The sequence below is a fragment of the Pseudomaricurvus hydrocarbonicus genome (genome assembly GCF_011602365.1).
GTDB classification, from domain to species: Bacteria; Pseudomonadota; Gammaproteobacteria; order Pseudomonadales; family Cellvibrionaceae; genus Pseudomaricurvus; species Pseudomaricurvus hydrocarbonicus.
On sequence record NZ_JAAONZ010000003.1, the window covers coordinates 115,343 to 230,685 of the forward strand.

Sequence of the window (115,343 nt, forward strand, 5' to 3'; positions counted from 1 at the left end):
TACCTCCCCCTCCCCCCGGTGTGCCTGAGCCCATCAGTCTGCTTACCTTTGCCACCGGTCTGCTGGCCATGGCCTTTCTCGGGCGGCGCCGCAAAGGGGTGATCAAGGCTTGAGGTTTACCCCTAAGGCTTTTACCAAATGACGGCTCCCTTCCAGGAGCCGTTTTTTTAGGAGCCGTTTTTTCTTCTATACTTTTCAGCAATGGCGGTGAGTAGAGGGTTGGGGTCTGTTCACTCCTTTACCGCCGACGGTAAAAGCCCGCCCACTTTTGAACTTCGGATTGCAGAATGAAAAATAACAACAGCCGGTTCATGCAACAGGCCATCTTGTCTCTGACGATGGTGTTTCTCTTGACAATCATAGGCTGTGACAGCCGCACCGATGAGCAGAAGGTGAACGACCACCTGTCCGCTGCGATGGAGTTGCAGTCTGCCAGCGACCTCAAGGGCGCCGTGATCGAGTTGAAAAACGCCCTGCGGTTGATGCCGAAAAACCGGGAAATCCGACGTCGTTTGGGGGAGATCTACCTGGTTCAGGGGGACGCCGCCAGTGCGACCAAAGAGCTCATCAGAGCGCGTGAGCTGGGCGCCATAGACCCTCGCATGAGCTACTTCATCGCCAAGTCCCTGGTGATGCAAGGCAAGTTCACTGATGCTTTGCAGGAGTTGGGTGAAGACGTCGATCTGGTATCGGCTGACGGCAGGGACCTGATGATTATCCGCGGCGAAGCGTTGCTGGGATTGGGAGAGCTTGATCGTGCCCAAGCGGCTTTTAAGGCCGCACTGGAAGTGGATCCGGGGCGAGCGGATGCGATTACCGGCCTGGTGAAAATTGCCGTCACAAACGGCGATCTGGAGGGCGCTGAAAGGTTGCTGTTGGAGGGGTTAAAAGCGTCCCCCCAAGACGTGTCCCTGTTGATCCTGCATGGGGAAAGCCTGTTGCGGCAGCAGCGCATCGAAGAAGCACAGCAGTCTTTTGCCGCAGCGCTGGAGCTGAGGCCGGATGATTTGGCCGGCCGGATTGGTGCGATCAGGTGCGCGGTGGCACTGGACAATATCGGCTCGGCTGACAAGATGCTTAAGGGCCTGCCCGAACCGATGTCGCAGATACCGGAAATACAGTTGTTGAAGGCCTTTGTCGCTTTCAAACAGGCTCAATACAAGTCGAGCTTGACCGATGCGGAGCAGGTGCTGTCAGAGCCGCTCAGCGTTAATCGAGCCCAACGGCGAACCGCGCGCCTGATTGCCGGTTATTCTGCCTTTATCTTGCGCCTGGATGAGACGGCATACAACCACTTGTCGCTTGTTCTCACTGAAGTCCCCAATAATTTGATTGCCCGTAAATTAGTGGCCGCGCTGCAGCTGAGACGCGGCGACAGTCAGCAAGCGCTGGACACGCTGGTGGATGATTCTGTTCTGGCGGGAGGCACTATTGATCCACAATTGCTGGATGATGTGACTTATTTGACACTCACCAGTACCGCAGCCCTGAGCGCAGGCGACTGGCGGGTGAGCATCCCGTATCTGGAGCAGTTTGTGAAACTTTTGCCGGAGGACGCGTCGGCGCTGGCCCGCCTGGGGGCCGCGAAGTTTAATGCAGGGGATACCGAAGGCGGTGTCGAGGCCTTGGAGCAGGCGCTGGCAATGGATCCGTCGCTGCAGGATGCTCAGCTACAGCTGGGCATCAGTTACATTAAGGCCAAGCAAATGGAGAAGGCGCTGGCGCTGGCGCACAGCATGCAAGAGGCCTACCCGGGTACAGCCACGGGTTATACCCTGGAAGGTTTTACCCGCTACACCCAGGGCGATGAATACTCCGCGGTGATGGCTTTGCGGCAGGCCTACAAGGTGGAACCCGACAACATGGGAGTGGCCTTGAATCTGGCTCAGATGGAGCGCGCGCTGGGCAATCTGGATGAGGCGGCGGTGGTGCTGGAACGCCAATTGGCACAGGACCCGGAAAACCTGATCCTGTTGTTGAGGCTGGCGGAAGTGGAAAGTGTCCGCGGGAACTCTGCGAACACTGAGTCGTTGCTGTTGCGAGCAGTGACGGCACATGAAAAGGCCCTGGGACCCAGGCTGGGATTGGCAGAACTCTATTTGCGCGCTGATCGCCCGGCTGAAGCGATAAAGGTGGCGCTGCCGGCATTGTCGAAAAACCCGCAGCACGAGAAACTGCTGGAGCTCATTGGTCGATCGGAATTTAAAGTTGGTGCTTATGAAGACGCCGCCAAACACTTGCAAGCATTGACGAGAGTGCGTCCCCAAATGATTGAACCGCGGTTTTATACGGCATTGGCGCTTGAGCGGACGGGTGAATACCAGGCTGCCATTGCTGCGCTGGAGGCGTTGCTGAAGATGCAACCGCAGCATGCCGGGGCACAAGTGGCGAAGACCCGGTTGTTGATCAAAACCGGAGACAGCCAGCAGGCAGAGGAAATGCTGGAATCACTGCGTCAGAATGAATCGCTTCAGGCGGCCGTGGCGGAGCTTGAGGCTTCTCTGAAACTTCGCCAGCGTCGACCCGCGGATGCACTGGGTGTGATCCAGCAGGCCTATGACGCCGCTCCCTCAGAATCCGCCGCGATCAAACTTGCTCGCACCCAGTGGGTGATGGGCAAAAAACAAGAAGCGGTGGGCAGTTTGCTCGACTGGCTGGAGCGTGAACCAGAATCGTCGCAAGCGAGGATTGAGGTGGGCAGTTTTCTGTTGTCACTGGAGCAGTTTCAGAAAGCCACAGAACATTACCGGGTGGCCGCGTCTCAACAGCCCAACAACGCGCCCTTGCTCAATAACTACGCCTGGGCGCTGTGGAAAACGGGAGAGTCCGGGCAGGCATTGGTCCATGCGCAGCAGGCGGTAAAATTGTCACCCGACAATCCCAATTATCAAAACACCCTCGGGGTTATTTTGCTGGACAGTGGCGACAGTGTAAAAGGTGAAGTGTTCCTCAGTCGCGCGGCCGCCGCCAGTCCTGATAACCTCGAATTTCAATTCAACCTGGCCGAGGCCTTGGTCAAAAACAACAAGGACGCGCAAGCTAAAATCATTCTTAGAAAGTTGGCTCACAAGAAAAACTTCCAGCAGCAGCAGGCCGCAAAAGAGCTGTTGTCGCGCTACTCGGGTAGCTAACCAGGGGCTTGAGATTTGTCGCCTGCGGGATCTTCACCACAGGGCGGCTGTACTCGAGACGGTTTTCACCTGCAGGGCTGGCCACTGATACCTTCCGCCGGTTCTTCGCTGACTTGCTTCTCCTTGCCGTGGTTTCTGGCGATGCAAAACCAGACAATGTCAGCCTGAGGTTAACGGCGGCGGCTTAAATGTGTGTGTCCGGGTTCTTGGTGGCTGTCTTCGTGTTGGCTGGATCCGTCATCAATTGCCGGAGGCTCGGGCGTGCGGTGCCTGCGGGTTTGTCTATTCAGCTCGGCTGGATTTTGCTAGTTTGGGCGCACGATAAACCTTTTGGATGGGCACCAAGCATGTATAGCGATGAAGATTTAAACCGGGCGGTGGAGCAAGGGATCTTTACCCCCGCGGCCGTGGCGTCCTTTCGGCACCATATGGCGGACGTCAGGCAAACGGCGGCCGTGGATGAAGAAAATTTTCGGTTAATTGGTGGCTTTAACGACATCTTTGTCGTCATCGCCTGTTTGATTGTGACTTACTCGGCTGCCTGGATGGCGGCTGAGTTCAATGCCGTTGCGGGTCCTCTGGTGATGGTGGCCTGTGCCTGGGGATTGGCGGAATTTTTTGTGCGTCGGCGCAAAATGGCGTTGCCGGCGATTGTTCTGTTGCTGTTGTTTTTGTGGGGCGTGTTTAAAACCTGTGTGGCTGGGGTCGGCATGAGCAATGGCTCCTCCCTGACGCTGGCATTAGCGATCACGGCCCTGGCCGCGGGCGCACACTGGTGGCGTTTTCATGTCCCGATCACCGTGGCGGCGGGGATGGCGGCGATAGTAGGCCTGGTGTTTTATTTTCTCTTGTCGGTGTTTCCGCAGTCGAGGGAGTGGGTCACATACATTGTGCTACTGGGGGGCGTGGGGACCTTTGTCATCGCGATGCTGTGGGATATGTCTGATCGACAGCGGCTGACACGTCGTTCCGATGTGGCTTTTTGGCTGCATTTGCTGTCGGCGCCGTTAATTGTGCACCCCATTTTTGCCTCGCTGGGGGTACTAAGTGGCAATGACAGTGTCGGCAATGTGCTGGCAATTGTGTCGGTGTATGTGGTGATGACCGTGGTGTCGCTGGTGATTGATCGCCGGGCATTTATGGTATCGTCGTTGGCTTATGTGCTGTATGCGGTATCCACACTGCTGGACACTTACGGCAGTGTGGGGTCGAACCTGGCCGTTACGGGCGTTATTATCGGTGGTGCTTTGTTGCTCTTGGCGGGGTTCTGGCACAGCGCGCGCAGCGGTTTGGTGTCTCGCCTGCCATCCGCTCTGCAACAGCGAGTGCCGGTGGTCAATGAGTAAAAATGGTTTTCCCCAAGGGTTGACTCCACGACTGTGTCGCTACCCTTGAAGCACTGCTGGTTGAGGCTCTGCTTGTCAAACCCCTGCTTGTCAAACCCCTGCTTGTTAAGCCCCGCCGGTTAATACCCGTGGCGGGGCTCGTAACGGTTCGCAGGCGGGGCTTGTAGCACCCGCAATCGCTGCCGACTAGCGTTTGGGTTTAGTAGGGCTGGTTTCCGGGGCGGTGGTCTCTGAGGCGTCGCTGTGCCCTCCCCACACTTCACTGACCGCATGATCTCGTATGTTACTGTCGACAAAGCGGTAGTAGCCTTCTTTAAATACCGTCTCCCAGTCGTGTGCAATGTCCCCTCCATGGGTTTGAATAATGCCCTCCAGCCCTTCCAGGCTGCACTGAATGGCATCGTAGGCAATATGCAGGGTTGATGAGGCTTCTTCAAAGGAGGCACTGTCGACACCGTAGGTGGTTTCAATGTCGCTCAGTATCTGGGGCAGGTTGCTATGATCAACATCTTCTAATTTCAGATGTCGCACCACCAGGCTGACTGCCTGGTGTTCGGGGGTGTTGTCAGCATCATTCATGGCCGTTCCTGTCTCGATGACGGTTTGGGGGTGAGGTTGTTGGTCTTGAGTATGGTTGTTATGGGCGTGTTTGTCTGCGCTTACGTAAGTCTTTGTTTTCAGGAAAGAGGGGTGTTAATAGTGTCCGGTTTACTATTCCAGGCCCAGAGTAGGCCCTCACCCGCTTTAGCCATTACCCCTTGAATTGGCTCTGGGTAAGGTGTCCTCCGATCAGCTGGGTTCTCACTGAGCCTGGTGTACACGAATCGGAGTCAAGTAACTCGGGTTCAACCAACTCGGCTTCAACCAACTCGGGTTCAGCCAACTCAGGTTCAGCCAGCTCGGGTTCCACCAACCCAGGTGGAGGCCACTTAGGTTGAAGCGAAGCAGGCTTAATTAGTCGCCGAGTGACTGGTGGCCGTGTCAGGTTCCAGCCGCGACAGTAACTGCTGTGCTGCTTCGCGTTCTGTAAATTGACCGGGCGACCCCAGCAGTTCTTTCAGCAGTGAGGCGGCTATTGCTTGGTTGCCGTTGCGGTGTTCAATAATGGCCTGGTGATAGAGGATGGCGAGGTTGTCAGGGGATTGCTGTACCGCGCGGTCTATATGCTGGGCCGCCAGTTTGGGTTGGTTGTGATCGAGCAGTGTCATGGCATAGGTGTCCAGAACTTCGGCGTTGTCCGGATACAGCTTGTAAGCCGTCTCGGCATACGCCAGAGCCTCGCTGGGCTGGCTGGATCGCAACTGCCAGGCGAGGTTGTTGAGCGCAATCAGATCGTTGGGCTGTTGTTGAAGAATGGCCCGATATTCGTTGATGGCGGCCTGGGGCTGTTGTTGGGACAGGTACACCGTGGCCAGCATTTGGCGAGACACCAGATCGTCGGGGTTGTCTTTCACCCAGGCCTGCAGCAAGGCCCGGGCTTCATCGGTATTGCCAACAGCGGTCAGTTGGCGCGCAACGCGCATCAAGTTGAGATTGCTGGGGTGTTGCTCAAAAAGCCCCTGGTACACGCGAAGGGCTTGCTCCGGCTGATTTTGTTGCTCAAGCAATATCCCCCTAAACAGCAATGTGTCGGCTTGCTGCGGGGCGATCTTTTCCAGTGCAGCCACGGTGTTGGCAAACGCCTGTTGCTGTCCTTTCAGCAGTTGCAGTCTCGCCAGCGTAATGTGCGCTTTCAGGTGGGCGGGGTCCTGTTGCAGAAGGTGCTCGAGGGTTTGATGCATTTTGGCTTCGTTACCTGTGCCCGCGTAGACCTGGGCAAGCATAAAATAATGGTCGCTAACATCCGGTTGCTGTTGGATGAGCTGCTCCAGTGTGGATCTGGCGCTGTTGTAGTGTTTCTGTTGTAACTGGATCTGGGCCAGCAACTGTTTCGCTGTCGGGGGGCTGTCCTGTTTTTGTCCCCAGTCGCCCAGAGTTTGCTGGGCTTTAAGAGGCTCTTGTTGACTGAGGTAATAGCGGGTCAATTCTTGCCTCGGTGCGAAAGCGTCAGGGTGGTTGGTGATGATGCTTTGTAAGCGCGCCACCATGGCATCGGGATTGCCTTTTAGCCGCTCAATCCTGGCCAGCTGCAGTTGTGCGCCGAGGTCGTCGGGGTGGACTTCCAGTACCTGCTGTGTCAGCGTCCGGGCGCGTTCAAAGTCACTGTCCTCGAGTGCTTTCTCAATGAAATAGCGGGCTGCGAACGGGTTGCCCGGCTCCTTTTCCAGGGCTTCGGCAAAACGCTGCTCTGCCGCTTGAGGGGAACCGCTGGCAAGGTACACTCGGGCCAGCATATTGAGCGGAGCTGCGGCTTCGGGCAGTTGTTGCTGGTAGCGTAGAGCGGTGTCTATCGCTTGTTGAGGTTGCTGTTGTTGCAGGTAATGCAAGACCAGGTAGGCGTAAGCCTGCTGGTAAGCCGGGTCGATGTCGAGGGCTTGTTGCAGGTGCTGAACCCCTCTGGCGTAATCGTTTTGTTGCAGCAAGCTGTAGCCAAGTTGAGTCTGGGTGCTGGCGGATTCGGGGTTCTTGCCGAGCAGGTGAGTCAGACTGACGGTGGCGTCCTTAAATTTGCCTTGCCCCAGCTGGGCTTGAGCAAGAAGAGCCAGCAAATTGATATTGTCGGGGTGCTTCGACAGGGCCGGGGACAAAAGGGGTTCGAGTTTGGCATAGCGTTTTTGATCCAGCAGTATGGTGCCGAGCAGAGCGGTGGCGTCGGGCTTGCTGGGGTCGAGTTGATAGAGTTGCCAGGCGGCCTCCTCGGCTTGAGCAACCTGTTTGAGGCGCCAATGAGCGTGACCGCTCAGCAACAGCGCCTGGGGGTATTGCCGGGGAAACATGATCGGCGTGTTGAAGGCATTAATGGCATCCTGAAAGCGTTCCTGCTTGAAGTAAAGCAAGCCTTTGAGAAAGTGCACCAACACCAGTTGCTGACTGCTTTGCGGTATCTGCCGAATGGCCGTTTGTGCCTTGTGGAGATCGTCCATATCCAGATAGATGGTGATGAGCTTGAGCTTGGTGGTGAGGCTCTGGTCTCCCAATTCGATGGCGGTTTGATAGTTTTTGAGCGCCTGTTGGTAGTGTTGCTCCCCCCGATCCAGATCACCCAGAAGTAGCCAGGCCGCCGCGTATTGCGGGGCATCCTTCATCAAGGTTTCGAGTTTGATGCGGGCAGCATCCGGATGGCCGCTGAAGGCGTTGAAGCGGGCATCGGCCAGGCGAACCCATGGATCATTGGGGGCATCGACCAGCGCGGCGGATAACAGCGCGCCGGCTTGATGCTCCTGCCCTTGTGCCTGCAGACCAAGGGCTTGTGATGCCCGCAGAGGTCCCCGCTGCCAGACGGACAGCTGGTTCACCGGCAGTTGCTGCAGCTCCTGCCATTTGGCTTGCTCAAACAGGACGCGAGCGAGCACCGGTATCACCGAATCGGGGGCCGCCCCCAGATCGCGCGCCCGTTGGAGTTCGATTTCGGCCGCAACGGGGTTTGATTGTTGCATCAACAGCTGGCCTAACAATAGCCTGGCTTCGGCGAAATCCGGCTTGGCCTGCAGGGCGTTTTTCAAATGTATCTCAGCGCTGTCAAAATTGTTCTGGTCGTATTCCAGCCGGGCCTGTACCAGCTGTTCCAGCGGCGTTACCTTGGGGGTGCAGCCGAGCAGGAAGAGCAGGACCAAACTGTAGATGATGATGGAGGGCGTCACAGGTACCTTGTGCATGGAGTTCTCAGTGTCCTTACTGTCTGTTGCAAATACCTGCTCTGGTGCCGGTATCTTGCTTGCGGAAATAGCCGCGTTGTTTTTATGAGGGCTGCGTTGTGTTGGCTGTGCGCTTCAATGCTGCTGAGCGGCTCTTCACCCCTTAATTGATCGCTGTGGCTTTGTTAGGATTTATGGGCAATGGGCTTACTGGTGAACAAATAATCCTTCAGCTGGTGATCAAAGGTCGGGTCTTTGCGCCGTATCCACTCCAGTACCATCGCAGCGTGTTCTTTTTCCTCGTCGCGGTTGTGGGCCAGAATGGCTTTGAGATCGTCGTCTTTGCAGGCGTCAACACGTTGGTTATACCAATCGACGGCTTCCAGTTCTTCCATGAGCGAGGTAATGGCCCGGTGCATATCCCGGGTTTCTTCGCTGAGTTCGTCGAGAGGCTCGTGATACCCTTCATTTGACATGGTGTCATCCTTCTACAATTGATTTGAGACCGTGGCCTGGTTTCGCAGCTAGAGGTGCCTAGAGGCACAGGAGGCACAGGAGGCACAGGAGGCACAACAGGCTCACACAGGCACAACAGGGCCAGATTAACCGACGCCTTACCGTAATTAAGATAGCTCTTGTTTCAGGATAGTCGCAATGACTTGAAACACAACGATAACCAGAGGTGGGGCCGTGCGTACACTGCAGGGAGGCATGTGGTCATCGGGCTGACCATGATGGCGGGGTAGGCTATGCCTGTGGGAGCGCTGCTGGCGTGTTTTGAGCGCTTCAGATCCCGGGAAGAGCAATTGCGCCACCCGGTAACGGACCTTGGGGGGGTAAAGCCTGCGTTTCTTTACACCGTTGCCCTCGCGTTGCAGAACATTAACCCACGCGGGTTGTCGGGTTGGTGGTATGATGCCGGGTTATTGTTAATGACGATTTTTAACGGCTGCGATTAACCAGACGGTTAACCCGGCTAACTGCGCGGTTAACCACAACGGTTACCGACGACGTTCAACCCTTCATTGTTAGGTTTTATTTTGCAAAATCCATCGTTTAGCCAGCTGACACTGCCCGCCGATCTCTATGAAAACCTGAAATCGCTGGATTATCACACCATGACCCCGGTGCAGGCCCAGAGTCTGCCTTTGTTGCTGGAAGGTAAGGATGTGATTGCTCAGGCGAAAACCGGCTCGGGCAAAACCGTGGCCTTCGGTTTGGGGGTGTTGGCGCGTTTGGACGTGAAAAAATTCCGGGTACAGGCGCTGGTCCTCTGCCCGACCCGTGAGCTGGCGGATCAGGTGGCACGTGAAGTTCGCAAGCTGGCGCGCGGTGTACACAACGTCAAGGTGCTGACCCTGTGCGGAGGGATGCCGTTCGGACCCCAAATTGGCTCCCTGGAGCACGGTGCGCACATCGTTGTGGGAACGCCGGGACGAATCGAAGAGCACCTGCGCAAAGAGCGTTTGAGCCTTGAGCATGTTCATACCCTGGTTCTGGATGAGGCTGATCGCATGCTGGACATGGGGTTCCAGGCCAGTCTGGACGCCATCATTGCCCCCATTCCGAGACAGCGGCAGACGCTGTTGTTCAGCGCCACTTTTCCCGAACAGATCGAGAAAATCGCCAACAACATCATGCAGAGGCCGGAGCGGGTCACGGTCGAGAGTCCGCAGGAAGAATCCACCATCACCCAGTATTTTTACCCCATTAATGACGAAAATCATCGTCGCCAGGCGGTGGGGCTGCTGTTAAAGCAGGACAAGGCCACGTCGGCCATTGTCTTTTGCAACACCAAGCGGGAGTGTCAGGAAGTGGCCACCGAGCTGGCCAGCCAGGGTTTTTCCGCTTTGGCGCTGCACGGCGATCTGGAGCAGCGCGACCGCGATCAGGTCCTGGTGCGGTTTGCCAACAAGAGCGTGTCGGTGCTGGTCGCTACCGACGTTGCGGCGCGCGGTCTGGACATTCAGGAGCTGGACACGGTCATCAATTACCAGATCTCGCGGGACCCCGAAGTGCACGTTCACCGCGTGGGTCGAACCGGCCGTGCTGGCAGTCACGGTCGCGCCCACACGCTCTACAGTGACAAAGAAACCTTTAAGCTGCGCCTGCTGGAGGACGAACAGGGGGTGGCGGTTGAGCGTGAAATATTGCCTCCGGCCTCGATCATGGACGAGCGGCCGCAGCGCCCGCCGATGGTCACGCTGCAAATTGACGGCGGTAAAAAAAGCAAAGTCCGTCCCGGGGATATTCTCGGGGCCTTAACCGGGGACGACGGCGTGCAGGGCAGCGATGTGGGTAAGATTCAGGTCTACCCCATGTGGTCTTATGTGGCGGTGAAGCGTGAAGTGGCCAAGATCGCGTTGACGAAGCTGGGGGCGGGTAAGTTAAAAGGTCGCAATTTTCGCGTCAGGCAGCTGCGCTGACCGCCAGCCGCACCGGCAGAGGGCGGTTGCAAGGTCAAGACCGGGGCTGTCAGGCCGCGTTTTTAAACTGCGTCTTCACAAAACAGTGCCTGCCATCTGCCCCGTTTCCTTAAAATACACCCTGTGATAATCTTTCCCGGTCGCAAACATCACGACGTAAAACTCTGACGTCCGTTGCAGGTCCAGGATCCTGTGGCGAGAGCACTTCCTTGTGCATTCCTGTTTCACGGGAGCTTTAGGGTTTTACGTCTTCAGCATCATCTCTGAACGGATAAGCCTTTAACTCCTTATTTGACGGCAATTTGAGGAGACGCTCGTGCCTACATCTAACTTGTTTGGAGCTGAAAGCAACACCTTCAGCAACATTTTCACCTATCTTGGACTGCCCCTGTCCCGTGAGCTGGCCGCTGAGCTGGACGCGGTGGTCATGGGGGTGCCCTATGACCTGGCCACCACCGGCCGCTCTGGCACCCGCTTTGGACCCACCGGTATTCGTCAGGCCTCGTCCCAGTTGCGCTGGGAGGCGAAACGCTTCCCGTGGCGCTTTGCCCTGAGTGAGCGTTTCAAGGTTCAGGATTATGGTGACCTGGATTTTGAAGAGGGCAACAGCGATGAAATGCTGGCGCTGGTCCAGGCGCACGCCAGCCGCATCCTGGCGGCGGGGAAAAAACTGGTGACTCTGGGGGGCGATCATTTTATCTCACTGCCGCTGTTGCGCGCGGTGCACGAAACCCACGGTCAGGTCGCGTTGCTGCATTTTGATGCCCACACCGACACCGAAGCGAGTGATGCGAAATACAACCACGGCGCCATGTTTTACCACGCGGATAAAGAAGGGCTCTACGACCCCGCAGCCAGTGTGCAGGTGGGGATCCGCACCGAATACGATTACGACACTCACCCCATGACGGTGCTGGATGCCAGCTGGGTCAACAATCACAGCACTGAGCAAGTGACTGAGCGTATTAAAAGCGTGATCGGTGAGCGCCCGGTGTACCTGAGCTTTGACATCGATTGCCTGGATCCGGCCTTTGCCCCGGGGACCGGTACACCGGTGGCGGGGGGCTTGACCAGCGACAGAGCGCTGCAAATTATCCGCTCGCTGGGGGACTTGAACATCGTGGGCATGGATTTGATGGAGGTGTCGCCGGCCTATGATCATGCCGATGTGACCTCGCTGGCGGCGGCCACGCTGGTGCTGGAGATGCTGTATTTACTGGCGAGCCAGAAAAAGGTCTAGCCCTGCCTGCCCAGTCGCACTGCCCCGCGTTGTCATAACGCTAACCTGTGCTTTGCCGCATAAAGCCCCGCCGCCAGTGAACAGGCGGTGGGGCTTTTTTATGACCGGCTGAAGGCCTGTGCGCGGATCGGATGTGGTGACTTCGGGCTGATGAGAGTTTGGCGTTTTAGCGTGACAGATCATCGCAAGAGATCTCCCTCGGGGAGTGACTGTTTTACGCAAGCGCTTGAATGCTTTCCCGCAAGACCGGGGGAGAACAGGAAACGCGACAAATGAACGCTCACTTTTGCCCGGTTTCTGCTAGTCTTGGCGCTGAATTTAACTGTTGAAATGGTTTCCATGGATGTTGTTCTGACGGCTGCTCTGGCTTTTTCCCTGTCCCAAATTCTGTTGAATGTGTTGTTGTTTCTGCGCAGCCGTCGCGGCTGGTCAGTGCAATCGGGACTGTATGCGGTCTTTTTACTGGCGGTCACTGGCTATTTGTTAACACCGGTGGTTACCTCCCCTGGCCTTTCGATGCTGTTTGAGGCCCTGCAAACCCTGGTGCCAGGTACCTTTTGGTTGTTTTCGGCCAGCCTGTTTGAAGAGCGCTTTCGTCTGCGCAGCTGGCAAATGGGGTTGGTGGCGCTGACCGTGTTGCTGCCTTTACTCGGCAACCTGTTGGCCATGGCGGATGTCGAGGCTCCCCGGATGTTCTTTTGGACCCTGCCCCAATCGTTGGAGTTTGTGATTATGGGCCTGGCGCTGTGGTCGGTGGTGCGCTTCTGGCGTGAAGATCTGGTGGAATCCCGGCGCGATCTCCGTCTGTGGTTTTGCGGCATTCTGGGTTTATACATTCTGGTATTGCTGCTGATGCGTGAGCTGATCTTTCCTGGCGAAGTGTGGTTGTTGGTGTGGCAGTACATTTTTGTGGCGGGCATGTTGATGGTGACCAACGGCTTGTTGCTGGAGATGAAAACAGGCCTTTTTCACCCGGAAGCCGATCGGCGGGTTTCCGCCAGCGGCATCAGTGCGGGTCCAGCGGTTCCTCGGGTGCCTGTCGTGCCGGACGGCAGCGCGGTGCTGGATGACGCGGTGGCTGGCCATAGCAACCGGGCCTGTTCGGAGGTGGTCCCGCAAGAGGGGGGTAACAGACCACCCGCGAACGCCGATGAATTTCAGCCGGTGGTGGCGCGCGATGTTGACGTTGCGGGTGCAGGGGGGCTGGAGCCGGTCCCTGAAGCGTTGTTACAGCAGCTTACCCAGCTAATGGAACATGAACGGGTCTACCGTCAAATGGGGCTCACGATTGGTCAACTGGCAGCCAGTTTGTCACTGCCGGAATATCGGTTGCGCAAGGTCATCAACGCCGGATTGGGCTACCGCAACTTTAATGATTTTCTCAACACCTACCGCATTCGCGAAGCCAGCGAGCGCCTGGCGGATCCCTTGAAGCCGGATGAAGCGATTCTGAATATTGCACTGGATACCGGTTATCGCTCGTTAAGCTCTTTCAACAAGGCCTTTAAAGAGGCGTTTGGGCAGACGCCCACCGAGTATCGTCAGGGCCAACTTAGACGGTGATCACGGGTGGTCTGCAAGGCTCGCGATGACGAATTTCAAAAATTCGTCATCCACAGCACCCGAAACGAGGCATTTCTATGACGAATTTTGAAATCCATAGGACGCGGTTGGCCTGTAGCGACATGCTGACCTCATCAGTTTAATAACCGATGGTGGTTCAGTGTTGGAGCTTCGAAGATTTCCCTTGTGGATCAGTGTTCTGTTCACCGTGGCGGCGGTGGTTTCTCATGCGGGTGAGCCCTCGGCGGCCGCGGTGGTGTTTCAGTCCCAGTGCAGCAGTTGTCATGGTGCTGATGCCAGAGGGGCCGAGATCGGACCTTCGCTGGCCGGTCAGCAGGCCGACTATCTCTCTCGCCAGCTCCAGCATTTTCAGTCCGGCTTGCGGGGGCGCGACCCCAGAGATGCCCAAGGCGCCATGATGGCGGCCACAGCACAGTCGGTGGTGGCATCGCTCAGTGACGCTCAGCTGCAAGCTTTAATGGCCTATCTGTCTGAACTGAGTCCGTCCTCCTCGGCTGTGGCAACCGATGGGGATTTGCGGCGTGGCGCCAATTATTACAACGCCTCCTGTGGCGGATGTCACGGCGCTCAGGCGCAGGGTAACCCCCTGATGCACGCCCCGCGTCTGGCGGGGTTAAGCGGGGCATACCTTCAGCGTCAATTTCAGCATTTTGCTCAAGGTGTGCGGGGTACCCACAAAGAAGATCGCTTGGGTCGACAGATGAAGATGATGGCCACCAGCTTGCCGGATGCGAAAACACTGGCGGACGTGATTGCCTTTATCACGGCTCAACCGTGAGGGGAGGCGTTCGATGACGGCACAGGGTCGCAAAGGCGCAGGGTGGACAGTGATCCCGTTGGGGCTGCTGGGGTTGTGGGCATTGCTGTCGGCCGTGGTTGGAGCCTCGCCGCCGGCCGATACGGTGGCGCTGGATCCGCCGCGCCACACCGAGCGCTGGCGGTTGAGTGAGCACTGCCCGCCGGGTTTTGAACGCACCATCAACCCCAAAACCCAGGCGTACCGCTGCGAGTTGCGCAGTGTGTATCAATTTTACGATTCCACCCAGAATCGAGGGGTGGGTGGTACCCAGACCGGCCTGCCAGCCTATCGCGACGGTTTCTCGCCCCAGCAAATTGACCTGGGTCGCTACCTGTTTTTTGATCCGGCGCTGTCGGGTGACGGTACGGTGGCCTGCGCCAGCTGTCATCAGCCGGATAAAGGCTTTGCCGATGGCATGGCGCTATCGGTGGGGGTAAAAGGGCAATTGGGGAAACGTTCAGCCCCGACGCTGTGGAACAGTGCGTTCTTATCCAGCTTGTTCTGGGACGCCCGAGCCGACTCCCTGGAGCAGCAGGCCCGGGGCCCGCTTTATGCCGCCGACGAAATGGGCAATACCGAAGCGCATCTGCTGGCCACCCTGACGGGTATTCCGGCGTATCAAACGCTGTTTGCGCAAGCGTTTCCTCAGGCTGGTGGTATCACGCTGGAGGCTGTCTACACCTCGCTGGCAGCGTTCCAGTCGTCCTTGATCTCACTCAACAGCCGCTACGACCAATACGCGCACGGTAATCACGCAGCCCTTAATGCAGATGAAATTGCGGGTCTGAACGTGTTTCGCTCCTTCGTTGCACGCTGCTCGGAGTGTCATACACCGCCCCTGTTTACCAACAACCAAATCGCGGTCATTGGCACACCCGAGCCCGAGGGTCGGCCCTTGGATGTGGGGGCCGAGGCAACCTTTCATGAGAAAAAGCTGAAGGGCGGGTTCAAGGTGCCGACCCTGCGCAACATTGAGTTAACCGCGCCCTACATGCACTCCGGGGCTTTCTCGACTCTGCGTGAGGCGACCGAATTTTACAATGACGGGCGCGGGCATGCCGTGCCTGAGGGGGTGGAGATGCAGTTGCACTGGCACATATGGGAACCGAATTTAACCAGCGCCGAACTGGACCTGATTGTCAGTTTTATGAAAACCCTGACCGATGAAACCTTTAAGCCATCCATGCCGGCAGCATTACCGTCCGGGCTGATATTGCCGCTGCCGTCACCGGAATCGGATAAGCACCCTCAACTCACATTGACCGAACCCAGGTTGAAACCTCAAAAGGAAAAATAACGATGAACACAGGAAAAATTCTCGGGGCCTTTCTGATCGCCACCGCGTTTGGCGGGGGGCTGTATTTTGGTCAACAAAGCGGGCAGGCGACGGTGATAACCAACGCAGCCAAAGGCAGCAGTTTCACTGGCGGCTACGATAAAACGGCGGATGCTGAAGTCCGTGACGCAGGCGGTGAGGGGGTGGGTAACAGCCGTGCGCTGGACCACTCGGTGCACGATGGCAAAACCTGGGTGATCAATGAGGGGGAGTCTATTCAGGCGGCGGTCACCCAGGCGCAGCCGGGTGACACCATTCAGGTGATGCCGGGCACCTATCATGAAACGGTGTATATCGATAAGGACAGCATTCGCTTGGTGGGCGTTATCGAGGCGGGCAAGCGCGCGACGCTGGACGGTGAAGAGCGCCTCAACGATGCGGTGCTTTACTCGGGCAACAACATTGTGGTGGAAAATTTTCGCATCACCCGCTACAAGGGCAACGGCATCATGGGCCAGGCGGGCAACAATTTTGAAATCCGCAATAATGTGATTGTCGACACCGGCGTCTACGGCATTTTCCCCCAGCTGGGGAAAAACGGTATTGTGGAGCACAATGTTATTTCGGGTATTGAGGATGCCGCCATCTACGTGGGCATGAGTGATAACATTCATGTGGCGCATAACGATGTGTTCGACAGCGTGGCCGGTATCGAGATTGAAAACAGCCGCCATGCCATTGTTGAAAACAATTATGTACACAACAACACCGGCGGCGTGCTGGCATTCATCACGCCGGGATTACCCATCAAAACCACGTTTGACGTGATCATCCGCAACAACTTTATCATCGGCAATAACCACCACAATTTCGGGGCGCCGGGCTCAACCGTATCGGGCATTCCGGCCGGTACCGGCATTTTAATCATGGCCGCCGACGATGTGATTGTGGAAGGCAACATCATCACTGACCACAAAACCGCCGGTATCATGATCACCGATCACCACAATGCGCCCAATGTCACCATCGATGTGGGCTCTGAGCCCAATCCGGACCGTGTGGCGATTCTCGATAACCTGATGATGAATAATGGCTACCAGACCATCGATGAAGTGAAGGCGTTAATGCTGACGGAATTGAAAACCGGCCCGGCGGACATTGTCCATGTCGGTGGGGGCAGCGACAGCTGCATCATCAACCGGCATCGCTACAACACGGTGGGGATTGGTGATTTTGGTTTGTGTGACTTTACCAACACCGATGAGGTCGTCACCTATTTGCTGGATACGCCGGTGCCGCCCCGCGAGATTGACCCCAGTGAGCGCGGCAAGGTCGCCTACCTGGGCATCTGTACCGGCTGTCATACCTACACCGGTCGCATGATCGGCCCACCGGTTCAGCAAATCCAGGCGTTGTATATGGACAACCCCGAAGGCCTGGCCAATTACATTGCGGCGCCGATCAAAAAACGTCAGGACTACCCTGAAATGCCCCCGCAGTCGTACCTGGATGCAGAAACCCGTCTGGCCGTGGCGAAATACATGCTCAGTCGTGAAGATTGAGTGATGCTTAAGTTGTTATTGAGCCTAAGGCGTTTTTGAACCTAAGTTGTTACAGGGCATAAGCCGTTATAGCGCGGATGCGGTTGGCCGGGGCAGTGAGTTCGCAATGGCCCCGGCCAGTTTGATCAGCAGTTGTTTTTCCGCACTCACCAGCGCATCGTAACCATCCGCGGTTAAAGGTTGGGATTGCGAGAAGGTGTAATAGGTCAGTTTTCCCGCCTGCTTCGGCTCTGCGCTCAGGGCCCAGTGAGCGACCAGCAGCACGTCGCCTGACTGATGACCGTGCAGTTGATCGATATTGACGTTCACGACCCATTGGCTGTCCCCGCTGGGGGACGACGAGCCGATGATCTGCCGACCGTAGGCGGCTGAAATCTCCCGGCTCAAAAAGTTGTTGAGGCTGAAACTCAGGGGCTCGCTCCAGAGATGGTTTTGAGCAATGCTCACTCGTTCGTTAGCCGTTTGCAGTACGATCCCGGCCTGGTCTAAATAGGGGGCAATTTTCACCGGTGCCAGACGCACATGTGCCAGGGGCTTTTGGGTAACGGCCTCTGGTTGGGCATCTGAGCGCAACAGATAGTAGTGTACCTCCGGAGCATCACTAGACAGGCAGGCACTCAGTGTCATTGCGGTCAACAGGGTGAGGCCGGCGTATACCCCTCTTTTCAGCACCCGGGTCCGGTTGTGCGAGAGGTGTCTGCTGGCTGGCTGCGAGGTGACTGGCTTCATGGTGTTTTGGCCTCGGGTATGATGTCTTCCTGATTCGCCCCGGGCAGTAACCGTGCCGTGTTGTTCAGGGATCCGGACAGGTTTTCAGGGTGGAATTGAGCTCATTGAGACTGCTGTTTAATTGTGAGGGCAGAGTTTGCACGCCTTCGGATTGCAGCAGTTGTTCCAGCGAGAGCAGCGATGCGTCGAGCTGGCCGATGGCCTGGTTGGCGCTGATGATGGTATCTTCGATGGGCAGGCGGTTGAATTTATCGAGTAGCATAGAGGCCGACTCCTGCAGTTGTGCCAGGCTGCCGGGGGTGGTGGGTATCTGAGCGTATTGTTCATACTGACCGAGCTCTGCGTGTTCGACATTGGGGTAATAATCCAGACTCACAAGCTGGTTGCCGGTAATCAAATTTCCGGTTTTCAGGGAGGCTCGCAAACCGCTGCGGACTTCTTTTTCGATCAACTCTTTGAGGTGTTCCGCAGAGGCCTCGCTGTCTCCCAGTTCAAGCCGCCCGGGTTCGATGTGAACCAATATCGGGATGGCGGCACCTTTGCCGGTGGGGCCGGTCATCATTTCTTTCAGCAGCACTCGTTCGACCTGGCCAATGGGTATGCCGCGGAAAACCACGGGAGCCCCGGGGGCAACCCCTCCGACGGGCTGGTTGAATGAAATCACATACCGCACCTTGTGCCGATACACTTTTTCCAGCGTTTCTTCCAGTGACGTGTAGAGGTGGAACTCTTTGCCGTCGCGGGCTAGCTCGCCAGGAGGGGTGTCGGGAGGCAGGGAAAAGGACAGCCCGCCGGCGAGCAGGGTGTCCAGCGACCCCATGTGAACATCAAAACCTTTGGCCGAAGCGCGCATGGCAATGCCGCTGACGTCCCAAAAGCGAACGTTATCGGTCACCAGCTGGTGGTAGGGAGCCTTGATAAACACATCATATTTGATGGTCTGGGTGGTTTCGTCGAGGGTTTTGCTCTCGACGCCGCCCACCACATAGCCGTTAAACAACACCGGATTGCCGGTGCTGACAGCGGAGGATTTTTTGCTGGTCAGGACCAGACGCACACCGGGGGCGTTGACATTGGTGAGCGGTGCGGACTCCAGACCGGTGAAAGTGTGTTGTTTTCGCTTGCTCGTGCCCGGCAACAGCTTGATGTAAGCACCGGACAGCAGGGTGCTTAAACCGCTGACGCCACTGGTGCCAATCTGGGCCCTTTCAACCCAGAACTGGGTGTCTTGTTTCAGTAAATCACTGTACTTCTTGTCCAGCGTGGCATTGACGATCACCCCATTTGCCTCCGGGTTTAAGCCAATCGATTCGACCATGCCAACATCGACGCTGAGCAGTTTGATCTTGGTTTTTCCGGCGACCAAATCATCGGCGTTGTTGAACTGAATCTGAAATGAAGGGCCTTGATTGGTGTAGCCGTAGAACAGCATCCAGACCCCCAGCGCCAATGCGACCAGGGGGATGAGCCAAACTTTCGATATCGCTCTTTTGGGCCGAATGGTCGGCTCGGTTTCACTCATTAAGACACTCCATCATTAAGACACTCCATGATTGTGCTCGCGCTCCCGGTGGTGAGTCAGACATTCGCTAAAGGGGGGTGTTATCAGCCACTGTATCAGTAAACACTTCGTTGTTGTGCGCTGCCAGCCGATCCCACATCAGTCGCGTATCAAAACTCTCTGCCGCTATCATTGTGATGATAACCACGCCCGAAAAGGACAGCGCCGCAATGCCCGGTTCTACGCCCATGATGCCCTGCAACTGTACCAGGGCAACCAGAATCGATACCACAAACACATCGACCATCGACCATTTCCCCATGAACTCGGCGATGCGAAACAATTGTGTTTTCTGCCTCAGATTGGCGGTGCTGCCACGGGTGGCATACCAGCATAAAAAATACAGCGCGATCAATTTGGCCAGGGGGACAATGACACTGGCGATGAAAATGATGGACGCCACCGGGTAGGCTTCCATCTGGACCAGAATGAATATGCCTCCCAGTATCGTGCTGGGTTCAGCATCGGTGAACTGGCTGGTGATCATGATGGGGAAAATGTTGGCTGGAATATACAGCAGGGTCGCGGTGATCAATAAAGCCATTGTGCGTTGCACACTGGCTGTCTTGCGCGGGTGTAAATGAGCGTGGCAGCGGGGGCAGAGGTGGCTGCCGGCGGGGCTGACTTTATAACATTCATGACAGGAGACTAACCCCTGGGACTTCGCGGTTTGGTGGCTCATGAGCCTTTTGCCTCAGTCGCTTGAGTGTGTGTCAAAGGGTCGGGTGGTGGTTTGAGGGTCCGCGGGCCCGGATTCATGAGGGCATCAATCGCCCGCCAGCACTGCAGTCGGTCGATGTGTGAAATCATCAAGGTGAAACTGATGGCAAAACCCACGTAAGCCCAGAAGCCGATGCCGAGGGTGATGGTTGCCATGGTGCGAAGTTTGACCAGGCTGACCACCAGCGCGATCAGGAACACGTCGACCATACACCAGGCCGCTATGATAAACACCAGACGGCCTGACAGGATCAGCCAGGCGGTGGGTTTGCCAAGTTTTAGCGGTACGTAAACCAAGAGCACCAACAGGGTGTGCAGGAAGGGCAGGGTTAAAATAACACTGCTGACAATGAAGGCCAGCACCGGCATGCCGCGCTCGTAAAAGGCGAGCGGGGCACCGGGGAGTGTCATCAGGTTTTCGGAGCCGGTTGCCTGCAGGGTTAAAAAGGCACTGGTATTGGCAATCACAAACAAAATCAAAGTGGTGACGGCGTAGGCGATGACCTGATCGTAGGCGTTATGCTGGTATTGAGTCAGGGGATGGTTGCAGTGGCGGCAGAATACCGCATCGCCGTGCTGCAGTGCCGGGATGGCCGTGAGGTTATCGCATGAAGGGCAGGCGATTAGGTCTTCATGGCGGATGGCGGCGGAGGCCAACATGGGCTCTTCTGGACTCATTGGTATGTGGCTAAAGAGTGGTTGATGTTGCTCACGGCTGCAGCGATTAACACACTGATGCAGGGGTTAACCGTGCCGGCCCGGTCAGAAGAGTGCTCTGGCGACGGGTGGGCAAGTTTGTTTGAAGTATAGCTCTTTCGCCGGCGGCATGGCGTTGAAGGCATCAATGAGTTGTGCGCGATTAGAGCTCGACCTCACTCAATAATTGATCCACCTGCACCAGCAGGGCAATGATGTATTGCCCGTTGGCGGCGGCGTGCTTGAAGAACTCTTCGGCAATGGGCGCGATACCGCATTCTGAAGGCAGCGCCAGACCGGCATCCAGCAGCATGCGCATGCGGGGCAGGAAGATAAACTGCAGCCATTCTGGAAGGCTGAGGGTGTCAACACAGAACGGCTGTGTACTGGCCAGTGCGGCTTCGGAGGGCGGCGTTTCAGCCCACAACCCAATGGCTTTAAGCTCGGCTTCGATGCTCAGAAGCGTGTTGGTCAGTTGTGCTGTCATTATTCCATAACCTCACGTGAATCCGAGTGTTCTGCCAATTGGCACGGGATTTAAGTCATGTCCCGGCTGAACGGTGGCAGGGAATTCAGGATCGCCGTGCCGTAGCGGCGAGTGACGACCCGGCGGTCGAGCAGGGTGACCGTGCCGGTGTCGGACTCGGTCCGCAACAGCCGCCCACAAGCCTGAACCAGTTTGATGGCCGCGTCGGGCACACTGATCTCCATGAACGCGTTGCCGCCACGAGCTTCGATCCATTCCGCCAGTGAGGCTTCCACAGGATCATCCGGTACGGCGAAAGGAATCTTGGCAATCACCACATGGCGGCAGTAGTCACCAGGCAGGTCCACACCTTCGGCAAAACTGGCCAGGCCGAAAATAATACTGCCTTCTTTATTGTCGATGCGCTGTTTGTGTTCGTCAATCAAGGCCTGCTTGGAACGGTCACCCTGTACCAAAATAATGTCCTGCCAATCCACCGGCAAGGCATCAAAGACCTCCAGCATTTGACGGCGGGAGGAAAACAGCACCAGGCTGCCTTCGTTGATGTCGAGAATTTCCGGCAGTGAGTCAACAATGGAGAGGGTGTGATCGCTGGCGTTGCTGGCGTCGGTGGCGTTTGAGGGAACCCTCAGTAGCCCGGCCTTGGTAAAATCGAAGGGGCTGGGAACCACATGGTACTGGCTGTCAGCGGGTGTGCCCGCGCGCATTTGGTAGCGACCAAAATGGCCCAGCGCGGTGAGCGTGGCCGAGGTGACGACCGCCCCGCAGCACTGTTTCCAGAGTCCGTATTCGAGGGTGCGAGCGGCCAGAATGGGGCTGGAGCAAACTTCAAAATCCAGGTTGCCGCCCTGTTCCACCAGGGTGAACCAGCGCGCTTTAGGCACAGAGCCCTCGCCATCCGGTGTCGCGTAGCTGGCCCACAGGTCTTTGTTGGCTTCGGCCCGCGATTGCCAGATGCCGATGGTGGGGAAGGCGTTTTCCAGGTCCACCTTGGGGACCGGGCAGTGCGCATCTTCCATGGACTCGTTGATTTCGTTGGCCATTTTGCTCAATAAGTCCGCCAGACGATCAAAAGAGCGCTTGATGTCGACGCAGGCCATTTGCATCTCGGGGTGAATTTTTCCGCCTTCGAAGCGGTGCCGAGGGGTGTGGTCGGTGGGGTTGATGGTGTCCGCCAGCGACTGGAACATGGGGATCACTTTATCCAGTTCCTGTTTGGCGTCGAGCATGGCGGCGGGCAGCTGCTCGCCGAACCGGTCCACATTGCCGGCGCCGCTGATTTGAGCCAGTAAGCTGGCCACGGGCTTTTGGCTCTGCTCCAGCCACTTGCTGGTGCTCATCAGGCGACTGTGCTGGGCGAAGTGATTGAGGGCTTTGTCGGGCAGGTGGTGGCCTTCGTCAAAAATATAGATGGCGTCTTCCGGCTTGGGCAGAATGGCGCCGCCGCCCAGAGCCAGGTCAGCCAGCACCAGGTCGTGGTTGGTGACAATGCAGTCGACGCTGCCGAGGTTGTCCCGCGCTTTCATAAAACTGCAGGCGGATACGTTGGCGCAGCGGCGGCCGGTACACTGGCGGTGGTCGGTGGTGACCCGTTGCCAGTCTTCATCCTGCACGCCGTCTTTCCATTCGTCGCGATCGCCGTTCCATTGATTGGCGGCCATTGCATCCATCATGGACTGGTAAATCCTGACGCTCTGTTCTCCCACTTGCGGCAGTTCGTCTTCGTACAGGGCCTGGGTGGGGTTGCTGGCCAGATCGCTGCTGCTGAGCATGTTGTCGAGTTTGGTCAGGCACAAATAGCGCCCGCGCCCTTTGGCCAGCGAGACCTTGAAATTCAGCCCGCTGTGGCGCAGGACTTCCGGGATGTCTTTGTTAACGATCTGTTCCTGCAGCGCCACGGTGGCGGTGGAGATGATGACTTTTTTGCCCAGTGCCTTGGCAATCGGCAGGGTTGCGAGCAGGTAGGCCACGGTTTTGCCGGTACCGGTACCTGCTTCCACGACACAGACGTGGCCCTCAGTATCGCGCACGTTTTCGTCATCCAGGTGAATGCCGCCGAGCGTCTTGGCAATCTCGGCAATCATCAGCTTTTGGCCGTAACGGGCCTTGAGCTGCTTGTTGTTGAGAAACTCGGTGTAAGCCGTCTGGATGGTTTTTTTCAGTTCGGGAGTGAGCATGTGGGGGGAAGGACACCGCTGGCAAAAGGAGCAGTTTACCGTTTTCCGGCAGCCGGGGGTATTAGAAAAAGAGGGATCCGCCAGGCCGGTTGCCGAGGGTGTTGAGAGGGCGGCCAGTGGCTGGTCCCGGGACGAGTGGCGCTCGCCCCGGAGAACCGATCAGCGGCTGAGGATACGTTCCGCCAGGGCGCGGGTTGAACTGTCCCAGTGCTCGGGCAGTTGCCCGCTCTTCAGCGCGCCGGCGATGGTGGTGCCCAACTGTTTGCCCAGTTCGACACCCCACTGGTCAAAGGCGTTGATGTTCAGCAGCACACTCAGGACATAGACCTTGTGTTCATACAGGGCGATCAGGCTGCCCAGTGAGCGAGGGGTGAGCTGGTCCAGTAGCAGCGTGTTACTGGGGCGGTTGCCGGGAATGACTTTGTGGGGGGCGAGGCGGTCGGCATCGGCTTTGGATTGGCCGTCGTCGAGCAGCTCCTGGCGTGCCTGCGCCAGTGTTTTGCCCTCCAGCATGGCCTGGCTTTGGCTCAGGCAGCAGGCCAGCAGCTGTTGGTGTTGATTGGTATGGGGATGGTTGGGTTGCAGGCTGGTGATAAAGTCCACCGGGATCATTTGGGTGCCCTGATGAAACAATTGGTGGAACGAATGCTGGCCGTTACTTTCTTCCGTGCCCCAGATGGCGATGCCAGTGGCGTAGTGGGTGGGCTGCCCATCCCGGTTGACGGACTTGCCGAGGCTTTCCATGTCGAGCTGCTGCAGAAAATCCGGAAAGCGCTGCAGTTGGTGGCAATAAGGTAACACAGCCTGGCTTTTTGCCTCCCAGAATTGGCTGTACCAAAAGGTAAGGAAAGCCAGGATCACGGGCATGTTGTGTTTGAATTCCGCCGTGGCGAAGTGTTCATCCATCTCTGCGGCCCCTTCCAGCAGGGCTTCAAACGCCTGCCAGCCCACCGCGATGGCAATCGGCAGGCCGATGGCGGACCACAGCGAGTAGCGCCCACCGACCCAGTCCCACATGGGGAAGATGTTGTCGGCATCAATGCCGAACTCGGTGGCTTTTTTAGTGTTGGTGCTGATCGCCACAAAATGCCGTTTCAGGTTGTCGATGGAGCAGCCGTTGCTGATGATCCAGTGGCGCGCGGTCTTGGCGTTTTCCAGAGTCTCCAGGGTGCTGAAGGACTTTGACGCGACGATGAAGAGGGTGGTCTCGGGATTGAGCTGTTTCAGGGTGTGGTAGATTTCGGCACCGTCAATGTTGGCGACAAAATGCACATTCACCTGCGGCAAATGGAAATCCGAGAGTGCTTTGCACACCATGCGGGGGCCGAGGTCAGAGCCGCCAATGCCAATGTTGACCACGTCCGTGATGGTTTGGCCGGAATGCCCTTTCCAGCTGCCATCGTGGAGGTTTTTTACAAATTCGGCCATTTGTTTTTTGGCCGCGGCAATGTCGCCACTTACCGATGAGGCGGGCAGCGTTGAGTCCGGTTGTTGCCGGAGGGCGCTGTGCCAGGCCGGGCGATCTTCGGTGTTGTTGACGTGTTTGCCGGTAAACAGGCTGTCAATCGCCTGCTGGAGCTGACAATCATCGGCCAGCGCGAGTAAGTGCTTGATGGTGGTTTCGTTGAGGTGCGACTTGGAGTAGTCCAGAAACAGTGAGCCGACTTCCAGCGAATAATGTTCTGCCCGATGTGGGTCGAGGGCAAAAAGCTCACTGAGGCTGCTGGTCCAGGCTTGTTTGTGCGCGTTCAGGAGTTCCCAGTGAGGGAGGTGCTGTGACAGAGTGGCTTTGGGGTCAGTAACTTCCATGAATGACAGTGCCTCTTGGTCAGTCGTGTGGTGTGTTTAGGTCTGGTTCTGTGAGTTTGGCATCTTTGCGGTTGGTGTGTGGGGATGGTGTGCATCGCTTCACGCCGGTTTTTGTTTGTGGTGTCTGTTGTATTGCTGGCTGGCCGTCAGTAGCGGTGTGTTGACGCCTCAAGAGCCGCCTCGGTAGCACGCCGGGCGGTTCAGTTTTCATTCTTCAGCGCTCACTAGCGGTCAGCCTTCTATTATGTCGACGACTCAGTGATTTAACTCAGTGGTTTAATAATTGCGCCCAATGGAGAATTTTGCCAGCTCGATCATGGCCTTTGTGAAAGGGTTTTCCGGCAAATGGTCCAGTTGCGCGATGGCCAGGTCGGCCTGTTCGTGGGCGCTGTCGGTGGTGTATTGCAGGGCGCCGGTTTCGCGCACAATGTTGACGATCGACTCCAGTTGATCGATGCCGCCGTTGCGGATGGCATTGGCAATGATTTCCGCCTGCTCGCTGGTGCCTTCGCGCATGGCGTATATCAGTGGCAGGGTGGGTTTGCCTTCTGCCAGGTCGTCCCCGACATTTTTCCCCAGTGCTGCGGCGTTGCCTTCGTAGTCCAGGGCGTCGTCGACCAGTTGGAACGCCAGGCCAATGTGGTAGCCATAGCGTTTCAGTGCGTTGCGTTGCGTGTCGTTGGCGCCAGACAGAATGGCGCCGGTCTCGCAGGCGGCCTCAAACAAGGCCCCGGTTTTTTTGTAGATAACATCCAGGTAATTCGCTTCGCTGACGCTGGGGTCTTTGGCGTTGACCAGCTGCTGAACCTCACCTTCGGAAATGGTGTTGGTGGCGTCGGACAGGATTTGCATGATGTCCATGTTGCCGATGGCCACCATCATCTGAAACGCGCGGGAGTACAGGAAGTCTCCCACCAGCACGCTGGGGGCGTTACCCCATTTGGCGTTGGCGGTGAGACGGCCGCGGCGCATGCTGGAGATGTCCACCACGTCGTCATGAAGCAGGGTGGCGGTGTGAATAAACTCGATGATGGCCGCCAGATCCAGATGCTTGTTGCCGGTATTTGGATAGCCCAGTGCGTTTGCGGTCAGGAGCACCAGCAGGGGCCTGAGACGTTTTCCCCCGGCTTCCACCAGGTAATGTCCGATGTTTTCAACCAGATCAACGTCGGAGTGCAGTTGATCAATGATCAGTTGATTGACGGCGCTAAAATCACCTTCAACAGCTTTATGAAAAGGAAGCATGGGGGGTTAAATCCAGAAATGACGTAAAAAAGCGATGTAGTCCGGCATGCTAGGGGGGAGGGGGAATGGTGTCAAGCGGGCCGGTGGTTTTATGCCCGCGGGCCTGTGTTTACGCGGCCGATGTTTACACCGGCCTGTATCGGAGGCTGTTTCCGGTCCGCAAAGGCCCTCATGGCGGGCGGTGGGGGTAATTTGAGGCTTGCGGGCTGGGTATCTTTGCCGTAGAATCTGCGCCCCTGCCGGTAGCTGTACTCAATTGACGGGTGTGGTTAGCGGGAACTGAACTGAGTTAGGTATACGACGCAAGCCTTTTCTAAAGTGTCCCAGGTGATTCTGGCGCTGCTTCGTGTCGTCCAATGTCTAATTGGAGCATGTACATGTACGCTGTATTTAAAAGTGGTGGTAAACAGCACCGCGTAGTGGAAGGCGAAACCCTGAAGCTGGAAAAAATTGAAGTCGCTACTGGCGAAACAATTGAGTTCGACGAAGTCTTTCTGGTTGCTAATGGCGAAGACATCAAAATCGGTGCACCGGTTGTTGAAGGCGCTAAAGTAACTGCAGAGGTGGTTAGCCACGGTCGCGGTGACAAGGTGAAAATCATCAAGTTCCGTCGTCGTAAGCACTCCATGAAGCGCCAAGGTCACCGTCAGTGGTACACCGAGGTGAAGATCACGGGTATTAAGGGTTAATTCTCTTTAAGGCTAACTTTTTAAGAATTCATTTGAAGGAGTTTGAATCATGGCTCACAAGAAAGCTGGTGGTAGTACTCGTAACGGTCGCGACTCAGAGAGTAAGCGACTGGGCGTTAAGCGTTTCGGCGGTCAAGTTGTAATTGCTGGCAATATCCTGGTGCGTCAGCGCGGAACTAGGTTCCATGCCGGTGACAACGTAGGTATTGGTAAAGATCACACTTTGTTCGCAAAAGCCGATGGCGTTGTGAAGTTTGAAGTGAAAGGCGAGAAAAACCGTAAGTTTGTCAGTATCGTTGCTGCTTAAGTCGCAACGGCACTGAGATGCTGGTTTGGGGGCTTGGTCCCCAGCCTGAACAAAAGCCCCGTCATCTATGATGGGGCTTTTGCGTTTGGACGGTCCAAAAAATCTCGCCACCATGGGGTGGTTTGAGGGTGGATCTGTCGGAATGTGCGCCCGCCTGAGCTGGCGCGCCTTAAATTATACGTCCTGACCTGAGGCGCCCTAGAGGCTGCTGGGTCGGGTTGCTGCGAGGTCTGTATGGCCTCGCAATGTTGCCTGGTATTGATTGTATACTGGGTATGTTGCTGTTGAATTCCGGAGAAAGCTCATGAAGTTTGTTGATGAAGCGCCAATTTATGTGGCTGCAGGCAGTGGAGGCAATGGCTGCATGAGCTTTTGGCGGGAAAAGTTCGTGGCCAAGGGTGGGCCCGACGGCGGCGACGGCGGCGATGGCGGCAGCGTCTTCCTGGAGGCGGACAGTGAATTGAATACGCTGGTGGATTATCGCTACCAGCCCAAGTATCGCGCCGAGAGCGGTCAGTCTGGCCGCGGTGCCAACTGCACCGGCGCCAAGGGTGCCGATTTGATTTTGAAGGTGCCGGTGGGAACCACGGTGTTGGATACCGACACCGAGGAAAAGCTGGGCGATTTGACTGAGGCGGGTCAGCGCCTGATGGTGGCTCGCGGTGGGTTTCACGGTATCGGCAATGCGCGCTTTAAGTCGTCGGTCAACCGCGCCCCGCGCCAGACCAAGCCGGGGCAGCCGGGTGAAGAGCGCAATCTGAAGTTGGAGCTTAAGGTGTTGGCCGATGTGGGGTTGCTGGGCCTGCCCAATGCGGGCAAAAGCACCTTTATTCGGGCGGTGTCTTCCGCCAAGCCCAAGGTGGCCGATTACCCGTTTACCACGCTGGTGCCTAATTTGGGCGTGGTCAAGGTGCAGGCGCACCGAAGTTTTGTGGTGGCGGATATCCCGGGTGTGATTGAGGGAGCGTCTGAGGGGGCAGGTCTGGGGATTCGTTTCCTCAAGCATTTGACCCGTTGCCGCATCTTGCTGCACCTGGTCGACATGTCACCGTTTGACGGTTCCAGCCCCGCTGACAATGCGCAGGCCATTATCGATGAGCTGGGTGACTTCTCGCCGACACTGGCCAAGCGCGATCGCTGGCTGTTGTTGAACAAGGTGGATTTGTTGCCGCCGGAAGAGGCTGAAGCGCGCTGTCAGGAAGTGGTTGATCAGCTGGGGTGGGAAGGGCCGGTGTTCCGTATCTCTGCCATTAACAAGCAGGGTACCCAGGAGTTGTGTGGCAAGGTGCTGGATTATCTGGAAGAGCGCTGGGATGCCGAGAGGACTGATCCTGAGTTGGCGGAGGCTGAAACGGCTATGCAGGATGCCATGCAGGAAGAGGCTCGTGAGCGTATTGAGGAGTTGCGTGCCCGTCACCGTGCCCAGCGTTTGGCCGGGAAGGATGATGACGACGATTTCGATGACGACGATTGCGACGTCGATTTTGAGTATGTGCCTTAACATCCAGGCTAGTGACTAGTCACTAGAGGGTAGATAAAGAGATGCGAGTGAATCTGTTGGGATGAGTATTCGAGAGCAGTTACCCGCGACGCGTCGCTGGGTGGTCAAAATTGGCAGTGCGCTGTTGACGAACAATGGCCAGGGGCTGGATGTGGCGGCCATTGCTGGCTGGGTTGAGCAGCTGTCTCATTTGCAAAAGCAGGGTATCGAGCTGGTGTTGGTGTCGTCCGGCGCGGTGGCGGCGGGCATGACCCGGCTGGGCTGGACCGAGCGTCCGGACGCTATACATGAGTTGCAGGCCGCTGCTGCGGTGGGTCAAACCGGTCTGGTGCAGGCCTATGAGCAGGAATTTCAAAAATACGGCATAAATACCGCGCAGGTGCTGCTGGACCACGACGACCTGTCCAATCGCCAGCGCTATCTGAATGCGCGCTCGACCCTGCGAGCTTTAACCGGTCTGGGTGTGATTCCGATCGTGAATGAAAACGACACGGTGGTGACGGACGAAATCCGCTTTGGTGATAACGATACCCTGGGGGCCCTGGTGGCCAATCTGGTGGAGGCCGAAGTGCTGGTTATTCTCACCGATCAGGATGGTATGTATACCGCTGATCCGCGCTCCAATCCCGACGCCAGTTTGATTGGTGAGGCTGAGGCCAGCGACACCAGTCTGGATGCCCGTGCGGGCGACGGTGGCAAGTTGGGGCGCGGCGGCATGATTACCAAGGTGCGGGCGGCGCGCCTGGCGGCACGGTCCGGGGCTCACACGGTGATTGTGGGTGGTCGTATCGACAATGTGGTGACCCGGCTGCAGCAGGGCGAAGCACTGGGAACCTTGTTGACCGCTGATCAGCAGCCACAGGCGGCGCGCAAACGCTGGCTGGCCGGTCACCTGCAGGTGAAGGGGCGACTGGTGCTGGATGATGGCGCGGTCAGGGTGCTGACGCTGCAAGGTAAAAGTTTGCTGCCGGTGGGTGTGAGGGCTGTTGAGGGTGATTTTCACCGTGGCGACATGGTGTCCTGTGTCGATGCTCAGGGAGTGGAGGTTGCTCGCGGGCTGGTCAACTACAGTGTGCAGGAGTCCCGTCGTATCATCGGGCGCCCCAGCGAAGACATAGAGTCCCGCCTGGGCTATGTCGATGAGCTGGAATTGATTCACCGCGATAACCTGGTTGTTCTTTGATGGCTGAGCTGTTCACCAGGGCTTGAGCCATCTGATTCGGATTTACCCCGGATGCTGAGGTGAGAGGTTGTTGTCCTTTTCTCGCGTCTCGCATCTCGCAACTCGAGACTGCCTTTTTATGAGCATATTCAAAGATCACATTGATGCCATGACGGCCTACACCCCTCCGTTGGAGGGGCGGGATCCTGTGGCCTACACGCTGTTGGATTTTAACGAGCGGACCATTGAGGTGGTGGAGCCTATACGTCAGGCGCTGCACGCGTTCATTGATGGCGGGCGCCTGCATATGTACCCCTCCTACGGCGATATCGTCGAAAAGATTGCGGCTTACGCCGGGGTCGAGGCCGGGCAGGTGATGATCACCAATGGCTCGGATCATGGCATTGATCTCATCATTCGTTCGGCCTGTCAGGCGGGGGATGAGATCATTATTCCCGGCCCCAGTTTTGCCATGTATGGCCAGTGCGCCAGGTTTGAGGGCTTGAGTATTGTTGAGCCGCAATACACTCGCGAGGGCGGTTACCCGGTGGCAGAGGTGATTGCTGCGGTGACGGAGAAAACCCGTGTGGTGGTGGTGTCTAACCCCAATAACCCCTGTGGAACTCTGGTGGCTCCGGACGAGATTGTGCGCATTGCCAAAGCTGCTCCTGGCGCCGCCATCTTGGTGGATGAGTGCTATTTCGAATACAGTAAGGTGACGGTGGCGGATCGGTTGCTGGAGTGTCCTAATATTGTGATTACCCGCACCTTCTCCAAGACGTGGGGCTTGCCTTCGGTGCGCCTGGGTTATGTCTTGAGTGTGGCGGACAACATCAACGCGCTGCTGAACGTCAGAGGGCCTTACGATATCAATCAGTTTGCCGTCGTGGCTGTGAGTACGGGGCTGGATGCGCCGGATGTAAGTCTGGCCTATGTGGACGAGGTGATGACGGTGTCCAAGCCCATGCTGGAGTCTTTTCTGGATGAGGTGGGGATTGCCTACTGGCCCAGTGCGGCGAATTACCTGTGGACTTTTCCTGAGGAGCCGCAGGCGCTGGAATTGGCGTTGCGGGAAGCCCGGATCCTGGTGCGTCCCAAGGCGGATGGGGCGAACCGTTTGGGGCTGAGGATCACCATTGGCACTGTTGAGCAAACTCGCAGGGTGATTGAGGTGCTGCGTCAGGCGTTGGCCTAGGGGGGCTTGTGGGCGGATGGGTCGCGAGGGCTGCGGTGGCGGCTTAAGTTGGCGGCCTGTCCGTGTTTCTTGTCGCTGTGGACGCCCTGTGTTTGCGGCAATAAGGTGATTGAGCAGACACAAAAAAGCCGACTTTTAAGTCGGCTTTTTTGTGTCTGACCCGAAATGCCTTGGCTTAAGCAGCCAGGGCCTTAATTTGGGCGTTCAGACGACTCTTGTGACGAGCGGCTTTATTCTTGTGAATAATGCCTTTGTCAGCAATGCGATCCAGAACGGGAACCGCTGCAGTGAAAGCCGCTTTAGCTTGTTCTGCGTCACCAGCTTCGATGGCTGCAATTACTTTTTTGAGGTAAGTGCGCGCCATGGAGCGCAGGCTAGCGTTGTGCTTGCGTGCCTTTTCGTTTTGGCGCGCACGTTTTTTTGCTTGGGGTGAATTGGCCACCGTATTGCTCCTGTTAAAATTCGGGTACAAATCAAGGACGCGACATTATGCCGATTTATTGCCCCGTGTCAACTTAAGGGGGCAATAAATCGTCGAGAAAGGCAGGGATAACGCCGTTCTTTATTGATTTGGAGTGATGGGTAGCGGGAGGCTATTGTCCAGCCGCGATCGGAGTCACATTGTCGGTTTCGTGGGTTTCTTCCAGCAGGACCTCGGGCTTGCCTTTGCAGGCTCTGGCAAGCGCGTCACGACGCTTGGCCAGCAATAAGCCAATGGCTTCGCTGAGGTTTTCGTCAATGTCCACTTCTTGTTCGATTAAGCTGGTGATGTTGGCCGCCAGCTCCAGCATCTTGTCGTGTTCTTCAGCGTCTTTTTTGTTGTCGAACATACTTCCGTCTCTGTCGCATTTCCAAACGGCAATTACAGCCATGATTCGGCTCCTGTGAGTTTACTGTTTGGATGTACAGTATTTGGCTGGAGCCTGGATGTCAAGCTCGCTGTTTCTTTCATGGCTGAAGTTCGTTGTGGGTGAGCAGTGGCTAAAAAGACAGGGCTGAGGGTGGAATCCGTGGCTGTTGTAGGGCTGTTGTAGGTCTGGTGGAGGGCAGAGGCAAGAAAAACACCGGCAAATCAGGTGTTGGAGGTTCAGGCTTTCTGGCCCAGGGGCGGGGCTTACATTACACTTCGGGCTTTTACTGCACGCAGTGGGTTTTGGTGAAAAGCCGGCGGCGGGTTGTTTTTCTTATTTTGAGTGTGCGATTGGAGATGAGCTTGCAAGGCAAGGATCAAGAGCCGGATAACGGCGAGGTGATAACAGCCCCGGAATTGCCAAAGCCGCCGGGCTTGTTGAGGTCCAGTGCCGTGGTCGGGGTTATGACCATGCTGTCGCGGGTGCTGGGGTTGCTGCGGGATGTGGTTTTTGCCCGCTTCATTGGCGCAGAAGCGGGGGCTGATGCCTTCTTTGTGGCGTTTAAAATACCCAACTTTTTGCGTCGCCTGTTTGCCGAGGGGGCGTTTGCACAGGCGTTTGTGCCGGTGTTGTCGGAATATCGGGCGCAGGGCAGTGTGGCGGCGGTGAGGGGGTTGCTGGATCGTGTGGCCGGCTGTCTGGGGTTGACTCTGACGTTGTTAACCGCGCTGGCGATGATCGGGGCGCCGGTGCTGACGGCCGTATTTGCCCCCGGCTTTCTGAATGATCCGGTGCGTTTTCCGCTGGCATCGGACATGATTCGAATTACCTTTCCCTATCTGCTGTTGATCTCAATGACCGGCTTTGCCGGCGCGATTCTCAACAGCTATGACCGCTTTGCGGTGCCTGCCTTTACCCCGGTGTTGTTGAATGTGGCTTTGATTTCGTCCGCGGTGTTGGCGGCCCCGTATTTTGATCCACCGGTGATGGCGCTGGCGTGGGGGGTATTGGCGGCCGGGGTGATTCAGCTGCTGTTCCAGCTGCCTTTTCTGGTGCGGTTGGGGTTGATGCCGAGGCCGAAGGTGGATTGGCAGGATGACGGGGTCAAACGCATTCTGGGCTTAATGGCACCGGCAATTTTTGGGGTGTCGGTCAGTCAGATTAATCTGTTGCTGGATACGGTGTTGGCGTCTTTTTTGCCCACTGGCAGCGTTTCCTGGCTGTACTACTCAGACCGCTTGGCCGAGTTGCCGCTGGGTGTGTTTGCCATCGCCATTGCGACTGTGATCTTGCCGGGCCTGTCTCGTCAGAACGCCAGTGAAGACCCGCTTAAGTTTTCTCAAACCCTGGATTGGGCGGTGAAAACGGTGTTGCTGATTGCCTTGCCGGCGGCGGTGGCGCTGATTATCCTGGCTCAACCCATTTTGACCACACTGTTTCAATACGGCAAAACACTGCCTGAGGACATCGCCATGTCCACCCTCAGCTTGCGGGCTTATGCGCTCGGGCTGGTGGCGTTTATGTTGATTAAGGTGTTGGCGCCGGGTTATTACGCTCGTCAGGACATGAAAACGCCGGTCAAAATCGGCGTAATTGCCATGGTCAGCAACATGGTGCTGAATCTGGTGTTTGTGCTGCCATTCTACTTTCTCTGGAATATTGGTCATGTGGGGCTGGCGCTGGCGACCTCTGCGTCAGCGTTCATTAACATGGGGTTGTTGTGGCGTGGTTTGTCGAGGCAGGGGGTGTATCGGTCAGTTTCGCCCTGGGGCAGGGTAATCCTCCAGTTGTTGGTGGCGAATCTGGCGATGGCAGTGGCGCTGCTGTGGGTGATGTCACGGCTGACGGGTTGGGCGGATTGGCTCTGGTCAGAGCGAGTTGTGGCCCTGGCGCTGTTGTGTGTGACCGGGTTGGTTGTCTACGGCTCGGTCTTGTTGGCTGCAGGGATGCGTCTGCGGGACTTTCGCGGGGCGCATTGATGGTCCGGGGGCTGCAACAGGCGCAAGCGTTGCTTGGCGCTGAGATCTGGGCCACTTAACCCGAGGGCCTGATCTGAGGTATACTTCGGCGTCTGTATATCGGGGTATTCGAGCTGCCCGCCAGTATCTTGCTGTGGCCGTTTCGAGGTTTTTCTCTTAGTTGCCACCGCTGGTGAGTTCGGTGGCCGCCGATGATGGACATAACTGCCCGGGAACGTAAATTCAATTGAGCCAGCCTGTGAACCAAATTCAGCAGCACTTTATTCGCGGAATGCATAACCTGCGCCCTTTACATCACGGCAGTGTGGTTACCATAGGCTCCTTTGACGGCGTGCATTTGGGTCACCAGGCGATTATCCGGCAGGTGACGGAAAAAGCCGCTGAACTCAATTTGCCTTCTGTGGTGGTGGTGTTCGAGCCTCAACCTCATGAGTTTTTCTCCGCAGAGCAGGCCCCGGCAAGGTTAATGCGGTTGCGGGAAAAGGCCTTTGCCCTGTTCGAGGCGGGCATTGATCGGGTCTGCTGCCTGCAGTTCAACCAGGCGCTGCGCTCCCTCTCGGCAGAGGAATTTGTGCAGCAGATTCTGGTCGACGGCCTGGGGGTCAAACACCTGATCGTGGGTGACGACTTCCGCTTTGGCAAGGATCGCTGTGGCGGGTACAGCTACCTGGCGAAAGCGGGGCAAAAACAGGGGTTTGAGGTGTGTGATACCCACACGTTTGAGGTGGACGGCGAGCGGGTGAGCAGTACCCGGATTCGCAAACAGCTTGAGCTGGCAAATTTTGAAGAGGCTGCCCGGCTGTTGGGCAAGCCCTACACCATCAGTGGGCATGTCGGTTACGGGCAGCAGCTGGGACGCACCCTGGGTGTGCCGACGGCGAATGTGCATTTGCAGCGCTATCGTTCCCCGTTGCAGGGCGTGTTTGCGGTGCGCGCCACCTTGCCGGATGGGCGTGTTTGCGATGGCGTGGCCAATGTGGGGGTCCGCCCCACCATTGGCGAAAAGATCAAGCCGATCCTGGAGGTTCATCTGTTGGACTTTACGGGCTCGCTGTACGGCAAAATCCTGACCGTAGAATTTTTGCACAAGCTGCGGGAAGAGAAAAAATTTGCTTCGGTAGATCTGCTGAAAGCACAGATTTATCGGGATATTGATGAGGCGAAGGCGTACTTTGCCCTGGAATCCACGGTCTAGCCTGTCACGGCTGGCCGCTGCAAGTAGTATCCGTTTGTTGAAAAGTACTGTCCGTTTTTTGGAAAGTACTATGAGTTTTTGAGCAGTATTGTGAGTTTATTGAAGCTGCTGTGAGGTTGCTGAAAGTGCTGTGCCAAGTACTTCGAAAACAACACTGAACAGTAGCCGAAAAGTTATCTGAAACGTTGGCCGGGGCTCCGCCTTAGGTCGAAATATTAAAAGCCCGATCTTCAAGGCGTTGCTTCTCCAAGGTTCATCGATCCGAGCCGTTTACGAGCGAAGCCCGCGTTGAGCATCAAACGACAATTGTTGGAACTATGACCGATTACAAACCGACGTTAAACCTCCCCAAGACAGGGTTTGCCATGAAAGCCAATCTGGCTCAGCGTGAACCTGGCATGTTGAAAAAGTGGCAGGACGGAAAGCTCTATGAAGCCATTCGTGCTGCCCGTGCCGGTCGGGAGCAGTTTATTCTTCACGATGGCCCTCCATACGCCAACGGTGATATTCACATCGGTCACTCGGTCAATAAAATTCTCAAAGACATCATTGTCAAGTCCAAAACCATGAGTGGTTATGACGCCCCTTATGTGCCGGGCTGGGACTGTCACGGCTTGCCGATTGAGCACAATGTTGAGAAAAAAGTCGGTAAGGCTGGCGCGAAAGTGGATTTTAAAACCTTCCGCCAGAAGTGTCGCGACTACGCTGCACGTCAGGTGGACGGACAGAAAAAAGACTTCGTGCGCCTCGGGGTTTTGGGGGAGTGGAACAACCCTTACCTGACTATGGATTTTGGTTTCGAAGCCGACATTATTCGCTCACTGGGTAAAATTGTTGAGAATGGCCACCTGCACAAAGGCTTCAAGCCAGTGTATTGGAGTGTGGTGGGTGGCTCTGCGCTGGCGGAAGCGGAGGTGGAATATCAGGACAAGGTGTCCAGTTCCATCGACGTGCGCTACCAGGTGGTGGACTTGGAAGTGTTTTCTCAAGCGGTTCCCGAGTTGAGCGGTGAAGGGGATGTGTCGGTGGTGATCTGGACCACCACTCCCTGGACTTTGCCGTCCAGTCAGGCGGTCAGCTTGAATGCCGATCTGGACTATGTGGTGGTGCAGGCGGGCAGCGAGCGCCTGTTGATGGCCGAAGCCCTGTACGAGTCGGTCATGGCGCGTGCCGGTATTGAAGGTTATCGCGTGGTGGGACGCGTGCAGGGACAGGCGCTGGAAGGCCTGAAGTTGCAGCACCCGTTCTACGACAAGCAATTGCCGGTTCTGCTGGGTGAGCACGTCACTACCGACGCCGGTACGGGTTGTGTTCACACTGCGCCGGATCACGGTGTTGACGATTTTAATGTGGGTGCCAAATACGGCATCGGCACCTTGAATTATGTCGATGACAACGGTCTTTATCGTCAGGATGTGGAGCTGTTTGCGGGCGATCATGTGTACAAGGTGGACGAGAAAATCCTGTCCACCCTGGAAGAGCGTGGTGCCTTGCTCTATCAAACCAAGTTGACCCACAGTTATCCCCATTGCTGGCGCACCAAAACCCCGTTGATTTATCGTGCGACACCACAATGGTTTGTCAGCATGACCAAGAACAATTTGCTGGGGGCAGTGAAACAGGCGGTCGACGGTGTGCAGTGGATTCCGGATTGGGGGCGTGCCCGAATCGACAGTATGCTGGACTCCAGCCCTGACTGGTGTATCTCTCGTCAGCGCACCTGGGGGGTTCCCATTGCCTTGTTTGTGCACAAGGAAACCCAGGAGTTGCACCCTCAAACCGGTCGTCTGATCGAAGCGGTCGCAAAGAAAGTTGAACAGCAGGGCATTGATGCCTGGTTCGAGCTGGATGCGGCAGAACTGTTGGGTGATGAGGCTGAGCTGTATTCCAAAGTGACGGACACTTTGGACGTGTGGTTTGACTCGGGTGTGACCCATAACGCGGTGTTGGAAAAACGGGATTACCTGCGTTTCCCGGCAGACCTGTATCTGGAAGGTTCCGATCAGCACCGTGGCTGGTTCCAGTCTTCGTTAAAAACCTCCATGGCCATGAACGGTGTACCCCCTTACAGGCAGGTATTGACCCATGGTTTTGTGGTGGACGACAAGGGGCACAAGATGTCCAAGTCGCTGGGTAATGTGCTGTCGCCACAAAAAGTGGTGAATGAGCTGGGTGCAGACGTGCTGCGTTTGTGGGTGGCGGCGACGGATTTCAGTGGCGAGATGAAAGTTTCTGACGAAATCCTCAAGCGTACGGCAGATTCCTATCGCCGGATTCGCAACACGGCACGCTTCCTGCTGTCGAATCTGAACGGTTTTGATCCGGCAACCGATGTTTTGCAGCCGGAAGACATGTTGTCTTTGGACCGTTTCGCCATGGAGCGTGCTGCTCAGTTGCAGGAGGAGATCATTGCCGCCTACAACGGCTACAACTTCCACAGTATTTATCAAAAGCTGCACAACTACTGTGTGGTGGATCTGGGTGGTTTCTATCTGGATATCATCAAAGACCGCCAGTACACCACCAAGTCAGACAGTGTGGCCCGCCGCTCGGCTCAAACGGCGCTTTACCATATCATTGAAGCCTTTACCCGCTGGATTGCTCCGATCCTGAGTTTTACCGCTGACGAACTGTGGGAGCAAATGCCTGGCGATCGCTCCGGCAATGTGTTTGTCGCCGAGTGGTATGATTTGCCAAGATTGCCAAAAGACGCGGCGATGGCGGGTGAGTACTGGACGTTTATTGCCGGTGTGAAGGATGCGGTCAACAAAGTGATTGAATCCAAGCGGGGCGAAGGTGTGATTGGCGGATCGTTGGAAGCCGATATCACTTTGTGCTGCGACGGTGAGCTGGCAGAGCAGTTAAGTGCTCTGCAGGATGAGTTGCGCTTTGTGCTGATTGCCTCAGGGGCCAAGGTCTCTACCGCTCATGTTGCAGGTGCCGAAGCGACGGACGTGGAAGGATTGTCTGTGCTGGTGGCGAAAGCGGATGGCGACAAGTGTGCGCGCTGCTGGCATGTGCGAGAAGATGTTGGCTCACAACCTGAGCATGAAGATATCTGTGGTCGCTGTGTCGAAAATGTTGCCGGTGACGGTGAAAAGCGTCAGTTTGCCTGATTGGGCGGCTGATCGTTTCTGATAGTTGAAAACTTTATGACAGTGAATAAATCGGTGTGGAAGTGGTACGGTCTGGCAGCATTAATCATTGTGCTGGATCAGCTCAGTAAAAATTGGGTCAGTGAGAATTTTACCTACGGCGTGCCCTGGGTGATTACCGATTTTTTTAATTTTACCCTGCTGCATAACAAGGGGGCGGCGTTCAGCTTCTTGAGTGATGCCGGGGGCTGGCAGCGCTGGTTTTTTGGTGCTGTTGCCGCCGTGGTCAGTTGTGTCCTTGTGTGGTGGATGGCGCGGCTCGATGCCTCCAAGCGCTGGGAGCTGATGGCTCTGGCTCTGGTGCTGGGTGGGGCTATTGGTAATCTCTATGACCGAGCGGTGCTGGGGTATGTGGTGGACTTTATTGTGGTGCATTATCGGGATCACTTTTGGCCCGCGTTTAACCTTGCCGACAGTGCCATTTGTGTGGGGGCGGGCATGTTGATTGTGGACTCTTTTCGCTCCGGTAAAAAAGCCGTCGCGACGCCAGAGCCGAAGTGAAGATCAAGCAGGGCCTGACCCGACGCTCTCTATAATCAAATTATGAAGTAAGTGAAGTATTGATATGAACAGTTTAGTTATTGGCGAGGGTACGGAAGTCACTCTGCACTTTGCCCTGAAGCTCGAAAATGGTGAAGTGATTGACTCCAATTTCAACACCAAGCCGGCCTCCTTTGTGGTGGGTGATGGAAACTTGTTGCCGGGCTTTGAGCGGGCGCTGGCTGGCATGGGCGCAGGTGAAAAGAATACCTTTGTGATCAAGCCCGAAGATGGCTTCGGTCAATCAAACCCGAACAATCTGCAAGTCATGCCGCGGGATCAGTTCGATGACAGTGTGGAGTTGGTCGAAGGGCTGATGTTGTCTTTCGCAGATGCTCAAAAAGCCGAGCTGCCGGGTATTGTGTCCAAGTTTGACGATGAGACAGTGACCATTGACTTCAATCACCCTTTGGCCGGACGTAATATCCTGTTTGAAGTTGAAATTCTGCAGGTGGCACCCGCAGTAACTCATTAACGTCAGTGATTTTTTCAAGCGGGTTTTACTTCCGCAGGCGCTGGCTTAACCAAACCATTGCTGGCGGAAAATCAGAGGTTCAATCAGTATGACTGCTGCAGTAGAAATCAATCTGGCAAATCCGCGTGGCTTTTGTGCCGGCGTTGATCGTGCCATCGATATTGTCAATCGAGCCCTGGATGTGTTTGGGGCTCCGATTTACGTGCGTCACGAAGTGGTACACAACAAGTTTGTGGTTGACAGTCTTCGGGCTCGGGGCGCCATTTTTGTCGAAGAGCTGGAAGAGGTGCCCGATGATGTGATCGTCATTTTCAGTGCTCACGGCGTTTCACAGGCGGTTCGTCAGGAAGCCGATCGGCGCAGCTTGAAAGTGTTTGATGCAACCTGCCCGCTGGTCACTAAAGTCCATATGGAAGTTACGCGCTTTTCCCAAGAGGGCGCCGAGTGCGTTTTGATCGGTCACCATGGTCATCCGGAAGTGGAAGGCACTATGGGGCAGTACGATCACTCTCAGGGGGGAGGCATTTACCTGGTTGAAAATGAAGCCGATGTGGCCAGGCTGGTGGTCAATAATCCGAATAAACTCAGCTATGTCACCCAAACGACCTTGTCGATGGACGATACTGCCAGGGTGATTGATGCCTTGCGGCAAAAATTTCCCGCCATTGAGGGGCCGCGTAAGGACGACATCTGCTATGCCACTCAAAACCGCCAGGATGCCGTCAAGCAGCTTGCTCTGGAAAATGATCTGGTGTTGGTGGTGGGCTCGCCCAACAGCTCAAACTCCAATCGCCTGCGCGAATTAGCCGAACGCTGCGGCTCCACGTCGTATTTGATCGATGGGGCTGACGATATCCAACCCGAATGGCTGCAGGGCAAAAGCGCGGTGGGTATTACCGCCGGTGCGTCTGCTCCGGAGGTGTTGGTGCAGGCCGTGATCCAGAAGCTGCGCGATTGTGGCGCGACTCCGGCTGTCGAGGTGCAGGGCATTGAGGAAAATGTTCGCTTTTCGCTGCCAAAGGAATTGCGCTGAGCTCAGGCGTGGTCAGGCGATGGCCGTATTAAAATGAGATCTGTATCACAAAGGCCGCTGCCAGTCAGCGGCCTTTTTTGTATATGGTGTCCACTCGTCGGATAACATGTACATTCATCTTTCACTCTGCGACAGATTAAGTGACGTTTGGTATACCTAGCACTATGAAAAAGACACATTCTGGATTTACTTTGATTGAATTAATGATCGCTCTTGCCGTAATTGCGGTGTTATTGGCGGTTGGCGTGCCTTCGTTTAATAACCTTATTGAGAATTATCGGGTGAGAACGAACATAAGTCTGGTTCAAACCAATCTGGTTTATGCGCGTACGGAAGCGTCAAAGCGAGGGAGGCCGGTTACGGTTTGTCGTACGGATGACGGTGCGGCTTGTGCTGGTTCCGGAGATAACTGGGAGGCCGGCTGGTTGGTGTTTGTGGATGAGGACGGTGATGCGGAAGTGGATGCTGGTACCGATGAAATTTTGCGCGCCGTGAATGGTTTGACAGGCTTTACTCTGAGAAATGATGATCAAACTTTAACGTACGCCGCCAGTGGTGCGGCTACGGCAACAACGTTTGTCTTGTGCCCTGTGTCTGCAGACCTTACTTATGCGCGCTCGCTGGTGTTGTTGGCGTCAGGTCGCCCCCGCGTGCAAACCAATGTTGCCAGCTGCCCAGGTTGATCATAATGAAAAAGTGTTTAATGAATCGTACCGCTTTGGCGTCGCAGCGGGGTGTGGGATTGATCGAAGTGCTGATTGCGATCTTGGTGATTGCAATCGGGATTTTGGGATCTATTTCGTTGCAGCTGTCTTCTAAGCGGCTGGGTCACGAAGCTGTGCAGCGGACACTGGCGGCAAACCTGGCCCAGGACTTGATGGAGCGTATGCGCTCTAACCCCTCAGAGCTAACCTCCTATGTCATGAGCTGGAAGTCGGGTGATGCCGCACTGACGGCAACCAAAGATTGCGCCACCAATAGCTGTACCACCGCGGAGCTGGTGGCTCACGATCAGGCGCAATGGGTCAATGAGCTGCAAGGTGTTTCCGAAACACGTGTACTGATTGTTGGTGACGCGGCGGTACAAACCGGCGGTGTGCAGCAACCTTCTGTGTGTGTTACGAATACTAATGGATATGTGACAGTGGCCATTGCCTGGCGTGGTTATCAGGCCTTAAGTGATCCGGGGCTCTCTACTTGCGGCGATGATACGGGGCTGTATGGCGCTAACAATGAGTATCGTCAGGTGTTGAGTCTGTCCTCATACATAAAGGAGTTGTAAGGGTGTTGATGGGTACGGAACAGCGTGGATTTACTCTGGTTGAGCTTCTGGTAGCCATGACTCTTGGTATTGTTCTCAGTGCCGGGGTGGCCGTTTTATTTCTGGAAAGTAGCACAAATTATTCACAGGACGATGAGACGGCCAGAATGCAGGAAAATGGCCGCTTTGCCGTGCAATTGTTGTCTCATGAGTTGGGGATGGCGGGCTTCTATGGACGCTACGTCAATGTGGATGAGTTGTTAACCACTACGATCACCGATATCGATCAGTGTGGGGATGATTGGGCGGTGAATGTAGACGACCACATTGAGCACAATAACGATATTGCGGCCACGGCGGATTTGTACGGTGGCTGTGTTGCCCAGGAAAATCAGACCGCGGGTTCAGATGTACTGGCAATCAAGCGCGTGGCGGATCAGGCGACGCTGGACGACGGTTCACTTCAGTCGCCTGCAACCATTGACGATGAGGTTGTTTATTTGCGTTCGGCCAACCAGGGCAATGAGTTGCAGTTAGTAAGAGGGGCTTCGCTTACTGTTGCTGATCAAACGGCGGGCTCCGGGGTCGATGCCTGGGAGTATTTGACGAATATTTATTATGTCCGAAACTACTCGGCCACGGTTGGCGATGGTATCCCCACCCTTTGCCGGGTGGTCATGCAAGGCGATGGCACGATCGGCGCTGACAGCAGCGGCTGTTTGGTTGAAGGAATTGAGACGATACACATTGAATACGGCGACGACACCGATGCCGATGGTGTTCCCAATCAATACACGGACGACCCCGCTGAGGTTGATCAGTTGGTGTCTGCACGAGTTTATGTGATGGCGCGGTCAGTGAATACGGTCCGTAATTACACCAACGATAAAGCCTATACGCTTGGGCAAAAGACGGTGGCTGCGGCCAATGATCGTTATATGCGTAAGGTGTACAGCACGACGATTACTCTGCGCAACCCCTTCAATCTTTGAGGTGTTTATGAACAACTATGGACGTAATCACCAGCGAGGGGCGGTGCTGATCATCGCCCTGGTTTTTTTGGCCCTGATTGCATTGATTTCTGTGTCGAGTATGGACAGCAGTCGTCTTGAAGCCTATATGGCGGGCAATGAGCAGGCCCGTGTTGATGCTTTGCAACGGGCTCAGGCGGTGGTGGACTTGTTGGGGGACGAGGATGGTTCATTCCGCGTGACCAGCGTCGGTTATTTGCGTTGCAACAGCGGCAATAGCGACGCTGATTGTGACAGTACTGCGGCACTGGCGATTTCCAACAGCGATGTTGCGGCTCTGGTGAGCGGGATTACAGATCTATCCTATACCTCTGAGTTTTACTATGAGTCGACCAAGGCGCCACCCGCCAGTATCGGTAACGGCAGCGGGCAGGCCTACGGCGCGGCTTATTTTGATGTCAAGGTGTTGTACGACAACAGCGACAACCGTGGCGGGCGGGCGCAAGTGTCGCAAGGTATCGGCGTGCGGGTGCCAACATCACAGCAAGGCGGCAGTGCTCCCGCGGGCACCGATGGTGATACTCAAATGCAATTACCCGTATCGCCTTAACAGGTTTGGGGAAGGAGTAAGCAGTGAAATTGTTTTCAGCGAAAAATGTTTTGGCCTCGGCAATATGGGCAGCACTGGCCATGCTGAACCCGGCTCAGGCGGACGATACCGAAATTTATATGGATTCGCTGACGGCAGGAGGGGGAGCGACCGAGATACCCCAGCCCAAAGTCATGTTGATTCTGGATTACCGATCTAACCTGGGCAGTTCCTACTGCTCAAGCCTGGATCAGGATTGTAAAAATGACATGAATTCAGGCCTAGCGGATACCGACCCCTTGTTGTCAGACTTCCTGCTGCAGTCGGACGGCGTGACCCCGATCCCGAACGGTACCGCGATTAATGAGCTGGACGTGTTGCGCATGATCCTGCGCTGGCTGTTTTCGCAGCTGGACGGCTTTGACGTGGGGTTTATGATCAACCATGACAGCAGCAATAGCTGTGAGGGGCCAGGGCAGACCAACTGCAGTAACGGCGCCTATATCCTAAACGGCTTCACCGACATCGGTAATTCTAGCTTATTAACCAAACTGGATAACGTGCGTTCGCCCTCCGGTGGCTCGGGTGCACATACCTTTCAGGCGAAGGAAGCCTACTTTGAGTTATACCGCTACCTTAACGGTGGCGGGGTCTACAACGGCCACAATGGCTTCAAGGATTACGGTTCGACAACCGACACGATGAACCTGGACCACTCCGACAATCGTGATGGCGACGGTAATTCCACCGTGGCTGTAGCCTGGGATGCGTCAATTGAAAGTGGGGCCAATTACATCTCGCCTTACGACAACGGCCAGAACCATGAGTGTACCGCGACCTATGCGGTCACCTTGTTTGAGGGGGTGACCAACCAGGACGATGACTCTGATGGTGCCATTGACGAAGATATGGCAGATGTGGCGGGTTACTATACCGGCAGGGATAGCTCTATCGCACTGGCGGATGTGGTGTCATGGATGTCGCGGGAAGACACGAATCCGACGGTCGACGGCGAGCAGAACGTGACCTTTTATTTTGTGGCGGACGGTCGTACCAACCAGGCGGTGTCCCAAGCGGTGACTGCCGCCGGCACCCCCTTGATTGACTGGGATAGTCCCGCGCAAATGGCGAAGAAGTTACTGGATGTTTTCCGGAATATTGCCGTGCGTTCCAGTACCCTGGTGGCCTCGTCGGTCCCTGTGAACGTCTTTAACCGTTCCGATATTCAAGGGGACGTGTACATGGCGGTGTTCGAAGTGGATGACGATGCCTTGCCGTCCTGGCCGGGCAACCTGAAAAAATTCCGCATCGGTGAAGTGACCGAAACCGTGGAAAACACCGACGGCACTATAACCGAGAAAACCGAACTCCGCGTGCTGGATGTGAATGGTAATGAGGCGATCAGTTCCGAAGACGGACGCATTGCTGCAAGCGCACTGAGCTACTGGACAGACCCGGATAATTTGCGTGCAGTGAATCCGGATCGCGCCGATGAAGAGCCTGATGCGACCAAAGATGGTCGCTCTGTGACCCGCGGTGGGGCGGGGCACAAAATTGCCGGTGTCCGCACTGGGGCACCCGGGTTGAACAACAGTGACGTCGGTGCCAGACAGATGTTTCTGGACCCGGCCGTGGTGAGCGGTACGGCGGCCGGAGGCAACAGTCTCGTCGAGTTGCGTGCGGATTATGATTTGACTGACGCTACGGATATTAACAGCTTGCAACCGTTAAAAGCCTTGATGAACTTGCCGGCTATCGACACGGATGAAAATGGTGATGATCAAGAGGCAGTGAACAACCTGCTCTGGTTGCGCGGTTATGATGTGGAGAGTGACTTGAATGAGTATCGTAATTGGCTTCTGGCCGATGTGTTGCATTCCAAGCCGCTGGCGATTAATTACGGCAGTCGTGATGTAAACGTTGATGGTAGCCCGGAATACGATAAAGCGCTGAACCCCGATATTCGTATTTTTATGGGTACCAACGACGGCTTTATGCGGCAGTTCAAAAACACTGCAGCGGGTACGGACACACCTTCAGCTACATCAATGTTAGACCAGCTGGGTACCGAAACGTGGAGTTTTATGCCACGGGAGCTGCTGGATAATGTGTATACCCTGAGAAAAAATTTGGCAGTTGCAGAGGTCCATCCCTACGGGGTGGACGGGGCTGCGGCGGCCTTTGTGATTGATAACAACAGCGATGGTGCCATTGATCATCGCTCGGACGCCGCCGGTGGCTGTTCGGATACGAGCACGGGAAGTTATGGTGTCGGCAGTGCCTATTGTGACAAGGCTTATATTTACTTCGGTCTGCGCCGTGGGGGGAACTCTTATTACGGACTTGATGTATCCAACCCGGATGAAGCGCCTTCTCTGCTGTGGAGAATTGACAACACCACGAGTGGGTTTGAGCAGTTGGGGCTGAGTTTTTCCTCACCGAAAGTGGGTTGGGTCAAATACACTGCGGATGGTAATGCCACCCCGGTGGTCATCTTTGCCGGAGGCTACTATGGCGGCTGGAGTGACAGTGACGGCGATGGTTTGGTGGACAGTCGCGTGGGCAAGGACGATCTGAGTTACACCGCTACGGCTGACGCCCCTGATGCACAGGGTGCGGCGATCTATATCGTTCACGCCCGCACGGGCGAGCTCATCTGGAAAGTGGAGCACGGGGCGACGACGGCCAACGTGTCACCGACGGAATACAATCATGCCGATATGCACGACTCTATTCCGTCGGAAGTTGCCACCTACGATGCCGACGGCAATGGTATTATCGATCGCCTCTACGTGGGCGATACCGGTGGTGTTGTGTGGCGGGTTGATTTGGGTGAGGGGACATCGGTAACTGATGGTGATGCCGCCGATGATCAACGCGTTAACTGGTTTGCCACCCGCATGGCCAGCCTGGGATCGGACTTGCGGTTTTTCCACCGCCCGGACGTTGTCAGTGTGACGGACAACGGCGTGCGTAAAGATCTGGTGGTGATGGGCAGTGGGGACAGGGCTCACCCTAAGTCTGACACCTCCACGGACAATCTTTTCTTTGTGCTTAAAGACAATTTCGTGGCCAGTGGTGATGCCACGGTACAATCACGAACAACATTGAGCGTCTCCGATCTGGAAAACATCACCGACAGTTGTGTCACGGGCTCCGAAGCCGGCTGCTCAACCGACAATCTGCTCAGCAATGGCTGGGTGTTGGATTTGGAAGCCGGTGACGCAGAGAAAAACCTGGGGTCGCCAGTCGTGGTTGAGGGCAAGGTGTTATTTACCTCTTACCTGCCCAGTGGTTCGGGTGGTGCGAATAGCTGCAGTGCTGATATCGGTGAAAGTTTGCTGTATGTGGTTTCTCTGGCTGATGGCGCAGCCGTCTATAACTTGTCGGTAGGCAACTTTGAGGGGCTGCCCAATGCGGCTAACGATCGTTACCTGCTGGACGTTGAAGGCATTGGCTCGGACCCTGTGGCTGTGGGTCCCAAACATGTATTGACGCCTGGCGGGAATTTTGTTGAAGCCTCGGGCTTTCCTCGCTGGGATGTTTATTGGCGTGAGATCGGCGTAGATCCACGCCATTAATGACACATAGGATATTGCAGTATGAGACGAGAGACGGGTTTTACTCTGATCGAATTGATGATCGTGGTCGCGATTATTGCGGTGCTGTCGAGCATCGCCATTCCTTCTTACCAGAATTATGTTCAAAAAAGTAACCGCTCGGTCGCGCGTGGGGCCTTGTTAGAAGTAGCCGGGCGTCAAGAGCAGTTTTTTGTAAACAATAACCAGTATGCGACCCTGTTGACTCAATTGGGGTATGACGCGACCACCGTTGGCCTCAGTTCCGAGGCAGAGACGGTGGGGGCTGGCTCCGGGGTGTACAATCTCTCCTTCAGCGCCACGCCTACGGCCACAACGTTCACCGTGCAGGCGGTGCCCACCAATCAGCAGTCCGGCGATACCACCTGTGAAACTTTAACCTTGAATAACCTCGGGGTTAAAACCGAAAGCGGCAGTGGCTCGGTGAGTGATTGTTGGTAAATGAGTACCGGCCAGTGGTTGTATCCGTTTGTGGTTGTTTATTTCCCGGTTTAAGTCAGACCTGATTTAAGCAAACTGTCTCGTCTTGGACAGGGGTCTCAGTTTGCACAAAGTGATTCTGAATAGCGGCGGCGCCCAAGTCTTGGGCGCCCAGAGCGGCTGAGCGTTAAGGTTCCAATCTCATCGGTTGCAGAAACCGGGCAGACTTCCATAGTGCCGTTTTGCCCGAGTAAAACTCCCGAAGGTGTGTAGGTAATTTTCTTCTGGCTGCCAAAGGCCCGCCAGTTTAGTGTCCAACCTTTTGGCAGCGCCCACTTTCCCTGCACCGTGTCCTCGTCGGCCTCGTAGGCGCCACTGTAATTCTCGTCAATGAACATTAACAGCTGGTTTCCCCAGGTTGAGGCGCACTGTTGCTGCTCGTCGGTGGGGCAAAGTGCGGTGTTGCGATGTTGACTGGCCGCGATTGCTCTTGTTTTTTGAAATTGATGCAGCAAGCCCTGTGTGTGGACCCGCCGATGGTGGGAGTCTATCAGTGTCGTCAACGCAGGTAAGCTGAGAAAGGCCAGTATACTGATGATGACCAGACTCACCATCAACTCTGATAGAGTGTATCCGTGTGCGTTCATCATCCACTCCCTGGACTGAGATTTTTTACTCAAATGCCTTCCGTGGCATTTCATTAGTAATCAGTCTAGGGGTGCGGGTAGGCCTTGTCTTCCATCAAAAGTATGAAATCAATCTGCCATTAACCAGCGCTTATTCCTGCCTCTAATCATCTTCAGCATCCAGCCCCAGTTTTTTCAGCCGGTAGCGAAACGAACGGAATGTGATACCCAGCTTTTTCGCCGCTGCAGTACGATTCCATTTGGTCTTTTCCAGCGTCGCACAGATGACCTCTTTTTCAATTTCTTCCAGATAATCGTCCAGCGAGTCGATAGCATCGGTGTGGTGGCTGTTGCGCTGAGAGGCGGGGCTGGCCTGCTGCGTCGCTGTTCGTGGCAGTTGCAGGTCATCCAGGTGGATGGTGTCGGCCTCACAGAGGGTGAAGGCCCGTTCAAGGATGTTTTCCAATTCCCGGACGTTGCCGGGAAAGGCGTACTGCTGCAGCGCTGACAGAGTGTCCCTGGCCAGGTGGGGCGTGTTAACGCCGCAATCCTGGGCGAAGCGCTGCAGAAAATGGTTGGCTAGCAGCGCGATGTCATCCTGTCGTTCCCGCAGCGGCGGGATGTCAATTTGAATGACGTTGATGCGGTAAAACAGATCGTTGCGGAAATGTTCCCGCTGGACTTCTTGAGCCAGGTCCTTGTGGGTCGCGCTGAGAACACGAATGTCGACGGGAAGTTCCTGGTCGGCACCGATCGGGCGTACCGCTTTTTCCTGGATGGCGCGCAGTAACTTGACCTGCATATCCAGTGGCAGGTCGGCCACCTCATCCAAAAATAACGTGCCGCCATTGGCCGCCTGAAAGAGGCCTTGCTTGTCGCAGGAAGCTCCAGTAAAGCTGCCTTTTTTGTGGCCAAAGAACTCACTTTCCATCAACTCTTTGGGGATTGCGCCGCAGTTAACCGGGATGAAGGGGCCGTCGGCGCGCCCGCCCTGATAGTGAATGGCGCGGGCGACCAACTCTTTGCCGGTGCCGGACTCGCCACTGATGTACACCGGAGCCAGGCTGCGCGACACTTTGACAATCTGTTGGCGCAGTTTGGTGATTCCCTGGGTATTGCCCAGCAGCGGCGGGCTGTTGTCGGCAGTGCTATTGCTTTCTTCGGCGAGGCGCAGGGCGGTATTGATCAGCCGGCGCAGGTGTTCCAGCTCAACCGGCTTGGAGATGAAGTCAAAGGCACCGGCTTTCATGGCCATAATGGCCGTGTCCATATTGCCATGGGCAGTAAAGACGGCCACAGGGAGTTCTGGCTGGTGTTTTTGAATCCAGCGCACCACTTCAATGCCGTCGCCATCGGGCAGCCGCAGGTCTGTCAGGCAGACGTGATAGGTGTTTTGAGTCAGATAGTCTATGCCCTGCTGGACGTTGGCTGCACAGTCGACGTTTATGCCCATCCGCGACAGGGTAATGTCCAGCAGTTCGCGGATATCCGGTTCATCATCAATGATTAAAGCGTGTGTGGTGTGTGAACTCATGATACTGGTTAAAACATCCTGTTGGGGTGGGCAAAATCAATACGAAAACAGCTCTTATTATAAGTGTCTTTGATGTAATTCAGCGAGGCGTGGTTAGCCTCGCACAATTCTTTCGACAGGTAGAGTCCGAGTCCGGAGCCGGTGGCTTCGGTGGTGTAGAAGGGTTCAAAAATGTGCGACAAGCTGGTGTCGGGGATTCCTTTCCCTTCATCAATCACCAGCAAAAATGGCAACTCCGTGACCGAATCAATCCCCAGCTTTAACGTAACCTGGGGCTTGCCGGTTGCCTGCAGACTGTGACGCAGCCCATTGTCAATCAGGTTGGTGAGCACCTGTGCTAACTGGCTGGTATCGATGCGGGTGTGGGAGTCTTTGTCCAGTTCGATAATCGAGATGGCAGGGGGGCATTTATGAGCGGCGGTGCCCGCTGTAGCACTGCTCTCGTTTTTAGGCAGGAGCTCCAAATAATCATCGATGAACTGTTGCAGCCACGGTTTGAGTTGAATCGGTTCGGGTTTGGTGGGGCGACGACGCGACAGTTGCAGCACATTTTCGATGATCTGGTTTACCCGTTTGGCGTTGGTATCAATGATTTCGGTGAGGCGGCGGTCGGCCGGGTCCAGATTTGGGGATTCTGCCAGTAATTGGCCGGCATGGCTGATAGAGCCCAGAGGATTGCGTATTTCGTGTGCGATGCTGGCGGTTAACCGGCCCAGTGAGGCCAGTTTGAGGCTCTGGGCTTCGCGGTGCAGGCTGCGGGCATCTTCGACGAAAATCAGCGTTTCGGAGGCCTGTTGGCGGGCCTGCTGTTGTGAACCCTGGCGCTTGTGCGCTTGCGTACGTTGAGGCTCGTGCCTCTGGGTAGGTTGAGGCTCCGTGCTTAAGTCCGCAAACCGCAAACGCACTTCATTGTTGGTATGGGCGACTTTAACATCCGGGGTTTTGGTGCCGTGAGGGTTTGCTTGCCAATGTTGGTATTGGGCTTCCAGTTCCACAACGTCGCTCAGCTCCATGGCCGGGTTGTTCATGGGCCAGTTTAGCAGGCGGGTGGCAGACTGATTGATGAACTCGACCTTGCCGGTGGGCGCTGCCACCACAATACCGGTCTGCATCCGTTCCACAATCATTTGCGCCATTTGCTGCAGGCGGGCAGCGTGTTCAGCCTGTGAGGCCGCCTCAGCCGAGCTGAGGCGGAGCTTGTTGCTGAGGTAATTAAACAGCAGTGAGCAGGCAAACAACATGGTACCCAGTGTACCCGCCGCAAACAGGTTGCGGCTGTCCCCGTCACCTTCCTGTATCAGGTAGAGGGTTTGGGTCAGGACCAGAAGCGTCCCCAGGGCGGCCAGAACGTTACTGGCCTGAGCCGTAAGGCATATACCGCCGGTGGCCGTCGTCACCAGTAGCAGAAAGCCCAAACCGCTGTTCAAGCCGCCACTGGCGTGAATCAGCAGGACAAGGGCGACAATGTCAATGAACAGGATGACAAAGATTTGCTCGTTAGTGGGGCTGTAGTGACGCTGCCAGAGAATCAGCAAGGTTAAAATACTCAGCACGGCATAAGCCAAAGCCGTGTACAGAAAAAGCTCCGGCACATAGGTTCCCAGAATCTTTGGCGCCAGGCTGGAGCCAAACATAGCTAACAGCAGGCAGCTGAGGCCGGTACGGTAATAAGCGTAGATTTTGAGAAGAGGGTAGTTTATGTCGACACTGGGGCTGGTCATGTTTATTTTGCTTAATCTGCTGGATTATCCGAAAATAGCGCCCCTCACTGGTGATTGTCTATAGTGGCAACAACGCCAACACCCCTATTGCTGATTTTATGAGCAATTACGGATGCAACAGGACGTCACCGGCGAACGAAGAATCACACTGGAGTTGCAAGATATGCCCACCCTAAAGATTGTCATGGCCCAGGTAAACCCTTTAGTCGGGGATATACAGGGAAATACCGAGCTGGTGATCGATACCGTACGACAGGCCGAATCCGAGCACAGTGCCGATGTCGTTATCTTTCCCGAGCTGACATTGACGGGGTACCCACCGGAAGATTTGTTGTTGCGGGAAAGTCTGGAATTGCGCATCAATCGTGCACTGGACGCGATTTGCGGCGCTAACCTGCAAGCTGCGGTGGTGCTGGGGTATCCACGGACCATGGCCGGCCGTTTGTTCAACGTTGCCGGGGTCATTGACGGCGGTGACATTACCGCAGAATACGCAAAACAACACTTACCGAATTACAAAGTATTTGATGAGAAACGCTATTTTGTTTCTGGAGATTCCCCTTGCCTGGTACGCCTGAAAGGCATCAAGGCTGCCATCACCATTTGTGAAGATATCTGGCAGCATGAGCCCATGCACCAGGCCCGGCAGGCCGGAGCGCAAATCATGCTCAATCTAAACGCGTCGCCGTTTCACATTGGCAAAATCAGTGAGCGCCGTGAGTTGTTGCACGATCGCGCCCGGGAAGGCCAGATGCCCATCTTTTACGTCAACCAGGTGGGCGCTCAGGACGAGTTGATCTTTGATGGCGCTTCGATGGTGGTGGATGCTGAAGGAGAGGTTCGGGTTCAGGCGCCTAGTTACAAAGAACAGCTACTGCCGGTTTCCCTCGATGTGGTGGCGGGCAAGTGTACTGTGCTTGATGGAAAAATTACTCCGGAGCCTGAGCGGTTGGCGAGTGTCTATCAAGCTCTGGTGTTGTGTGTTCGTGACTACGTCAACAAGAATGGTTTTAAAGGAGTGGTGCTGGGGCTGTCCGGCGGTATTGATTCGGCGTTGACCCTGGCGATTGCAGTTGATGCCTTGGGCAAAGATCGGGTCGAAGCGGTCATGATGCCATTCCGTTATACCTCTGATCTGAGTAAAAACGATGCGGCCGATGAAGCCATGCGCTTAGGGGTGAGGTATCAATCGATTTCCATTGAGCCAATGTTTGAAGCCTTTATGGGCGCGCTGGAAGATGAATTTGCCGGGACATTGCGGGACACCACCGAAGAAAACCTGCAGGCGCGATGCCGCGGCGTGGTGTTGATGGCGATTTCCAACAAAAAAGGTTATCTGGTGTTGACCACGGGTAACAAGAGTGAAATGGCGGTGGGCTATTCGACGCTATACGGCGATATGGCCGGCGGTTTTGATGTGCTGAAAGACGTTCCGAAGGTATTAGTGTTTGAATTGTCCCGCTATCGCAACACGATTGAAGAGGTGATTCCGGTGAGCGTGATTGAGCGGCCACCTTCTGCGGAGCTGGCGCCCGATCAGAAAGATGAAGACAGCCTGCCCCCCTATGAAGACCTGGATCGTATTCTGGAGCTTTATGTTGAGCGTGACTGCAGTGCCACCGCCATTATTGAAGAGGGTTTTGACCCGGATGTTGTGCACCGGGTGCTGCGTCTGGTGGATGTGAATGAATACAAGCGACGTCAGGCGCCGGTCGGACCCAGAATCACCGAAAGAGGCTTCGGTCGGGACCGTCGTTACCCGATCACCAACGGCTGGAAAATCGGCGATTAAGCGCGGCTATGCCATCGTGACTCTTTGAAAAGCGCTGTAAAAGGCGCTTTTTTTTCGCCAGTTGGAGGGTTGTTTAATCCGCGTGTAAGTTTTAACACCAAAGAAGGTTAATGCTGACTTTTATCTGACATTAAACTCTGAGGCCTCTAGCGCAAGGTGAATTGCGCAGCAAGAGAGGGCGGCCTGGGCTGACTCGCTACTCGTGAGCCTGTACGGTTCTGGCTGCGGGACTTTTTGGCGGGGCATCTCCTGCCAGGGCGTCTTCCGCCAGGGAGGTTTGGGTCGAGGGGTGTGTGACCAGGCCGCGGATAATGATTTCGGCCACAGCTTCTTGGTCGTAGCCGGCTTTGACACCCAGCGTCTGGATGTCGGCAGCCAGTTGGGGTTTCTGTGTGACCGCCGCCATAATCAGGGCGGCTGCCTCGGCGATGTTATTCTGTCCCGTTAACGCCAGCAATTCTTCAAGCAACGATAACATCTGTTGATCGCTCAGCGAACTCTGCAGTGAGGAGGCTGCTATAGGTACAGCCGTCTGCTCGTGGGTTTCAGCATGAGCTGTCGTGAGGCCAGGTGTCGACAGGCTCGTCAGTATCAGAAAGAAAGGCAGTCGGCAGACGCTCGGGAAACAAGACGGCCTGCCCTGGTCTCGCCTGGCCACGGAACTGGATGGCTGCATATCTCTCATCGTTTCAGTGACCTGTCCTTGTGAACCGACCTTCCCGCTTGGGTATGCCTGGTGATGTGTTTTGTCTCTAACCGCTTGGGCTGCCGGACGTATGTTACAACAGATCTGGGCTGCAACGGACGTGCGCTGAGACAAATGTTGGTGGTGCCCCATCTTCGCTGTACCCCTGTTGTTGGTGACAACAGGCCCGCAACGTCGCGACTTCGGCGAGTGTATCCGGCTGCGAGGTCAGGTGCAAGGCGGGCTGCAGGTTCCACGGCCGGGCAGGCTCATCGGGTGGGCGGCAAAGTTCATTGCAGCGTGGGCCACAATGTACCTGGAACTCGACTTGGGCGATGGGCGATGGGCGATGGGCGGATAAGGCTATATGAGCGTGAGCCAACTACACTAAGGCGGTTAGTCCATGTTTTCGATCGGTCAATAGTCGCAACAATCGAGTTTTCCCGATGCTGTTAACCTCGTGTTGAGGAAGCGCTCGTAAGGAGAATCATATGGCAGTTTCTTTAGATTACACCAATAAAACCGTGGTGGTGATCGGTGGCACCAGTGGCATTAACCGGGGGGTGGCGGAAGAATTTGCCCGGCAGGGCGCCAGAGTCGCCGTCGCCAGCCGCTCCCAGGACAAAGTAGATGACACCGTCGCCAGCTTACAATCTCTGGGGGCGGAGGCCATGGGGTTTGTGGCCGATGTTCGCAACCCTGACGCGATTGCAGCCGGTTTGGCGAGTGTCCAGCAGGCCTACGGAGATTTTGATGTGCTGGTGTCCGGTGCTGCCGGTAATTTTCCGGCCACCGCGAAGGGCATGTCCACCAATGCCTTTAAAACCGTGGTGGACATTGATTTGCTGGGCACGTTTCATGTGATGAAAGGCGCCTACGACTACTTGAAAAAGCCGGGTGCCAGTGTGATTAACATTTCGGCACCGCAGGCGTTTTTGCCAATGATGGCCCAGTCCCATGTGTGCGCGGCTAAAGCGGGTGTGGATATGGTAACCCGAACTCTGGCGATGGAGTGGGGGCCGGAGGGCATTCGCATTAATTCCGTCGTGCCGGGCCCTATCGACAAGACAGAGGGGATGGAACGCCTGGCGCCCACCGAAGAACTGCGCCGGTTAACGCTGGAGTCGGTACCGTTAAAACGCATGGGGGAGACCCGGGACATTGCCAATGCCTGCCTGTTTTTAGGGTCGGATTTGGCCGCCTATGTGAGCGGTGTGATTTTGCCGGTGGATGGGGGCTGGTCGCAGGGAGGGTGTGGCGGCATGAGTCACGCCCTGATGGGCTTTGCCTCGGTCTGACAGCTAAACCTCGTCAAGGCAGTCATAAAAAAACCGGCACAGGAACGGCCGGTTTTTTTATGCTTTTCTAGTTTCTAGTTTCTAGTTTCTAGTTTCTAGTTTCTAGTTTCTAGTTTCTAGTTTCTAGTTTCCACCCCAGGGTGCTCTCTCTTGCTTCGCAATTCACCTTGTAGTTTCTAGAACCGATAAGCGACATCCACGCCGTACATCCGGGGTAACCGCACCGCGGCGGTGTGAGAGCCAATCGCTCTTCCCGGACCGGTGTAGTCCCGCAGGTCTTCTTCGTCTGTCAGGTTGTTCACCCAGGCCGCCACGCTCCAGGCATCGCTGGCGCTGTTGAACGTAGCGCGAGCATTGATCCGCTGGTAGGAGTCAATGGTTTTGTCCCGCTGAATACTGACGCGTTCATCGGACCAGTTGTAGTCGGCCCGCAGTACCAGTTCACCCGCCGAGTCGAAGGGGATGGTGTACTCCCCCATGACGTAAAATTTATTTTCGGGCGTATTGGCAACGGGTTCACCGGTAAGGTCTTCCCCGTTGTTGACAACGGTGTAACCTGTAATCTCAGTGTCCAGGTAGCTATAGTTTGCGGAGACGAAAAGTTGGTCGGTCACTGACCAGTATACTTCCAGATCAACGCCCTGCCCCTCAACGTCCGAGGTGGTGATGTTATAGCTGGGAATCGGGGTGCCCACCAGTTCCAGATCCTGTTTGTTGTCGTATTCATAAAAATAAGCGGCGGCATTGAAACGGACTTTGCCATCCATCAGGTCGGCTTTGTAGCCAATTTCGTAGTTGGTGACCTCTTCCTGATCAAACGCCGGTTCGACATCGGGGCCAAAGCTGAGGCTGTTAAAGCCGCCGGACTTGAAACCAGTGGCGACAGAGCCGTAGACCATGGCGGTATCACTGACGAAATAATCTAACACCACGCGGCCTGAAAGTGCATCCCAGTTTTCTTCGTACTTTTGGGGAACGTTGCCGCCGTCAAGGCCGTTATTGTAGAAGAACAACCCGAGAGCCAGCGGTTGGCTGCCCAATGCGGCAATGGTGTTAAAGAGTGAGTTGGATGGGTTGTAGCCGGTTTCCACGGTGAAGACTTTTTCATCGTAGGTGTAGCGAAGGCCAGCGGTCAGGTTCATGCGTTCGGTCAGTGAATAGGTAAAGTCTCCATAGACCGCTGAGCTTTCGTAGGTGCCGGTATTGTGGACAGATTCGGTCCAGTCGGGACTGGAGGTTAGCCCGGCCTGGATTTGTGGCAACATGCAGGCTCCGATGGCATTCTGAGCACCATAGCTGGCAGCGAAGTCCCCCACGGAAGCGCCACCACAGCCAGCGCCGCCATCAATAAGGTGCAGGGCGCCGAAGGGGCTGGATGCACCGGTCGGGTCTAATGGATTAGGTTGCGAGGCGTACAGCGGGAACATGAACTGCGCCAATGCAATACCGTTAGCTCCGCCGGCAGTCAGGGCGGCGCGTGCACCGTTAATGACCTCGGCAATGTCCGCTTCGCTGGAGTCAGCGGTTAGCCCCAAAGCGGCACCGGACAAGCCCAGGCTTGCCAATGCGTCGACGTTGTCGAGCAGCCCGGCGTAAAGGGCAAAGTTTTCCAGCGTGTTGGTGTTGGTGGTGGCATAGGTGGTGTGGTCTACATGTTCTTTGCTGTAGCCAGCGCCCAGTGTCCACTTCAATTTTTCGGTTTCGCCGGTAAAGCGGAATTCTTGGCTGAACTGGTCCTGATCATCCAGGTTTTCAGATGAAAAATAATGGCCTGGGTCGGAAGAACCGTCTTCATCGTTTATAAAGGTAACGTTCATGGAGCGGTAAGCGGTGATGGACGTGAGGGTAAAGTTCTCAAAGTCGTGATTGACTTCGATAGACGTCCCAAACAAATCGCGTTCTTCGAGTGAGGCTACGTCCATGCTGGCATCGCCAAACACATCCAGTGGCCCGCTCACATTTTCTCCGGCGGCGTAAACGCTCTCGGTCACGGTGTTGACGGTACCCGAGTTCTGGCTCAGGTCACTGTATTCGCCGCGCCAGATAACTTCGGTCTTATCGCTTGGTGTCCACAGCACCGAAGCGCGAAACGATTTGCTGTCAATATCGTTGAGATCTGGACCGTTGGTGTTTTCAATGAATCCGTCACGGCGGTTCATGGAGCCGCCCACACGAATTGCCACTGTGTCTGAAATGGGGGTGTTGTAGGTGAAGTCCAGCTTTTGTTTGTTGTAGTCACCCAGGCTGCCAGAAATGCTGCCTTCGGTTTCCTGAGAAGGTTTTTTGGTGATGTAATGAATTGCACCGCCCGTCGCATTGCGACCGAACAACGTGCCCTGAGGGCCTTTGAGAATCTCGATACGCTCAACATCGTCTAAAGGGATTTCAGCACCGGCACCCCGTGCGGCGTAAACACCGTCAACATAGAGGGCAACGGCGGGGTCGGAGCCGACGGTAAAGTCATCAGTTTGTATGCCACGTATACTGTAGGACGGTTGAGTGACGCTCTCATTGTTCATTTCTACGCCGGCAGTCGCGCGGCCAAGATCGCTGATCGACTCCGCCCCCATTTCTTTCAGGGCATCGCCACTGAAGGCGGATATGGAAATCGGAACATCTTGCAGGTTTTCTTCACGCTTTTGAGCTGTGACAACAATTTCTTCCATCAAGGCCGAAGCATTCACATGCACAGCGCTGAGCGGTGAGGCCAAGGCTATCGCAATGGTCAGAGGAAGAGTTTTCAGGGGTGTTCGGTGTGCTTTTTTAGCCGTTGTCAGATGACTGAGGGTGAGATCGCTCATGATGGATGTAACTCTCTTATAGTGTTTTTCATTGTTTATTTTATAGTGAGTTATTACGTCAAACTATTATTTATATTGTTCTATGCTGCGGGATGATCCTATCTTTTCATACAAGCGATTAAAAGCGTAAAGGGTGAACGGTCGGTCACAAGATTCCTCAGTTGTGCAATATACATACGACAGCTGCAACAAGGCTGCGAATAATGGAGTTATGGGGTGGGGGGAAGTGTCGGGTGAGAAGCTCACCGGCACCCTTTATCGGACTGTCGGCAAGCGGATTTGAAACTCAGCACCGCCCAGTAAACTGCTGTTGCGGGCCTCAATGCTGCCGCCGTAGGCGCTGATAATGTCGGTGGATACAGCAAGACCAATGCCTTGTCCCGGCTGAGCCGTGTCAGCGCGGGCACCGCGCTGCAGAATGGTTTGAGCCTGTTTATCGCTGATGCCGGGGCCATTGTCGGCGACCGTGAATACGCAGTCTGGTGTCTCTGTTGTGGCACTGACCATGACTTGGTTGCGGCCGTATTTACAGGCATTTTCAATCAGGTTCCCTAACAGTTCGAATAAATCCTGACTTTCAATGGGGTAGGACAGGGACTCGTCAATCGCGATGGTAAATTCTATGTTTTTTTCCTGATAAACTTTACCCATCACGTTGCACAACCTTTGTACAATTGGGCGTATTGCCTGCTGTGAATGTCGTTTTTGATTGGTTTGCAAGACAGCACGCTGCAGCTGGTGACGAATGATGGTTCCCATGCGTTCCAGTTGTTCGTTAACCACCTCGGTGTCAATGAACCCACTCTGCGCCTGCTCGGCTGGCCCCTGTTGATCGGCGTGTTTCGAGGTTTGCTGTCTGTCGTGATGTTCGGTTTGCCTTGCTTGCGATTGATCTTTTTGCGCTGTGCTTGAACGTGTTGCCTCGCCACGCTGCAGTTCTCCCTGTATTACGGCCAGGGGCGTTTTCAGGCTGTGAGCCAAGTCTCCCAGCGTATTGCGATAGCGTTCGCGCTGCTGCTGTTCGTTGCGCAGGACTTCATTGAGGCTGTCGGTGACAGGGGTGATTTCATCCGGGTAGTTGCCCATTAATTGTGACTGGTTGCCCGACAAAAGGCGCTTTAGATCGGTCGCCAGTTTTTTCAGTGGCCTCAAGCCCCAGCGCATGATCAGTACTTGTACAGTGAGTAGCCCCATGGCCAGAAAACTTAAGCCATACCACAGTTGTTGGCGGTATTTTTTGACTTGTTGTTTGTAGGTTTGTCGATCGTGGTAGATCTGAAAGCGCAGTGGCAAGGTACTGTTGTCTTCTTCAACCCAGGAAAGATCGTAAGTCAGCCGAAAATAATTGCCGACGGATTCCATCGCCCGTTGATCGGTCTGGAAGTTCATGGCGTTATAGGGCAGGCTGATGTTCAGGATGCTGACTGACTCGGATTGCCACAGTTGTTTCCAGGAAGAAATGCTGCCTGTTTCAAAGTTGGAGGGGGTGCTGACGGTGGCGTAAAGGCCAGAATCCACAACGTTGTAACGGGGTTCGTACAGCTGCTCAGGCAGCCACAGTTGGCCTTGCTGCAGTTCGGCGGCACCGAGCAGAATGTACAATTGGCTTTGCAGCTGTTCCTGCTCAGCGGTAACCAGACTGTCCTTGAAGGCGCGTTCCAGCAGCAGGCCACTGGCGCCAATGAACAGGGGCAGACACAACAGGCTGGCGGCGATAAAGCGCCCTTGCAGCGAATTCAGGACATTGGTGACGTTGGCTTTTGAGCTGGGTTGACTCGCGTCTTTTCCTGAGCTCGACGCTGTGTCGGTGCTCGGCTCATTATCACTGTTTGGTTCATGATCACTGCTTGGCTCATTTTCACTGCTTGGATCTAGGCCCGGGCGGTATTTTTTGCCAGTGCTCAATCTGGAGGTGGTTCCATGACTGCCATCAGCTCTGGAATTCAAAACGATATCCCTGACCACGGACGGTGTGAATAAACTTTGCGCTTTGTTCGATTTTTTTGCGCAGACGCCCGACAAACACTTCAATAGTATTGCTGTCTCGATCGAAGTCTTGTGCGTAAAGGTACTCGGTCAGTTCCGATTTTGAAATGACTTTGCCTTGATGCCGGGCCAGGTATTCCAGGGTGTTGAACTCGTAGCTGGTGAGCTCAATGGTTTGTTCGTCCAATTGCACGCGCTTTTTCTCGTAGTCGATGGTGAGCGGCCCAAAGGTCCAGGCGTTACTGGCCTGGCCAGCGGAGCGGCGCACCAGTGCTTGCACCCGGGCACGAAGTTCTTCCTGGTGAAAAGGCTTGGTGAGGTAATCGTCAGCCCCCGCTTCCAGCCCTTCAACCTTATCCTGCCAATCGCCGCGAGCGGTGAGAATTAAAATGGGGAAGTCCTTTCCGGCGGCACGAATGCGTTTGATGACTTCAATTCCATCCAGTTGTGGTAAGCCCAGATCAATAATGGCCAGGTCGTAGCGAAATTCTTCACCAAAATAGAGACCTTCGCGACCATCCGCAGCGCTGTCCACGGTAAAATTGAGCGCTTCCATCTGTTGCCGAATTTGCAGCTGCAGCTGGGTTTCATCTTCAACGATCAGCAAGTGCATAGTGTTTGTATCCTTCTGGCGTGCCGGCAATTAGTCTGCGGCGACGTTAATGTAGCGAACCTTGCCTTCATGCAGCATTTTGACCTGGTAGAAGCCATTCGTGCGCTTTACGCTCAGTACCTTTCCCTGCTGGCGTTGTTTGGCCATCGCTGCCGCCTGCTGTGAGCTTTTGGCTCCGTTGCCCGAACTTTTGCGCTCATTGACTTGGCGTTGCTCCGAATGACGATCCTTTTGACCGTGGGATTGGTCACGATCTTTAGGGGCTGCCTGGGCGGGCATCGATATCGAAACGGCAAGCATAATCAAGCCGCTGGCTAACAGGCAGGTCATTGCCTTGTACTTCATGGACTCACTCCATTGATTTCGGATGAAAACCTGGCAGGTTGATGATCGGCATGGTGGTGGTTGCTGTTTATACGATTTGTGCTTGTGCTGATCATGTGGCTTGCCATTCTTTTGGTGAGTCTCAATCTACCAATCCTGTCGCTATTAATAAATGGGATCATCTATCTATACAGTGGTTTTACGCTCACGGCTACCTGAATGCGTTTCCCCGGGTGATGTTCGGTGCGGGTTTGATAGCGCTCTCCATCGTAACGGTAGGTGACATTGTACCCAACAATTTGCTCTTCGTATTCCGTGCGGTAATTGACCTCACACACCTCCTCGCTGACCGGGCGTGATCTTTCTTCACCCGACTGGCGGCTGTTGCTCCAGTCCCTCGCCAGGGTGGCTCCCAGCACACCGCCAACAACGGTACCGACTTTTTTGTTGGTGTTGCTGTGGCCCACTTCATTGCCGATGGCGCCACCAATGATGGTGCCTAAAATGGCTGGGGTGTAAGACTGGTGGCGCGATTGCTGAATATAGCGGGTTTCGAGACGGCAGGAACGCTCCGGGACGTCCCGGCTGATGGTCTGGTAAATTGGCTCAACTTGAGTGACTTTGGCGTACGCGGTGCGCTCATAGCTGCCGTACTGGCCGTGAACCGGGTGGTTTTTGTCGTGTCTGGGATGATCTTTCCAGGGGCCGCCTGCCGCAACGGGGAGAGCGATGGTGGTCAGGCACACTGCGGTGAGCAGGGATTGAGTCAGGGTCCGGTTAAGTGTTTTTTTCATACTTCTTCTCCTTGAGATAACCTGAGGCGGTCTAAGCTGTTATTCAGCTGGTATTTCAGTGTTGTCACCAGATTAGCTCGAGTAAACTGAACCCAGTCTGAAGCCTGAACGCAAAGTTGTGATACCCATCAAATATGAGTGGTTAGAGAGCCTTATGTCCCGATTAGCCCTGTTTCCTTTGTCAAACCCGCTGTTTCCTGAACAAAAGATGACATTGCAAATCTTTGAGCCGCGCTACCTGTCTCTGGTCAGTCGCTGCCTGAAAAACGATGAGGGGTTCGGTGTGGTGCAAATCCGGGAGGGGCGGGAAGTGGGCAGTACCCCGCAAGTGTTCCAGTTTGGCGTCGAAGCGCGAATCATCGATTGGGAGCAGCTGGATAATGGTTTGTTGGGGATTACCGTTGTCGGTTGTCGAAAATTTACTCTGCAGAACACTCAGGTCGACAAAGACCACTTGATGGAGGCAGAAGTGACCTGGCTGCCGGAAGAGGCGCTGCGGCCCATACCAGACCGTTACGATGGGCTGGTGGACCTGGCGGAGCAGCTGCGCCAGCATCCGGTGGTGTCTGTGCTGAATCTGCCGACAGTGAAAAACAGCCGCGATCTCGGCTGGCAGCTGTGTCAGCTGTTGCCCCTGAGTGCTCCGGATAAGGTGGCGCTACTGTCCCTGGATGACCCGGAGGTGCGTTTGGAGCATCTGGCGGAGAGGGTCGCGCGGCTCAGTCGGGGGGAGTAGCTTCAGTAACTAGTAACTAGAAGCTAGGAAAAGATTGGAAAAGATTAGGGGCGAGTGGACAGTCGCGAGTAGACAGGAAAACATGAGAAAGAGGGTAGACGTGTGCAGGAGTGGGGTTAGACTTACTCGCTACTCGCTACTCGCTACTCGCTACTCGCTACTCGCTACTCGCTACTCGCTACTCGCTACTCGCTACTCGCTACTCGCTACTCGCTACTCGCTACTCGCTACTCGCTACTCGCTACTCGCCTGGGCTGACTCGCCCCTAGTTCAACGAAGCTGCCAGGTATTCCGCCAGGCGGTCGACGGTGGGGCTGCTGGACGGCTGCGGTTTGACCAGGCTGATGGCCATCTTGCCGAGTTTGGGGTAGCGGTCGTTGCCTTTGAGAATTTTGAGGTTGCTGGGCACCGTGCTTTTCGCCAGCACGGTCACGCCCAGGCCTTCTTCAATGGCGGAGCGGATGCCGGATAAATCGGGGTTGGTGTATACCAGGCGCCAGGCGATGCCGGACTCGGTCAGTCGCTCGACCGCACGGGCCCGGTATATACAGCCTTCCGGTGCCACAATCAGTGGGCAGGGCGCCTGTTGGTGGGCCTCGTGATCGGGGCTGGTGACCCACACCAGTTCATCCAGGCGCACAATGTTGGCACTGGCCACTTGAGAGGGGTCCGGGTGCAGCCCCAAAATCAGATCGAAATCCAGCCGGCGTCTCTCGTGGAGGAGGTTTTTGCTCAGGTCACTGGTTACGGCCAGCGTGACATTCGGGTGAGACTGGGAAAACAGGCCAACGATTTTGGGGAGCAGGGTCGAGGCGAACTCGCTGGGGATGCCCAGGCGGACCTTGCCGGCCAGCAATTCCTGGCTGAACTGCTCCACGGCTTCGTCATTCAGTGCCAGGATCTGCCGCGCGTAGGGCCGGAAAATCTGCCCGGCCTTGGTTAATTCCACCGATTGTCCCCGCCGGATTAGCAAGCTTTGACCCAGCACGTCTTCCAGTTTTTTGATCTGCATGCTGATCGCGGGCTGGGTGCGGCCGAGATACTCGCCGGCCTGGGTGAATCCCCCCAATTCCAATGCGGTGATGAAGGCTCTCAGGGCGTCGATGGACAGATTTTTCATGGGCAAAGGCGGTCCTGGCGGTTTGTTGGGGCTCAATTCATGGTCGGTCGTTAAGTTTGCAGTCCGGCCTGAATTTAGGCGCTGAATTTCGGTCTATTCGGTCTATAGTTGAGCTATGTCGGCATCGACCGAAATAAGAAAATCTTATAGTTGAATAATCACTATTAATTTTACTGATTATAAGGCGCGCCGTATCATTCTCAACTTTGTTGAATCGATTCTGTGAAAATTTTAGAGCAGGAGCCAATATTCCGTGGCTGAAGCCAGAGTTTTCAGGACAGAATGACAGCACAGCTCAGAACAACCTCTCGAACAACAGCACAGAACTACAGTACAGGGCCGACTATGACTGATTTGCTGCACACCCCTTTTCATGCCATGCACGTTGAAGCTGGTGCCAAAATGGTGCCTTTTGCCGGTTTTGATATGCCGGTTCAATACCCGGACGGGATCAAAACTGAGCACTTGCATACTCGCGAGGGTGCCGGGTTGTTTGATGTCTCTCACATGGGACAGGCGTTGATCAAGGGGGCGTCGGCGAAACAGGATCTGGAGGCCATGTTGCCTCTGGATCTGGATCTGTTGCAGCCGGGCCAGCAGGTATACACCTTTATGCCCAACGCCAGCGGAGGCATCGTCGATGATTTGATTGTCACCTGTTGGAATGACAATACTTACTTCGTCGTGTTTAACGCGGCCTGTAAAGACAAGGACGTGGCTCATTTTGGCGCTCATTTGTCGGCTTCAACCGAACTAAAGTTGCTGGACGACCGCGCTCTGCTGGCCTTGCAGGGGCCTAAAGCGGTGGATGTTTTGAGCGAGTTGGCCCCGCAATGCGCCGAGCTGGTGTTCATGACTGGCGCTCATATGTCGGTGAACAACGCTGAGTGCTATGTGACCCGCTCGGGTTATACGGGTGAAGACGGCTTCGAAATTTCGGTGCCCGCCGCTGCCGCCGAGAGCCTGGCACAGCGTTTACTGGAATCCCCGCTGGTGAAGTGGATTGGTCTCGGTGCCCGGGATTCCCTGCGGCTGGAGGCTGGCTTGTGCCTGTATGGTCACGATATGGACGATGAGCGCTCCCCGGCAGAAGCGGCCCTGGGTTGGGCGGTGGCCAAGAGCCGCCGGGTGGGCGGCAGTAAAGAAGGCGGTTTTATCGGTGCCGAGTCGTTGTTTGCCAAACAGCGCGACGGTGTGGCCGAAATGCGAGTGGGTTTTCTGGTTGACGGTAAGGCGCCAGTACGTGAAGACGCCGAGATTGTCGACGAAGATGGCGATGTCATTGGGCGCGTCACCAGCGGCGGGTTTGCCCCGAGTTTAAACGCACCGGTTGCCATGGGTTACGTCAGCGCCCCTTACGCCATCATTGGCACCAAGGTGGCGGCGCTGGTGCGCGGCAAGCCCCGCCCCATGACAGTCGCCAAAATGCCGTTTGTGCCGCAGCGGTATTACCGCGGCTGAAATCGACACCGCCCTTGCGGCTCGCAATGACAAACACATTAATTCACAAAATACACACCGAGTGAGACTATGAGTAACCCTGCCAACTTTGAAAGCCGCCACATCGGCCCGGACGCCGCCGATCAGCGCACCATGCTGAACACCCTGGGCTATGATTCCCTCAACGATTTTATCGGTGCGGTGATTCCCGGCAACATTCGCTTGCCCAATCCTCTGGCGCTGGACGACGCGGTCAGTGAAACGCAAGCGTTAAAAATGATGCAGGCCGTGGCGGCCAAGAATCAGGTGCTGCGTTCGTTCATCGGGCAGGGCTACTACAACACCCACACGCCCAAAGTCATCTTGCGCAATGTCATGGAAAATCCGGCCTGGTATACGGCTTATACGCCATACCAACCGGAGATCTCCCAGGGACGTCTGGAAGCGCTACTGAACTATCAAACCATGATCTGCGACCTCACCGGCATGGAATTGGCGAATGCCTCCATGCTGGATGAGGCTACCGCTGCCGCAGAGGCGATGACCTTGTGTCAGCGCATGTCGAAATCCAAATCGATGAACTTCTTTGTGGATCAGGACTGCCTGCCGCAAACGCTGGATGTGATTCAAACCCGGGCCGAACCGCTGAACATTCAGGTTATCGTGGGCAACCCCCAAACCGACCTGCAGGCGGACGATGTGTTTGGTGTGCTGCTGCAATACCCGGGCGTCAGTGGACAGATCAATGATTACCGCGAGGTGATTGAGGCGGTGCACGCTCATAAAGGTCTGGTGGCCGTGGCGGCCGACATTCTGGCGCTGACACTGCTGGCGTCTCCGGGCGAGCTGGGCGCCGATGTGGCCATTGGTTCTTCCCAGCGCTTTGGTGTGCCGCTGGGCTACGGTGGTCCGCACGCTGCTTTCATGGCCACTAAAGAAGCCTACAAACGCTCGCTACCCGGTCGCCTGGTAGGCAGTTCGCTCGACAGTCAGGGCAACCCTGCGCTGCGTTTGGCCCTGCAGACCCGCGAGCAACACATTCGTCGCGAAAAAGCGACTTCCAACATCTGTACCGCGCAGGTACTGCTGGCCGTGATGGCCAGCATGTACGCCGTTTACCACGGTCCACAGGGTCTGAAAGCCATTGCCGAGAGCGTCCACGCCAAAACCACCACCTTGGCGAGTGAGCTGAAATCCGCCGGGTTTGAACTGGAAAACAGCAGCTGGTTTGACACGCTGACGGTGATCAGCGGTGCTAAAACCGCGGCCATTCATGAGCGTGCTCTGGCCAAAGGCCTGAATCTGCGGGTGATTGATGATGTTCGTATCGGGGTGTCCATTGATGAGACGGTTGAAACTGAAGACTTGCAGGCCATCCTGTCCAGCTTTGGTGTTGACGCGATCAGCGGAGAAGAAGCGGAGCTGGTGATTCCCGCCGACTTGCAGCGGGCCAGCGATTTCCTGACCCATCCGGTGTTCAACAGCTACCACTCCGAAACCGAAATGCTGCGTTATTTGCGCGGTCTGGCAGACAAGGATTTGGCCCTCGATCGCGCCATGATCCCGCTGGGTTCGTGCACCATGAAACTCAACGCCACCTCGGAAATGATTCCCGTGACCTGGCCCGAGTTCTCCACCATGCACCCGTTCGCACCGGCGAATCAGGCGGAAGGCTACAGGATTCTGGATGAGCAGCTGAACCGCATGTTGTGTGAAGCCACGGGCTACGATGACATTTCCTTTCAGCCCAATGCCGGCTCGCAGGGCGAATACGCGGGTCTGCTGGCGATTCGCGGTTACCACGCTTCTCGCGGTGAAGGTCACCGCAACATCTGCCTGATTCCCAGCTCGGCTCATGGCACCAACCCCGCCTCGGCACAAATGTGTGGCATGAAAGTGGTGGTCACCGCTTGTGACGCCAAGGGCGAGGTGGACATGAACGATTTGCGCGCGAAGGCGGAACTGCACAGCGACAACCTGGCCGCGATCATGATTACCTACCCCTCCACGCACGGGGTGTTCGAAGAAAACATTCGCGACATCTGTACCCTGATTCACGATCACGGCGGTCAGGTGTATGTGGATGGGGCCAACTTCAATGCGATGGTGGGCCTGTGTAAGCCGGGCGAATTTGGCGGTGATGTGTCGCACCTGAACCTGCACAAAACCTTCTGTATCCCCCACGGTGGTGGCGGCCCAGGTGTGGGCCCGGTGGCTGTGAAGTCCCATCTGGCACCTTACCTGCCGGGTCACCGCATCATGGAAAACCAGCAGAGTGCAGTGTCGGCGGCGCATCTGGGCAGCGCCAGCATTCTGCCCATCACCTGGATGTACATCACCATGATGGGGGCTGCCGGCCTGCAGTCAGCCACTGAAATTGCCATTCTCAACGCCAACTACGTGGCCAAGCGCTTGTCGGTGGCGTATCCGATTTTGTATACCGGCAATGCGGATCTGGTGGCGCACGAGTGTATTGTGGATTTGCGCCCGATCAAGGAGGAAACCGGTGTGGATGTGGAAGACGTGGCCAAGCGCCTGATTGACTACGGCTTTCACGCGCCGACCATGTCGTTCCCGGTGGCGGGCACATTGATGATCGAGCCCACCGAAAGTGAAAGTCTGTACGAACTGGATCGCTTTTGTGATGCGCTGTTAAAGATTGCCGAAGAAATCGACGCGGTACGCCATGGTCGTGTGGTGCTGGCTGACAGCCCGTTGGTGAATGCACCGCACACGGTAGAAATGGTGGCGGCCGATGAGTGGACCTTCAGTTACTCCCGCTCAGAGGGCGGCTTCCCGCTGGAGAGCCTGCGGAAAAACAAATACTGGCCGCCAGTAGGACGTATCGACAACGTCTATGGCGACCGCAATCTGGTGTGCAGTTGTGCGCCGATTGAGGCCTATGCTGACTGAGTTACCAGGCCGACGTTAAGTCGGAAACCGAAGAATAAAAAACGGGCCCGAAGGCCCGTTTTTTATTGCACAGTGGTTACTGAAAAAAATCAGTAGTCGTAGCGCAAGGTCAGGTAGTAGTAACCACCCTGCCAGTCTACTGGGGAGCTGTCGAGGTACTTGGCACCACAACACATGTCGTCAATCTTATCTTCGTCGGGGTACTCGTCGAAAATGTTGCGGCCACCGGCCAGGGCCGAGATGTTGTCGGTAAATTGATACTTGGCTTCAAGGTCAATCAGCACAATCGGGTCGTATTTCTGCACGCTCATCGAGGCGCCAGAGCCGTCTGAGTTTTCATAGGCACCGTAGACGTTGGCGCGAGCCATCAGCGACAAGTTGCCAAAACTGTGGTTTGCGGTTAACACGCCACGCCATTCCGGATTGATGTTTTCAAAGTCGAATGCATCTTCGTCGTTGAGGTACTGGCTGGGGTCAGAGGTAAACTCGGTTTTGTTGTAGCTGATGGATGCGGTGATGTCGGTTTCGGAATCGTTGCTCCAGGTGAGTGGGTAGGTTAAGACCAGATCCATACCGGTGGTTTTGGTATCAAACGCATTGGCGAAGTAGAACACACCGCCAATGGATTCGGCTCCAGCAACACCTGCACCGACCAAGGCTTCATAGTTACTGTAGGCATCACCCGACGTGGGGTCGGTCGATACGTCCAGCGTCGAAGCTGCGTAGGTTCTGTCCGCAATGTCAATTTGGTAGAAATCCAGAGTGACGCCCAGCTTGTCAAATTCCGCCGTCAAACCCAGCGAGTAGTTGGTGGACGTTTCCGGTTTCAACGCGTCGGCCCCGAGAGCCTGAGCGACAGGGCTGGAAGCCGGGAACAGGCCGGTGGCGACCGGGAAGCCGTTCGGCAGGCGGGTGGAGACGTTGGTGGTGCCTTGCTGGCCGGGGGTCGGAGCGCGGAAGCCGGTACCGACTGAGCCGCGCAGGCCGAAGGTGTCCGTCAGGTTGTATTTGAACGCCATTTTACCGATCAGTTCCGAATCGAAATCCGAGTAGTCCTCATAGCGAACGGCAGTTTGCAGGAACAGTTTGTCGGTAACATCCGTACTCAGGTCCAAATAGGCAGCATAGGAATCACGATTGTATTCACCGGAATATTCGGGTGAGTAGCCCGGAAAACCATTGGAGCCAACGCCAACCACCTGGTAGACGGGGTCATCTTCATTGGCACAATCTAATGTTGAACCTGCGGAGATGACGTCGCTGCCCGCTGCGGTGGGGCTGCCACCGTCACAAAAGCCATAGGGGTCGCTGGTGGCAAAGTCCCCAGTGGCATAAGAGGCTTCGTCGCCACCCACCAGTTCGTAGGTTTCATCCATGTAGCTGGCACCAAAAGCCACCAAAACCGGGTTTGGTAAACCAAAATCGAATTCTTTGGACAAATCAGCCTGAATCTGAATTTCTTCGTTGCTCAGGTCGCCTGGGCGGAATGAGGTGGGCGAATCCGGGCCCATGGAGGGGTTGATGGTGTTTTTCAGGGTGTACTGGATTTCGCTGTAACCGTAGCGACCGCTGATGTCGTAGACGAAGTCGTTGCCAAATTCACCCTTGATACCGGTGACCAGCGAGTAGTCTGATACCTCACCAAAAAAGCGCGGGGTGAAACCACCGGGGAATTTCTCCAGCGGGCTGTAGATCGAACCGTCGGCTAATCGTAAATCCTGGATGGTGCCGTTACTGGGGTAGCGGTAGTAAAAATCCCCATCCGCTTCACTTTGAGAATAGTTACCAAAAGCGTACAGCTCGGCCTTGTCGGTCAGAGTATAGCCAGCGTTAAAAAACAGGCGCGCGGCTTCAGTGTTGGGTTGTCCCCAGTGTTGCACGACACCGTCTTCAAGAGAGGCGTTGGCGGCTGCGGCCATAAAGTCCGGGTCTTCGGTGTAAGCGCCATACCATGCGCTGGAATCATAGACCGGGTTGCTTTTGTCGAGACAGAACCAGGAACCACAGTACTGCTCACCACGGTTGGTGTAGTCGGCTTTGGAGTATTCGCCGGAGATGCTCAGGAAGCCATTTTCACCCAGCGGGAAACCGGCATTACCGGTGATGGTGGTCTGGAAGCCGTCGCCTTCAATGTATTCACCCGAGTTGATGCTGAGCGAGCCACCTTCCGTGTTGTCTTTCAAAATAAAGTTGATCACCCCGGCGATGGCGTCGGAGCCGTACTGCGCGGCGGCGCCATCGCGCAGGACTTCTACGCTTTTAAGGGCAGAGCTGGGGATGGTGGCGACGTCAGGTCCCTGAGTGCCCGATCCTCCAATCGATACGACCGAGGAACGGTGACGTCGCTTGGAATTGACCAGTACCAGGGTTTTGTCGGTGGGCATGCCGCGGAGCGAGGCCGGGCGCACAAAGGTGCCGCCGTCACTGATGGGCTGGCGACCGACACTGTAAGAAGGTACCAATGTTTTCAAAACATCGTTGGTGTCGGTGTATGAAACGGCTTCAATGGTTTCGGTGTTAAACACATCAATAGGTACCGGAGAATCTGACACCGTGCGAGGTTTACCCCGGGCCCCGGTAACAACAACTTCCTCAATGCTTTGGGTCGTTTGGCTAAGTGCGTCAGGACAGCAACTTAAAAGTACGGCAACTGCGCAGCAGCTGGAGATGGTATTTTTCATGGCACCTTTCCTCATTTAAGTAGTTCAATCAATTAATGATTTTTTTAATCTGCCCTTATGTTTTTATGATTAACAGGCGTTTTCAGTTTGACAAAATGTTGTTTACAACTACCAATTAGCAATTGGTGTGCCATCCATACTTTTTTGCCTGAGGAATGATCGATTTCTCTGGGAATGTTGATAAAACATTCGGTTTTTACAGGGTTCTATTTGAGATTGGTTTTTGTTTTTATTGGTTTTGAGTTTTAAACGGGTTGAGGTGTGAAAAATGTGTCAAATTCGTTTCGTTTTTGGTGCGTTTGATGATCGTATGCACGCTTTGGTGCATGCTGATTTTATTGAAGTTGAGTCGATAAGATTGGCAGTAAAAAGAATTAATGGGGTTGTTTTATGTTTATTGTTTTAATGAAAACGCTGTAAATACAGTTGTTTTTGTGGGTTTTGTTTTGGGGGGTGCTGTTCTTAGGTGCACGAAGGCGAGAATAAGTCTCGATTATTTTTATTGTTTTACGATGTGTTTTTGTTTTTGATGTGAAGTGGTGTTCGTCGAGGATTTATTTGGGGGTGGGCGCTTTGTTGTAAAATGTTTTTGGGCAGGTGGTGATGCCCGAAAATAGTTGAAACATACTTCGGGTGCCCTTGGGCTTTCTCTTTAATATTTGTGTGTTTGTTAACAGGCATTAATCGCTAATTAGCAAGTCACTCTTTACAAATGATAAAGGGTTGCCACTGTTTGCGGCCATATGAGCGTCGCCATAAGGCAATGTTTTCAGATGGCCGGCTGTATGTTTAAATTGTGGCTTTCAGGGATTTCCTTTTCCCAGGTTGTTAGTGTGCCTTGTCCAGTTCTTGCATGGTGCGAGAAATGGCTTCCGGTGACGTGGTATTTTTGGCAATGATCTTGTACAGCCCGGGAATAATATAAAGGGTTAAAACTGTAGAAAACGCGACGCCAAATAAAATAACCACACCCAGAATGTTTCTGCTGACGGAACCGGGGCCGGCCATAACGACCAGCGGGATGGCACCTGCCAGGGTAGAGATGGTTGTCATCAGAACCGGTCTCATTCGAATTTGACAGGCCTGGATAATGGCCTCGTTAAATTCAATTCCCTGATCACGCAGTTGGTTGATGAATTCGACCAACAAAATTCCGCTTTTGGTGGCAATGCCAATCAACATCAGTAAGGCAATCTGACTGAAAATATTGAAGGTGATGCCGGTCGCCAACAATCCCATTAATCCGCCGGTGACAGCCAGGGGCACCGTCATGATGATGACGGTTGGATGAATAAAACTCTCAAACTGGGCGGCCATGACCAAAAACAAAACCAACAGCGCCAAGCCAAACGTGAAATAAATTCCGCCGCTGGAGTCTTTGTATTCCAGTGATTCTCCACGGTAATCAATCTTCGCGCCCGCGGGTAGTTTGTCGGCAACGGTTTGTTCCAAAAAGGCCAGAGCTTCACCCTGAGTCACGCTGGGGGCTAAACCTGCGCTGATGGTCACAGCTCGCATGCGATTGTAACGATTTTGGGTGGAGATCCCGGCCTTGCTTGTGATGTGAATCAGGTTGGAGAGTTTTATAAGTTCGCCGCTGGTTGAAGAGCGAACGTCGATGTTGAGAATGTCATCGGGTGTCATCCGCTGATGTTTTTCAAGTTGAACAATAACCGGGTATTCTTCTCCGTTATTGCTGTAGGTAGTCACTTCGCTTTCGGTCATGAGCGACTGGAGGGTTTCACCAATATCTTTGACTGAAATCCCCAGTGTTGCCGCACGAGTATTGTCAATATCAATATGGATTTGTTGTTGAGTTTCTTTCAGATCTGAATTGAGCATACCGAACAGGCCGCTGGCTCGGGCGGAGTCCATTACAATATCGCGCCATTCACTGAGATCTTTAAAGGTTGGGCCCTGAATAACAAATTGAACCGGGCTGCTGGCGCTGCCGCTGGTCAGTCCGGAGGGCATAAAGGTCATAGCCCGGATGCCCGGTATTTGGCGCCACTGCTGGTTTACATGCTCTCTTAATTCAAAGGCACTGAACTCCCGTTCATTCCAGGGCACCAGTGAGATTCTGGAAAACGCAACGGTAGGGGATGTGGATCCCATGAATGGCGAAACAAACAGAATACGGGTGATTCCCCCGGTTTCCTCTTTGTAGTCGAGCAGCGGTTGTTGCAGTTTTTTGATGGTGTTGTTCATACTGTCAAGGCCAGTGCCTTCCTGTGTATGAATCATTGCCATGATGGTGTCTTTGTCTTCCAGTGGGGCGTATTCTTTTTTAATGGTGTTCAGTAAATACACTCCCGCGAGCATGGTCACTATGACTCCAGTCACTGAAAGCCAGGGGCGTTTCAGGCTGCTTCTGAGTGATTTCCCATAGGCAGCGCTGATGTTCTCAAGCAGGGTGTTTATGGTTTGATCAAGTACAGATTTGCGCGCTTCATGTTTAAGCAGTTTGCTGCAAAGCATGGGGACAATGGTTAAGGCGAAGAAGGTCGAGAGAATAACGGAGGCGCAAATGGCAACCGCCAGCTCTGAAAATATTCTGCCTGTGTTGTCTTGCATGAAGGTGATGGGCGTGAATACTGCGATCAGCACCAGAGTGGTGGCAATAACGGCAAACCCGACTTGAGCGGCACCTCGGGCTGCGGCCAGTAATGGTGGTTCACCTTCCTCAATGCGACGGTAAATATTTTCTAAAACGACAATGGCGTCATCCACGACCAGGCCAATCGCCAGTACCATGGCGAGCAGGGTAATCAAATTGATGGAGAAGCCGAAGGCATTCAGGGCAATCGTTGAGCCAATGAGGGAAAGGGGAATGCAGACGACCGGTATGATCGCAACTTTCAGTTGCCCGAGGAAAAGAAAAATAACCAGAGCAACTAGAGCGGTGGTCAGGATGATGCTCCAGTAAACCCCTTTGATTGAGGCGCGGATAAAAGCCGAGGCGTCGCCTGAAGTGGAAATCATCATGCCGGGTGGCAGCTCATTGCGGATCAGCTCAATCTCCCGCTGAATGGCTTCCAGAACATCCACAGTGTTAGCATTGGATTGCTTGATGATTCCCATGGCCATGCTGTCCCGGCCGTTGGTGATGAAGAGGCGACGATTGGTTTCGCTGCCTTCCTGAACCTGGGCGACTTCGCCAAGTCGAATTAGGTGGCCATTGTCGGATTTGGCGAGGACGAGGTTTTTGAAATCCTGTTCTGACTGATAGTTGCGTTTTAAACGCACCGGAAACTCAAAGTTGACCGATTCCAGTCGGCCAGCGGGCAGCTCAATGCTCTCCCGTTGGAGGGCATTGTATAAATCGCTAACAGTCAATTGTCTGGCCGCCAGCTTGTCACGATCGACCCAGATGCGCATGGACTTTGCGCCGGAGCCAAAGACGTTGACGGTAGACACTCCAGGCACCACCGAGAAGCGATCAATGACATAGCGTTCAGCGTAGTCAGTGAGCTCCATCAAAGGCAGGGATTCGGATTCTAAACTGATGTAAATGATTGGCGATGCGTCACTGTCTGCTTTGGCCACTTGCGGTGGATCCGCTTCATCTGGCAGCTTTCGTAACGCACGTGACACCTTGTCCCTGATGTCGTTGGCGGCAGCGTCAATGTCACGATTCAGTGTAAATTCAATGTTAATGCGGGAGATGCCGTCAGTGCTGCTTGAGCGTATAGAGCGGATGCCTTCGACACCACTGATTTCATCTTCAATAGGCTTGGTAATGCGAGTTTCGATTACGTCAGCCGAGGCGCCGGTGTAGCTGGTGGAAATGGAAATTTGTGCGGGCGAAACGTCGGGGTATTCGCGCGTTGTCAATTGCAGGAAGGCGAGTACTCCAAATGCTGCTATCAACAGGGCGATAACAGTCGCGAAAACGGGGCGCTGAACGGAAAGCTCAGAAATTCTCATGTCGATACCTTAGTGCTCGTTCATCGCTGTCTGTTTTACGCCATTTTTTTCAACGATTTTAACGTTGGCCATGGGGCGCAAGTTGAATTGACCATTAATAACCACCTGATCCCCTTGTTGGATGCCGTTCCTGATTTCAACGGCGCCATTCACACGGGCACCTATGGAAACCGGCTGTTTCAGGGCTTTCAGTTGATCATTGACGATAAATACATGGCTCGATTCATCCACTTGTATGAGGGCTTGCTCCGGAATGACCAGTGCGTCTCGTTTGGCAGATTCCAGCGTAACGTTGAGAAACATACCCGGGTGTAACTTGCGGTCTTTATTATTGATGATGGTTCTTAAGGTGATGGTACGTGTGACTGGGTCAACGCGGTTGTCTATGTGGGAGACCGTGCTTTGGAATTTCATTCCGGGCCATGCCAGGCTGGTGCTGGTGACGGTATTGCCAATGTTAATTTTGGATAAATAAGTTTCCGGAACGTTAAAGTCCAGCTTTAATTGGCTGATATCGTCAAGCTCAGTAATGATGGTGCCCGGTGTGATCAGTGCGCCGGAGCTGACTTTGCGAAAGCCCAGCACACCATCAAACGGAGCGCGGATGACACGATCTTTGATTCTTGATTGTATGGCGTTAAATCGGCCCTGATTTGCGTTTACCCGGGCTTTTGCTTCATCGATACCGGATGCGGTGGCGATTTTTTGGCCGAGACTTTCCAGGCGTGCCAAGATGATTTTTGAATCACTCAGGTTGGCTTCGGCTTCTTCAAGCTCAGCAGATTGTTCGGTGCTTTCAAGTCGAACGAGGATTTGTCCTTTGTTTACGTATTGGCCATCTTCAAAATAGATGTCCGAGATCTGGTCGGTCACGGTTGCCGTTATGGTGACGGACTCGTTGCCAATCAGAGTGCCTGTTGATTGAATGTTTTCAGTGATTTCCGTGTTTTTGGCTTCCCAGGTCTCAACAAGGACGGCTGGCCGGGGTGTGGCTGTTAAGTCTTTAGCCTTTGCCAGGCTGTCATTGTTGCAGCCTGAGACGAAGATTGAGCAAAGAAGTGCGGATGCGAGAATCGGCGTTTTTGTAAAAATGATCATAAATTTCTAGGGCGCTTTGTTTGTCAGTAAATTTTTATCAGCTCCAAAACAAATATTTATCAATCCTTTGAATGTTCTGATCCCGGTGTGCATTTTTGTGCGCTGGTCTCAAGTCTGCCCAGATGCTATTGCAGTTTTCGATGAAAGGCTAGGCCTTAATAGCAGCCGGCCGCGCTTATCAATGAAGTTTTCGGCACCACGCGGCTTGTGCACCAGAGTTGATTTTTTTGGCGTTATTTTGGGGCTGGCATCAGGTTGAAAAACAACCGCCTCTTGGCTGCGAACGTCTTGTTGCGTGTTCTTTTGGTGCGCCATTTCTGTTTTTGAATGTTTGGGTGCAAGAATGCTTTGGTTCTGACGTGAATGCACTGATCTGAAGCGTTTCACACGTTGGTGGGGAAAAATATTTAAGCGTTCTTCGAATGGATTTCTGGTGCCAGATTTTTTTTGTTTTTGTGAGTTTTTCAGTTGCATTTTTTGTGTCCCTTGAAGGAAGTGGTTTTGAGCGAGGAAAAATATTCTTTTTTAAGATCGGCAGCGCCGATGTTTTTTTTGGAAGTTTATTTGGACGACAAATTGGTTCGTTTTTTGCTGTGAGGTTCGCAGGTCCATCTTTGGTCTTGGTATTAGTTTCTCAAATTTGAGAGCCGGTCTCTGAAATAAAATTTACAGCTATTCGAATCATAAGGTAGGAATTATGACAGGTGTTTCCAGACGAAATTTTCTGAATTTGGTCGGCGCTATAGGAGGTAGCGTTGCGTTGTACAATTCAAGTCGGGCTATGGGCTTGATCGCAGAGACCGGTCCAGTATCAAATTATCAAATAAAACCAGCGGACAAGGGCGCCAAGAAAATCGTCATTCTCGGTGGTGGGGTTGCGGGTCTCAGTGTCGCCTATGAATTGCAGATGGCGGGGTATGAGTGCACCATCCTTGAAGCATCCCACCGTATAGGGGGGCGCAATCTGACTGTGCGTCATGGCGACTTGGTGGATGAGTTGGGTAATGCCAATATATGTAAGTTCGATGACGAGCCTAATTTGTATTTTAATGCCGGTCCGGCCCGAATTCCCGGTCATCACCAACGGTTGCTGGGCTACTGCAAAAAATTTAAAGTGCCCCTTCAAATAAAAGCCAATGCCAACCGACTTGCCTATATCCATGAAACTAATTTGTTTGGTGGCAAGCCGGTTCGAGCGGGTGAGTATATCGCCGATGCTCGGGGGTTTATGTCTGAGCTGTTGTGGAAGGGCGGTAATCAAGGCGCTTTCGATGAAATGCTGACCAAGGAGGATGTAGAAAACTTAATGGGTTATTCGCGTTTCTTTGGTGATTTGGGGCTTGATGGTAGCTATAAAGGAACGGGTCGCTCCGGATCTTTGAATGATCGCATGTTGGAACATGTCAAAGTTAAGCCCACTCAAGACTTCACTGAGGTGCTTAAAAGCAGAACGGGCTTAATGGCTGCGTTAACCAGTGAAAATTACGACTGGGGTGAGCCCTTGATGGAGCCGGTCGGAGGCATGGATGGCGTTGTGAACGGTTTTGCGAGAAACCTTGACGCTAAAATTATTCTAAAGGCTCAAGTTCAAGGCATCCATAATAAGGATGATGGTGTGACCATTACCTATCAACATAAGGGTAAGCTTCACACATTGGAGGCGGACTTCTGTTTTAACAACATTCCTGCCCATTTCATGCCTGGTATTGACAACAACCTGTCTCCTGAATACATGGCGGCGCTGTCCGAGTTTAAGCGCGGCAACCTATTCAAAATTGCGTTGCAAATGAAAGAACGTTTTTGGGAAAACGAAGGTATTTATGGTGGGATCAGTTTCACTGATCAGGCCATTTCTCAAATCTGGTACCCTTCTCACGACATCAATGCTGAAAAAGGTGTGATTCTGGGATCTTACTCCTGGAATGATGATGAGAATGAAAAGTTTGCCCAGATGAGTTTGGAAGACCGGATCAAGGTGGCGGCGCAATGTGGAGATAAAATTCACCCGAATTATTCCAGTTATATCGAGTCCGGTGTCAGCGTACCCTGGACCAGAATGAACCATATGATGGGCTGCGGTGCGCATATGGAACCTGAAGTTCAGGATAAGAATTTTGCCATTTTACAAAAAGCCGAAGGCCGACACTTTCTGATTGGTGATCAGATCAGTCAGCATGCCGGTTGGCAGGAAGGCGCACTGGCTTCCGCCGATAATGCCTTGAGAGTGTTCAGCGATATGCGTACACAAGCAGCCTAGGAGTGAATATGAAGTTTAACAAACAGTTATTTTCTGCCTGTTTTCTCTTTGCCGCTGCCTTTGCCCCGACGGAAGCGGCAGAGCCGGTGCCTGAAGAATTCGGCAGTTGTACGGTTTGCCACGGAGTACAGCTGAAGGGGAATCCGGGCACAGGAGCCCCCAGACTGAGTGGTCTGCAGACCTGGTATGTGGAGAACCAGTTGGAAAGCTTTCGCATGGGTTGGCGGGGCAATCACTCTGCTGATTATACCGCCGAAGAGATGAGGGCGGTTGCGTCTGGCCTGTCGGCCAAGCAGCTCAAAAAAGCGCCGTCGTATGTCAATGAGACCGTTTCAAGCTTGAGTTTTACACACACCGACGGCGATGTGGACAAGGGGAAGGCGCTGTTTGCCAGCTGCAGTGCCTGCCATGGTGCAACGGGAGGCGGTAACGAAGCGTTAGCCGCGCCATCGTTATTGGTGCAAAGTGATTGGTATCTGGAAAAGCAGATCAATGATTTCCGCAACGGATTGCGTGGCGCCGAGAAAGACGATGCATCCGGCCAGCTGATGGCCGCGTCGGTAGCAACACTCAAAACCGATGACGATATCAATAACCTTATGGCTTATATAGTTCATCTACAACAACAGGAAATGAAATAATGAAAAAATTGTTCACACTGGCCTCTTCTTTGGTCGTTTGTATGGCGGCTAGCGCTGATGTCACCCGCCATCCGTTACCGAATAACAGCACCTTCCCCATCTCGCGGGCGGTGGAAGTCACACCCGATACGACGTTGATTTATCACAGCGGTATGGTGCCGGGCCCGGTTAACGCTGAAGCTGAGCGTGGTTCCCGTGAGTATTATGGCGATACTGAAACTCAGGCATTGAATGTGTTTAAACGCTACGAAGACTCCTTGAAGGCCATGGGGCTGGATTTTGGTGATGCCATCAAGATGACCGTGTTCCTGGTGGGCGATCCCGCGATGGACGGAAAAATGGATTTTTCTGGATTTATGAAGGCCTACGTCAAGTATTTCGGTACCGAAGAGCAGCCGAATAAACCCGCGCGCTCAGCGATCCAGATTGCAGGTCTGGCAGGTGGGCCGGGTATGCTGGTAGAAATCGAAATGGTGTTGGCGAAGCCCAAATAAATCTGTTCAGGCACTGAGTGGGGGAGAGAGCCGGAAGAAACGGCTCTCTCTGGCCGTATCTTTCAGTCTGTCTCTCCCCATCAAACTGTCTCAACGATTATCCGCTGACTTTTTTACAGCGCGGGTCGATATTTAACGTTGATCCCAAAAAATGCCCCTTCCGAAAAGTCCACATCGATATCTTCAATATCAGAATTGGAAAGCCGCAGGGCGCGAAAGCCACCGACGCCGGCTTCTGCACTGAGCCAAAAGTTACCGTGGAAACGATACTCCACCGAGAGTCCAAAGTCCCAGGCATCCAAATTCATATTGGCATCAGCGCTTCCCACGTTAATTGACCAGCTTGCGGCAGAGGGCGACGCTCCCAGGCGAATCAGCCAATCAGAGTTGGGTGCGTAAGACAGGCTCGGCCAGGGCAGTATCGCGCTCAGGTTCCACTGCTCATTGATGGCCCAGGAAGCCCCCACATAGGGCGTGTAAAAGTCTTCGTCGTTTTCGGCGATATCCGCGTAAAAACCAAATGCCCACCAAAGGCGGTCGCTTTGTACAAAGCGCGTAAACACGCCGCCCAGGTACTGCCAGTTCCAGTAGTCACCCGTATCCAGCATGGTGTAATGACCAAACGGCATGACAAAAGAGGCCAGCTGCCAGTCCGGATTCAGCTGTCTGAGCCAGCCGAGGGGCAAACCAATGGACGCGATCTCAAAGGATTCAACCCCATCGGTGAGCACATTAAACTCCGTCCAGCTCAGGTATTCGCCCACCACAAGCAGGTCTTTTGGGCTCAGCATAATCGGGATGCCGGCCGCTTGGCGGTAGCTGTCCACATCGTATTCCAGCTGTTCGGAATTGGGCCCCTCGGCCAGGGCTTTGGTGTAGTGTTTTGATCCCAGTAAGGCTGTCGCCGGGAAGGGGACGTTGCTGTTGGCGCTGCCAAACTTGATGTCGCTGGCTGTAAATTGTGCCTCAAAGCGTTGGGCGAAGTTTGGCTCTTCCCCTGCCATAACGGACGCCGGCACTGCGCAGCAAACCACGGACAGCGTCACAAGCAGCTGACCGCGAAGTCGGGGGTGATACGGTGTTCCCATCTAAATCCCTTTTGAGCTGGTCAGAGAGCCGATGTTGAGTGGTGGTCGGGGCGTTCATGCTTGTCATTAGAATAGTACAGTTTTTAACGTGGCAGACGATTAACACTGCCGGGCGATTGTCGGCGTCGGGCAATTCCCCCGCTGGCCTTTCCATTACTCGCGGGCTGGAGGATAATCGGTTTTCAGCAAGAGGTCTTGCCAGCGTGTGGCGGGTTTTAATTGGTAGGCTGCGTGAAATGTGTCTAGTGCGGGGAGTTATGCAGCGGAGACTGACAGCATGGTTGATGGTCCTGTTCCTGTGGTGCCAGCCCTTGGTCGGGGCAGCGGCGGCCTTGGGCATGGCGGTCCCTGACCCTGTGACTTTGCCAGCCCCGCAATTGCCCTCGCATCCACGATGCCATGAGCGTGCTGATGCCCCCCCTCTTGACGCTGCTGTAATGACCACAACCACAATTCACGTGCCAGACCTTGATGCGTCTCATGTGACCATGCCGGAGAATCATTCGTGCTGTGATATGCAGTGCCAGCACTGTCTCGGTGGTTGTGTCTCGATGCTGGGCAGTGACTGTGCCCCCGCTGCGGTGCGACACAGTATGATGGTGAATGTTTTTCAACTGCGAACTCCTCCCCCTAGCCTCCTGTCGTCGCCTTTTCGCCCCCCGATTTCGGCCTGATACAGGGTCGGTGCGCCTGCAGGAAGGAGGCGCGATCGTTTGGTCTCAGGTGGAAAGGGCTTTTTGGCTTCTTTCCATGCATTGTATTTGCTGATTCAACCCGGGTTGGCTCAGCTGTGTTGATGGAATCTGATTATGTTGTCGGTAAAAAAATCCAGTTCAAAAACCCCATTTCTATTTAGCGTCTGTGGCGTGCTGCTGCAGTGTCTCGTGTGGTCTGCGTCCGTCTCAGCGGAGACGGAGATCGAGGTCTTTAAAAATCCCAATTGCGGTTGCTGCGAGGCGTGGGTGACCCACCTTGAGCGCCAGGGGTTTCAGGCAACGGTCAAAGATGTTGATAACCTGAGCGTGATCAAGCACCACTTTGGGATATCTCCCCAATACCAGTCCTGCCATACCGGTGTCGTCGAGGGTTATGTGTTTGAGGGGCATGTGCCGGCCGCGATCATGCAGCGGTTTTTGCAGGAGAAGCCTGAAGGTGCCATTGGCTTATCCGTGCCGGGCATGCCGGTGGGCAGTCCGGGGATGGAGATGGGCGACAGGCACGATGACTATGATGTGTTGCTGCTGAAGCAGGATGGCAGCACTGAAGTGTATGAGCATGTTGGCTCTCAACATTAAGCGGGGAGTTTATGGTGACGTATTTTCCAAAGGTTCATGGTCGTTCGCTTCAGGCGGGGTTTTCCCGCCGCCGTTTTGTGACTGGCTTGCTGGGGGGGAGTGCGGCGCTGGGTATGATGCCCGCTTTAGGTACTCTGGCAGCCCCGTCAGGTCCACATTTGCAGGGGGCCGCTGCCAAGGGTCCGGAAGTCATCTCCGGTCACGACTTCCAGCTGGATATCGGTTATTTACCGGTTAATTTCACCGGGCGCGATCGCGTGGCGACGGCGGTCAATGGCTCGGTGCCCGCGCCCGTGTTGCGGTGGCGGGAAGGGGATCGGGTGAGGTTAAAGGTGACGAACCATCTGTCCCACGACAGTTCGATTCACTGGCACGGCATGATCTTGCCGACCTCGATGGACGGGGTTCCGGGCTTGAGTTTTGACGGTATTAAACCGGGCCAGAGCTACGAGTATCAGTTTGAGGTTCAGCAAAATGGCACCTACTGGTACCACAGCCATTCCGGCTTTCAGGAGCAAACCGGGCTCTATGGGGCGATAGTCATTGACCCTCTGGAGCCCGATCCGGTGACTTACGACCGGGAGCATGTCATTTTGCTATCCGACTGGTCGGATACGGCCCCGGAAGACATCTATGCCAACCTGAAAAAGCAAAGTGATTATTACAACTACCAGGAGCGCACAGCGGAGGATTTGTGGCAGGACATCCAGCGCAAAGGGGTGGCACAAACCTGGCGGGATCGGGCCATGTGGAATCAGATGCGCATGAGTCAGGCGGACATTTCCGATGTTACGGGATCCACTTACACCTATCTGATCAATGGCGTGACCCCTGCTGCGGGATGGCAGGGCTTGTTTCAGCGCGGCGAGAAGGTGCGCCTGCGTTTTATTAACGGCTCGGCCATGACCATATTTGACGTGCGCATTCCCGGATTAACCATGACCGTGGTGGCCGCCGACGGCCAGAATGTGGAGCCGGTGACGGTGGATGAATTTCGCATTGGCACGGCGGAAACCTACGATGTGATCGTGGAACCCAGTGCCGACAGCGCCTATACCATCTTTGCTCAGAATATGGACCGCAGCGGTTACGCACGGGGGACGTTAACGCCGGACCCCGCCTGGCAGGCGGAAATTCCCGCGCTGGAGACGCCGCCGCTGTTATCCCACCGCGACATGGGTATGGCGATGGCGGGTATGGACGATAGACATGGTACGAGTCAAAAGCATGACATGCAGGACAGGCATGACGCGCCGCCAATGGACGGTATGGATCACAGTCAACACTCAATGGGCAATAAGTCCGGTATGCAGACGATGGGCGAGACACACCGGCATCACGCGCCGGGGCAGATGACCACGTCTGAATTGGGTAAAGCCGGTTTTGGCAGTACCGCCACCATCCAGCACGTCCGCACTGAATTTGGCCCCCAGGTAGACATGCGGACCGCAGAGCCCATGGACGGCTTGCCAGATCCGGGCGTGGGTTTGCGCGATCACCAACAGCGCTACGGCCGACGCGTGTTGACCTACGCCGATCTGCGCAATCTCACCCCAACCCGGGATCGTCGCGAGCCCAGCCGCGAAATCGAAATTCACCTGACCGGCAACATGCACCGCTACATGTGGTCGATGAACGGGGTCAAGTTTGCGGATGCCGAGCCGCTGCAGCTCACTCATGGCGAGCGGGTGCGCATCCTGCTGGTTAACGACACCATGATGACGCATCCCATTCACTTGCACGGTCTGTGGAGCGAGCTGGAAACCGGTGATCCGGAGCGGATCCCGCGCAAGCACACCATCCTGGTACAACCGGGCGCTAAAATCAGTTACCTGGTGACTGCGGATGCGCTGGGGCGCTGGGCGTACCACTGCCATTTGATGTTCCACATGCCGGGCATGTTTCGTGAAGTGCGGGTCAGTCATGGAGGTGTGTCATGAGGAATATGCTGCGCGGGGTTACCCCGCATGGTGTTTGGCTGTGGCTGCTGACGGGGGGGCTGTTGGCTGCTGCGACGGTTGTCCAGGCGGGATCCAAGGATGATCCGCTGCTGAGCAGCCTGCGGGTTACGCAATTGGAAGCGCGCGACGGCGAGGATGGCAACCCCGGGGTGCTGGAGGCCGATGCCTGGCTAGGCTATGACCTGCAGAAACTGTGGCTGAAAGTCGATGCCGAGCGCGTTGCCGGCATCACCGAAGAAGCGCAAGTGCAGGCGCTCTACAGCCGCGCCGTTGCGCCTTTTTGGGATCTTCAGCTGGGGCTGCGCAAAGACTTTCAGCCCACGCCGGACCGCAGCTGGGCAGTGCTGGGCGTGCAGGGCATGGCGCCTTATCGGTTTGAAATCGATGCCGCCCTGTTCCTGGGGGAGAGCGGTCGCACGGGGTTGCGGCTCAACGTCGAGTACGAGCTGCTTTTGACTCAGCGGTTGATTCTGACTCCCGAGGCTGAGCTCAATCTTTATGGTCAAAATGACGAGGCTGTCGGCGCAGGGGCGGGCCTTTCCGCGTCGGAAATCGGCCTGCGGTTGCGCTACGAAATCCGCCGTGAATTCGCCCCTTATATGGGGGTGAACTGGAGCAAAAAATACGGCACCACAGCGGACTACGCCAAAGCCGAGGGCGAAGCCACGGATGACTGGCAGTGGGTCGTCGGCGTGCGCTTCTGGTTTTAGCGCGGTTTGTCAGCCTAAAGGCGTCCTGTCATAGACGTTGTGTAAAGGCACATACTGTCTTTTAGGCGCTGCTATTTCATGTAAGAGCGCAAGAGGGCAATCACCTCATCCACATCGTCGTCCCTCTGCTGGGGCGGCACATCCGCGGCCCCCAGATGCTCGCGGATGTGATCTTCCAGTACTTCACTCATCAAGCCGTTGACCGCGCCACGAATGGCGGCGATCTGCTGCAGGACAGCGGAGCATTCGCCGCTCTGGGTGAGGGCCTTTTCGATGGCTTCTGCCTGGCCTTTGATGCGTTTGACGCGGGTCAGCAGTTTTTTGTTGCCCTGCAGGGTGTGAGACATGGGGATCACCAGAAGGTTTATGGCTGTTGCTAATAGTATACTGGGGTATAGTATATAGGCAATGCTCAACCATCGATGTTAAAAGGTTAATCCCATGAATACTCCCGCGGCCAATTCACCCGCCTTCGCCGATCAGTGGCGCCACCACCATGTGTTTGACCAGGGCAACCCGCTGGCGGAAAGGAACACCCGCTGGGCGGTTATCCTCACGTCGGTGATGATGGTGGCCGAGATTGTCGGTGGCTGGACCTTCAATTCCATGGCGCTGCTGGCGGATGGCTGGCACATGAGTTCCCACGCCCTGGCGCTGGGGCTGTCGGTGCTGGCGTACGCCGCGGCGCGGCGCTATGCCCACGATCACCGCTTTGCCTTTGGCACCTGGAAAATTGAAATTCTGGGCGGCTACACCAGCGCCATGTTCCTGTTAGCGGTAGCGGGGTTGATGTTATTCCAATCCGTCGAGCGTTTGATTGAACCCCAGCCGATTCACTACAACCAGGCGATTGCGATTACGCTGCTGGGACTGACCGTGAATCTGGTGTGTGCCTGGCTGCTGAAAGACGATCACCATCATCACCACGGTCACAGTCATGATCATTCTCACAGCCATGATCAAGACCACAACCACAACGGCAGTCACCACGAGCATCACCACGACCTCAACCTGCGGGCGGCGTATCTGCACGTTCTGACCGACGCCGCCACCTCGGTGCTGGCGATCATCGCGCTGCTGGGGGGCAAGCTGTGGGGGGCAAGCTGGCTGGATCCGGTAATGGGGATCGTCGGCGCGGTTGTGGTCACGGTGTGGGCGAAAGGTTTAATCCGCGATACCGGACGCGTCCTGTTGGACGCAGAAATGGATAAGCCGGTGGTCGGAGAAATCCGTGATGCCATCGCCGCCAGTCCTGTCGCGGCCGAGATTACCGACCTGCACGTCTGGCGTGTCGGCAAGGGGCAGTATTCCTGCATTGTGTCGCTGGCGGTCGACGCAGTTGACGCGATGACTCCGGATGAGGTGAAAAAACACCTCAGTATTCACCAAGAGCTGGTGCACATCACGGTCGAAATAAACCAGCCGGCCTGATGCCGGACGGTGGGTGAAGTCGGTCCGGTGCTATTGGTGGTCTGGAGACAAGTGCTGAACCGCTATGATTGATAGCGCAGCCGCAACGCGTTGGCGATCACCGGCACCGAGCTCAGGCTCATGGCCAGCGCTGCCAGCGTCGGCGACAGCAACAGACCGGTCAACGGGTAGAGCACGCCAGCGGCGATCGGGATGCCGAGGCTGTTGTACAAAAAGGCAAAACCCAGGTTTTGACGCATATTATTGACGGTGGCATTGGAGAGGCGAATAGCCTCAGAAATACCGTGTAAATCGCCTTTGACCCGCGTCACCTGGGCGCTGTTCATGGCCACGCCGGTACCGGTCCTCATGGCGTACCGGGCCCAGCGCGCTATCGTCTTCTGATTGATCCGCGTTGATGCGCCTTGCCGTTTTGGGGGCCAGCTGCAACAGCGAGTTGATCGCGGCGAAGGTTTGGCTGCGGGCTTTCAGTTCGGGCTCAGTGTCCCTGGGGGCACAGCCGAAGCGGGAGCTCCCGAGTCAGAAAGGTCCAAACCCTTTGACCTGAAGGGCGTCAGCTCCTACCATAGCGCCCTTCTGTGAAAGGGTGCCTGTCGGCGACATGGGTTTATGTCGTCTGGAACAGGTTAAACGGGAAGTGTGGTATTGAGAGACAAACCTCTCTGACATCCCACCGCTGCCCCCGCAACGGTAAACTGCCGAGATCATGAGTCTCCGGCGGCGAGCCCGAAACCGGCCCTTTACAGCATGTTGCATCGATGAAGCGGAGGGCTTTATCTCGGGCAGTTTCTCGTCACCTGGTGTGACTCGCCTCGTTTATTCCCCCGGTCTGTAGTTCATGAGTGTTTTAGTTCATGAATGCTTTAGTTCATGAGTGTGGCTGCAGACACTTTGCTTTCGTCGTTCAATTGTTTTTGGTGGCCATCCGGCGACCATATCCATTGGAGACAGTATGGCTTTTGTATCATTGGGATTGTCTTTTCAGCGTCAACGCGGGTGTCGCTGTTGGCTTAAGCCGTGGGTGTTGTGGCTGTTGTTGTTCACCTTTGCTGCGACAAGCGCGCAAGCGGCCACCGTGCTGGGTGTTGTTTCACCGCGCAACAGTGCCGATGTGTTGACCGGTGCGCACGCCTTTCTCAAGGCGTACCCCCAGCACCGGTTGCTGTTGCGCACCACCGATCAATTCAGCGAATTAACCGAAGCCGAACGCCAGTCGTTGCTAAGCCGTGCCGAGATGGTGTTTGCCGGTGGGGTGTTTGGCGATGCGGCGACCTTGCTGCTCGGTTACTTGGACAATAGCTCTCGAAAACAGGGGGCGCTGATTCCAAATTTTATCGCGGTGCACAGCGACCGACGACTGGTGAACGCCTCGCGCCTGAAGGTTCAGCCGTTATTGCACGGTGCTGATCTTGATGCCTTGATGCAGGATCCACCGCTGGAGCCGGGGGTGGATCTGATGGCCTGGTCCAGAGAACTTCTCGATACACACCCGGCCTACCGCGAGTGGCTGTTGGCCAAAGTGTTTTGGGCCGATCGCAACGGCACCAATATTGATGGCCTGTTTCGGCATTTACTGGTACTGACGGGCGCCTCACTCAAGGTGCCGGAACCGCAATTGCGTGCCCCCCTGAGAATTTTTCTGGGGCAGCAGCGGTTAGCTGTGCGTGGCAACACATTGAGGTTGGAGCCGCAGCACCTGGACGCCCAAAAACGCTGGGTGGTGATTCTCGATTACGAACACGGTGATCGCCCAGGTGAGCGGGAGTTGGCGCAAGCTCTGTGCCAGCAAGTTGAAAAAAATAATCACACCTGTGTGCGGGTGTTGGCCAAATGGGGAGAGGCCAGTGTTCAGGCGGCAGCGGTGTTGGCGCGCTATCGTGAGCACATTGGTGTCGTGGTCTCGTTGCAGAACTTTGTCATTGGTGGCGGGGAAGGTCGCGAAGCGGTGACCGAGTCTCTGACGGCGTTGAATGTGCCGGTCCTAAAAGCCATCCGCCTGACCGACACAACGGCAGAAGAGTGGCGCTTGTCCGAAGAGGGTTTGCGCTGGGACAGTGTTCACTACCGCATTGCCATGCCCGAACTGCAGGGGGTCGCCCAACCGCTGGTGGTGGCCGCGGTGACGCCACCGAGTTTGGACGCGGCCACCGGCTTGCGGGTGACATTGTCGCGCTTGATTGAATCGCAGGTCTCACTGTTGGATCAGCGGTTGGAGCGCTGGTTGGCGCTGCAGGAAAAATCGAACGCCGAAAAGAAAGTCGCGATCATTTATTACAATCACCCGCCCGGACGGCACAACATTGGCGCTGATAATTTGAATGTGCCGGCGTCCTTGTTGCATATGCTAAAACAGATGCAAGCGGCGGGTTACAACACCGGCGAGCTGCCACCGACTGAGCTGGCATTGCTCGACCTGTTGCAGGAAAAGGGTGTGAACTTGCCGGAAGATCGACAGGCGTTACAGGCGATGTCGGGCAAGGTGCAGACGCTGTCCCCCGATCAATACCGGGCCTGGTTTGCGGACTTGCCTCTGTCCCTGCAGCAGGAGATGGTGGCCGGACCTTTGGGCTATCTGCACGACGTGTTGCAGCGGGCGGTACAGCTGGAAGACAAAACCGTTGCTCGTCAACTGCTGGGGCGGGTGGTGAAAGATCTGCGCCATGCGATTGAAGGGGCCGACCATCCCGCCCGCGAGCGGGTGATACGTTTGCTGCAGCAACTGGAAGAGTCTTACACCGCCAATGTGGATGCCAGCGCACCTCACACAACCGACGTCGACTGGGGCGTAGCGGCAGAGCTGGTGCAGGCGATCAGTGACAGCGGTATTGAAGGTCTGCGTGGCTGGGGGGCTGCACCCGGCAACGTCATGGTGCATGACCAGCAGCTGCTGATTCCGGGTATTCAGTTTGGCAATGTCTTTGTCGGCCCTCAGCCACCGCGAGGTTGGGAATTGAATGAAGAATTACTGCACGCCAATTTATCTTTTCCTCCACCGCATCAGTACATGGCGTTTTACCTGTGGTTGCGCAAGGGTTTTGGGGCGGATGCGCTGGTGCATCTTGGGCGCCATTCCACCTACGAATTTCTGCCGCGCCATCGCGTGGGTTTGAGTGACGAGGATTATTCCCAGGTGTTGTTGGGCGATCTTCCCAGTGTCTATCCCTACATCGTGGATGGCGTGGGGGAGGGTATTCAGGCCAAGCGCCGGGGTCTGGCGGTGATGATTGATCATCTGACGCCACCGCTGGACAGTACCGAACTCTACGATCAATTGCTGGAGTTGCGGCACCTGGTGGAAAGTTTCGAAGCCGCCCCGGAAGCGGCGGGCGCAATGCGACAGCGCGCGATTGTGGCAATCAAAGCGAAGGTGGATCAGCTCAAATTGCGGGATGAACTGCTGGCCAGTATGTCCGGCGAGCTGGCCGTGCGGGGCATCACCGAGTTTGATCAGGTGGATGATGAATTGCTGGTGCATGAAGTGGGTCACTACCTCACCCAGTTGCAGGAAGATTTTATGCCGTTGGGACTGCATGTGTTTGGTCGCGACTGGAGTGATGAGGCCATCACCACCATGCTGACGTCCATGCAGAAAGGCGCCAAGGCCGCTGACGTCGAGTCTGATTGGAAAGCTCGGCTGACAGCGTCGCCAGCGGCCGAGATGCAGGGGCTGCTCAAAGGTTTGAGAGGCGAGTACATTGCGCCGGGCAAAGGTAACGATCCCATTCGCACCCCCGAAGCCCTGCCGACCGGACGCAACTTTTATGCCCTGGATGGCAGTTTGATTCCGTCGCGGCTGGGGCATCAGGTGGGGGTGGAGCTGGCTGAGACAGCCCGCCAAAAGGCCCGCCAGACACCCCCGTCCACCGTGCACGCTGAAGGAGCCGATGCTGACGCCATTGTGTTGTGGGCTTCGGATGTGGTGCGCGACGAGGGTGCGATGATTGCCTTCGGCTTTGATATGCTCGGTGTGAAACCGGTGTGGAGCAGTCGCGGGATTGTCAAAGACCTCGAACGCCTGGACGTCTCGCAGATGCTGGAAAACGGCCAGCCGCGCAGCCGTCACGACACGGTGTTCACCACGTCCGGGTTGTTCCGCGATCTCTACGGCGCACATCTGGTGCTGTTGGAAAAAGCGGTGTTGATGGCCCTGGATGCCTCTTCCGGACTGATTCGTGAAAACTACCCGGCGCTGACCTACGCCCTCAACAGTGCATTGGCGCCGCTGGGCAATCAGCAGCAGCCCGGTCACGAAGCTCTGGCGATCAATCAGGTGGCCGCGCGCTGGGTGCAGGACGCCCGTGACGCTCTGAAGCAAGGGCTTCCGGCCACCACGGCCGGACCGCAGGCCGCTTACCGGGTGTTTGGTGATGCGCCTGGTACTTACGGCGCCGGCGTCAATCGCCTGGTGGAGCGATCCGGCAGCTGGGAGGAGCGTTCCGAGCTGGCGGCGGTGTACCTGCATCGCATGGGCCACGCCTATGGCCTGAACCTGCAGGGTGAGCCTTTGCAGGACCTGTTCAAACAGCGTTTGGCGACGGTCAATCAAACTTACCTGGGACGCTCCAGTAACCTCTACGGACTGCTCGATAACAACGACGCCTTTGATTATCTGGGGGGCCTGAGTCTGGCGGTCGAAACCGTCAAGGGGACGGCGCCGGAAAACTTTATTTTGTTTCACCCCGACGCCAACCACTTGTCGATGGAGCCGCTGGAAGTTGCGCTGTTGTCGGAATTGCGCGGGCAGTTTTTGAATCCGCAATGGTTAACGCCGTTAATGGCGGAGGGCTACGCGGGTGCGCGCACCATGGGCAGCGAATTTCTGGAGTACCTGTGGGGGTGGCAGGTGACCAATCCCGGCATTGTCAAAAGTTGGGTGTGGGATGAAGTCAAAGCCGTGTACGTGGATGATAAACTCGACATCGGCCTCGATGAGTTTCTGGAGCAAAACCACAACGTGCACGTAAAAGCGAACATGTTGGCGATCATGCTGGTGGCGGCGCACAAGGGTTTCTGGGACGCCGACGCCGACACCCTGCAGCAGCTTGCGGAGAAGTTCACGCAGCTGCTGCTGGACCATGGTTTGCCCGGCAGCGGTCACACGGCTCCGAATCATCCGCTGTATGACTTTATCCAACCCTATGTGGATGCGGAAAAATACCAACAGTTGCAACAGCTGCTGGCCGCCACCCGGGTGGAGGCTGCGCGGGTCCGCGCACCCAGCGTCGTGGCGGAAATTACGCTTGCCGACAGCGCGCCGCTCACTCAATCGGAGAGCCCTGCCCGCGCATCGAAAACGCCAGCGGCTGACTCAAATTCCAAGCCAGCGACACCGTCAACAGCGGAGTTGCAGCCTAAGCCAGAGACAACACCAGACACTCAGCCAGCGTCTGAACAAACGGAGGCCGAGTCAGAGCTGCCATCGTTTTATGTGATTGCTCTGCTGTTACTCCTGCTGTTAACAGCAGGTTGGTGGCGGGGGAGCCGTGCACCGCAGCCCGTCACCGGTTCTTAAGCTCAGTCACGCAGCTAGTAACAATAGCTAGTAGCAACAGTTAAACAGTTAGTAACAACAGTTAGTAACAACAGTTAGTAACAACAGGTAGTAAACATAAGCCGTAACCGCAGCTCGATGAAAAACACCTGATAAAAAAACGGAAAAGGAACAGAACATGTTAACGTCTTCTTCGATTGGCCTGTTGCATATGCTGGTCAGCTATTTGCTGGAACCGGTGTTGTGGTTGTTGATGTTATTGGCCGCTCTGGCGGTGCTGGATATCGGTACTTTATGCGCCGAACGCATAAAGGGCTTGTCCAGCTGGCGCCGCAGTGGCGACGTCGCCGGTTTTGAGCGGTTGGCCAAAAAGCGCATTGAGCGCAGTGATTTCATGGCCCGTATCGCCCCGATGCTGGGGTTGATGGGCACGCTGATTCCCCTGGGGCCCGGTTTGGCGGCGCTGGGGGATGGCGAATTGAGTATTTTGACGACGGCCATGAGCGTCGCCTTTGATACCACGGTGATGGGGTTGCTGGTGGGCATTGTAGGGTTTGTGATCGGCCGGGTGCGCCGTCGCTGGTATGACGATCTGCTGACCGGGATGGAGCAGGCCGCTGGCACCCGCCAGGTCGCCAGCGGCACACATGAGCCGAGTCACGGGGAACTGCCTCAGGCCGCCCCTGTGACAGAACCTGCCCTCAAGGCGGGTGTCGCCCATGTCTAAGCGCTGGAGTTCAGACCGCTTTGGCGGTACCGATGACGAGCCGCTGGGACCGCTCGCCAATCTGCTGGATTTAATGCTGGTGTTTGCCTGCGGCCTGATCGCGGCGCTGATTGCCATGAGTGAACAGCTTCAGGAACGCTTTCAGGCGCAGGACGTAGATGCGCACGCCCAAACGGTGATTGAGCGAGGGCAGGAATTGCCCCGCATGCCGGGACAGGGTGCGGCCGGGGGCGAGGGGTATGAATCCGTGGGACAGGTTTATCGCGACCCCAACACCGGGCAGTTGATTTTGATTGCGCCCTAATGGCCGCTGCGCGGCCATTCACGATGCCCATTGTCTGATTGTGCTGCGCTTCCCACTGATACCTGTCGCCTCCCCCCCCTTTAGTGATCCCCATCAAACGGTTGCCGTTAGGCACCCCATAGATCGATGGCCCTCTCCGGCCCTCCTGCACCGGGGCGGGCCGGTCTGGTCTTGCCGCTGTGGGGGCGTTTCCTCCGACTTCTGGGGTGGCGTCCTCTTCCTTATCCTCCGTCCTCTGCCTCTTCCAAGCGTGCGTCCTCGGTCTGTTCCGGTCGACATCGGTCGATTTTTGCTGAGGGGATTTTGTGTTCGATGCGCTTTTTTTGCTTCTTAAGGGTTTCTTAAGAATCCCGACCTAGGATGTGTGCAGTCGACATAGATACAGGAGCAGAATCTATGCAAATTCTTCTGGGGAATGCACCATTGGATAGCGGGTCAGGTAGCGCAAATTGCCGTTCTTTAGGATCGTTGTTTTCGCCAGTTTTGAAATACGATTTGAAACTAGATATGAACCGCCAGAAGGTGAATGCGCCGTCGCGGTCATTTGCCCTGCAGGGCCCTTGTGATCCTCATCGTGTCATTACCGAGCAGTACATTGCCCGACAGTACCACCGGGTGTATGAGGCCAACATTCAGGCGTTTCTGCCCCTGCTGTTAACCATGTCAGCTCCTCGGTCAGAGGCTGAGGCCGCGCCTGAAGCGTCGGACCACCAGCTGTTGGCGGCGGCGGGCCTGCGCCCGGCCAGTGCGCCCAGGCTGTTTCTGGAAAGTTATCTGGAGTTGCCGGTGGAGCAAGCGATCGCTCAGGCCGCCCGCATCCCCGTGAGCCGCAACAGTGTGATCGAGATTGGCAATCTGGTGTCGACACAGCGCGGAGGCAGTTTGCAGCTGTTTTTGGTGATGGCGGCCGCCCTGCAGCAGGCGGGTTTTTCCTGGCTGGTGTTTACGGCGACGCCGCAGGTCGAAAAGCTGGTTAAGCGGCTGCACGCCCAACCGATGTTCCTGGCCCCGGCAGACGCCTGCAAGGTAGCGGGTTCGGCGGGTGAATGGGGACGTTATTATCAGCATTGTCCCAGGGTCATGGTGGTCGACCTTAACCACAGCATGACGCTGGCTCGTCAAAACCTGATGATCGACAAGGTGTTCAGTGAGCATCAGCTGGCGATTCGGGCACTGGGTCAACACATCGGCCAGTTTTGTCAGCAAGGCGGGCAAACAACGGGAGCGGCAACCGCAACCGCCGCGAGTCAGCGGAGTCGAAATGCATGACGGTGGATGGTCTGTGGTCGGGTGGCGCTGCACAGCCCGCCGACATTGCCCTTGAAGACGCGCGTGGCAGTCTGAGCTACGCCCAATTGCAAACCGGCGTAGAAGCCCTGGCCGCATGGCTTACCGATCAGTCAGTGGCGGTCGTCGGTCTGCTGGCCGACAACGGTCGCGACTGGGTGCTGGTGGACCTGGCCTGCCAGGCGGCGGGTTTGGTGTGTCTGCCATTACCGGCCTTTTTTTCGAACGCCCAGCTGATGCATTGTCTGCAAGCCGTGGATCTGCTGATTACGGATAAGGCCGGTGAGCAGCCCTTCTCCGGCGTGTCGTCGTTTGCCCTGCCGTCCGAGACCCTGGTGGTACCGGGAACCCAATTTTCAGCCCGCCGTTTGCCTGTAAGCGCGGCCGGCAGTTCGCAGCGTGAGGGGGCAACCGCGCTGCCGCGCAACACCGGCAAAATCACCTTCACTTCGGGGTCGACGGGCAGCCCGAAAGGGGTGTGCCTGAGCTCCGAACACCAGCGGCAGGTGGCGGCGTCCCTGGCGCAAGTGATCGATCTGCGGCAGCCCCGGCATCTGTGCCTGCTGCCGCTGGCCACCTTGCTGGAAAACATTGCCGGCGTGTATGCCCCTCTGCTGTGCGGTGGGCGTGTCATTCTGCCGTCTGCCGAGGCGCGCGGATTAAGCGGCAGCTCCGGACTGAATTTGCCCAAGCTGTTGGCGGCCATTGAATCTTATCAGCCGCACAGCGTTATTTTGTTGCCGCAATTATTGCGGGCACTGGTCGCGGCCTGCCAGCAGGGCTGGCAACCACCGGGCAGTCTGGTGTTTATGGCGGTGGGTGGTGGCAAGGTGGCGCCAGAGCTGATCGTGCAGGCCCGTGGGCTGGGATTGCCGGTGTACGAAGGCTATGGACTGTCTGAATGTGGTTCCGTAGTTGCGCTGAATACGTTGACGGCGGACCAGCCAGGCTGTGTGGGGCAGTGCCTGCCGCACTGCCGTGTTGCGGTGGAAGACGGTGAAATTGTGGTAAAGGGTGCCAGCTTTTTGGGGTACATGGGGCAGCCTGAGAGTTGGGCTCCCGACGCCGTGCGCACTGGTGATTTAGGTTCCCTGCGGGATCAGTGGCTGTCGATTGAGGGGCGCCAGAAAAATCTATTGATCAGCAGCTTTGGGCGCAACATCAGCCCCGAGTGGGTAGAGAGCGCGCTCTTTGCCCAACCCTTACTGACGCAATGTGTGGTGCTGGGGGAGGCGCGACCGTATTTGGTAGCGCTGTTGAGCGCCGTCGAGGGGGCGACGGACGCGGCGATTCAAGCCTGGATCGATAGCGTCAATGCATCCCTGCCGGACTACGCCAACATCCGCCAGTGGGCGCGGCTGAACAATTCAGACTGGCAGTCCTGCCTCACCGCGAATGGACGGCCGCGGCGGGATCTTATCCTCCAGCATTATGCTGAGTTGATTCAGGGACTTTATGAGGACAAGGTTGCGCTCGTTGAGCGCGTCATCTGATTTTAAGTGGCACGACATTCAAGTGATGTGTGTGACACGACTTTCAATTTTAAGTGAGAACCACAGGTAACCCGATATGGATTTTTACGATCGCTTACAACATGAGACTCAGGTGGAACGCGAAGCGCTGCTGTCGGCGCCGCTCATCAGTCGCTGCATGAGTGGTGACATCACCAAGGCAGATTATGTGGCTTTTTTAAGTCAGGCTTATCATCACGTTAAGCACACGACACCGTTACTGATGGCAACCGGCGCGCGCATCCCTGAATCCAAAGAGTGGTTGCGCAGTGCGGTAGCCGAGTACATCGAAGAAGAGCTGGGACATCAGGAATGGATTCTCAACGATATTGCCGCTTGCGGATATGACCAGGAAAAAGTCCGTCACAGCCAGCCCAACAGCTCGACCGAACTGTGGGTGGCTTACGCTTACGATACGGTACAGCGGATCAACCCGTTGGGTTTTTTTGGTTCGGTGCAGGTACTGGAAGGCACCAGCATCAAAATGGCCGATCTTGCCGCGCAGAGTATTCAAAAGACACTCAACCTGCCGGATTCAGCGTTCAGTTATTTGCGTTCACACGGGGCTCTGGATCAGGAGCACATCAAGTTTTTTGAAGGTTTGATGAACCGGATCACTGACGACAAGGAGCAGGAACAAATTATCCACAGTGCGCAAATGTTCTACCAGCTCTACGGTAATATTTTGCGGCAGATCTCGCCCGAACAAGTGGTCAGCTACGCCGCTTGATGGGGCGTGGAAATATTTTCAACGGTGACGCAGTAAACGAGGATCGGGTCATGGATATACAGGGGAAAACGGTGTTGTTAACCGGAGCGTCAGGGGGTATCGGGCAGGCGTTAGCCCGAGTGTTGGCCGCGGCGGGTGCGCGGTTAATTTTAAGCGGTCGCAAGCATGAGCCGCTCAACGGGATCAGACAAGAACTGCCAGGCGAGGGGCATCTTGCCATCGCCGTAGACTTGTCGGATGAGCGCGATCGGCAGCAGTTGATCACCCTGGCCAAAGACCAGAATGTGGAGGTGCTGATCAACAATGCAGGCATCAACCAGCTGTCGATGCATGCGGATATGTCGCCGGCCGAGATTGCCAGCATGATTGATATCAATCTCACTGTGCCCATGATTCTCTGCAGTCAATTGATCCCCATACTGCTGCAGCGGCAAGCAGCCATGATCATCAATGTCGGCTCAATTATGGGCAGTATTGGTATGGCGGGTTCAGCAAGCTACTGCGCCAGCAAGTTTGGCTTAAGGGGCTTCACCGAATCGTTGCGTCGTGAACTGGCCGATTCCACGGTGCGGGTGGTGTATTTTGCCCCTCGAATGACTTCGACGGCAATCAATGACGACAAGATGGTGGCGATGAATAGCGCCTTGGGCACGGCTATGGATCAGCCCGCAGAGGTGGCTCAGCAACTGATGTCGGTCATCGCCAGTCACCGCCGTCGGGAGCATTATATTGGCTGGCCGGAAAAATTGTTTGTACGCCTTAACAGTGTGCTGCCGGGAGTCGTTGACCGGGCATTGAGAAAACAGTTGCCAACGGTTTTATCCCACGCGACCCACCACTGACAGACGCCCTGTTTATTCAAGTGATTAGAGCCACATTCAAGTTGGAGAAGGTTATGTTTAAACGTTATTGCCTGATGTTGATGATGCCTGCCTGGCTGATCAGTCAAGCCTGTTGGGCCGATGCCGAAGCTGAGGTTCACAAATTGCAGCAGCAGTGGGCGCAAGCGAATTACACGTTGCAGGGTAAACCCCAGCTGGAGGCCTATGACGCTCTCTTATTGAGTGCAGAGCAGGCCAAGAGCGCCTACCCTGACGACGCCGGGGTGTTGATCTGGAGTGGCATTATCCAATCGAGCTACGCCGGTGTAAAAGGGGGACTGGGTGCCCTGAAGTACGCCAAAGCATCGAAAAAAGACCTGGAGCAGGCCATGGAAATTGATGCCAACGCGCTAGAGGGATCTGCGTACACCAGCTTGGGAACGCTTTACTTTAAAGTGCCTGGCTGGCCGCTCGGTTTTGGTGATGATGATAAAGCCAAACAGCTGTTAACCCAGGCGCTGAAGGTCAATCCACAGGGTATTGACCCCAATTATTTTTATGCAGAGTACCTGAAAGAGGAAGGGCATTACAAAGCAGCCGGCAGCTATTATCAAAAAGCGCTGCAGGCTCCCAGTCGCCCCGGCCGTCCGCTGGCCGATGCTGGCCGCAGAAAGGAAATACAAAATGCATTGAATGACATTCGCAACAAGCTGAATTGATGGCGGGTTTGTTGATTGTATCGTTTCAGAAATCCAGTATTCTGGGAGTCTGTGTCGGCAGTACGAAGGACGTTCAGTGAAGATATTGTTGGTAGAGGATGACATGGATTTGGCCGGTGGGCTGATCAAAGCCCTGCGCCGGGAAGGTTTTACCGTCAACCATGTCGCTCTGGGAAAGCAGGCAATTCTGTCGGTCAGGTCTGAACCGCCAGATTTGCTGGTGTTGGATCTGGGCTTGCCGGACATTACGGGGTTACAGGTTCTGGAAAGTGTCCGCAGCCTGAAGCTGGCTCTGCCGGTGTTAATTCTGACGGCCCGCGATGGCCTTGATGACAAGGTGATGGCGCTGGACAGTGGTGCCGATGACTACCTCTCCAAACCGTTTGAAATGGAGGAGTTGCTGGCGCGTCTGCGGGTGTTGGCCCGGCGTTTGGGGACTTCGATGCACAGTAAAATTGAGCTGCATGGGGTGCTGCTGGATACCCGCCATCATGAGGTTGCTGTTGCCGGTCAGCCCATCAATTTGTCTCGCCGTGAGTATATGTTGCTGATGGCGCTGATGGAAAACGCCGGACGGGTTCAAACCAAAGAAATGCTGGAACAAAAGCTCTATGGATGGGGAGAAGAAGTGGTCAGTAACGCCATCGAAGTGCACGTCAGTAACTTGCGTAAAAAAATGCCGGCTGACTTGATCAAGACGGTCAGGGGCGTGGGCTACACTATCAGCAAGACTCGGGCATAGGAAAGGTCACTTGCGTTCCATACGAACTTTTCTGGTCATCGTGCTGCTGTCTTGCATTTGCCTGGTGACTTTTCTTGCAGTATTGCATGGCTACCGCAGTAGTTTAACGGAGGCCGAAGAGCTGCTGGAACGTCAGCTGGTGGATCTGGCCCAGTTGGTGGCTGTCATTGACTCCAATCATGATAAGCCTGTGCTGGAGCATTATTCCTCCGACATCTGGTTTCAGGTCTGGTCGGCGCAATTGCGACTTGAGTTTCGCTCCGAAAATGCCCCGCAACAGCGAGTGGTTGAATTGAACCCGTTGGCCGGTGAGCGATTTCATCGGGTGAGTTTTCAGGGCAATAGCTGGCGTGTTGTATTGCGCCAGTTTAACGCTGAGCTGGCGGCTCCGATCTGGGTGGTGGTGGCCGTGCGAGAGGATATCTATGCCGCGTTGACCGAGGGAATTATTTTAAAATCGGTACTGCCGATCATCTGGGTGTTGCCGTTGTTAGGGTTGTTGATTTGGGGCGTCGTCAGCGTCGGGATGCATCCTCTAAACCGCTTGGCTAATTTGTTGGGGCACCGAAAATCGGACGATCTGACTCCGCTGAATCGGGAAGGCTACCCGGCCGAATTATTGGTGTTGGTCGACTCGACAAACGACCTGTTGATCCGCTTATCGGAAGCCTTTGAACGTGAAAAGCGCTTTAGCGCGGATGCGGCACACGAATTGAGAACCCCGTTGGCGGTGCTAAAAGTGAATCTGCATAATCTGGCCAAAAATAACAATTTGGATGAGGGGGATTACCGTGCTCTGGTCAGCAGCGCGGATAGGATTGGCAGTTCTATTGAGCAGCTGTTGTCGCTGTATCGAACTTCCGCCCAGGAGCGGGATCAGGCGTTGTCCTCGGTCGATGTGGCTAAAATAGCCCGCAGCATTGTGGCGGATTGCTATGCGGAGTGCCTGCGCAAGGATCAACAGATTGAGCTGGAAGCTGAAACACTCAACCTGGTGAGCGATCCGATTGCCATTTCGACGCTGTTGCGGAATCTGGTGGATAATGCCGTTAAATACACCCCCGAAGGCGGCAGGATCCTGGTGACGGTCCGCCGAGCCTCTGAAGGTGCGGTTGGTGACCTTGTGGCGGGTGACGGGGGCGACATCAGTGCCGGGAATGGGGCTGTGATTGAGGGTGTGACGGTGCAGGTTGAAGACTCTGGACCAGGCATACCGGAAGACAGAAGGAAGCGGGTATTTGACCGTTTTTATCGGTTGGGTGGTGATCAACATGATTCCACCGTGCAAGGCAGTGGCCTGGGCCTGTCGATTGTTGAGCATATTGTGAGGCTGCATCATGGCGGTATTGCTCTGGGCCAATCTAGCGCGCTTGGGGGGTTATGTATTCAGGTAACCTTGTATTCCCGGAACGGTTTGGAAGCATAAAATGAAAACGCGTATCAACCTGTTCCCCAAAACCTGCCGTGCCCGAAAACAGACATTGTCGGTGGTTAAACGTCTGGCCCTATGGGGGGTGGCCAGCCTGTGGTTTTCCGTCGCCGTTTCTCTGAACGCTGCGACACCGGAGTTTACCCTTGAAATTAAAAACCACCTGTTCTATCCGGCAGAAATTGTCGTGCCTGCCAACCTCAAGGTGCGTTTGCGGGTGATTAACCAGGATGACACGCCGGAAGAGTTCGAAAGTTACGAACTCAACCGTGAGAAAGTGATTATGGGCAACAGTCAAACCATTATTTTTATTGGGCCCCTGGCGCCGGGCGAGTACCCATTTTTTGGCGAATTTAATGTCTCTACCGCACAGGGTAAGGTCATCGCCAAGTAGTTTCGCCTCTGAAAAAAGTCTGTCATCGCTAAAGCAGTCGGTCATTGAATAAGTCGCCAGTCATCGCCAAGCGGGCAGTCATAATCAACAAGAAAGTCATCGGTCCGTAGGAGGCTGTGTGCTGTTAAATGCTGTGATCATCGTACTGCGAGAGACTCTGGAGGCGGGTATCCTGATGAGTGTACTGCTCACCATCAGTCGGCAGTCGGGGCTGGGGCAGCGCTGGTTTGTGGTCGCTCTGGCGATGGGGTTAGTGGGCGCAGGAATCTATGCCCGTTACCTCGGTGAGATCTCTCTGTGGTTTGATTATGCCGGGCAGGAAGTGGTCAATGCTTTCCTGCAGTATGCGTTGTATATCTGTTTGGTGGTGATTTGCCTGATGAATGGTTTTTCTGCTCAACGGGCGTCGCAACGAAACAGCGTTATGATGCTCGGCTTGTTGATGGTGTCTGTGATGTTAGCCAGCATTCGGGAAGGCTCAGAGATTATTATTTTTTTTACCGGGTATATGTCCAGCGGTGAGGCGCTGGTCAAGGCATTGACCAGCGGGTTCGTGGGATTAATGATTGGCGGCAGTGTCGGTGCCCTGTGTTATTACGCGATCATTTTGCAAAAGGCGGATAAGGTTCGGGCCATTCAAACGGGAGTGCTGACACTGGTGGCGGCGGGCATGGTTGCCCAGGCTTCGCAGTTGCTGGTGCAGGTGGACTGGCTTCCTTCTGCTGCGGCCCTGTGGAACACCAGTGATTACTTGTCGGAGTCTTCCATCCTTGGGCAGTTGGCCTATGCCACGTTTGGCTATGAGGCGTCTCCGACACCGGTTGAGGCCGTGTTGTACATTGTGTCGCTGTTGCTTATCCCCGCAATTTTTGTCGGTGTGTATTGTTATCGTAAGAAAAGCCAGAGCGAAGGGAGTTCTTTGTGAAACGTCTGTTGTATGAAGTATCGGTGCTGTTACTGATTCTTGTCCCGCTGGCGATAATGGGAATTAGCGCAGGCGCCAGTGCTGACGGGAATTCGATCGATAAGGTTTACGACCCCTATGTGAATCAGTTGGAAAAAGAACTGGAGTACCGGGTGCTGTATCAGGATGATAATGATGATGAGCGAGATGGTGCTCAGCGACATATCCTGGGTGCGGGACTGTCCTGGTCGGACAACCTGTTTACCGAACTGTATCTGATAGGCAAGAAAACACCCGCGGAGGATTTTGAAATCTCGGCAGTGGAAGCGGAAGTGAAAATACAGTTAACCGAACAGGGTGAGTATAGCCGTGACTGGGGCGTGCTGTTTGAGCTGGAGGCCGAGCGTGATGAGCACATCCGCGAAGCAAGTACGACGCTGATCGTGTTACAGGAGTGGTCCCGCTGGGTGGGCACCGCCAACCTGTCACTGGGTTACGAATGGGGCAATGACATTGATAATGAGTGGGAAACCGCCTTTGCCGGTCAGCTGCGTTATCGTTATCGCGCCGCACTGGAGCCCGCACTGGAGCTGTATTGGGGTGAGTCGAGCCAGGGCCTGGGACCGGTGATATCGGGAAGCCAGCGTTTGGGGGGGCGGCGTCAATTGATGTGGGAACTGGGTGTGATACTGGGGCTGGATGATGAAACTCCTGATCGTAACTGGAAGCTGACGCTGGAATATGAATTTTAGAAACCGTGCAAACCCCAGCCAGGCCGCCCCTCATTTACCTGGGACAATAACGTTATCGTGTCCAGGTGCTGAGGGGCTATGGTTTTGAAGCACTATGGTTTCGAAGGACTATGGTTTTCAAGGGCTATGGTTTTGCCGGACTGAGGTTTTGAAACACTACAGTTTTGAGCTCTATGGGCTTTGAAGAGCTCTGGCCTTGAGTGAGGTCTGTTTGCTCAGTAGCTGTTCAGCTTTTTGTCCGCCCAGTACTTTGTCCCTTGTAACATGGCCTGCAGGGTCACGCCGGTTTCCGTCAGCTGATAGATGGTGACGTTAGGCACAGCGGTTTCGGCCATACTGGCTTCAGTGCCGCGGTCACTGGATTTTGCGGCGGCGTCCACCTGACCGGAAAAGTCCCACCCCTTTTCAATGAAGGCCTGGTAGGCTTCAGGCGTGTGAAAGACAAACACGGCTCGAAAGTCTTTAATACCCAGGCCCAGCCCAACGCCGGCCGAAGCCATATTCATGTAGGTGTCTTTGCCCGTGCGATTGCTGTGGGCAACGCCATTGCCGCCGGCTGCGGACACAAATACCACGCTGAGTCCGAGGTTTGAGAACACCGCGTAACCGGCGGCATTGCGAATGTCATCACGGGTTCCGGGCTCTTCCTGATAAAGTCGCTCCAGTACCTGGACGCGCATTTTTTGCACTTTTTGCCGTTCTATATCCGCAGTTCCGGCGGTTGCCGTAGCGCTGAGAATCAAAGCTAAAATAAAAGAACCAATTCTGTACATTTAAAAACTCCAAAGAGCGAGGGTTATCGACGGGCTAGGGGGCCTAGTAGATCATAAAAAAAGTGAACGAACTATGAACCAGATGCGATGCGATTCTTAACGGCCTCCGGAATTATTCAATCTGTGATCTGCGCCGGGGGTTAGGCGCCAAATCGTACAAAAAATGAGTCATGGGCTGCCTCACCCCGGGTGCCTGGCCGCCTGGATTGTCGCGATGGCAGGGTTAGCGGCAATTGACTTTGACCAAGTGGATGAATAGAGTACTTTCCTCTTTACTGGGTGCGAAGTGCTTGCGGGCGCTTCGGTAAATGGGAAGTTTGGTTGAAGTCCAACACTGCCCCCGCAACGGTAATTGGCCAAATTGCTAACCTGCAAGTTGTTCGCATTTTGTACAGCCAGAAGTCCGATACCAGCCTGGTAGCTCTGTTTTTGGCGTGCGTTTTTGGCGTGCGTTCCTGAACGGTATTCCCTGAACAGTGGGTATTTGAACTCCCTGTCGAGAGGAAACTTTACACTGACGACAGCGCGGAGGGCCTTGTCGAAGCGGATTTCTTTTCTGCCAGGTTGCTCTGGCGCTATCCCCTTTGATTTCCTTTCCCTGCAATGTTTATGAATTTCCGGCTCACACCGAGCTTGACTATGCGGGAGACAGCCATGTCTGAACACGATAAAAAAGATCAAAAACACAAGCAGGCCATGCAGAAGCAAAAAGCCAACGTCGACGCGGGCATTGAAGCCGCCTCGCAGGAGCGTGGCGTGGCGTTACTGTTGACCGGTGACGGCAAGGGAAAGTCCAGTTCCGCTTTCGGTATTGTTATGCGAGCTCTGGGGTATGGCCAAAAAGTGGCTGTGGTTCAGTTCATCAAAGGGCAGCAGTTGTCCGGAGAAGAAATCTACCTGAGAGATCATTGCCCCGAAGTCAGTTTTTACCAAATGGGAACCGGCTTTACCTGGGATACCCAGGATCGCAGTGGTGACATTGCCGCCGCCGAAAAAACCTGGGCATTCGTGGAGCCTCTGCTTAAAGACGAGCAGTACGACCTGGTGGTGTTGGATGAACTGACGTATATGTTGGCTTATAAATACCTCGATGAGGAGCGTGTGATCAACGCCCTTAAAAACCGTCCCTATGAACAGAGCGTTGTGGTCACCGGTCGCGGCGGTGGTGCCGCGTTAAAAGAGATCATGGATACGGTGTCGGAAGTAAAAGAAATCAAACATGCCTATAAGCAAGGGATTAAAGCCAGAAAAGGGGTTGATTACTGAGGGTGTTTCGCCGTATTGCGGTTACAGCCAGTGAGTAATCAAGGTCGTTTAGCAGCGTTTGCATAACCATTTTGATCCGCTGTTGTGAATAACGATTATGAACAGCCATTGTAAATAACTATTTTGAGTAACTATTTTTTAGCAACTACAGGTAAGTCAAAACCATGACGGAGATCAGTGAAAAGTCGCAGGCTGCCCACAAAAAACGGATGGCAACCCGCAAGGCCGTGGTTGATGAAAGAATTGCCCGGGCGACCGAAGAGCGCGGTGTCTTGATTTTGTTAAAAGGCAACGGTAAAGGCAAAAGCAGTTCTGCCTTTGGCACCATGGCGCGTTCGGTTGGACATGGCCAGAAAGCCGGTGTGGTTCAGTTTATCAAGGGGCGATTGCAAACCGGAGAGTTCAAACTGTTTCGTGACCACCCACAAATCGACTGGCATGTGATGGGGCACGGTTTTACCTGGGAAACACAGGACCAGGCCAAAGACATCGAGGCGGCTCAACAGGCGTGGGCGGTGGCCGAGAAACTGTTGCAAGACGACAGCTACAACATTCTGGTCTTTGATGAAATGAGTTACATGTTTAAGTATGGTTATCTCGAGGTCGAGCCGGTAGTCGCAGCTCTCAAGGCGCGTCCGAAGCATCAAAATGTCATCATTACCGGGCGCACCATGGCGACACCCTTACAGGACATCGCCGACACCATCAGTGTAATCCAGGATGAGCGCCACGCCTTTCGGCTGGGCGTGAAAGCCCAGCAAGGTATCGAGTACTAATGTCTTCAGTTTCTAGCGATTCGTCGGGCTTTGACTCCGGGGTGGTGGCTTGCCCGGCATTGTTTATTGCCGCGCCGTCGTCGGGGCAGGGTAAAACCACGGTAACCGCGGCGATGGCGCGTTTGTTCCAGCGTCAGGGCTATCGGGTGAGAGTCTTTAAAACGGGGCCGGATTATCTGGACCCACAGATTCTGGAGCAGGCGTCTGGTCAGCCGGTGGTACCACTGGATTTGTGGATGGCCGGAGACGCGTTCTGTCGGCAAGCGCTGTATGACGCCGCCAAAACGGCAGACCTGATTTTGATAGAAGGCGCCATGGGGCTGTTTGATGGTGAGCCTTCCAGTGCCGATTTGGCCATCCGCTTTGGTGTTCCGGTGGCGCTGCTGATGGACGTCAAGGGCATGGCACAAACTGCGGCTGCCATTGCGGTGGGGTTGGCGAATTACCGGCAGGAGTTACAGGTCGCTGGCTTGATTGCCAATGGCTGTGGAACGGCGAGGCACGCGCAGTTAATTCGGGAGGCCCTGCCCGCGGCGTTACCCTTGTTGGCCACTTTAGGTCGCGATGAGGCTGTGGCCCTGCCCGAGCGACACTTGGGGTTGGTGCAGCCCAGTGAGGCGAAGGATGACATGGAGCGTCGACTGGAGACCGGCGCGGATTGGCTGCAAGCGAGTGGGTTAACCCAATTGCCCCCGCCCGTCAATTTTGCCCCCGTGCCTGAGGGCGAGAGGGCACAGCAATCGGCGCTGGAAGCCAGAACGGAAAATGCCTTGCAGGGTATGACCATCGCTGTGGCAAAAGACGCTGCCTTTACGTTTATCTACCAGGCCAACCTGGATTTGTTAACGCATTTTGGGGCCCGCGTGGTGTTCTTTTCCCCCCTCAGTGATTCGACGGTGCCCGCAGCGGATGCCCTCTGGTTGCCCGGCGGTTATCCGGAATTGCACGTTGAGGCCCTGTCCGGGAATGACACTATGCGTGCCTCCCTGCAGGCCTTTTACGAGAGTGGCAAAGTGATTTTGGCCGAGTGCGGCGGTTTTATGTACTGCCTGGAAGCCTTGGTTGACCTGCAGGGGCAGACATTTCCCATGGCGGGGTTGCTGCCGGGTGAGGCCGTCATGCGCCCCAGGGGGGGGTGTCAGGGGATGCAAACCGCGCCCTTACCGGAAGGTGATGTGCGTGGCCATGCACACCACCGCTCAGTCAGCCGTAACACCCCGGAGCCGTTTGCTTTTGGTCGACGTCAGCGCCACCCCGCTCCGGGTGAGTCGCTGTTTCACCAGCGGGGGTTGACCGCCAGCTACCTGCATTTGTTTTTCCCCTCGAACCCGGTGGCGATGGCCCGTTTGTGGAATCCAGGGTTTGAGGCTGACGCGGCACAGCGGGCTGACAAATAAGCCAACAGCGGTTCTGGTTTTCATCTATATTTTAGGGGTTAGGTGTCTCGCCGGTCGCTCTGCGTGCCCCTGCCTCCCTTGCCTTTTAACGGATTACCTTCAAGGAAAGACCGCTATGCCATTGATGCGCCACAGGTTTACGTTTGCTCTGCCACTGCTCGCCAGCATGGTGTTCAGCTCTGCGTCGTCGGGGTTCAGCTTGAGTGAAGTGCTTGGCGGTTCTGATGAGGCACCGGTCGGTGCTGCCAGTACGGGCTCCCCCATGGTTGATGGTCTGGTGGGGGCAGTGGGTGAACAATTGGGAGTGTCACAAACTCAGGCACTGGGTGGGCTGGGTGCTCTGGTAGGCTACGCCGGTAACCAGCTGCCCGATGAGTACGCCGCTCAACTGCAGGCGCTGCTGCCGGGCCTCAACAGCCGTGCCGGCTCTGGCGGCAGCCTGGTCAGCGGCTTGATGAACAGTTTTAACAGTATGGACTCGGTCAAAACCGCGTTCAGTACCCTGGGAATGGATCCGTCAATGGTGGACCAGTTTATTCCGATGATGGAATCCTATCTGGCTGAGAATACCGATGCCTCGGCGGGGCTGGTGGGAGCCTTGCACGACCTGTGGTAGTGACCCCCTTGTCTAACCCTTTGGCCAAAGGCTGGCTCGCCAGGTGTGGTTGCACCGCGTTCGAAATAGCTGCGCCGTTTTCCTGCGAGTGCTATTGCCGGGAAAGCGGTGCTGGACATGGTCCACAGCGATGAAGAGTGGTTTAAGGAAATCGGTTTCAGCTTAACGGAGTGGTACCAATGGCTCGCCAAATTATTCCCACGACCTGTCTCCTGGCTTTGGTGCTCGGCGGTGGGTGCACGATGAAAGATGACGCACAGTCGGCGCAAACCTTATCGGGAGTCTGGCATGTAGACTATATAGAGGGCAGGGGGGTCATCGACAACAGCCCGGCCCATTATCAATTTCATGCGGATAACCAGCTCAGCGGGCATGCCACCTGCAATCAGTTTTCCGGTGCGTATTCTGTGGAGCAGGGCGAAATTACAATCGGTGAATTGGCCACTACTCGTAAAATGTGCCCGCCGGCCTTGATGGAGCAGGAGCAGCGTCTTCTGGAAGCGTTGAAGAGAGTGAAGCGTTGGAAGACCGACAATGGCCTGATGTACCTCTTTGATGCGAATGGCGCCGAGCTGTTCCGCGGCGGTCCCTGGAACAAATAAACTGCCGCTGACACGAATGCAGCGCCTTTGAAATAAAAAACGGATCGCGACGCATTCAAAAAAAGCCCTAAAGCGGCTCGGCTCTATCTGCCGGTATTAGCGGGATAATTGCTTTGGTTGGGGATTTGGCTGGCCTGCTTTCCCGTTGTGACTGTGATTGTCTGATGAGGAGATAGTTGCTTGTTCTTACCGGTTCTCTATGAACTCCCGATGGGGCTGATTTCAACACTGATTTTGGTCTGCCTGATCACCGCCGTTGAGATCGGGTACAGATTTGGCTGGTATCAACGCCGGCGCTGGGAGAACATCGAGTCAGGCGGTGGTGCCGTCGTTCAAACCTCTATTCTGGCGCTGTTGGGCCTGCTTCTGGCTTTTACTTACGGGGCCGGGGTCTCGCGTTTTGACGCTCGTAAGAGCGCGGTGATTCAAGAGGTCAATGCCATTGGCTCGGCTTTTAATGTGGCCGATCTCATTGCCGAGCCGGAGCGCACCGGGCTGCGACAAGCCCTGCTGGATTACGCCAGAACCCGAACCGCGGAATTGCCAACAACGCCGACGGCAGAACAGCTGGAAGCGGCGATTCGGATCACCACGGAAGCCCAGTCCAAAATCTGGCCGCTGGTCAATCGGGCGGTAGGCAAGGCGGCTTCGCCCGCGATACAGGGGGCGTTAATCTCCAACACCAACCATGTTCTGGATATGCATCAGGTGCGCCTGGCGGCCATCAACGATTTCCTGCCAATCAGTATTGTCATACTGCAGCTGTTTGTGGCGTCAGCCTCTCTGACCGTGGTGGGGTTTAATACCGGTTTATCAGGCCGAATAAGCCGCTGGCGCATGTATGTATTGGCTCTCGTTGTCACGGCGATTATGTTTGTGATTCTGGATTTTGATCTGAGTAAGGCCGGTTTTATCCAGGTCAATGATACCGGTCTCAAGGAGCTGGTACTGGCGATGGAAGCAGAAATAGCCGGCGGCCAGTAGTGGTGGTGTCTCCCTGAGTGTAAATCCGGGGCACAAATGTGAGGCGCATAAAAAAGGCCCGACGGTTGTTCACCGGTCGGGCCTTTCGAAGATGGTAGCTAGGGGCGGACTTGAACCGCCGACCCCAGCATTATGAGTGCTGTGCTCTAACCAGCTGAGCTACCTAGCCATCGTTTCGAGGGGCGCTATTCTGCTGATTTGACGGGTTGATGTCAAGCACCTAAATGTCTGATTTTCGAAGAATTTAACCGGGCCGCTCGGCGGTTGGACATTTCCAGTGAGCGGTGGCCTGGCGCCATTTGCGACTTATCGGTCAGGATTGGCCATTGTCTGCTGTGGGGCTGGCGGGTAGAGTCACCAGCAGAACAATAAAGGCGGGTGGGCGTTCCCTCGTACCCGATACAAATACAGAGAATAACCATGCAAGACACGATTCTGATGATGGCGATCCCGCTGTTTTTGGGGCTGATCGGCCTGGAGGTCTGGGTGGATCGTCGCCGCGGCAGTGGCCACTATCGCTTCAATGATGCCTTTGGCAGCCTGTCGCTGGGAATTGTCAGCCGCTCCAGTCAGCTGGTGGTGTTCAGCCTGGGGGGTGTGGTGATTGATCGCCTGTTGCCCGAAGTGCGGCTGATACCGTGGAGCAGCAGTAGCGGGTTCACCTGGGTGGTGGCCTTTGTCGGTTACGACTTTCTGTATTACTGGACCCACCGGATGGGACACACCCTGAATTTCTTCTGGGCCGGTCACGCCATTCATCATCAGAGTGAGGACTACAACCTCACGACGGCCCTGCGTCAGACCAGTACCGGCTTTATGACCTGGATTTTCGGTCTGCCGCTGTTGGCTCTGGGCATTCCGCTGGAGGTGTATCTGACCTGTGGCGCACTGAACCTGATCTACCAGTTCTGGGTGCACACCCAACATATCGACAAGCTTGGCTGGATGGAGTCCGTGATGGTGACGCCGTCCAACCACCGGGTGCATCACGGTCAGAATCCCCAGTACCTCGACAAAAACCACGGCGGGGTGTTTATCGTGTGGGATCGGCTGTTCGGCACGTTTCAGCCGGAGCTGGATGAGGTGGAGATTATCTATGGTGCCACGGTGCCGGTGCGCGCCCTCAATCCGCTCTGGGCCAATGTGCAGGTGTGGGCCGGTTTGGCCAGGGATGCCTGGCGCACCCGGAGCTGGTGGGACAAGTGCCGTATCTGGTTTATGCCCACCGGCTGGCGCCCGGCGGATATGGCGGCCAACTACCCGCTGGGCCAGTGTGATCTGCAGCATTTTCAAAAATACGATCCGGCGGTGGATGTACGCACCCGCAGCTACGGTATGTTTCAGCTGGCCTTGGCCGTGCCGCTGCTGGTCTACTTTTTGTTGCACTTCAAGGGATTGGGTTACCCGCTGGTGGTACTGGGTTTCGTCATGATCACCTTGCCTCTGGTCACCACAGCCTGGTTACTGGAGGGGCGCCGGCAGCGGTGGGAGTGGATCCGCCTGCTGGTATCCTGGATCGGTTTTGCGTTGGCCTGGCCGATCCTGGCGTCCGGCAGTGTGATGGTGTTTGGGGGCTATCTGGTGTTGAACTCGGTTGTGTATTGGGTGTTGCTGAGCCGCAGCAGGGGCGAGACAGGTGGTGTTCGGGTGGATTGTATCGAGGGGTAGGATTGGGCGAGACCCAGGGTGAAGGTGTTGCAAAAGCGGTCAGAGTGAATGGAGGGGCAAGCTCACGGAGCGGGAGAGCAGCGGCTGTATCCGCTGCTCTGTGTCCGGTTAGCGCGGTGCGTTAGACGTTAAAGCGGAAGTGAATCACATCGCCGTCTTTGACGATGTAGTCCTTGCCTTCCAGGCGCCATTTACCCGCGTCCTTCGCCCCTTGTTCGCCATTGTTGGCGACAAAGTCTTCGTAGCCGATGATTTCAGCGCGGATGAAGCCTTTTTCAAAGTCGGTGTGAATCTTGCCGGCGGCTTGAGGCGCGGTGGCACCTACCGGGATGGTCCAGGCGCGTACTTCTTTGACACCTGCGGTAAAGTAGGTGTGCAGGTCTAGCAGGCTGTAACCGCCGCGAATCACGCGGTTCAGGCCTGGCTCGTCCATGCCCAGATCTTCCAGAAACTCGGCTTTTTCGCCGTCATCCAACTCGGCAATTTCCGCTTCCAGCTTGTTGCAGATGGGCACCACGACCGCGTGTTCCCTGGCGGCAATTTCACGCACGGTATCCAGGAACGGGTTGTCTTCAAAGCCGTCTTCGTCCACGTTGGCAATGTACATGGTGGGTTTCAGCGTCAGCAGGCTCAGCTCGCGCAATTGCTTGAACTCGTCTTCCTTCAGGTCGAAGCTGCGCAGCGGCTGGGCCTCGTTCAGGTGCGGCAGGATCTTTTCCAGCAGAGCTTTCAGCTTAATGGCGTCTTTGTCTTGGCCTTTGGCGGCTTTGGTGACCCGCTGCAGGGCTTTTTCACAGGTTTCCAGATCGGCCAGTGCCAGCTCGGTGTTGATCACATCAATGTCGTCGGCGGGGTTGATTTTGCCCTCGACGTGGACGACGTTCTCATCTTCAAAGCAGCGCACCACGTGGGCGATGGCGTCGGTTTCACGAATGTTGGCCAGGAATTTGTTGCCCAGGCCTTCACCCTTGGAGGCACCGGCCACCAGGCCGGCAATGTCGACGAACTCCATGGTGGTGGGGATTACACGTTCAGGCTTCACAATCTCGGCCAGCTTGTCCTGACGGGGATCGGGCACGGTCACCGTACCTTCGTTGGGCTCGATGGTGCAGAAGGGAAAGTTTTCTGCTGCGATGCCGTTTTTGGTCAAGGCGTTAAACAGAGTGGATTTGCCGACGTTGGGCAGGCCGACGATGCCGCAATTAAAACCCATGGTGGTGTCTCTTGAGCGTTGGTCAATGGTGGGCCGTTGGCCCTTGACGGGGGTGGTGGCGGCAGCTGCCGTCCAAAGGCGCGTATTCTACACCAGAGCAGCTGCAGTTGCCCATGCCTGACTGGGTTGACTTGCAAGAGGGTTGGCCCGCCAGACCTGTGGCTGGCGGGACGGGGTTGCGCCGTTTGGCGCCGGAGGGTTGGGCCGTGAGCGTGAGGGCATCGAATCTGCCTCACGCGTTCACGCTCTCAGGGGGCGCTCCCCTAAAAGTTGTAGCGGGCATCAATTCCCCAGGTGAGAGGCGCGCTGACCTGAGTGTGCGCCGTGCCCAGATCGCTGGCGGTCAGGCCGCCGGGAATACCGGTGTATTGATTGTCGAGCAGGTTTTTGCCCCACAGGGCCAGCAGGTAGTGCTCATCTTCACTGCTCCAGGCCAGGCGGGCGTTCAGGATTTTCTGGTCGTCGCCGAAGTTTTCAATGGTTTCATATTCCGGCAGATAATTTGGGCTGTCGGGGCCAAAGTCCTGTTCATTGAACACATAATCCAGATGCAGGTTGAGGTTGCCTGGCAGCTTGAAATCAGGCGCCCAATCCAGCGACAGTGTATAGGCGGTGAGAGTATCGGGTGTCTCGCTGCTGCCATCAGAGAGGTTGCCTTGAGCATCAATGTAGTTTTCGTATTCGCTGTCACTGTTGCGCATGGTGGTGACCATGGACAGCTGCAGCGAGCGGGTCGGCACCCAGGTCAGCGACAGCTCCCAGCCGTCGATCTCTTCGTCACCGCTGATGATGATCGGCGCGGCCAGTCCTGGAATGCTGGGGTCCGCCGACGTCACTGACTTTTGGCGATTTTTGTAATCCATCTTGAAATAACTGAATTGAGTGCGCAGGCGATTGTCAAAAAAGTCACCTTTAAGGCCCCACTCGATGTTGGCCACGTCTTCGGGGTCCAGTGGTGTGATGGATGAGTTGAGAACAAAGCTGTCGAAGCCGCCGGAGGTGTAGCCGGTGGAGTAGGACAGGAAACTCATCAGGTCTTCGTTAATGTGATATTGAACCACCGCTCGCCCGGTGGTTTTGCTCCATTCATCGGCCGCAGTGACCTGGCTGTTCACCAGCCCCACGCCGGACAGGCTCAACGGTGACAGAAAGTTGGTGGCGGTGGGGATGTCTCCAACAAAGGGAATGCCCAGGCTGGCATAGTAGCCGCGCTCGGCATTAATGTTACTGGCCATGGTGCTCAGCGGGTTTCCCCAGCTGAACTCTTTTTCATCTTTGGAGTAGCGCAGGCCGAAGATCAGGTTCCATTGATCGGTTACCGCTATATCAATGTCGGCGTAAATGCCGTAGTTGGTGAAGGTGCCGGTGTTGCTGACCGTCTCTGTCCAGAGGCTGCCGGCATAGTCGCTGTTGACCCAGCCCGCGGCGAGCACCTCATGGTAGCCGTTGAGCAACGGACCATAGCCGGCCCCGTAAATACCACCCAGTGCCGCCTGGTATTCGGCGTTGGAGTAGGCGGGAATGCCCAGGCCGGCAAAATCACCGGGTGAGCCGCCACCGGTGAGTACGCCAAACAGGGTATCCCAGTCAGCCGGGTTCCAGAGGTGATCGAGGGCCGGGATGGTGCCGCCGGAGAGGGCGTCCAGCAAGCCGTTGGCCACCTGGGTGGCCAGGGTCGAGGCGGTCTCTGCAGTACTGGTGATGTGGGTGTCCTGACTTTTGTTTTCTCTGGAGTAGGTCAGGCCGCCGACAAAATTGATGCGGTCGCTGTTGTAATTCAGTTGCAGCTCGGTGTAGGTAATCTCTGAACTTTCAATGTTGTCTGTATCCAGATAGGTATACACGCTGCCGGTGCCGTCTTCGTCCTGACGGTTGGTGGTGTCCAGTTCGCGATGATTGGCCCACCAGCCCAGTGTCCAGTTGTCGTCAAAAGTGTGGTTGAGACGGAGCCCGGCTGAGTACATATCGCGGGTTTCCTGGCCGTCGATGACATCGTTGTAGGCCTCATCAAAGGAGACTTTGCCCTGGCGGTAGCCCGAGACCGCAGCCGGGCCATTATCGGTATCGTCGAAGTCGTAATTGAGTTGTAATTCTGTGCTGTCGCTCAGCTGCCACAGCAGGGCAAGGCGCCCGGTGAGGTTATCCTGTTCGCCGATGTCGCTGCCACCGGGTAGCTGGTTGTCAATGTAGCCATCAAAATTGTTGCTCAGGAGGTTGGCGCGCAAGGCCAGATTGTCAGCGAGCGGCAGGTTGAGCATGCCCTCCCAGCGCTGCAGGCCATAGTTGCCGGCTTTCAGCTGGATAAAGCCTTCCGAGCTGTCGGGCAGTGGTTGATTGGGGACCATATTGATGCTGCCCGCCGCGGCGTTGCGGCCCGCCAGCGTTCCCTGGGGGCCTTTCAGAATTTCGATACGCTCCATATCGGAGAAGGCTATGGTGGTGGCTGCCCGGGGCAGGTAGACCCCGTCGTAGAAAGTGGCCACCGAGGCATCGCCGCCGGAGCTGATGTTGGCGCTCTCAATGCCGCGGATGCTGAAGCGGGCCTGCGTGAGGCCGCCCCCGGAGTCAAAGCCTGGGATGTAGTCATCGATATCATCCAGCACCAGGGCGCCGGTGTTTTCCATGTCTTGTGGCGAAAAAGTACCTATGGCAATCGGAACTTCCATGGAGCTCTGTTCGCGTTTCTGGGCGGTAACAATCAATTCTTCCAGAGTGTAACCGGGAGATCCTGTAGGGCCGGGAGAGTCTGATGCCGTGTCGGCACTGGCGCCGCTGCTGATGGCGAGGGCTATGGCCAGGACCAGCGGTTGAGAGAGGGGCAGTGGTTGCAACAGAGACCGTGATTGAAAGCGAGACAGTGGCTGGACTGGAGCAGGGCGATACAGTGTCATGGTGCATTCCTTTTTAAGGTTTTTTTTGTTTTGGTGGTATTGGTTACAAATCCTTTGGTCTTAAGCTTTTTAGGTGTTGCGGGCAGTCTTCAGGTATTAACCGGAAGGGGTCTTTCGGCAAATGGAGACGGAATTACTCATTCGGCTGTCATTGTGATGAGGGGGGCGATGGCGCGTCTAACGGATTTTAAAATCCGTCAGTGAAAATGCCGGCGATGGTGAGAAGTTTGTCTGACACAGTGAAGCCTGCAGGGCTGGCTGGAGCTGAACCGCCGAGGCGCTGGCGCATCTCGACGGGTATAGGTGCTGCTGAGGCGGTCTGTGCGGGGATGGTAAGTGCTTACGTTGATGGCGCTTAGGTTGCGGGCATCAATTTACCGGTCGAACTTACTGGTTTGTGTGGTTTTGGGGTGTTTACGAGGTGTGCAGCTGTTTCATAGCCGCATTCCATTCGCCTCGAACCAGGTGCGGCATGACTTGGCAGGCGGCGTAGATGCTGTCTTCGGTCTGGTTGAATTCATCAGTCGGGGCTTTTTTGAGGACGTAGGCCGAGACTTGCTTGGCGTTGCCGGGATGGCCAATGCCAATGCGCAGGCGGGCAAAGTTTTTGTTGTTTCCCAGCGCGCTGATGATGTCCCGCAAGCCGTTGTGACCGCCGTGGCCGCCACCGATTTTCAGTTTGGCGATGCCGGGTTCCATGTCCAGTTCATCGTGGGCCACCAGAATCGCCTCGGGCGGAATTTTGTAAAAGTTCGCCAGTGCGCCTACCGACTGTCCGCTGCGGTTCATGAAGGTGGCCGGAATCAGCAGGCGGATCGGGCGGTGATCAATCGTGATCTGGCCGATGCTGCCAAAAAACTTCTTTTCCGGCGTCAGGCTGGTGTTGTGCTGGCGGGCCAGCTCGGTGACAAAATCGGCACCGGCATTGTGACGGGTTTGGTGGTATTCGTTGCCGGGGTTTCCGAGGCCGACAATCAGCTGAATAGGTGTGTCCATAAATGGGGTCCCTGGTGCAGTGCGGGTATCCTGAAAATCAATAACATACAAAAACGGCCGGGAGTGTCTCCACTCGCCGGCCGTTCGTCAAGGCTTGCTGTCGCAGCTGGCCTTGGGAGCGATGCGTCCGAATTACTCGGCTGCGTCTTCTCCACCTTCTTCGCTGGACGCTTCAGTGTCTTCCGTCATGCCTTTCGGCTTGATGATGGAAACAACCGCGCCGTCGTGATCTTCACCGTGAGACAGGGCCACGGAGGTCACGTCTTTAGGCAGAACCAGCTCGGAGATGTGCAGGGTTTGACCCAGTTCCATATCGGCCAGATCCACTTCAATGAACTCGGGCAGGTTTGCTGCCAGACATTCAATTTCCAGCTCGGTCATGGTGTGAATGGCTTTACCGCCTTGCACTTTAACGCCTTTGCTGTTGTCTTCGTTGATGAAGTGCAGAGGTACCTTAACGGCGACTTTCTTGGTCTTGGAGACGCGCATGAAGTCGGCGTGCATGATCACCGGTTTGGATGGGTGGCGCTGCAGGTCCTTCAACAAAACGCTTTCGCTCTTGTCACCGACGTTGATGGTGATGATGTGCGAGTAAAACGCTTCATTTTCCAGCTGCTTAACCAGATCTTTGTGCGGGATCTGGATGGTGGCTGGCTTTTTCGTGCCACCGTAAACGATAGCAGGTACTTGGCCTTCCAGACGACGCAGGCGGCGGCTCGCACCTTTCCCTGCATCTTCACGGGCTACGGCATTCAATACAAAATCTTCAGACATGTGTCTTTCCTCAAATGATACTGTTCGGATTCCGCGACCAGAAACCCGACAGGCTTTAAAACACTAAAGCCTGCGTGTCGTTCCCGGTTCGACTGCGAGAGTCGGGGTGCGAGGCAGGCTTTAGTGACGTTTTCCAAGTGAAATGTTTTCTAAATCAATGGCTTAG

The 115,343-nt window shown here is 55.3% G+C and carries 95 protein-coding genes, 1 tRNA gene and 2 riboswitches (1 of these 98 cut by a window edge); of the genes, 60 read left to right on the top strand and 36 right to left on the bottom strand.

Annotated elements, in window-relative coordinates:
* From G8770_RS05100 to G8770_RS05110, 3 genes are all read left to right on the top strand, one after another.
* Positions 1–113, top strand: the 3' end of a protein-coding gene (locus tag G8770_RS05100; protein ID WP_167182685.1) for a PEP-CTERM sorting domain-containing protein. Its footprint begins 991 nt before the window's first position; 113 of the gene's 1,104 nt are visible here — the last part of the coding sequence; the start codon falls outside the window, past its left edge; its stop codon occupies positions 111–113.
* Between the two features lie 174 nt (positions 114–287).
* Positions 288–3,131 carry an XrtA/PEP-CTERM system TPR-repeat protein PrsT gene (prsT, locus tag G8770_RS05105; protein ID WP_167182688.1) on the top strand — a complete coding sequence of 948 codons (2,844 nt, stop codon included), beginning with the start codon at positions 288–290 and terminating at the stop codon, positions 3,129–3,131.
* Between the two features lie 347 nt (positions 3,132–3,478).
* A complete protein-coding gene (locus G8770_RS05110) occupies positions 3,479–4,477 on the top strand; it encodes a hypothetical protein (protein ID WP_167182691.1) in 999 nt (332 codons plus the stop codon).
* Positions 4,478–4,663: 186 nt separating this feature from the next.
* On the opposite strand, the gene G8770_RS05115 is transcribed toward G8770_RS05110, so the two are convergent.
* A complete protein-coding gene (locus G8770_RS05115) occupies positions 4,664–5,056 on the bottom strand; it encodes a cation transporter (protein WP_167182694.1) in 393 nt (130 codons plus the stop codon).
* Between the two features lie 179 nt (positions 5,057–5,235).
* Here G8770_RS05115 and G8770_RS24610 point away from each other — a divergent pair, with 179 nt between their 5' ends.
* Complete coding sequence (locus tag G8770_RS24610) at positions 5,236–5,415, top strand: hypothetical protein (protein ID WP_167182697.1); 180 nt, start codon at positions 5,236–5,238, stop codon at positions 5,413–5,415.
* Between the two features lie 12 nt (positions 5,416–5,427).
* Here G8770_RS24610 and prsT (G8770_RS05125) read toward each other — a convergent pair whose 3' ends face one another.
* On the bottom strand, positions 5,428–8,232 hold the full coding sequence (prsT, locus tag G8770_RS05125; RefSeq protein WP_167182700.1) for an XrtA/PEP-CTERM system TPR-repeat protein PrsT: 2,805 nt from the start codon (positions 8,230–8,232) through the stop codon (positions 5,428–5,430).
* 164 nt (positions 8,233–8,396) lie between these two features.
* Positions 8,397–8,687: an encapsulin-associated ferritin-like protein gene (locus G8770_RS05130; protein WP_167182703.1), complete on the bottom strand. Its 291-nt coding sequence runs from the start codon at positions 8,685–8,687 to the stop codon at positions 8,397–8,399.
* 273 nt (positions 8,688–8,960) lie between these two features.
* On the opposite strand from G8770_RS05130, the gene G8770_RS05135 reads away from it, so the two are divergent.
* The 7 genes from G8770_RS05135 to G8770_RS05165 all read left to right on the top strand — a co-directional run bounded on the left by G8770_RS05135 (position 8,961) and on the right by G8770_RS05165 (position 17,098).
* Positions 8,961–9,170, top strand: coding sequence for a hypothetical protein (locus G8770_RS05135; RefSeq protein ID WP_167182706.1), 210 nt, complete (start codon positions 8,961–8,963; stop codon positions 9,168–9,170).
* Between the two features lie 78 nt (positions 9,171–9,248).
* On the top strand, positions 9,249–10,637 hold the full coding sequence (dbpA, locus tag G8770_RS05140; RefSeq protein WP_425050036.1) for an ATP-dependent RNA helicase DbpA: 1,389 nt from the start codon (positions 9,249–9,251) through the stop codon (positions 10,635–10,637).
* Between the two features lie 316 nt (positions 10,638–10,953).
* Complete coding sequence (gene speB, locus G8770_RS05145; RefSeq protein WP_341771080.1) at positions 10,954–11,877, top strand: agmatinase; 924 nt, start codon at positions 10,954–10,956, stop codon at positions 11,875–11,877.
* A 339-nt stretch (positions 11,878–12,216) separates the two neighbouring features.
* Positions 12,217–13,440, top strand: a complete 1,224-nt coding sequence (locus G8770_RS05150; RefSeq protein WP_167182712.1) for a helix-turn-helix transcriptional regulator — start codon at positions 12,217–12,219, stop codon at positions 13,438–13,440.
* 163 nt (positions 13,441–13,603) lie between these two features.
* Positions 13,604–14,239 carry a c-type cytochrome gene (locus G8770_RS05155; RefSeq protein ID WP_167182715.1) on the top strand — a complete coding sequence of 212 codons (636 nt, stop codon included), beginning with the start codon at positions 13,604–13,606 and terminating at the stop codon, positions 14,237–14,239.
* Between the two features lie 13 nt (positions 14,240–14,252).
* Complete coding sequence (locus G8770_RS05160; protein WP_167182718.1) at positions 14,253–15,557, top strand: cytochrome-c peroxidase; 1,305 nt, start codon at positions 14,253–14,255, stop codon at positions 15,555–15,557.
* 2 nt (positions 15,558–15,559) lie between these two features.
* The gene (locus G8770_RS05165) at positions 15,560–17,098 is read left to right on the top strand and encodes a parallel beta-helix domain-containing protein (RefSeq protein ID WP_167182721.1); all 1,539 of its coding nucleotides are present in this window, start codon (positions 15,560–15,562) and stop codon (positions 17,096–17,098) included.
* Between the two features lie 66 nt (positions 17,099–17,164).
* On the opposite strand, the gene G8770_RS05170 is transcribed toward G8770_RS05165, so the two are convergent.
* The 8 genes from G8770_RS05170 to G8770_RS05205 all read right to left on the bottom strand — a co-directional run bounded on the left by G8770_RS05170 (position 17,165) and on the right by G8770_RS05205 (position 26,522).
* The gene (locus G8770_RS05170) at positions 17,165–17,827 is read right to left on the bottom strand and encodes a PqiC family protein (RefSeq protein ID WP_167182725.1); all 663 of its coding nucleotides are present in this window, start codon (positions 17,825–17,827) and stop codon (positions 17,165–17,167) included.
* A 64-nt stretch (positions 17,828–17,891) separates the two neighbouring features.
* Positions 17,892–19,349, bottom strand: a complete 1,458-nt coding sequence (locus G8770_RS05175; RefSeq protein ID WP_167182728.1) for a PqiB family protein — start codon at positions 19,347–19,349, stop codon at positions 17,892–17,894.
* A gap of 67 nt (positions 19,350–19,416) precedes the next feature.
* On the bottom strand, positions 19,417–20,070 hold the full coding sequence (locus tag G8770_RS05180) for a paraquat-inducible protein A (RefSeq protein ID WP_167182731.1): 654 nt from the start codon (positions 20,068–20,070) through the stop codon (positions 19,417–19,419).
* Positions 20,067–20,786: a paraquat-inducible protein A gene (locus G8770_RS05185; RefSeq protein WP_167182734.1), complete on the bottom strand. Its 720-nt coding sequence runs from the start codon at positions 20,784–20,786 to the stop codon at positions 20,067–20,069. The genes G8770_RS05180 and G8770_RS05185 overlap by 4 nt, the downstream gene beginning before the upstream one ends.
* Positions 20,787–20,967: 181 nt before the next feature.
* On the bottom strand, positions 20,968–21,291 hold the full coding sequence (locus tag G8770_RS05190) for a YqcC family protein (protein WP_167182737.1): 324 nt from the start codon (positions 21,289–21,291) through the stop codon (positions 20,968–20,970).
* Positions 21,292–21,341: 50 nt separating this feature from the next.
* Positions 21,342–23,468 carry an ATP-dependent DNA helicase DinG gene (gene dinG / locus G8770_RS05195; protein ID WP_167182740.1) on the bottom strand — a complete coding sequence of 709 codons (2,127 nt, stop codon included), beginning with the start codon at positions 23,466–23,468 and terminating at the stop codon, positions 21,342–21,344.
* Between the two features lie 159 nt (positions 23,469–23,627).
* The gene (gene pgi, locus G8770_RS05200; RefSeq protein ID WP_167182743.1) at positions 23,628–25,277 is read right to left on the bottom strand and encodes a glucose-6-phosphate isomerase; all 1,650 of its coding nucleotides are present in this window, start codon (positions 25,275–25,277) and stop codon (positions 23,628–23,630) included.
* A 276-nt stretch (positions 25,278–25,553) separates the two neighbouring features.
* Positions 25,554–26,522, bottom strand: coding sequence for a polyprenyl synthetase family protein (locus G8770_RS05205; RefSeq protein ID WP_167182746.1), 969 nt, complete (start codon positions 26,520–26,522; stop codon positions 25,554–25,556).
* Positions 26,523–26,899: 377 nt separating this feature from the next.
* On the opposite strand from G8770_RS05205, the gene rplU reads away from it, so the two are divergent.
* The 5 genes from rplU (at position 26,900) to G8770_RS05230 (ending at position 31,376) form a co-directional block, all read left to right on the top strand.
* On the top strand, positions 26,900–27,211 hold the full coding sequence (rplU, locus tag G8770_RS05210; protein ID WP_167182749.1) for a 50S ribosomal protein L21: 312 nt from the start codon (positions 26,900–26,902) through the stop codon (positions 27,209–27,211).
* A 49-nt stretch (positions 27,212–27,260) separates the two neighbouring features.
* The gene (rpmA, locus tag G8770_RS05215; RefSeq protein ID WP_167182752.1) at positions 27,261–27,518 is read left to right on the top strand and encodes a 50S ribosomal protein L27; all 258 of its coding nucleotides are present in this window, start codon (positions 27,261–27,263) and stop codon (positions 27,516–27,518) included.
* Positions 27,519–27,822: 304 nt separating this feature from the next.
* Positions 27,823–29,019 carry an Obg family GTPase CgtA gene (gene cgtA / locus G8770_RS05220; RefSeq protein ID WP_167182754.1) on the top strand — a complete coding sequence of 399 codons (1,197 nt, stop codon included), beginning with the start codon at positions 27,823–27,825 and terminating at the stop codon, positions 29,017–29,019.
* 61 nt (positions 29,020–29,080) lie between these two features.
* Entirely contained in the window at positions 29,081–30,202 is a 1,122-nt protein-coding gene (proB, locus tag G8770_RS05225) for a glutamate 5-kinase (RefSeq protein ID WP_167182757.1), read from the top strand.
* 118 nt (positions 30,203–30,320) lie between these two features.
* The gene (locus tag G8770_RS05230) at positions 30,321–31,376 is read left to right on the top strand and encodes a pyridoxal phosphate-dependent aminotransferase (protein WP_167182759.1); all 1,056 of its coding nucleotides are present in this window, start codon (positions 30,321–30,323) and stop codon (positions 31,374–31,376) included.
* A 175-nt stretch (positions 31,377–31,551) separates the two neighbouring features.
* Here the strand turns inward: G8770_RS05230 and rpsT are convergent, their stop codons facing one another.
* Both rpsT and G8770_RS05240 read right to left on the bottom strand, forming a co-directional pair.
* A complete protein-coding gene (rpsT, locus tag G8770_RS05235) occupies positions 31,552–31,818 on the bottom strand; it encodes a 30S ribosomal protein S20 (RefSeq protein ID WP_167182761.1) in 267 nt (88 codons plus the stop codon).
* 151 nt (positions 31,819–31,969) lie between these two features.
* The gene (locus G8770_RS05240; protein WP_167182763.1) at positions 31,970–32,248 is read right to left on the bottom strand and encodes a YebG family protein; all 279 of its coding nucleotides are present in this window, start codon (positions 32,246–32,248) and stop codon (positions 31,970–31,972) included.
* Positions 32,249–32,583: 335 nt separating this feature from the next.
* Here G8770_RS05240 and murJ point away from each other — a divergent pair, with 335 nt between their 5' ends.
* The 12 genes from murJ to G8770_RS05300 all read left to right on the top strand — a co-directional run bounded on the left by murJ (position 32,584) and on the right by G8770_RS05300 (position 47,465).
* Positions 32,584–34,206 carry a murein biosynthesis integral membrane protein MurJ gene (gene murJ, locus G8770_RS05245; protein ID WP_167182765.1) on the top strand — a complete coding sequence of 541 codons (1,623 nt, stop codon included), beginning with the start codon at positions 32,584–32,586 and terminating at the stop codon, positions 34,204–34,206.
* A 271-nt stretch (positions 34,207–34,477) separates the two neighbouring features.
* Positions 34,478–35,401, top strand: a complete 924-nt coding sequence (gene ribF, locus G8770_RS05250; protein ID WP_167183612.1) for a bifunctional riboflavin kinase/FAD synthetase — start codon at positions 34,478–34,480, stop codon at positions 35,399–35,401.
* Between the two features lie 317 nt (positions 35,402–35,718).
* Positions 35,719–38,517 (top strand): isoleucine--tRNA ligase, encoded by a 2,799-nt coding sequence (ileS, locus tag G8770_RS05255; protein ID WP_167182767.1) that lies wholly within the window; start codon positions 35,719–35,721, stop codon positions 38,515–38,517.
* Positions 38,518–38,553: 36 nt separating this feature from the next.
* A complete protein-coding gene (gene lspA, locus G8770_RS05260) occupies positions 38,554–39,057 on the top strand; it encodes a signal peptidase II (RefSeq protein WP_167182770.1) in 504 nt (167 codons plus the stop codon).
* Positions 39,058–39,121: 64 nt separating this feature from the next.
* Entirely contained in the window at positions 39,122–39,571 is a 450-nt protein-coding gene (locus G8770_RS05265) for an FKBP-type peptidyl-prolyl cis-trans isomerase (protein ID WP_167182773.1), read from the top strand.
* Positions 39,572–39,659: 88 nt separating this feature from the next.
* Positions 39,660–40,604 carry a 4-hydroxy-3-methylbut-2-enyl diphosphate reductase gene (ispH, locus tag G8770_RS05270; protein WP_167182776.1) on the top strand — a complete coding sequence of 315 codons (945 nt, stop codon included), beginning with the start codon at positions 39,660–39,662 and terminating at the stop codon, positions 40,602–40,604.
* Between the two features lie 164 nt (positions 40,605–40,768).
* The gene (locus G8770_RS05275) at positions 40,769–41,287 is read left to right on the top strand and encodes a GspH/FimT family pseudopilin (protein ID WP_167183614.1); all 519 of its coding nucleotides are present in this window, start codon (positions 40,769–40,771) and stop codon (positions 41,285–41,287) included.
* Positions 41,288–41,292: 5 nt separating this feature from the next.
* Complete coding sequence (gene pilV / locus G8770_RS05280; RefSeq protein WP_167182779.1) at positions 41,293–41,886, top strand: type IV pilus modification protein PilV; 594 nt, start codon at positions 41,293–41,295, stop codon at positions 41,884–41,886.
* Between the two features lie 8 nt (positions 41,887–41,894).
* Entirely contained in the window at positions 41,895–42,857 is a 963-nt protein-coding gene (locus tag G8770_RS05285) for a PilW family protein (RefSeq protein WP_167183617.1), read from the top strand.
* A gap of 7 nt (positions 42,858–42,864) precedes the next feature.
* On the top strand, positions 42,865–43,446 hold the full coding sequence (locus G8770_RS05290; RefSeq protein ID WP_167182782.1) for a pilus assembly PilX family protein: 582 nt from the start codon (positions 42,865–42,867) through the stop codon (positions 43,444–43,446).
* Positions 43,447–43,469: 23 nt separating this feature from the next.
* The gene (locus G8770_RS05295; RefSeq protein ID WP_167182785.1) at positions 43,470–47,006 is read left to right on the top strand and encodes a pilus assembly protein; all 3,537 of its coding nucleotides are present in this window, start codon (positions 43,470–43,472) and stop codon (positions 47,004–47,006) included.
* A 21-nt stretch (positions 47,007–47,027) separates the two neighbouring features.
* On the top strand, positions 47,028–47,465 hold the full coding sequence (locus tag G8770_RS05300) for a type IV pilin protein (RefSeq protein WP_167182788.1): 438 nt from the start codon (positions 47,028–47,030) through the stop codon (positions 47,463–47,465).
* A 98-nt stretch (positions 47,466–47,563) separates the two neighbouring features.
* Here the strand turns inward: G8770_RS05300 and G8770_RS05305 are convergent, their stop codons facing one another.
* From G8770_RS05305 to G8770_RS05315, 3 genes are all read right to left on the bottom strand, one after another.
* On the bottom strand, positions 47,564–48,124 hold the full coding sequence (locus G8770_RS05305) for a GspH/FimT family pseudopilin (RefSeq protein ID WP_167182791.1): 561 nt from the start codon (positions 48,122–48,124) through the stop codon (positions 47,564–47,566).
* A 109-nt stretch (positions 48,125–48,233) separates the two neighbouring features.
* Complete coding sequence (locus G8770_RS05310) at positions 48,234–49,604, bottom strand: sigma-54-dependent transcriptional regulator (RefSeq protein ID WP_167182794.1); 1,371 nt, start codon at positions 49,602–49,604, stop codon at positions 48,234–48,236.
* An 8-nt stretch (positions 49,605–49,612) separates the two neighbouring features.
* Positions 49,613–51,325, bottom strand: a complete 1,713-nt coding sequence (locus G8770_RS05315; protein WP_167182797.1) for a two-component system sensor histidine kinase NtrB — start codon at positions 51,323–51,325, stop codon at positions 49,613–49,615.
* A gap of 163 nt (positions 51,326–51,488) precedes the next feature.
* Between G8770_RS05315 and G8770_RS05320 the strand changes: the two genes are divergently transcribed.
* A complete protein-coding gene (locus G8770_RS05320) occupies positions 51,489–53,117 on the top strand; it encodes an NAD+ synthase (protein WP_167182800.1) in 1,629 nt (542 codons plus the stop codon).
* 196 nt (positions 53,118–53,313) lie between these two features.
* Here the strand turns inward: G8770_RS05320 and G8770_RS05325 are convergent, their stop codons facing one another.
* On the bottom strand, positions 53,314–53,595 hold the full coding sequence (locus G8770_RS05325; protein ID WP_167182802.1) for a hypothetical protein: 282 nt from the start codon (positions 53,593–53,595) through the stop codon (positions 53,314–53,316).
* 698 nt (positions 53,596–54,293) lie between these two features.
* Here G8770_RS05325 and G8770_RS05330 point away from each other — a divergent pair.
* Positions 54,294–55,100, top strand: coding sequence for an SDR family oxidoreductase (locus G8770_RS05330; protein WP_167182804.1), 807 nt, complete (start codon positions 54,294–54,296; stop codon positions 55,098–55,100).
* Positions 55,101–55,276: 176 nt separating this feature from the next.
* On the opposite strand, the gene G8770_RS05335 is transcribed toward G8770_RS05330, so the two are convergent.
* From G8770_RS05335 to G8770_RS05355, 5 genes are all read right to left on the bottom strand, one after another.
* On the bottom strand, positions 55,277–57,901 hold the full coding sequence (locus G8770_RS05335) for a TonB-dependent receptor (RefSeq protein WP_167182809.1): 2,625 nt from the start codon (positions 57,899–57,901) through the stop codon (positions 55,277–55,279).
* A 255-nt stretch (positions 57,902–58,156) separates the two neighbouring features.
* A complete protein-coding gene (locus tag G8770_RS05340) occupies positions 58,157–59,848 on the bottom strand; it encodes an ATP-binding protein (protein ID WP_167182810.1) in 1,692 nt (563 codons plus the stop codon).
* Positions 59,832–60,500, bottom strand: coding sequence for a response regulator transcription factor (locus tag G8770_RS05345; protein ID WP_167182813.1), 669 nt, complete (start codon positions 60,498–60,500; stop codon positions 59,832–59,834). The genes G8770_RS05340 and G8770_RS05345 overlap by 17 nt, the downstream gene beginning before the upstream one ends.
* A gap of 30 nt (positions 60,501–60,530) precedes the next feature.
* Positions 60,531–60,845, bottom strand: a complete 315-nt coding sequence (locus tag G8770_RS05350) for a hypothetical protein (protein ID WP_167182815.1) — start codon at positions 60,843–60,845, stop codon at positions 60,531–60,533.
* 161 nt (positions 60,846–61,006) lie between these two features.
* Positions 61,007–61,618, bottom strand: a complete 612-nt coding sequence (locus tag G8770_RS05355; protein WP_167182818.1) for a glycine zipper 2TM domain-containing protein — start codon at positions 61,616–61,618, stop codon at positions 61,007–61,009.
* Positions 61,619–61,772: 154 nt separating this feature from the next.
* Here G8770_RS05355 and G8770_RS05360 point away from each other — a divergent pair, with 154 nt between their 5' ends.
* Complete coding sequence (locus G8770_RS05360) at positions 61,773–62,354, top strand: LON peptidase substrate-binding domain-containing protein (RefSeq protein ID WP_167182820.1); 582 nt, start codon at positions 61,773–61,775, stop codon at positions 62,352–62,354.
* A 265-nt stretch (positions 62,355–62,619) separates the two neighbouring features.
* Here the strand turns inward: G8770_RS05360 and G8770_RS05365 are convergent, their stop codons facing one another.
* Entirely contained in the window at positions 62,620–63,474 is an 855-nt protein-coding gene (locus G8770_RS05365; protein WP_167182822.1) for a LysR family transcriptional regulator, read from the bottom strand.
* 345 nt (positions 63,475–63,819) lie between these two features.
* On the opposite strand from G8770_RS05365, the gene gcvT reads away from it, so the two are divergent.
* Together gcvT and gcvP are read left to right on the top strand one after the other, a co-directional pair.
* Positions 63,820–64,935 (top strand): glycine cleavage system aminomethyltransferase GcvT, encoded by a 1,116-nt coding sequence (gene gcvT / locus G8770_RS05370; protein WP_167182824.1) that lies wholly within the window; start codon positions 63,820–63,822, stop codon positions 64,933–64,935.
* 69 nt (positions 64,936–65,004) lie between these two features.
* Positions 65,005–67,827: an aminomethyl-transferring glycine dehydrogenase gene (gene gcvP / locus G8770_RS05375; protein ID WP_167182826.1), complete on the top strand. Its 2,823-nt coding sequence runs from the start codon at positions 65,005–65,007 to the stop codon at positions 67,825–67,827.
* Between the two features lie 89 nt (positions 67,828–67,916).
* On the opposite strand, the gene G8770_RS05380 is transcribed toward gcvP, so the two are convergent.
* The 4 genes from G8770_RS05380 to G8770_RS05395 all read right to left on the bottom strand — a co-directional run bounded on the left by G8770_RS05380 (position 67,917) and on the right by G8770_RS05395 (position 76,007).
* On the bottom strand, positions 67,917–70,508 hold the full coding sequence (locus G8770_RS05380) for a TonB-dependent receptor plug domain-containing protein (protein ID WP_243760293.1): 2,592 nt from the start codon (positions 70,506–70,508) through the stop codon (positions 67,917–67,919).
* Positions 70,509–71,336: 828 nt separating this feature from the next.
* Positions 71,337–74,435, bottom strand: a complete 3,099-nt coding sequence (locus G8770_RS05385) for an efflux RND transporter permease subunit (protein ID WP_167182830.1) — start codon at positions 74,433–74,435, stop codon at positions 71,337–71,339.
* Between the two features lie 9 nt (positions 74,436–74,444).
* Positions 74,445–75,533, bottom strand: a complete 1,089-nt coding sequence (locus G8770_RS05390) for an efflux RND transporter periplasmic adaptor subunit (protein WP_167182833.1) — start codon at positions 75,531–75,533, stop codon at positions 74,445–74,447.
* A 108-nt stretch (positions 75,534–75,641) separates the two neighbouring features.
* The gene (locus G8770_RS05395; RefSeq protein ID WP_167182836.1) at positions 75,642–76,007 is read right to left on the bottom strand and encodes a hypothetical protein; all 366 of its coding nucleotides are present in this window, start codon (positions 76,005–76,007) and stop codon (positions 75,642–75,644) included.
* Between the two features lie 223 nt (positions 76,008–76,230).
* Here G8770_RS05395 and G8770_RS05400 point away from each other — a divergent pair, with 223 nt between their 5' ends.
* Genes G8770_RS05400 through G8770_RS05410 form a run of 3 tightly spaced genes read left to right on the top strand, consistent with a single transcriptional unit; the run spans position 76,231 to position 78,925 of the window.
* Entirely contained in the window at positions 76,231–77,790 is a 1,560-nt protein-coding gene (locus G8770_RS05400) for a flavin monoamine oxidase family protein (RefSeq protein ID WP_167182839.1), read from the top strand.
* Positions 77,791–77,798: 8 nt separating this feature from the next.
* Positions 77,799–78,431 (top strand): c-type cytochrome, encoded by a 633-nt coding sequence (locus G8770_RS05405; RefSeq protein ID WP_167182841.1) that lies wholly within the window; start codon positions 77,799–77,801, stop codon positions 78,429–78,431.
* Positions 78,431–78,925, top strand: a complete 495-nt coding sequence (locus tag G8770_RS05410; RefSeq protein ID WP_167182844.1) for a RidA family protein — start codon at positions 78,431–78,433, stop codon at positions 78,923–78,925. The genes G8770_RS05405 and G8770_RS05410 overlap by 1 nt, the downstream gene beginning before the upstream one ends.
* A 113-nt stretch (positions 78,926–79,038) precedes the next feature.
* Here the strand turns inward: G8770_RS05410 and G8770_RS05415 are convergent, their stop codons facing one another.
* Positions 79,039–79,929 (bottom strand): DUF6268 family outer membrane beta-barrel protein, encoded by an 891-nt coding sequence (locus tag G8770_RS05415; protein WP_167182847.1) that lies wholly within the window; start codon positions 79,927–79,929, stop codon positions 79,039–79,041.
* 893 nt (positions 79,930–80,822) lie between these two features.
* Between G8770_RS05415 and G8770_RS05420 the strand changes: the two genes are divergently transcribed.
* The 3 genes from G8770_RS05420 to G8770_RS05430 are packed head-to-tail and all read left to right on the top strand — an operon-like array spanning position 80,823 to position 83,979.
* Positions 80,823–81,308, top strand: a complete 486-nt coding sequence (locus G8770_RS05420; protein ID WP_167182850.1) for a DUF411 domain-containing protein — start codon at positions 80,823–80,825, stop codon at positions 81,306–81,308.
* Between the two features lie 14 nt (positions 81,309–81,322).
* Positions 81,323–83,248 (top strand): copper resistance system multicopper oxidase, encoded by a 1,926-nt coding sequence (locus tag G8770_RS05425; protein WP_341771084.1) that lies wholly within the window; start codon positions 81,323–81,325, stop codon positions 83,246–83,248.
* Complete coding sequence (locus G8770_RS05430; RefSeq protein WP_167182856.1) at positions 83,245–83,979, top strand: copper resistance protein B; 735 nt, start codon at positions 83,245–83,247, stop codon at positions 83,977–83,979. Before G8770_RS05425 ends, G8770_RS05430 begins: the two co-directional genes overlap by 4 nt.
* A gap of 71 nt (positions 83,980–84,050) precedes the next feature.
* Here the strand turns inward: G8770_RS05430 and G8770_RS05435 are convergent, their stop codons facing one another.
* Positions 84,051–84,326, bottom strand: coding sequence for a metal/formaldehyde-sensitive transcriptional repressor (locus tag G8770_RS05435; protein ID WP_167182859.1), 276 nt, complete (start codon positions 84,324–84,326; stop codon positions 84,051–84,053).
* A gap of 94 nt (positions 84,327–84,420) precedes the next feature.
* On the opposite strand from G8770_RS05435, the gene dmeF reads away from it, so the two are divergent.
* Positions 84,421–85,410, top strand: a complete 990-nt coding sequence (dmeF, locus tag G8770_RS05440; RefSeq protein WP_167182878.1) for a CDF family Co(II)/Ni(II) efflux transporter DmeF — start codon at positions 84,421–84,423, stop codon at positions 85,408–85,410.
* A gap of 62 nt (positions 85,411–85,472) precedes the next feature.
* Here dmeF and G8770_RS05445 read toward each other — a convergent pair whose 3' ends face one another.
* Positions 85,473–85,760, bottom strand: coding sequence for a hypothetical protein (locus G8770_RS05445; RefSeq protein ID WP_460852979.1), 288 nt, complete (start codon positions 85,758–85,760; stop codon positions 85,473–85,475).
* 223 nt (positions 85,761–85,983) lie between these two features.
* Positions 85,984–86,165, top strand: a riboswitch (cobalamin riboswitch).
* A gap of 197 nt (positions 86,166–86,362) precedes the next feature.
* Between G8770_RS05445 and G8770_RS05450 the strand changes: the two genes are divergently transcribed.
* The 13 genes from G8770_RS05450 to G8770_RS05510 all read left to right on the top strand — a co-directional run bounded on the left by G8770_RS05450 (position 86,363) and on the right by G8770_RS05510 (position 101,221).
* Entirely contained in the window at positions 86,363–90,922 is a 4,560-nt protein-coding gene (locus G8770_RS05450) for a cobaltochelatase subunit CobN (RefSeq protein WP_167182881.1), read from the top strand.
* Between the two features lie 157 nt (positions 90,923–91,079).
* Entirely contained in the window at positions 91,080–91,628 is a 549-nt protein-coding gene (locus G8770_RS05455; protein WP_167182884.1) for a MotA/TolQ/ExbB proton channel family protein, read from the top strand.
* Entirely contained in the window at positions 91,621–91,932 is a 312-nt protein-coding gene (locus G8770_RS05460; RefSeq protein WP_167182887.1) for a DUF2149 domain-containing protein, read from the top strand. Before G8770_RS05455 ends, G8770_RS05460 begins: the two co-directional genes overlap by 8 nt.
* Positions 91,933–92,439: 507 nt before the next feature.
* Positions 92,440–93,201 (top strand): thermostable hemolysin, encoded by a 762-nt coding sequence (locus tag G8770_RS05465; RefSeq protein WP_167182890.1) that lies wholly within the window; start codon positions 92,440–92,442, stop codon positions 93,199–93,201.
* Complete coding sequence (locus tag G8770_RS05470; RefSeq protein WP_167182893.1) at positions 93,198–94,712, top strand: AMP-binding protein; 1,515 nt, start codon at positions 93,198–93,200, stop codon at positions 94,710–94,712. Before G8770_RS05465 ends, G8770_RS05470 begins: the two co-directional genes overlap by 4 nt.
* 76 nt (positions 94,713–94,788) lie before the next feature.
* Entirely contained in the window at positions 94,789–95,460 is a 672-nt protein-coding gene (locus G8770_RS05475; RefSeq protein ID WP_167182896.1) for an iron-containing redox enzyme family protein, read from the top strand.
* Positions 95,461–95,510: 50 nt separating this feature from the next.
* On the top strand, positions 95,511–96,302 hold the full coding sequence (locus tag G8770_RS05480; protein ID WP_167182899.1) for an SDR family oxidoreductase: 792 nt from the start codon (positions 95,511–95,513) through the stop codon (positions 96,300–96,302).
* A gap of 53 nt (positions 96,303–96,355) precedes the next feature.
* Positions 96,356–97,000, top strand: coding sequence for a tetratricopeptide repeat protein (locus G8770_RS05485; protein WP_167182902.1), 645 nt, complete (start codon positions 96,356–96,358; stop codon positions 96,998–97,000).
* Between the two features lie 76 nt (positions 97,001–97,076).
* Positions 97,077–97,742, top strand: a complete 666-nt coding sequence (locus G8770_RS05490; protein ID WP_167182905.1) for a response regulator — start codon at positions 97,077–97,079, stop codon at positions 97,740–97,742.
* Between the two features lie 10 nt (positions 97,743–97,752).
* Positions 97,753–99,168 carry a sensor histidine kinase gene (locus tag G8770_RS05495; protein WP_167182908.1) on the top strand — a complete coding sequence of 472 codons (1,416 nt, stop codon included), beginning with the start codon at positions 97,753–97,755 and terminating at the stop codon, positions 99,166–99,168.
* Position 99,169: 1 nt separating this feature from the next.
* The gene (locus G8770_RS05500) at positions 99,170–99,565 is read left to right on the top strand and encodes a cupredoxin domain-containing protein (RefSeq protein WP_167182911.1); all 396 of its coding nucleotides are present in this window, start codon (positions 99,170–99,172) and stop codon (positions 99,563–99,565) included.
* A 118-nt stretch (positions 99,566–99,683) separates the two neighbouring features.
* Complete coding sequence (locus G8770_RS05505; RefSeq protein WP_167182914.1) at positions 99,684–100,490, top strand: FTR1 family protein; 807 nt, start codon at positions 99,684–99,686, stop codon at positions 100,488–100,490.
* Positions 100,487–101,221, top strand: a complete 735-nt coding sequence (locus G8770_RS05510; protein ID WP_208022066.1) for a hypothetical protein — start codon at positions 100,487–100,489, stop codon at positions 101,219–101,221. Before G8770_RS05505 ends, G8770_RS05510 begins: the two co-directional genes overlap by 4 nt.
* Positions 101,222–101,436: 215 nt before the next feature.
* Here G8770_RS05510 and G8770_RS05515 read toward each other — a convergent pair whose 3' ends face one another.
* Positions 101,437–101,994 (bottom strand): lipid-binding SYLF domain-containing protein, encoded by a 558-nt coding sequence (locus tag G8770_RS05515; protein ID WP_167182917.1) that lies wholly within the window; start codon positions 101,992–101,994, stop codon positions 101,437–101,439.
* Positions 101,995–102,254: 260 nt separating this feature from the next.
* Positions 102,255–102,426: riboswitch (cobalamin riboswitch) on the top strand.
* Positions 102,427–102,648: 222 nt separating this feature from the next.
* Between G8770_RS05515 and cobO (G8770_RS05520) the strand changes: the two genes are divergently transcribed.
* The 6 genes from cobO (G8770_RS05520) to G8770_RS05545 all read left to right on the top strand — a co-directional run bounded on the left by cobO (G8770_RS05520) (position 102,649) and on the right by G8770_RS05545 (position 107,635).
* Entirely contained in the window at positions 102,649–103,260 is a 612-nt protein-coding gene (cobO, locus tag G8770_RS05520) for a cob(I)yrinic acid a,c-diamide adenosyltransferase (RefSeq protein WP_167182920.1), read from the top strand.
* A gap of 164 nt (positions 103,261–103,424) precedes the next feature.
* Positions 103,425–104,036 carry a cob(I)yrinic acid a,c-diamide adenosyltransferase gene (gene cobO / locus G8770_RS05525; protein WP_167182923.1) on the top strand — a complete coding sequence of 204 codons (612 nt, stop codon included), beginning with the start codon at positions 103,425–103,427 and terminating at the stop codon, positions 104,034–104,036.
* Positions 104,036–105,433 carry a cobyrinic acid a,c-diamide synthase CobB gene (locus tag G8770_RS05530; protein WP_167182926.1) on the top strand — a complete coding sequence of 466 codons (1,398 nt, stop codon included), beginning with the start codon at positions 104,036–104,038 and terminating at the stop codon, positions 105,431–105,433. Before cobO (G8770_RS05525) ends, G8770_RS05530 begins: the two co-directional genes overlap by 1 nt.
* A 115-nt stretch (positions 105,434–105,548) precedes the next feature.
* Positions 105,549–106,049 (top strand): DUF2780 domain-containing protein, encoded by a 501-nt coding sequence (locus G8770_RS05535; protein ID WP_167182929.1) that lies wholly within the window; start codon positions 105,549–105,551, stop codon positions 106,047–106,049.
* Positions 106,050–106,228: 179 nt separating this feature from the next.
* Positions 106,229–106,651 (top strand): META domain-containing protein, encoded by a 423-nt coding sequence (locus tag G8770_RS05540; RefSeq protein ID WP_167182932.1) that lies wholly within the window; start codon positions 106,229–106,231, stop codon positions 106,649–106,651.
* A 180-nt stretch (positions 106,652–106,831) separates the two neighbouring features.
* Entirely contained in the window at positions 106,832–107,635 is an 804-nt protein-coding gene (locus tag G8770_RS05545) for a bestrophin-like domain (protein WP_167182934.1), read from the top strand.
* A gap of 92 nt (positions 107,636–107,727) precedes the next feature.
* Here G8770_RS05545 and G8770_RS05550 read toward each other — a convergent pair.
* Positions 107,728–107,804: transfer RNA gene (locus tag G8770_RS05550), tRNA-Met, on the bottom strand.
* Positions 107,805–108,055: 251 nt separating this feature from the next.
* Between G8770_RS05550 and G8770_RS05555 the strand changes: the two genes are divergently transcribed.
* Positions 108,056–109,303: a sterol desaturase family protein gene (locus tag G8770_RS05555; RefSeq protein ID WP_167182937.1), complete on the top strand. Its 1,248-nt coding sequence runs from the start codon at positions 108,056–108,058 to the stop codon at positions 109,301–109,303.
* A 121-nt stretch (positions 109,304–109,424) separates the two neighbouring features.
* On the opposite strand, the gene ychF is transcribed toward G8770_RS05555, so the two are convergent.
* The 4 genes from ychF to G8770_RS05575 form a co-directional block, all read right to left on the bottom strand.
* Positions 109,425–110,516 carry a redox-regulated ATPase YchF gene (ychF, locus tag G8770_RS05560; RefSeq protein WP_167182940.1) on the bottom strand — a complete coding sequence of 364 codons (1,092 nt, stop codon included), beginning with the start codon at positions 110,514–110,516 and terminating at the stop codon, positions 109,425–109,427.
* A 263-nt stretch (positions 110,517–110,779) separates the two neighbouring features.
* Positions 110,780–113,407: a TonB-dependent receptor gene (locus tag G8770_RS05565; RefSeq protein ID WP_167182943.1), complete on the bottom strand. Its 2,628-nt coding sequence runs from the start codon at positions 113,405–113,407 to the stop codon at positions 110,780–110,782.
* Between the two features lie 414 nt (positions 113,408–113,821).
* Positions 113,822–114,403, bottom strand: a complete 582-nt coding sequence (gene pth / locus G8770_RS05570; RefSeq protein ID WP_167182946.1) for an aminoacyl-tRNA hydrolase — start codon at positions 114,401–114,403, stop codon at positions 113,822–113,824.
* A 132-nt stretch (positions 114,404–114,535) separates the two neighbouring features.
* Positions 114,536–115,177 carry a 50S ribosomal protein L25/general stress protein Ctc gene (locus tag G8770_RS05575; RefSeq protein WP_167182949.1) on the bottom strand — a complete coding sequence of 214 codons (642 nt, stop codon included), beginning with the start codon at positions 115,175–115,177 and terminating at the stop codon, positions 114,536–114,538.
* Positions 115,178–115,343 lie beyond the last annotated feature (166 nt).

Bases quoted from the DNA above. Each gene is read 5' to 3' on its own strand.
- ychF (WP_167182940.1), bottom strand. From the start codon at position 110,516: ATGGGTTTTAATTGCGGCATCGTCGGCCTGCCCAACGTCGGCAAATCC.
- G8770_RS05385 (WP_167182830.1), bottom strand. From the start codon at position 74,435: ATGAGAATTTCTGAGCTTTCCGTTCAGCGCCCCGTTTTCGCGACTGTT.
- G8770_RS05445 (WP_460852979.1), bottom strand. From the start codon at position 85,760: ATGAGGACCGGTACCGGCGTGGCCATGAACAGCGCCCAGGTGACGCGG.
- lspA (WP_167182770.1), top strand. From the start codon at position 38,554: ATGACAGTGAATAAATCGGTGTGGAAGTGGTACGGTCTGGCAGCATTA.
- G8770_RS05360 (WP_167182820.1), top strand. From the start codon at position 61,773: ATGTCCCGATTAGCCCTGTTTCCTTTGTCAAACCCGCTGTTTCCTGAA.
- G8770_RS05535 (WP_167182929.1), top strand. From the start codon at position 105,549: ATGCCATTGATGCGCCACAGGTTTACGTTTGCTCTGCCACTGCTCGCC.
- G8770_RS05265 (WP_167182773.1), top strand. From the start codon at position 39,122: ATGAACAGTTTAGTTATTGGCGAGGGTACGGAAGTCACTCTGCACTTT.
- G8770_RS05355 (WP_167182818.1), bottom strand. From the start codon at position 61,618: ATGAAAAAAACACTTAACCGGACCCTGACTCAATCCCTGCTCACCGCA.
- G8770_RS05170 (WP_167182725.1), bottom strand. From the start codon at position 17,827: ATGAAGCCAGTCACCTCGCAGCCAGCCAGCAGACACCTCTCGCACAAC.
- dmeF (WP_167182878.1), top strand. From the start codon at position 84,421: ATGAATACTCCCGCGGCCAATTCACCCGCCTTCGCCGATCAGTGGCGC.
- G8770_RS05485 (WP_167182902.1), top strand. From the start codon at position 96,356: ATGTTTAAACGTTATTGCCTGATGTTGATGATGCCTGCCTGGCTGATC.
- G8770_RS05410 (WP_167182844.1), top strand. From the start codon at position 78,431: ATGAAAAAATTGTTCACACTGGCCTCTTCTTTGGTCGTTTGTATGGCG.
- ileS (WP_167182767.1), top strand. From the start codon at position 35,719: ATGACCGATTACAAACCGACGTTAAACCTCCCCAAGACAGGGTTTGCC.
- G8770_RS05345 (WP_167182813.1), bottom strand. From the start codon at position 60,500: ATGCACTTGCTGATCGTTGAAGATGAAACCCAGCTGCAGCTGCAAATT.
- G8770_RS05455 (WP_167182884.1), top strand. From the start codon at position 91,080: ATGTTAACGTCTTCTTCGATTGGCCTGTTGCATATGCTGGTCAGCTAT.
- rpmA (WP_167182752.1), top strand. From the start codon at position 27,261: ATGGCTCACAAGAAAGCTGGTGGTAGTACTCGTAACGGTCGCGACTCA.
- prsT (WP_167182700.1), bottom strand. From the start codon at position 8,232: ATGCACAAGGTACCTGTGACGCCCTCCATCATCATCTACAGTTTGGTC.
- G8770_RS05180 (WP_167182731.1), bottom strand. From the start codon at position 20,070: ATGAGCCACCAAACCGCGAAGTCCCAGGGGTTAGTCTCCTGTCATGAA.
- G8770_RS05435 (WP_167182859.1), bottom strand. From the start codon at position 84,326: ATGTCTCACACCCTGCAGGGCAACAAAAAACTGCTGACCCGCGTCAAA.
- cgtA (WP_167182754.1), top strand. From the start codon at position 27,823: ATGAAGTTTGTTGATGAAGCGCCAATTTATGTGGCTGCAGGCAGTGGA.
- G8770_RS05315 (WP_167182797.1), bottom strand. From the start codon at position 51,325: ATGACCAGCCCCAGTGTCGACATAAACTACCCTCTTCTCAAAATCTAC.
- cobO (WP_167182923.1), top strand. From the start codon at position 103,425: ATGACGGAGATCAGTGAAAAGTCGCAGGCTGCCCACAAAAAACGGATG.
- G8770_RS05290 (WP_167182782.1), top strand. From the start codon at position 42,865: ATGAACAACTATGGACGTAATCACCAGCGAGGGGCGGTGCTGATCATC.
- rplU (WP_167182749.1), top strand. From the start codon at position 26,900: ATGTACGCTGTATTTAAAAGTGGTGGTAAACAGCACCGCGTAGTGGAA.
- G8770_RS05365 (WP_167182822.1), bottom strand. From the start codon at position 63,474: ATGAAAAATCTGTCCATCGACGCCCTGAGAGCCTTCATCACCGCATTG.
- G8770_RS05275 (WP_167183614.1), top strand. From the start codon at position 40,769: ATGAAAAAGACACATTCTGGATTTACTTTGATTGAATTAATGATCGCT.
- prsT (WP_167182688.1), top strand. From the start codon at position 288: ATGAAAAATAACAACAGCCGGTTCATGCAACAGGCCATCTTGTCTCTG.
- dinG (WP_167182740.1), bottom strand. From the start codon at position 23,468: ATGCTCACTCCCGAACTGAAAAAAACCATCCAGACGGCTTACACCGAG.
- G8770_RS05230 (WP_167182759.1), top strand. From the start codon at position 30,321: ATGAGCATATTCAAAGATCACATTGATGCCATGACGGCCTACACCCCT.
- G8770_RS05115 (WP_167182694.1), bottom strand. From the start codon at position 5,056: ATGAATGATGCTGACAACACCCCCGAACACCAGGCAGTCAGCCTGGTG.
- G8770_RS05480 (WP_167182899.1), top strand. From the start codon at position 95,511: ATGGATATACAGGGGAAAACGGTGTTGTTAACCGGAGCGTCAGGGGGT.
- G8770_RS05470 (WP_167182893.1), top strand. From the start codon at position 93,198: ATGACGGTGGATGGTCTGTGGTCGGGTGGCGCTGCACAGCCCGCCGAC.
- G8770_RS05555 (WP_167182937.1), top strand. From the start codon at position 108,056: ATGCAAGACACGATTCTGATGATGGCGATCCCGCTGTTTTTGGGGCTG.
- G8770_RS05165 (WP_167182721.1), top strand. From the start codon at position 15,560: ATGAACACAGGAAAAATTCTCGGGGCCTTTCTGATCGCCACCGCGTTT.
- G8770_RS05330 (WP_167182804.1), top strand. From the start codon at position 54,294: ATGGCAGTTTCTTTAGATTACACCAATAAAACCGTGGTGGTGATCGGT.
- G8770_RS05130 (WP_167182703.1), bottom strand. From the start codon at position 8,687: ATGTCAAATGAAGGGTATCACGAGCCTCTCGACGAACTCAGCGAAGAA.
- proB (WP_167182757.1), top strand. From the start codon at position 29,081: ATGAGTATTCGAGAGCAGTTACCCGCGACGCGTCGCTGGGTGGTCAAA.
- G8770_RS05175 (WP_167182728.1), bottom strand. From the start codon at position 19,349: ATGAGTGAAACCGAGCCGACCATTCGGCCCAAAAGAGCGATATCGAAA.
- ispH (WP_167182776.1), top strand. From the start codon at position 39,660: ATGACTGCTGCAGTAGAAATCAATCTGGCAAATCCGCGTGGCTTTTGT.
- G8770_RS05540 (WP_167182932.1), top strand. From the start codon at position 106,229: ATGGCTCGCCAAATTATTCCCACGACCTGTCTCCTGGCTTTGGTGCTC.
- cobO (WP_167182920.1), top strand. From the start codon at position 102,649: ATGTCTGAACACGATAAAAAAGATCAAAAACACAAGCAGGCCATGCAG.
- G8770_RS05190 (WP_167182737.1), bottom strand. From the start codon at position 21,291: ATGACAGCACAACTGACCAACACGCTTCTGAGCATCGAAGCCGAGCTT.
- G8770_RS05565 (WP_167182943.1), bottom strand. From the start codon at position 113,407: ATGACACTGTATCGCCCTGCTCCAGTCCAGCCACTGTCTCGCTTTCAA.
- G8770_RS05380 (WP_243760293.1), bottom strand. From the start codon at position 70,508: ATGAAAAATACCATCTCCAGCTGCTGCGCAGTTGCCGTACTTTTAAGT.
- G8770_RS05405 (WP_167182841.1), top strand. From the start codon at position 77,799: ATGAAGTTTAACAAACAGTTATTTTCTGCCTGTTTTCTCTTTGCCGCT.
- G8770_RS05160 (WP_167182718.1), top strand. From the start codon at position 14,253: ATGACGGCACAGGGTCGCAAAGGCGCAGGGTGGACAGTGATCCCGTTG.
- G8770_RS05500 (WP_167182911.1), top strand. From the start codon at position 99,170: ATGAAAACGCGTATCAACCTGTTCCCCAAAACCTGCCGTGCCCGAAAA.
- G8770_RS05335 (WP_167182809.1), bottom strand. From the start codon at position 57,901: ATGAGCGATCTCACCCTCAGTCATCTGACAACGGCTAAAAAAGCACAC.
- G8770_RS05240 (WP_167182763.1), bottom strand. From the start codon at position 32,248: ATGGCTGTAATTGCCGTTTGGAAATGCGACAGAGACGGAAGTATGTTC.
- pth (WP_167182946.1), bottom strand. From the start codon at position 114,403: ATGGACACACCTATTCAGCTGATTGTCGGCCTCGGAAACCCCGGCAAC.
- G8770_RS05285 (WP_167183617.1), top strand. From the start codon at position 41,895: ATGGGTACGGAACAGCGTGGATTTACTCTGGTTGAGCTTCTGGTAGCC.
- G8770_RS05110 (WP_167182691.1), top strand. From the start codon at position 3,479: ATGTATAGCGATGAAGATTTAAACCGGGCGGTGGAGCAAGGGATCTTT.
- G8770_RS05400 (WP_167182839.1), top strand. From the start codon at position 76,231: ATGACAGGTGTTTCCAGACGAAATTTTCTGAATTTGGTCGGCGCTATA.
- G8770_RS05390 (WP_167182833.1), bottom strand. From the start codon at position 75,533: ATGATCATTTTTACAAAAACGCCGATTCTCGCATCCGCACTTCTTTGC.
- pilV (WP_167182779.1), top strand. From the start codon at position 41,293: ATGAAAAAGTGTTTAATGAATCGTACCGCTTTGGCGTCGCAGCGGGGT.
- G8770_RS05575 (WP_167182949.1), bottom strand. From the start codon at position 115,177: ATGTCTGAAGATTTTGTATTGAATGCCGTAGCCCGTGAAGATGCAGGG.
- G8770_RS05465 (WP_167182890.1), top strand. From the start codon at position 92,440: ATGAACCGCCAGAAGGTGAATGCGCCGTCGCGGTCATTTGCCCTGCAG.
- G8770_RS05395 (WP_167182836.1), bottom strand. From the start codon at position 76,007: ATGCAACTGAAAAACTCACAAAAACAAAAAAAATCTGGCACCAGAAAT.
- gcvP (WP_167182826.1), top strand. From the start codon at position 65,005: ATGAGTAACCCTGCCAACTTTGAAAGCCGCCACATCGGCCCGGACGCC.
- G8770_RS05420 (WP_167182850.1), top strand. From the start codon at position 80,823: ATGTTGTCGGTAAAAAAATCCAGTTCAAAAACCCCATTTCTATTTAGC.
- G8770_RS05450 (WP_167182881.1), top strand. From the start codon at position 86,363: ATGGCTTTTGTATCATTGGGATTGTCTTTTCAGCGTCAACGCGGGTGT.
- G8770_RS05350 (WP_167182815.1), bottom strand. From the start codon at position 60,845: ATGAAGTACAAGGCAATGACCTGCCTGTTAGCCAGCGGCTTGATTATG.
- murJ (WP_167182765.1), top strand. From the start codon at position 32,584: ATGAGCTTGCAAGGCAAGGATCAAGAGCCGGATAACGGCGAGGTGATA.
- G8770_RS05530 (WP_167182926.1), top strand. From the start codon at position 104,036: ATGTCTTCAGTTTCTAGCGATTCGTCGGGCTTTGACTCCGGGGTGGTG.
- pgi (WP_167182743.1), bottom strand. From the start codon at position 25,277: ATGGAAGTTACTGACCCCAAAGCCACTCTGTCACAGCACCTCCCTCAC.
- G8770_RS05150 (WP_167182712.1), top strand. From the start codon at position 12,217: ATGGATGTTGTTCTGACGGCTGCTCTGGCTTTTTCCCTGTCCCAAATT.
- G8770_RS05300 (WP_167182788.1), top strand. From the start codon at position 47,028: ATGAGACGAGAGACGGGTTTTACTCTGATCGAATTGATGATCGTGGTC.
- G8770_RS05515 (WP_167182917.1), bottom strand. From the start codon at position 101,994: ATGTACAGAATTGGTTCTTTTATTTTAGCTTTGATTCTCAGCGCTACG.
- G8770_RS05430 (WP_167182856.1), top strand. From the start codon at position 83,245: ATGAGGAATATGCTGCGCGGGGTTACCCCGCATGGTGTTTGGCTGTGG.
- G8770_RS05310 (WP_167182794.1), bottom strand. From the start codon at position 49,604: ATGAGTTCACACACCACACACGCTTTAATCATTGATGATGAACCGGAT.
- G8770_RS05185 (WP_167182734.1), bottom strand. From the start codon at position 20,786: ATGAGTCCAGAAGAGCCCATGTTGGCCTCCGCCGCCATCCGCCATGAA.
- G8770_RS05415 (WP_167182847.1), bottom strand. From the start codon at position 79,929: ATGGCAGGGGAAGAGCCAAACTTCGCCCAACGCTTTGAGGCACAATTT.
- G8770_RS05135 (WP_167182706.1), top strand. From the start codon at position 8,961: ATGCCTGTGGGAGCGCTGCTGGCGTGTTTTGAGCGCTTCAGATCCCGG.
- G8770_RS05205 (WP_167182746.1), bottom strand. From the start codon at position 26,522: ATGCTTCCTTTTCATAAAGCTGTTGAAGGTGATTTTAGCGCCGTCAAT.
- gcvT (WP_167182824.1), top strand. From the start codon at position 63,820: ATGACTGATTTGCTGCACACCCCTTTTCATGCCATGCACGTTGAAGCT.
- G8770_RS05475 (WP_167182896.1), top strand. From the start codon at position 94,789: ATGGATTTTTACGATCGCTTACAACATGAGACTCAGGTGGAACGCGAA.
- ribF (WP_167183612.1), top strand. From the start codon at position 34,478: ATGCATAACCTGCGCCCTTTACATCACGGCAGTGTGGTTACCATAGGC.
- G8770_RS05320 (WP_167182800.1), top strand. From the start codon at position 51,489: ATGCCCACCCTAAAGATTGTCATGGCCCAGGTAAACCCTTTAGTCGGG.
- G8770_RS05325 (WP_167182802.1), bottom strand. From the start codon at position 53,595: ATGTTATCGTTGCTTGAAGAATTGCTGGCGTTAACGGGACAGAATAAC.
- G8770_RS05460 (WP_167182887.1), top strand. From the start codon at position 91,621: ATGTCTAAGCGCTGGAGTTCAGACCGCTTTGGCGGTACCGATGACGAG.